Source organism: Brasilonema angustatum, from assembly GCF_059505445.1.
On sequence record NZ_JCACKO010000007.1, the window covers coordinates 1 to 81334 of the forward strand.

At 42.9% G+C, this 81334-nt stretch carries 67 protein-coding genes; 26 read left to right on the plus strand and 41 right to left on the minus strand.

Going from position 1 to position 81334, the window contains the following annotated elements; translation table 11 throughout:
* On the minus strand, positions 1–701 hold a 701-nt coding region (locus AC5JM2_RS01575), incomplete at its 3' end, for a HEAT repeat domain-containing protein (protein ID WP_495833156.1).
* A gap of 104 nt (positions 702–805) precedes the next feature.
* On the opposite strand from AC5JM2_RS01575, the gene AC5JM2_RS01580 reads away from it, so the two are divergent.
* Complete coding sequence (locus AC5JM2_RS01580) at positions 806–1630, plus strand: Rpn family recombination-promoting nuclease/putative transposase (RefSeq protein ID WP_495833157.1); 825 nt, start codon at positions 806–808, stop codon at positions 1628–1630.
* A gap of 526 nt (positions 1631–2156) precedes the next feature.
* On the opposite strand, the gene AC5JM2_RS01585 is transcribed toward AC5JM2_RS01580, so the two are convergent.
* Positions 2157–3554 (minus strand): TldD/PmbA family protein, encoded by a 1398-nt coding sequence (locus tag AC5JM2_RS01585; RefSeq protein ID WP_495833158.1) that lies wholly within the window; start codon positions 3552–3554, stop codon positions 2157–2159.
* A gap of 178 nt (positions 3555–3732) precedes the next feature.
* Between AC5JM2_RS01585 and AC5JM2_RS01590 the strand changes: the two genes are divergently transcribed.
* A complete protein-coding gene (locus tag AC5JM2_RS01590) occupies positions 3733–4080 on the plus strand; it encodes a Dethiobiotin synthetase (protein ID WP_495833159.1) in 348 nt (115 codons plus the stop codon).
* Between the two features lie 163 nt (positions 4081–4243).
* Here the strand turns inward: AC5JM2_RS01590 and AC5JM2_RS01595 are convergent, their stop codons facing one another.
* Both AC5JM2_RS01595 and AC5JM2_RS01600 read right to left on the minus strand, forming a co-directional pair.
* On the minus strand, positions 4244–4915 hold the full coding sequence (locus tag AC5JM2_RS01595) for a DUF1361 domain-containing protein (protein WP_495833160.1): 672 nt from the start codon (positions 4913–4915) through the stop codon (positions 4244–4246).
* Between the two features lie 296 nt (positions 4916–5211).
* Complete coding sequence (locus tag AC5JM2_RS01600) at positions 5212–5691, minus strand: hypothetical protein (RefSeq protein ID WP_495833218.1); 480 nt, start codon at positions 5689–5691, stop codon at positions 5212–5214.
* A 354-nt stretch (positions 5692–6045) separates the two neighbouring features.
* Between AC5JM2_RS01600 and AC5JM2_RS01605 the strand changes: the two genes are divergently transcribed.
* The 5 genes from AC5JM2_RS01605 to AC5JM2_RS01625 all read left to right on the plus strand — a co-directional run bounded on the left by AC5JM2_RS01605 (position 6046) and on the right by AC5JM2_RS01625 (position 11214).
* Entirely contained in the window at positions 6046–7119 is a 1074-nt protein-coding gene (locus AC5JM2_RS01605; protein WP_495833161.1) for a metal ABC transporter substrate-binding protein, read from the plus strand.
* 52 nt (positions 7120–7171) lie between these two features.
* A complete protein-coding gene (locus AC5JM2_RS01610) occupies positions 7172–8044 on the plus strand; it encodes a metal ABC transporter ATP-binding protein (RefSeq protein WP_495833162.1) in 873 nt (290 codons plus the stop codon).
* Between the two features lie 15 nt (positions 8045–8059).
* Positions 8060–8914 (plus strand): metal ABC transporter permease, encoded by an 855-nt coding sequence (locus tag AC5JM2_RS01615; RefSeq protein ID WP_495833163.1) that lies wholly within the window; start codon positions 8060–8062, stop codon positions 8912–8914.
* A gap of 472 nt (positions 8915–9386) precedes the next feature.
* On the plus strand, positions 9387–10196 hold the full coding sequence (locus tag AC5JM2_RS01620; protein ID WP_495833164.1) for a DUF3050 domain-containing protein: 810 nt from the start codon (positions 9387–9389) through the stop codon (positions 10194–10196).
* Positions 10197–10473: 277 nt separating this feature from the next.
* Positions 10474–11214 carry a globin family protein gene (locus AC5JM2_RS01625; RefSeq protein ID WP_495833165.1) on the plus strand — a complete coding sequence of 247 codons (741 nt, stop codon included), beginning with the start codon at positions 10474–10476 and terminating at the stop codon, positions 11212–11214.
* Positions 11215–11336: 122 nt separating this feature from the next.
* Here the strand turns inward: AC5JM2_RS01625 and AC5JM2_RS01630 are convergent, their stop codons facing one another.
* The 4 genes from AC5JM2_RS01630 to AC5JM2_RS01645 all read right to left on the minus strand — a co-directional run bounded on the left by AC5JM2_RS01630 (position 11337) and on the right by AC5JM2_RS01645 (position 14101).
* A complete protein-coding gene (locus tag AC5JM2_RS01630) occupies positions 11337–12167 on the minus strand; it encodes an energy-coupling factor ABC transporter ATP-binding protein (RefSeq protein WP_495833166.1) in 831 nt (276 codons plus the stop codon).
* Entirely contained in the window at positions 12142–12954 is an 813-nt protein-coding gene (gene cbiQ, locus AC5JM2_RS01635) for a cobalt ECF transporter T component CbiQ (RefSeq protein ID WP_495833167.1), read from the minus strand. The genes AC5JM2_RS01630 and cbiQ overlap by 26 nt, the downstream gene beginning before the upstream one ends.
* Positions 12938–13252, minus strand: a complete 315-nt coding sequence (locus AC5JM2_RS01640; RefSeq protein WP_495833168.1) for an energy-coupling factor ABC transporter substrate-binding protein — start codon at positions 13250–13252, stop codon at positions 12938–12940. Before AC5JM2_RS01640 ends, cbiQ begins: the two co-directional genes overlap by 17 nt.
* 69 nt (positions 13253–13321) lie before the next feature.
* Entirely contained in the window at positions 13322–14101 is a 780-nt protein-coding gene (locus tag AC5JM2_RS01645) for an energy-coupling factor ABC transporter permease (protein ID WP_495833169.1), read from the minus strand.
* Between the two features lie 574 nt (positions 14102–14675).
* Here AC5JM2_RS01645 and AC5JM2_RS01650 point away from each other — a divergent pair.
* Positions 14676–15689, plus strand: a complete 1014-nt coding sequence (locus AC5JM2_RS01650) for a multicopper oxidase domain-containing protein (protein WP_495833170.1) — start codon at positions 14676–14678, stop codon at positions 15687–15689.
* Positions 15690–16120: 431 nt separating this feature from the next.
* The gene (locus tag AC5JM2_RS01655; protein WP_495833171.1) at positions 16121–16627 is read left to right on the plus strand and encodes a transposase family protein; all 507 of its coding nucleotides are present in this window, start codon (positions 16121–16123) and stop codon (positions 16625–16627) included.
* 1123 nt (positions 16628–17750) lie between these two features.
* Here the strand turns inward: AC5JM2_RS01655 and AC5JM2_RS01660 are convergent.
* A complete protein-coding gene (locus tag AC5JM2_RS01660; protein ID WP_495833172.1) occupies positions 17751–17951 on the minus strand; it encodes a hypothetical protein in 201 nt (66 codons plus the stop codon).
* Positions 17952–18404: 453 nt separating this feature from the next.
* Complete coding sequence (locus AC5JM2_RS01665; RefSeq protein ID WP_495833173.1) at positions 18405–21203, minus strand: putative PEP-binding protein; 2799 nt, start codon at positions 21201–21203, stop codon at positions 18405–18407.
* 674 nt (positions 21204–21877) lie between these two features.
* Here AC5JM2_RS01665 and AC5JM2_RS01670 point away from each other — a divergent pair.
* On the plus strand, positions 21878–22330 hold the full coding sequence (locus AC5JM2_RS01670) for an MgtC/SapB family protein (protein ID WP_495833174.1): 453 nt from the start codon (positions 21878–21880) through the stop codon (positions 22328–22330).
* Between the two features lie 391 nt (positions 22331–22721).
* Here the strand turns inward: AC5JM2_RS01670 and recF are convergent, their stop codons facing one another.
* The 7 genes from recF to AC5JM2_RS01705 all read right to left on the minus strand — a co-directional run bounded on the left by recF (position 22722) and on the right by AC5JM2_RS01705 (position 32036).
* Complete coding sequence (recF, locus tag AC5JM2_RS01675) at positions 22722–23915, minus strand: DNA replication/repair protein RecF (protein WP_495833175.1); 1194 nt, start codon at positions 23913–23915, stop codon at positions 22722–22724.
* Positions 23916–24191: 276 nt separating this feature from the next.
* A complete protein-coding gene (gene atpC / locus AC5JM2_RS01680) occupies positions 24192–24605 on the minus strand; it encodes an ATP synthase F1 subunit epsilon (protein ID WP_495833176.1) in 414 nt (137 codons plus the stop codon).
* Between the two features lie 158 nt (positions 24606–24763).
* A complete protein-coding gene (gene atpD / locus AC5JM2_RS01685; RefSeq protein ID WP_495833177.1) occupies positions 24764–26212 on the minus strand; it encodes a F0F1 ATP synthase subunit beta in 1449 nt (482 codons plus the stop codon).
* Between the two features lie 293 nt (positions 26213–26505).
* Positions 26506–27843 carry an RNA-guided endonuclease InsQ/TnpB family protein gene (locus AC5JM2_RS01690; protein WP_495833178.1) on the minus strand — a complete coding sequence of 446 codons (1338 nt, stop codon included), beginning with the start codon at positions 27841–27843 and terminating at the stop codon, positions 26506–26508.
* Positions 27844–28032: 189 nt separating this feature from the next.
* Positions 28033–30342, minus strand: a complete 2310-nt coding sequence (locus AC5JM2_RS01695) for a xanthine dehydrogenase family protein molybdopterin-binding subunit (RefSeq protein ID WP_495833179.1) — start codon at positions 30340–30342, stop codon at positions 28033–28035.
* On the minus strand, positions 30339–31337 hold the full coding sequence (locus tag AC5JM2_RS01700) for an FAD binding domain-containing protein (protein ID WP_495833180.1): 999 nt from the start codon (positions 31335–31337) through the stop codon (positions 30339–30341). Before AC5JM2_RS01700 ends, AC5JM2_RS01695 begins: the two co-directional genes overlap by 4 nt.
* 105 nt (positions 31338–31442) lie before the next feature.
* Positions 31443–32036: a (2Fe-2S)-binding protein gene (locus AC5JM2_RS01705; protein ID WP_495833181.1), complete on the minus strand. Its 594-nt coding sequence runs from the start codon at positions 32034–32036 to the stop codon at positions 31443–31445.
* A 610-nt stretch (positions 32037–32646) separates the two neighbouring features.
* Between AC5JM2_RS01705 and AC5JM2_RS01710 the strand changes: the two genes are divergently transcribed.
* Together AC5JM2_RS01710 and AC5JM2_RS01715 are read left to right on the plus strand one after the other, a co-directional pair.
* Positions 32647–33471, plus strand: coding sequence for a SirB1 family protein (locus tag AC5JM2_RS01710; protein ID WP_495833182.1), 825 nt, complete (start codon positions 32647–32649; stop codon positions 33469–33471).
* Positions 33472–33744: 273 nt separating this feature from the next.
* A complete protein-coding gene (locus AC5JM2_RS01715) occupies positions 33745–33987 on the plus strand; it encodes a peptidoglycan-binding domain-containing protein (RefSeq protein WP_495833183.1) in 243 nt (80 codons plus the stop codon).
* 91 nt (positions 33988–34078) lie between these two features.
* On the opposite strand, the gene AC5JM2_RS01720 is transcribed toward AC5JM2_RS01715, so the two are convergent.
* The 15 genes from AC5JM2_RS01720 to AC5JM2_RS01790 form a co-directional block, all read right to left on the minus strand.
* Positions 34079–34534, minus strand: coding sequence for a chemotaxis protein CheW (locus AC5JM2_RS01720; protein WP_495833184.1), 456 nt, complete (start codon positions 34532–34534; stop codon positions 34079–34081).
* Positions 34534–37713, minus strand: coding sequence for a hybrid sensor histidine kinase/response regulator (locus tag AC5JM2_RS01725; protein ID WP_495833185.1), 3180 nt, complete (start codon positions 37711–37713; stop codon positions 34534–34536). The genes AC5JM2_RS01720 and AC5JM2_RS01725 overlap by 1 nt, the downstream gene beginning before the upstream one ends.
* Before the next feature lie 218 nt (positions 37714–37931).
* On the minus strand, positions 37932–42050 hold the full coding sequence (locus tag AC5JM2_RS01730) for a GAF domain-containing protein (RefSeq protein WP_495833186.1): 4119 nt from the start codon (positions 42048–42050) through the stop codon (positions 37932–37934).
* 38 nt (positions 42051–42088) lie between these two features.
* A complete protein-coding gene (locus AC5JM2_RS01735; protein ID WP_495833187.1) occupies positions 42089–42622 on the minus strand; it encodes a chemotaxis protein CheW in 534 nt (177 codons plus the stop codon).
* Between the two features lie 70 nt (positions 42623–42692).
* Positions 42693–43085, minus strand: a complete 393-nt coding sequence (locus AC5JM2_RS01740) for a response regulator transcription factor (RefSeq protein ID WP_495833188.1) — start codon at positions 43083–43085, stop codon at positions 42693–42695.
* A 338-nt stretch (positions 43086–43423) separates the two neighbouring features.
* On the minus strand, positions 43424–44866 hold the full coding sequence (locus AC5JM2_RS01745; protein ID WP_495833189.1) for a response regulator: 1443 nt from the start codon (positions 44864–44866) through the stop codon (positions 43424–43426).
* Between the two features lie 801 nt (positions 44867–45667).
* Positions 45668–46153, minus strand: a complete 486-nt coding sequence (apcA, locus tag AC5JM2_RS01750; protein WP_495833190.1) for an allophycocyanin subunit alpha — start codon at positions 46151–46153, stop codon at positions 45668–45670.
* Between the two features lie 170 nt (positions 46154–46323).
* A complete protein-coding gene (locus AC5JM2_RS01755; protein ID WP_495833191.1) occupies positions 46324–46524 on the minus strand; it encodes a hypothetical protein in 201 nt (66 codons plus the stop codon).
* Positions 46525–46906: 382 nt separating this feature from the next.
* Positions 46907–47086, minus strand: coding sequence for a high light inducible protein (locus AC5JM2_RS01760; RefSeq protein ID WP_495833192.1), 180 nt, complete (start codon positions 47084–47086; stop codon positions 46907–46909).
* Positions 47087–47156: 70 nt separating this feature from the next.
* On the minus strand, positions 47157–47354 hold the full coding sequence (locus AC5JM2_RS01765) for an NblA/ycf18 family protein (RefSeq protein ID WP_495833193.1): 198 nt from the start codon (positions 47352–47354) through the stop codon (positions 47157–47159).
* A 71-nt stretch (positions 47355–47425) separates the two neighbouring features.
* Positions 47426–47701: a hypothetical protein gene (locus AC5JM2_RS01770; RefSeq protein ID WP_495833194.1), complete on the minus strand. Its 276-nt coding sequence runs from the start codon at positions 47699–47701 to the stop codon at positions 47426–47428.
* A 135-nt stretch (positions 47702–47836) separates the two neighbouring features.
* Positions 47837–47995 carry a hypothetical protein gene (locus AC5JM2_RS01775; protein ID WP_495833195.1) on the minus strand — a complete coding sequence of 53 codons (159 nt, stop codon included), beginning with the start codon at positions 47993–47995 and terminating at the stop codon, positions 47837–47839.
* Positions 47996–48194: 199 nt separating this feature from the next.
* The gene (locus tag AC5JM2_RS01780) at positions 48195–48419 is read right to left on the minus strand and encodes a hypothetical protein (RefSeq protein ID WP_495833196.1); all 225 of its coding nucleotides are present in this window, start codon (positions 48417–48419) and stop codon (positions 48195–48197) included.
* A gap of 299 nt (positions 48420–48718) precedes the next feature.
* Positions 48719–49678, minus strand: a complete 960-nt coding sequence (locus AC5JM2_RS01785; RefSeq protein ID WP_495833197.1) for an orange carotenoid protein N-terminal domain-containing protein — start codon at positions 49676–49678, stop codon at positions 48719–48721.
* 62 nt (positions 49679–49740) lie between these two features.
* Positions 49741–50256, minus strand: a complete 516-nt coding sequence (locus AC5JM2_RS01790) for a response regulator (protein WP_495833198.1) — start codon at positions 50254–50256, stop codon at positions 49741–49743.
* 1454 nt (positions 50257–51710) lie between these two features.
* On the opposite strand from AC5JM2_RS01790, the gene AC5JM2_RS01795 reads away from it, so the two are divergent.
* The 10 genes from AC5JM2_RS01795 to AC5JM2_RS01840 all read left to right on the plus strand — a co-directional run bounded on the left by AC5JM2_RS01795 (position 51711) and on the right by AC5JM2_RS01840 (position 67712).
* Positions 51711–52061 (plus strand): hypothetical protein, encoded by a 351-nt coding sequence (locus AC5JM2_RS01795; protein ID WP_495833199.1) that lies wholly within the window; start codon positions 51711–51713, stop codon positions 52059–52061.
* A 997-nt stretch (positions 52062–53058) separates the two neighbouring features.
* Positions 53059–53256 carry a hypothetical protein gene (locus tag AC5JM2_RS01800; protein ID WP_495833200.1) on the plus strand — a complete coding sequence of 66 codons (198 nt, stop codon included), beginning with the start codon at positions 53059–53061 and terminating at the stop codon, positions 53254–53256.
* Between the two features lie 21 nt (positions 53257–53277).
* Positions 53278–54936: a PRC-barrel domain-containing protein gene (locus AC5JM2_RS01805; protein WP_495833201.1), complete on the plus strand. Its 1659-nt coding sequence runs from the start codon at positions 53278–53280 to the stop codon at positions 54934–54936.
* Between the two features lie 532 nt (positions 54937–55468).
* Positions 55469–57781: an NACHT domain-containing protein gene (locus tag AC5JM2_RS01810; protein WP_495833202.1), complete on the plus strand. Its 2313-nt coding sequence runs from the start codon at positions 55469–55471 to the stop codon at positions 57779–57781.
* Between the two features lie 185 nt (positions 57782–57966).
* Positions 57967–58230: a hypothetical protein gene (locus AC5JM2_RS01815; RefSeq protein WP_495833221.1), complete on the plus strand. Its 264-nt coding sequence runs from the start codon at positions 57967–57969 to the stop codon at positions 58228–58230.
* The gene (locus AC5JM2_RS01820; RefSeq protein ID WP_495833203.1) at positions 58182–58295 is read left to right on the plus strand and encodes a hypothetical protein; all 114 of its coding nucleotides are present in this window, start codon (positions 58182–58184) and stop codon (positions 58293–58295) included. Before AC5JM2_RS01815 ends, AC5JM2_RS01820 begins: the two co-directional genes overlap by 49 nt.
* 226 nt (positions 58296–58521) lie before the next feature.
* Positions 58522–58761: a DUF3134 family protein gene (locus AC5JM2_RS01825; RefSeq protein WP_495833204.1), complete on the plus strand. Its 240-nt coding sequence runs from the start codon at positions 58522–58524 to the stop codon at positions 58759–58761.
* 1093 nt (positions 58762–59854) lie between these two features.
* On the plus strand, positions 59855–62425 hold the full coding sequence (locus AC5JM2_RS01830) for a dynamin family protein (protein ID WP_495833205.1): 2571 nt from the start codon (positions 59855–59857) through the stop codon (positions 62423–62425).
* 475 nt (positions 62426–62900) lie between these two features.
* Positions 62901–66317: a molecular chaperone gene (locus AC5JM2_RS01835; RefSeq protein ID WP_495833206.1), complete on the plus strand. Its 3417-nt coding sequence runs from the start codon at positions 62901–62903 to the stop codon at positions 66315–66317.
* A 237-nt stretch (positions 66318–66554) separates the two neighbouring features.
* Positions 66555–67712 (plus strand): hypothetical protein, encoded by a 1158-nt coding sequence (locus AC5JM2_RS01840; protein ID WP_495833207.1) that lies wholly within the window; start codon positions 66555–66557, stop codon positions 67710–67712.
* A gap of 99 nt (positions 67713–67811) precedes the next feature.
* Here the strand turns inward: AC5JM2_RS01840 and AC5JM2_RS01845 are convergent, their stop codons facing one another.
* Entirely contained in the window at positions 67812–68510 is a 699-nt protein-coding gene (locus AC5JM2_RS01845; RefSeq protein ID WP_495833208.1) for a M48 family metallopeptidase, read from the minus strand.
* Positions 68507–71701, minus strand: coding sequence for a type I restriction endonuclease subunit R (locus AC5JM2_RS01850; RefSeq protein ID WP_495833209.1), 3195 nt, complete (start codon positions 71699–71701; stop codon positions 68507–68509). The genes AC5JM2_RS01845 and AC5JM2_RS01850 overlap by 4 nt, the downstream gene beginning before the upstream one ends.
* Between AC5JM2_RS01850 and AC5JM2_RS01855 the strand changes: the two genes are divergently transcribed.
* Positions 71700–72098, plus strand: a complete 399-nt coding sequence (locus tag AC5JM2_RS01855; RefSeq protein WP_495833210.1) for a type II toxin-antitoxin system ParD family antitoxin — start codon at positions 71700–71702, stop codon at positions 72096–72098. The two genes, AC5JM2_RS01850 and AC5JM2_RS01855, sit on opposite strands and share 2 nt — an antisense overlap.
* Positions 72099–72143: 45 nt before the next feature.
* On the opposite strand, the gene AC5JM2_RS01860 is transcribed toward AC5JM2_RS01855, so the two are convergent.
* From AC5JM2_RS01860 to AC5JM2_RS01885, 6 genes are read right to left on the minus strand one after another with little or no spacing between them, the layout of a single operon-like run.
* The gene (locus AC5JM2_RS01860; RefSeq protein WP_495833211.1) at positions 72144–73472 is read right to left on the minus strand and encodes a restriction endonuclease subunit S; all 1329 of its coding nucleotides are present in this window, start codon (positions 73470–73472) and stop codon (positions 72144–72146) included.
* Positions 73473–73496: 24 nt separating this feature from the next.
* Positions 73497–74096 (minus strand): hypothetical protein, encoded by a 600-nt coding sequence (locus AC5JM2_RS01865; RefSeq protein ID WP_495833212.1) that lies wholly within the window; start codon positions 74094–74096, stop codon positions 73497–73499.
* Between the two features lie 10 nt (positions 74097–74106).
* Positions 74107–75183 (minus strand): hypothetical protein, encoded by a 1077-nt coding sequence (locus AC5JM2_RS01870; protein WP_495833213.1) that lies wholly within the window; start codon positions 75181–75183, stop codon positions 74107–74109.
* On the minus strand, positions 75184–75762 hold the full coding sequence (locus AC5JM2_RS01875; protein WP_495833219.1) for a Uma2 family endonuclease: 579 nt from the start codon (positions 75760–75762) through the stop codon (positions 75184–75186).
* Complete coding sequence (locus AC5JM2_RS01880) at positions 75756–77297, minus strand: type I restriction-modification system subunit M (RefSeq protein ID WP_495833214.1); 1542 nt, start codon at positions 77295–77297, stop codon at positions 75756–75758. The genes AC5JM2_RS01875 and AC5JM2_RS01880 overlap by 7 nt, the downstream gene beginning before the upstream one ends.
* Before the next feature lie 33 nt (positions 77298–77330).
* Positions 77331–77519, minus strand: a complete 189-nt coding sequence (locus AC5JM2_RS01885; RefSeq protein WP_495833222.1) for a hypothetical protein — start codon at positions 77517–77519, stop codon at positions 77331–77333.
* Here AC5JM2_RS01885 and AC5JM2_RS01890 point away from each other — a divergent pair.
* The 3 genes from AC5JM2_RS01890 (at position 77489) to AC5JM2_RS01900 (ending at position 79024) form a co-directional block, all read left to right on the plus strand.
* On the plus strand, positions 77489–77641 hold the full coding sequence (locus AC5JM2_RS01890; RefSeq protein WP_495833215.1) for a transposase: 153 nt from the start codon (positions 77489–77491) through the stop codon (positions 77639–77641). The two genes, AC5JM2_RS01885 and AC5JM2_RS01890, sit on opposite strands and share 31 nt — an antisense overlap.
* A 144-nt stretch (positions 77642–77785) precedes the next feature.
* Positions 77786–77929: a hypothetical protein gene (locus AC5JM2_RS01895; RefSeq protein WP_495833216.1), complete on the plus strand. Its 144-nt coding sequence runs from the start codon at positions 77786–77788 to the stop codon at positions 77927–77929.
* A 252-nt stretch (positions 77930–78181) separates the two neighbouring features.
* On the plus strand, positions 78182–79024 hold the full coding sequence (locus AC5JM2_RS01900; RefSeq protein ID WP_495833217.1) for a PEP-CTERM sorting domain-containing protein: 843 nt from the start codon (positions 78182–78184) through the stop codon (positions 79022–79024).
* Between the two features lie 230 nt (positions 79025–79254).
* Here AC5JM2_RS01900 and AC5JM2_RS01905 read toward each other — a convergent pair whose 3' ends face one another.
* Positions 79255–81135, minus strand: a complete 1881-nt coding sequence (locus AC5JM2_RS01905) for an ABC transporter ATP-binding protein (RefSeq protein WP_495833220.1) — start codon at positions 81133–81135, stop codon at positions 79255–79257.
* Positions 81136–81334: the final 199 nt, after the last annotated feature.

An 81334-nucleotide genomic window follows, 5' to 3' on the forward strand; every position in this document is an offset into this window, starting at 1 on the left:
TCGGCGATGTCTTTGACGTAGGGTTTGGCTGCATCGCCCAAATTCCCCAAAGCTTCTGCTACAGCGGAACGAACAGAAGAGTCAACGGTTTTATCTTTGAGGATGTCGGCGATGTCTTTGACGTAGGGTTTGGCTGCATCCCCCAATTTCCCCAAAGCTTCTGCTGCAGTGGAACGAACAGAAGAGTCAACGGTTTTATCTTTGAGGAAGTCGAGGATGTCTTTGACGTAGGGTTTGGCAGCTTCCCCGAAATTCCCCAAAGCTTGTGCTGCAGTGGAACGAACAGAAGAGTCAACGGTTTTATCTTTGAGGATGTCGGCGATGTCTTTGACGTAGGGTTTGGCTGCATCCCCCAATTTCCCCAAAGCTTGTGCTGCAGTGGAATGAACAGAAGAGTCAACGGTTTTATCTTTGAGGAGATCGACAGCAATTTTCCCAACATCCTCCGGTTTCTTCCCCGCCATAGATTTCCAGTCTTGCAGTTCATATTCACCTAATTTGTCCAAAGCCAATGCTTTCACCTTGGGGTAGCTGTCATCAAGCGCAGCCATAATACCGTCAATCTCCCAGCCTTGCGGCTTGGGCTTGGGTTCTTCTTGGGCACTCACCCAAGAAAGGGAGAAGAAAAGAATCAATAAAAAGGTGAAAAGAAAAAGCAGAACGGGGGAAGGCTTGCGGGTTGTGCGGGGAGTTGTCAGCATGGAGGACACCGCGCAGTGAGGGCACAGATCCCCGACAACTTTTAAGGGAGTCGGGGATCTTGTTGATAATAAAATTATATTCGGTGTCAATTCGATTTTTATTTGTGAGCTACGACAACGTCTGTAAAATCTTAGCTGAAAAATACCCAACCGATTTTGCGCGTTGGTTGCTAGCGGTTGAACCCCGAACCATCGAAGTTTTAAAAACAGAATTGAGCATTGAACCAATTCGCGCTGATTCCTTGACATTTCTGCAAACAGAAAACCGCATTTTACACATTGAATTTCAAACCATAACAAGATCTAAAACACCGATTTCTTTTCGGATGTTGGATTATTCTGTCAGATTGATACGTCAGTATAAAGTCCCTGTAACCCAAGTCGTCATTTTTTTACAACAAACAAATGACGAAATTGCCTTCACCGAAGAATATCTCAGTGAAACGACAACTCATCGCTATCGCGTTTTGCAGATGTGGGAACAAGATTCAGTGCAATTTCTCAATAATCCTGCACTCTTACCGTTAGCACCCTTAACGCAAACAAACTCACCCCAAGCATTATTATCCCAGGTTGCCCAGAGCGTTGCTAGAATTTCGGATAAGGAGACAAGGCAGAATATTGCAGCTTACACAGAAATATTAGCGGGTTTGAAATTTGAGAAAAACTTGATTCGTCAATTTTTGAGCGAGGATATTATGCAAGAGTCAGTCATTTATCAGGATATTTTCCAGAAGGGAGAACAGAAGGGAGAACTTAGATTCTGTCTGTCTTTACTTAATGAACGCTTTGGTGAAATTGATTCGTCAATTCTTGAGCGAGTTCAAGTTTTCAACAAAGAACAGTTAGAAGCTTTAGGTAGAGCGCTTTTTAGAATGTCATCAATAGCTGATTTAGTGACTTGGTTAGACGAGCACGAAAGCAATTAAGTAAGTGGGTTTTTAGCTTGTTTATCTCAAGGCAGATCCCCCCAACCCCCCTTAAAAAGGGGGGCTATTTTGCCCATTTACTTAAAAAGGGGGGCTGTTTTGCCCATTTACCCCCTTTTTAAGGGGGTCGCCGTAGGCGGGGGGATCTTATCCGAACTGTATGGGGCTATTTTTGCCGATTTACTTAAAAAGGGGGGCTATTTTGCCCATTTACCCCCTTTTTAAGGGGGTCGCCGTAGGCGGGGGGATCTTATCCGAACTGTATTACGAGATGACATTGTGGTGCTTCAACCTCAGAACACGAAACTCCGATCTCAGAAGCTCAAACTTCACCCCTCACAACACGGAATTTTGACCTCAGAAGCTCAAACTTCACCTTCACAAGCTCAACAACCGCCTAGGGTTTGAAACCCCAGGCTCATAGCGAAAGTCGTCTAAAGACGACTGGTAAATGGTTTGAGTCCATTTTAATGGACTTGAGCTAAAAGCCTGTGAAATTGATTTCCGGGCGGGCGAGGGTGTTCCTCTAAGCGGCTTCTCCTCCCACCACCACATCACGTATCCTTAAACTAGGACCACCGCAACCTACAGGCAAACCATTTTGTCCACCTTTACCGCAACCGCCGGACTCATCCCAGTAAAAGTCATCGCCGATCGCCTCAATATCTGCTAAAGTTTGAAAAACATTCCCTGAAAGCGTCACATCCTTGACAGGTTCAGCAATTTTACCGTTTCTAATCATCCACGCTTCCCCAGCGCTAAAGGTGAACATTTCCCCATTCGTCATTCCACCCAACCAGTTACGGGCGTAAACTCCTTCTTTTATACCGTTGAATAAGTCCACAACAGGTGTTTTTCCCGGTTTAATCCAGGTATTTGTCATCCGTACAATCGGAGGATAGTGATAACTAAGACAGCGTGCATTACCCGTTGGCGCTTCGTCCAATTTGCCAGCCGTTTCGCGGGAATGTAAACGTCCTGTCAAAATCCCATTTTCTATAAGTTGAGTTGTGGTTGCAGGTGTGCCTTCATCGTCGTAAAAATAGCTACCTCGATGTCCTTGGGGCGCTGCACCATCAAAAATCTGCAATTCTTCTGGTCCAAACCGCCGCCCAATCGTCATCACTTCCAACAAATCTGGGTTTTCGTACGCCATATCTGCTTCGGAAAGATGCCCAAAGGCTTCGTGAACAAATAACCCAGAAAGAATTGGATCTATCACCACAGTATAAGTATTACCTTTGACAGATGGCAGATATAAAGCTGCAACTGCTCTTTGTGCAGCTTCTTTGACTTGTTCATCCAAAGCCGTCAAATCTTCAAAAGCTTTGCGTGAACCAGTTGTTTCTCTTCCTGTTTGCACAGTTTCGCCGTTTCTGGCTGTGGCGGCGAAGCGCATTTCCATATCTACCCAAGATTGCTCAATCAAAGTCCCTTCACTGGTGGCGAGGATAACTCTTTGGGCGCTGTCTCCATAACGAACAGAGGTGGTGGTAATCCGGCTGTCAACGCTTTTGAGTAATTCCGTGTAGCGATCGCACAATTCTTTTTTCTTTTTCAACGAGATTTGCCGGGGATCGCTTCCAGTTAATGGCATAGTGCACACTGCTTGCACAATGTCAATGGGAGCTAAGATAGTTTCTTCTTCACCAACGATTTTGGCGGCGGTAATGGCTTCTTCAATGCGATCGCTAATTGTCGCCAGTTGGTTAAAGCTGCTAAACCCCCATCCACCTTTGTGACAGGCGCGAATCTGTCCGCCAATGGAAATACCTTCACTAAGGGTTTCTACCTTGTCGCCACGTAAGAAAATATCCGTTCCTTCAGCTTCTTCAAGACGAATCATCAAATAATCTACACGGGATGAGTAGCGCTTGAGTAAGTCAGAAAGTAAGTTTTGAGCGTCAGCAAGTAAAGTCGGCATTTGTCGGACAACAACAATCAGGAACTGCCTTTATTGTGCAATTATGCCAGTATGACTTGCCACTGAATCAGGGAATTCTTTTTATATGACACGTTTGTAGAGCTATCAAGGTAAAATGTTAATCCACGAGTCAAATGTTGCAATAGGTAGGCAAAGGTGTAATGGATGCCCCTCGAACATGAATTACCAAACCGCTTGCAAATTTTTGATTGACCAAACACTTTATAACGAGGAAAACCCTGATGCCTTGTTGATACGTCTACAGCGGGGACAATCACCAATACCAGGTCAGATTACCTCGATTTTGTTGGCATTGAAAGTGGTGTTTGAAGGTGTAAAAGATACTGCTGTTGTAGACAAAAAATTAGCTTATGCCTTGTATCTATTGAGCATAAGGACTCAACAACTTTTTGCCGCAGGGCGCAAGGCGGGCGTTCAATGGTCGCCCTTACTACTGCAAGATTTGCTGAGAATCGCGACTGCAACTGAGTCTATCTTTTCTGGTGAGTGGCAAAATTTACATTAAGACTTATGAGTTGTCAGCCTCTCACCCTCTTTAGAAAGCGCAAGCTACGTATAAAATAAACACAATCATCCTCTTGCCTTATCACCTCAGCTTTCGCTGCCTTCTGCTGGATTTTGGTTTGTGGTTTTCTTGAAAAAGAAAAATTCAAGAATAGAAAAATTAGTTATTCAACATTACGCGTGTTTGAGTTGAGATGTTTTGAGTTGTTAGTTAAGTTTTTTCCCCTTTGCGAAAAAAAAACCAAAGTCACTCGTTTCATAATCCAATGTAGACCGACAAGTATGCCAAAGGTAATAGCAATAATCACTAGGGGCTGTTTACCAAGAATGTCCTCTACACCTTTAGTGAGTACCTCATCCGGTTGAGTGACAAAATCCCAGCTGTTAAAACGTAAGAAACGTCCCCAATAAACACCCACTGCACACAGAGCATGGGTAATTAACTCAACCCACAAGATCCATTTGCTCTTACCAATGCGATGTAAATAATAACCTAAATTAATTAAAGATATAACGTAAGCTTCAAATCCAGCTAAAATAACTAGCAAGTACAACGGGATGAGTATCAGGGTTATGATCCATACAGACTGAATTCTACGAATATCATCTATAAGATGAATGATATCAGTCAGCAGGTAAGGTGCATTTGGTAGAAAACTATAGAAAACTATAAATCCCAACCACCAAACCCAAGATCGCCCGCGCCCATTGCGAAACAACCAAACACTCAAAGCCAAAGGTATAAAAGCCAGAAATAGGTTCCAACTCATCCAACTTATATTGATTTGCAGAACTTTTATGACTTTGGCTATCAATTCAGTCAGTTCCCCTTTCATAGCTACTTCCTTGAAGACGTGTAAATGATTCCGATTTCTCCGTATGGTTATAAGCTAGCTGATTGATTGTCAAAACTGCATTTCGTGGTAAAAATGGCTACAGGCTTAACAATCAATCAAGCGGGCTAATTCACTAGTATAGCCAATGCGTAAATCAGAGCCACTTTACCATGAACAAGTTTTTCATCACCGAATGTGCGGCACACGGCGGGTCTTGCATGCGCGGCTTCGGGTAAATTCATTGGATTCCCCGTGATGCAAGAATCCCCCGGCTAAAAGCCGTGGGGAATGTCAACTCATTTTGATTCGCTACTACAGTACTTGTTAAGCTCAGATGCCAGAGTATCAGACTGTTTCGCAGCATTTGTGGCTGCTGTTAGTGCTGTATCGATTTCTCCTCTTGCCTTTTGAATTTTGACCCTACCCTCTGATGAGGGTTGAGCTGTCTTAGCTGAACCAAGAGCCTTACCTGCTGTAGCAATTGATTGACTAAAAGTCTCAAACACCTTGACAAAACTGCTCTGAAATTGCTGAAGCTTGGGGTCTTTTAAATTTAGCTCCTTGATTTCTTTGGTCACAGCTTCCAAATCCTTGGATAGTTGCAAGCTGGTTGTCACCTGCTGACCTTTATTTTTATCAATCAGGTCACTTCCTTTGTTAATGAGGCTAACCAGTCGCTCACATTGGGAGGCTTTGCTCTCACTGCACGCAGTCACTAACAAAGCGATACTCAAGCTAATAGGAATAATAACGGTATATCTACGCCAAACAGACATTAACACCTTACCACCAATAAAACCGAAACAATAGTAACCTAATGATTCAGTCATTTTTGCTGATATTTGGATAATTCACCTGATCTTAAGTGTACGTAAGCAAAGTGCAGGTTTACCTAGTTACACCTTTGTGATATCAAAACGGATGCAGTATCAACCTGTAGTTACTGTTATGTAAAGCTCTTTCTAGTCCGAGTCACTCCAAGCTGCCGTGTATACACATAAGGCAAAAGATTCAGAACAGAAGTGACGAAATATACTATAAACTTTTCTCATATCCCCAGGTAGGGGATTGCATTTTGATGTAGAAAAACTCTCTACTAATGATAGAGAAATTGCTAATATTGACTGCCAATGAAAAAAATTTCTGCAATGGTGTTAGCACTGAGCTTTTCAGTGGTCGCTTGCAGTACACCAGGGAATCAAACAGTATCTCCTACTCCAGAAGCAACAGCTACTCCTGCTCAGGCTAGAGACCAAAAAGCTCAAAATAAGCCTTTAGTTGTCACCACTGTAGCACCATTAACGAATATTGTCAGTAATATTGCAGGGGAGCGTGTCCAAGTAACAGGCATTATTCCTGAAGGTACTGACTCACACACCTTTGAGCCTCGTCCTTCGGATGCTGATTTGCTCTCCAAAGCTAAGTTAATCATCGTCAATGGGTTGCATTTGGAAAGTCCGACAGAAAAATTGGCAAAAGCTTCTAAGCCGAAAGAAACTAATATTTACGAACTTGGCAGTAATACTATTACCCAAGGTCAGTGGATTTACGACTTCAGCTTTCCCAAAGAAAAAGGTGATCCCAATCCCCACTTGTGGGTGAATCCCAAATACGCTGAAGCCTACGCCAAATTAGCTGCCCAACAGTTAACTCAGTTAGATCCGGCTGGCAAGGATTACTACGCTACTAATGTGAAAAACTATTTACAACGCCTGGATGCACTAGATAAAGCAAATCGTGCAGTTGTCGATAGTATACCAGCTAAAAATCGCAAACTTTTGACCTACCACGATTCTTGGGCGTATTGGGCAAGAGAGTACGGCTTTCAAGTCATTGGTGCGATTCAACCATCAGATTTTAAAGAGCCTTCTGCCCAAGATGTGGCAAAACTCATTAATCAAATTCGTCAAGTTGGCGTTCCTGCCGTCTTTGGTTCAGAAGTCTATCCCAGCAAGGTAGAAGAGCAGATTGCCCGAGAAGCAAAGGTGAAAACAGCCAACACTGCTGATGATGAATTACCTGGCAAGGGGTCTGCTAATGCAATGGAAAACACCAACCCTGAACATACATACATTGGGATGATGGTTAACAATATGCGGATTATTGCTGAAAATCTAGGCGGAAATCCTGATCTGGTGAAAAATGTCAATACTGCCAATGTGGTTGGACCAACAGCGAACGAGACAAAAACTTCTCAAAAATAAATAAAAACCAAAGATCAGCCTTAAAGACTGGACTTATCATTTAGTCTTAACAATGCATTCCGCCTGCTGCCAAGGTTATTTATTGCCAATGGAACAACCACTACTAGAAGTTAAAAATTTAACTTGTGGCTATCAAAACAAACCTGTGTTTACACAGGTAAATCTGTCCTTGTATCGCGGTCAACTTTCTGGTTTGGTTGGACCATCAGGAAGCGGTAAAAGCACCTTGATGAAGGCAATTTTGGGGTTAATTCATCCTTGGGCTGGAGAAATTTGGTTTCGGGGGAAACGTTTGCAGCCAGGGACATCACCGCCGCGAGTGGGTTATGTGCCTCAAGTCGAAACGGTAGACTGGAATTTTCCTGTCACAGCTGAAGAAGTGGTGATGATGGGGCGATATCAGAAGCAGAGAATGTTACCTTGGGCTTCAAGAGGCGATCGCACTGCAGCCAGAGAACTTCTCAACCGCGTCGGAGTTGCTCATGTCGCCCGCCAACCCATCGGTGAATTATCTGGCGGACAACAACAGCGGGTTTTTGTGGCCCGTGCCCTGGTGGGAGAGCCAGAAATCGTATTATTGGATGAACCTACAAGCAGTTCGGACTTGCAGGTTCAGCACGAACTCTTACATCTATTAGCGGATTTGAATCAGCAAGGTTTGACGATTCTACTATCCACTCACGACCTGAACTCAGTCGCCACACATCTACCTTGGGTTGTGTGTTTCAACCACGGATTAATTTGTCAAGGTCAACCCCTTGATATTTTTACTCCTGCTAACCTTGAGCGCACCTTTGGGGCCCAAATGGTTGTCTTCCACCAAGAAGACCGCATTTTGATTGCTAGCGGGGGAACTTCGTTGCGCCATCAAATGCAAAGCAACTTGCCTCCAAGCTTACTCCAAGATAAATCGAAGTCTGCGTGATTTCAACATATTTGTATGAATTTTATACTTGAACCGTTCCGCTATGAGTTTTTTAGCCGTGCCATCTTAGTTGGGATGATGGCAGGTTTGTTATGTGGCGTGATGGGTGTTTACATTACAACTCGCCGGATGAGCTACATTGCCCACGGTTTATCTCATGCTATTTTGGGTGGAGCCGTATTAAGCTATGTTTTGGGACTTAATTTCTACATTGGCTCTGGAATATGGGGATTTGGTTCTGCTGTTTTAATTCAATATTTGACAGGACGCAAAATCTACTCGGATGCGGCGATTGGTATTGTCACAACTGCGAGTTTTGCTTTAGGAGTAGCTGTTATCAGCAGCTACCGGAAGTTTAGCCAAAATTTTGAAGCCGCTTTGTTTGGTAATGTGCTGGGAGTTTCTCCGGCAGATTTATGGGTTGTGACAGGCGTAACCGTTGTTTTGCTGAGCTTAGTTTTCTGTTTTTATCGCCCTTTATTATTTTGGTGTTTCGACAGAGAAGTTGCTCAGGTTCACGGTGTTCCTGTGTTTGCAATGGATACACTGTTTGCTTTGATGCTGGCGACAATGCTTGTAGCAACGCTCAATGTGTTAGGTGTGACACTGATTATTTCGGCGGTAGTCATTCCCGCTTCAATAGCACGGTTGTTGAGTAACCATTTTGGTTACATGATGATTGTTTCTGGTTTTTTGGGAGCTGCGATCGCCTTTATCGGTATTTACTTGAGCTACTACTTCGATATTGCTTCTGGAGCCAGTGTAGTATTGCTCTCAACCATGATATTTGGTTGCGTGTTGCTTTGGAGGAGCTTGCAACATCGTCGCAAACGCTATTTAGCACCCCTCGCCTCACAACACTACGATTGAGATCAAAGAAGCGAAACCCATAAACAAATGATGCTGGAGCGCGAATTAACAGAGAATATGACTCATGATGCTCTAACAGGGAGCTGCCCCTCAGGGATGTTGAAAAATTATTCAATGTACACTGACATGGACTCTGAAAAACAATGCTTAAAAGTATAACAAAATAAATTTTTATAAAAAAAAATACAAAAAAACTAAAGCAGCGGTATCGCTAAGTTTTGTTAATAACAGCAATAATACATAATATTATTGATACTTTAGCTATAAATACATCACTCAACTATCTTGGTTATTATAGCAATCGCCAACTCTATTAGGACATATAGCAGTGAATAGGGAACGCTTAACGCTTAACAGGGTTAAAATCTCGTGATGTCCGTATTTTCTCATTAGTTCATGTCCTAATCTACTTGGCAACGGCTTTATAACCAAGATAGTTGAGTACATTTCATCAGAATCAAGGTTCTACCATATGTCAGACCGTTATTTACAGTTGATAGACTTTATTTATCCACTTAAACATAATCTAGTTAATCATCGAGTCTATACTGAGCTTGTGGACTTGTATTCTCTACAAATTTTTATGGAATCTCATAGCTTTGCAGTATGGGATTTTATGTGTTTAGTAAAAACACTTCAAACAAAACTGACTTGTGTGACAGTACCTTGGTTACCACCAAAAGACATTTTTTCAGCTCGATTAATAAACGACATAGTTTTGGCTGAAGAAACAGATGAAGTTTCACCTGGTAGATTTATAAGTCATTTTGATCTTTATCTTGCGGGGATGCATGAGATTGGTGCCAATACAATTCCTATTCAAAGCTTTATCCAGCACCTTCAAAATGGAAAATCTGTACAATATGCTCTGGAAAGTGTCACTATTCCATCTGCAACTAAGGGATTTGTCCTCTCGACGATGAAAGCAACTTCTAAGTTAATTCACGAAGTTGCTGCGAGCTTTTTGTTTGGTAGGGAAGATGTTATTCCATTGATGTTTCAACGCATCCTTAAAAGCTTAGATAATTCCAGATTCAACTGTCAGCAGCTATCTCTCTATCTAGAACGGCATACCCATCTTGACGAGGACGTTCATAAACCAATGGGTGAGCAACTTCTTAAGAATTTATGTGGAGATGATGACCAAAAGTGGGAACAGAGCGCTATGGCTGCTCAAGAAGCTCTGTTATTCCGCATTTCTCTTTGGGATGGAGTGGTATTTCATATGTTAAATGCTAAGCGAAAAACTAGAGAAAGTCTCACTAGAGTAGCTCTCTATTGACGCTCCCATCCCTAATGGTGCAACACACTTCGTGTGCCCGTTCGCGTAGCGTGCCCGCAGGGCATAGGGCTTACGCTGTAAGCCGTGTTGTGAGCCATAGGCATAGGAAAGCGATTGCAGAGGAACAACAGACGCCGGCATGCGTATGGCAACCCGCTCTTTTTCGTAACGCATGCGTAAGTCCGAAAGAAATGAAGATTACGTAAAGCTAAATACAATTTCAGAAATATATGACCAGTGCCAATTACTGAGTCATTTTATCTATAAAATTTAAGCCATGTCTTTGAATTTCAAGATTCTACAACAAAGCTTTGAACTCATTAGACCTCACAAGACAAAGTTTGCATCTAGATTCTATTACAATCTGTTTAATCAATATCCCCAGCTCATGCCTTTATTTGCCAACACCAATATGGAGCAGCAGAACGACAAGTTAATACAAACTTTGGTGTTGGCGATTTACAATGAGCGCAACCTTGCTTACTTGGCAACTATACTAAGGGATTTAGGAGCAAGACATGTAAGGTATGGTGTCACGCTAGAACAGTATCCAATGATAGGTGAGGCACTGTTAAAAACCTTTGAAGAATATTTAGGAACAGACTGGACTCCAGAGGTGAAACAGGTGTGGACAGATGCTTATGCAGAGATAGCCAAGCTCATGCAGGAAGGGATACCGCATGAAGAAGCTTCTAAATTGGAGAATGAACTCAAGCCCAGTACCAATTCAACTACAATAGGATTTACCTCGATACAACCTGCTGTTACTACGTCTAGCCTTAATAATGATGAGGACAATAATAATGAGGACGTCTACGACGTAGAGAATGTATCGCAGCCGAGTACCAACCCAAACACAATGGATTTTGTTCCAACACCGACTTCTGCTACTACGTCTAAACTGAACTTGAAGTTATTAATGATTATTTTAACAATTACTGGTCTGTTGGGTGTTGGGCTGGTATACGGTTTCAAGTTGGTCAAGGAACGACAAGAGATTATAACGCCAAAAGAATGAATTACGAACATTTTTGAAGATTCAAGATTTTTGGTTGTCATTGTTGGTACGCTGCGCGTATGCCTTTGGTGTTACGCGAGATCGCGCAGTGTACTTTGGCGTTCAGCTCCTCATTTTTAGCACTAAAAATAACGAAATAAATTCAAGATTCGTTGTCGCAATCGTTCCAAAACAGGCCCCTCTTCGCCAACTCCATCTGCAAATAACATTTCATATATCAATGGCACTCCTAACTGTAACTCTTCTAAAATTTCACGTTGAGTAAACACATCTTGCGGCTTTCCTTCCAAAACGAGTCTTCCTCTATCCATAACTAATATCCAATCTGCCCAGCGATAAACTAAATCAAGGTCATGAGTTGCCATCAAGATTGTTGTTCCAGATGCGTGAATTTTTCTCAAGGTTGCCATCAAGTTACGCGTATGTAATCTATCCAGATAAGCGGTGGGTTCATCTAGCAATAAGAGTTCTGGTCGTAGCACCATCACATCTGCTATTGAAACTCGCTTTTTTTGTCCTAAACTGAGATGATGTACTGGTCTTTGAGCAAGTTCAGTTAACCCAAATTCTACTAAAGCTTGCTCAACTCGCTGTTGAATTTCTGCTTCTGGTAACTGCAAATTACACAACCCATAAGAAATATCTTCTTCAACAGTAGAGGCTACCAGTTGTTGTTCTGGATCTTGAAAAATTAACCCGACTTTTTGGCGTAAAGTCGTCAAGTAGTCACGATTATATTGCAATCGTTTACCTTGCCATGAGATAGCTCCTTTGTCAGGCTTGTAGAGACCATTTGCTAATAAAAATAATGTGCTTTTACCACATCCGTTTTGACCAATTAATGCACATCTTTTACGAGCAGGAATTCGTACACTCAGACCATTCAGAGCCGACTGTTGTGCACCTGGGTAAGTATAATGTACCTGCTCAAATTCGAGTAACCATTCCTGCATGCTGCCAAAATTCCAATCCTATTAAGACTACACAGCCAACAATTGCTTCTATAGCATAGCGCTTGGATTTTTGATAGCGATGGGGATGCCAAACCCGCAGTTCTCCATTAAAACCCCGTGCTGCTAAACTTAAGGAGACTTGACGATAATTTTCTATAGTTCGCTTGAGTAATTGTCCAATTAACAGTGCTAAACTTTTCATTCCAATACGAAAAGTACGATAGCCACCACGAGATTGTTGAGCAGTCCATAACTCAGCAGTGGAATTGAGAAGGACAAAAATAAAGCGATACATCAGCAATAAAAGCTCAGTTATCAGTACTGGAACTCCTATACGACGTAGTGTTTGCAAAAGTTCGGAAAAAGGGATAGTTAGCATGACAAAGTATAGGCAGGATAAAGAAGCAATAGCTCGCGTTAAAATAGTCAATCCCTGCTCAACACCTTGGTGACTTATATATATATAATAAGAGCCAAAAGTCAAGCCACCGAGTGAATCCTTTGGCATTAAATGTATGTGAGAGAGATCTACTCCATTGATAACTAAAGCTGGTAAACTAGTTAACCAGAAAAGAGTAGCAACATAAACTAATTTGACATAAGTTCTCGCAGGAATTCCTGCATACATCACTGTCCAAAAACTTATCCAAACTGCAATCAAGATTTGAATTAAAGGATGAGCAAAGGCAGTGATAAGTAGCAGGACAGTGGCAAATACCAATTTTTGTTCTGGTGGTAACCAACGTAAGCGATTTGTGTAAGCTAAGGTATCAATCTGAATTCTCATTTGGTTTTTTGCTTTGTTCCGAACGCCCCTTGTATAACCCAATTACATAGCCAATCACACCAGCACCTACTGCTGCTTGCACGCTAAACATGAGGCTTTCAACTTCGCCACTGGGCAACTCAATTAATGATTTAAACCAAGGTTTATATTCGGGCTGTATCTCTTTGATTGCTGATTCTGCTTGATCATCAGAACCACTAAATTGCGCACCTTTAATGAATACTACTGGTGCTGCTGCTAATACAACCACTGCTAACAGCAACAGCCAATTATTCCATTTTTGATTTTGCTTAGTCATGAGTCGCTTGTTATTTATTATTTGTTAATCCTTAGTTGTCAAAAATGATGACTAACCACTCTCTACTTTCTATTCGGTTTTTGGTTTCATGAGGTTTAACATTTCTAGTTCTTGATGTCCATAGTTAGAAAGCCAATTCCAAACTAAGACTGTCAACAATCCTTCACTAATTGCCAAGGGTACCTGTGTGACGGCAAAGATTCCTGCAAATTTTATAAATGATGCCATGAAACCACCCGTAGCTGCGGGGAAGGCAAGAGCCAGTTGCACAGAAGTGACAATATAAGTTGTCAAATCCGCAACAGCAGATGCTAGAAATATCGCTAATCTTTGTTTACCACTTCGCATAACCAAGCGGTAAAGCCAGAAGGCAACAAATGGTCCGACAATTGCCATTGAAAATGCATTTGCCCCCAGTGTTGTCAACCCACCATGTGCTAGTAGTAGCGCTTGAAATAGCAATACCAAACTACCTAGTACGGACATGGCTAAAGGTCCAAATAGCACTGCTCCTAATCCTGTGCCTGTTGGATGGGAACAACTTCCTGTTACTGAAGGCATTTTCAATGCTGACAGCACAAAAGTAAATGCTCCTGCCAATGCTAGAAGTAATTTTAGTTCAGGAGTGGCTGTGGTGATGCGAGTGAGCGATCGCAATCCCAAAATAAAAAACGGTAATGCCACAACCCACCAAAAAATTGCCCAGCCTGGTGGTAAAAAACCTTCCATAATGTGCATTGCGTAGGCTGGTTTGGGTAAGCACACAATCAAGTAAAAACTTACCACTGCCATCAAGATGAGACTGACTAACCTTACTCTGCCCTTTGACTTGGGAATAGTTTTCAACATGCTCAGTACCTGCAGATGCTAAAGCTTTTAGTATAAATCGCTGGACGTCTTGACTCAAGAAATATTTTTGTCAGCAAAGGTTCCCGCTTTTTTTGTCGAGTTTGGGGAAGTGTTGGATAGCAAAAAGGTCTTGGCTACCGCCTTGTTTTCAGCTATTAGGAAATATGTATAGCAGTCCTAAATGAGATTGTAAATTATCTCATGAGGGCTCTTAACAGGGAACGCTTAACGCTTAACAGGAATTGTTTATAAATGATTTAGGATTGCTATATTATACACCCCATAATTACTTACTATTTTTAGATACAAGTAAATCCCTGTGACTACCGTATGCAATCAAGAAAAAATTTTAATTCTTTCACAAGACTTTTCAGGGCTTCGCGTTGGGATTTGCAACATTTAGATAAAAAATCCAGTTTGTTTGAGAAATCACCTCATTTCTATTGAGAATAATTGTTTTTCATACTTGAGAAAGATTGATAATAATTGTTGATTGTTTTACCATATTTATGAGAAAATAATTAAAAAAAATTAGCAATTTTCCTCCATTCTGCCGCTAGCCATTTATAAAAACATGCCTAACTATTCTGTTTTAGAGCAAGAAAAACTATGGAGTCGCCGTAATCTGTTGATGCTGGGCTTAGCAGGTACTGGTGTGGCTGGTGCGGCTTTATGGCAAATACTGAATTCCCGAGCTCTATCACGGGTAAAAGTGCCGCCTATGGAGACACAGACAACCTCTGATTTAGCTACCCCCTCGAAGATGGTACGAGAATTTGATTATGGTACGCTGAAGCGAGAAAATGGACGTGTCGTTCGAGAATTTCGATTAACTGCTGGTACTTCCCCAATTCAGCTCAATAGTGCTGTTTCTTTCAACATTTGGGATTTAAATGGTCGCATACCAGGACCAACGCTTAGGGCAAAACAGGGCGATCGCGTACGGGTGTTGTTCTTCAACCAGGCAGGACATTCCCACTCTCTACATTTTCATGGCGTTCACCCCTCAGAGATGGATGGCGTTCGTCCAGTTCGCCACGGTACAGCAGTTATCTATGAATTTGATGCAGAACCTTATGGCGTTCATTTGTACCACTGTCACATCGAACCAGTTACTCGTCATGTTGCCAAGGGGTTATATGGAATGTTTATCGTCGATCCGCCGACTCCACGTCCCCCAGCAGATGAGATAGTCCTGATTATGGCTGGGTATGATGTGAACGATGATAACCGTAATGAATATTACGCCTTTAATGGTCTGCCTAACTACTATAAGGATAATCCTATTCGGATTTACCAAAATCAGTTGATTCGACTGTACGTGCTTAACATCATTGAATTCGATCCAGCAGTAACGTTTCACCTACACGCCAACTTTTTTAAGGTCTTTCCTACGGGAATGACTTTAAAACCGTCTCATGAAAGTGATGTGATCACAATGGGGACAGCCGAACGCCACATCTTGGAATTTGCCTTTCGCTATCCAGGTATGTATATGTTTCATCCACATCAGGATGCGATCGCAGGAAACGGTTGTATGGGTATGTTTGACGTTATCAGCAACAGTGATAAAAAAATCACATCTTAAAGTCGCGAAGCTGTTTGACACTTCAATGATCATTGATCATTATTTTTCGATGCGATCATCGTAGAAAACAGTTGTGTGGGTATGTTCGACGTTATCAGCGAGAGTGATAAAAAAATCACATCCTAAAGTCGCGAAGCTGTTTGACACTTCAATGATCATTGATCATTATTTTTTATAGAAGAGAATTTTTGCCGTACTATGTGGTAAAACTTGTTTTAGTATGGCGACAAACATCTGAATAACAAAAAAAATTCATACCCAAAATTTGCCAGGGAACCACAAAAGTAGGGGTATGAATGGCTTTGTGCATCTTTTACAAAGACAAAAGCCGACTTACAATCATTGCTACTTATGCATTACCAAAAAAATCCTGACTTGATTCTTGCTGTGCAATGACGAGGTCATGACACAACCAATGAATCATATAATTCATGGTGCAAAATGTAACATTAACTGACTTTTTTCCGATGAACATACGTCTCACAGATTTACTAAATTTACCTGGTGTAGCAGTAGAATCTTGTCATTATTCTCAAGATTCAGTATCTTTTCAATTAAGGGTTTTAACCAAAGGTACATACTGCCCACATTGTCGTAACTACACAGAAGAATTACATCAAACTAGACCAATTCTAGTTAGAGATGTGCCAGTAGACAGTAAAGAAGTTTACCTCAAGTTACCACGTCGTCAATTTTATTGTAGAGTGTGTCAGCGATACATCACTGAGCGATTGCAGTTTATCGATTGGCGAAGGAGGTACACACAAAGGTATGAGGAAAAGATTTATTCCCAACTCAATCGTTGCAATATTGAGCAAATTAGCCAACAGCAACACCTTCGTATTGAGCAAGTCAAGAACATTTTTAACCACATCAGTCAAAAGCGAAACAAACAGCATCTTGAATTCAGTCAAAAGAGCTATTGCTATGAAAGGTAGGGACAAAATAACAAAAAATTATCACCATTCAGTCAAAGAATAAGAGCATTATTTTTGTTGACTGTAGATTTTTTCGCGAAAAGTATGTATGCTGAAAGAAGTGTCTTAAATGTAAGCTAAAAGCATACACTTGAGAAAAGTTTCCCTAGATCATCCGGGCATCCTATTAATGACATTGCGGGAGATAACTTCCTAATTTACAGTTTTCCCCCCATCCAAATAGTTGTTTGTTAAACACTAACTGAGGATTTTGATAGTGCTAGATTCATGTGTTGATTCAATTTTTAGAGAGTTCCCTCAACAGCTGGATATTCTCAACGTTACAGTCTCTGGACTGAGTATGTTATCTGCTGGCATCTTTCTATTTTTGATATTATTTAACTTACAGCTTTCTAGTCCTTGACATTGATGATGGAAACAATTCGCGGAAATAACTAGGCAGTTAGAAATCTGCAACGCCGCTAATTTTATAAGCATTATAATCTACCCTGCATCCAAGGGCTTTGCCCTAGAGCATACCTGCCTTGTTGTACTAGTACAGGTTGGCGCAAGTGAGCCTACCATTACAAGTAGGGAAAACATGCGAATTTGCAGTCTTTAAAAAAGGTAGGCGTATTTACGCCGCGCGGTACTAGGACTCAGCATATATGCGTTACCGTGCATAATGGTTGCTGCTACTGTTAATATCATGTCAGATTAAATAACCGTCCGCAGCCACTAAAGGGAGGCAATCCCAAAGACGCAAGCAAATTGCGTTGTTTCTCCGCAGCCACTAAAGGGAGGCAATCCCAAAGACGCAAGCAAATTGCGTTGTTTCTCCGCAGCCACTAAAGGGAGGCAATCCCAAAGACGCAAGCAAATTGCGTTGTTTGACGGAACTTGCCCAAAAGCAAGCGCGATACGTTTGCATATCTTTTGTGTACTCTTAAGAAACACGCTTAACGCTTAACGCTTAGCAGGTGAGACCAGCCCCCGTCTTGGTGAGTCCACTTGCCGTCTTGGCGGTTCCCGTCACGTTAGCGAAGCGTCTGGTGCAGGAGATTGGCAAAGTGGCGTTAGCGTTTGCGCAGCGCCCCCTTAGGGGCTAGCGGAACCGGAGGTTCTCCCCGAAGGGCGGTCTCCGTCACGTTAGCGAAGCGTCTGGTGCAGGAGATTGGGGGACTGGCGAACCCGAAGGGGAAAGAGTGTTTCTTTCTTTCGTAACGGGTTGCAATCGCTGCCCGTGACACTTAACGAGTGTTTGAAACAGCAGCGGTTCATACCAAGTTGCAATACCCAGGTAGCACAAGTCACTTGGGTTCAAAGCAGCGTGCTCTCTGGGCATACGAAACGAACCCTTGCGTAAGCTCCAGGAGAGTTTTCCGCGACGAACGCCAGTCCTGCAGAGGCTTGCACCAACGCGTTTGCGCCCGATTCGCCGCAGGCATACCCTAATACCATTTCACGAAATTGCTGATACAAATCTTTTCTCCCCTGCTCCGGGTGCTCCGGGTGTTCAAGAGCGGTCTAATTGTATCAACCTTAAAGTGAAACGGTATGAGGGTGGAGCAAAGCAATGTGCCTAAACTACTACAACAAAACGCAACTTAAGTATTAAGTAACGATTTTCAGCTTGTAGCTGAAAAAGCAACATATAGTATTCAATATTCAGTTTTTCCCAGTTGATTTTTCATCCCTTGCAATACCTTATAAAGTAGCGCAAGGGGTTTTTTTTTGTTTATTGTAACATCAGCAATACTTGAATGCTACACACTCAAGACAGATCTAATCTAGACTACTACTGATTTAGTTGACGCCGCGCTGCTTCTAAAATGATTGTTTGTTCAGCACGGGCGATCGCCAAATATGTCCGCTCAACAGCTTCCGGTTCAACAGAAATAGAAGTGATGCCCCATTGTACCAGTTGATCAATAATTTCAGGATACAGCGCTGGTGCTTGACCGCAAATAGAACAAGGAATTCCTGCACTGTTTGCCATTTGAATAAGTTGAGCAACAGCACTCATTACAACTGGATGACGTTCATCAAAGACTTTTGCGAGTTGTCCTTGCTCTCTATCCACTCCCAAGAGCAGTTGAGTCAGATCATTGGTACCAATTGAAATTCCTTGTACACCTGCTTTGACGTATTCTGGCAGTAAAAACAGCACGCTTGGCACTTCTGCCATAATCCACAATTGAAACTGTGGTACTTGAGTTAACCTTGCTTGCTCGACTTTTTGACGGCAAAAGGAAAACTCTTCCACTGTACGAACAAAAGGTAACAGTAAATGGATATTGCTGTAGCCTGCGTTTTGTACACCTGCTAAAGCAGCCAGTTCTAACTCAAAAACTGCGGGATTTTTCAAATAGCTGAAGGTGCCACGTTCCCCTAGCATCGATTGCGTGGAAGATTCTACATTATCATTCAAAGATGGTAGTTCATGGGAACGCCAATCCAAAGACCGATAAAAAACTGGTCTTGGTGCAAAAGCTTGGGCGAAGTGGATCATCTGCTCGTACCAACGTTCTAACAATTTGGTTCGGTGTCCCTCCAACAGCCAAGCACTCGGGTGTTTCCCTTCGAGTATATTCAGAGCCATCAGTTCTGAGCGCAATAATCCCACACCATCCACAGGTAAACTTTGCGCTTGTTCTATCAAACTAGGCTGGCTCAAGTTAACCAACAGTTTTGTAGTTATCATCGGCAGACTCAGATGTGATGGCCAGATGGAAGACGCGGAGAATAAATATGTCCCCTTGTCTACGGACACTCTCCTCAACGGAAGCCAGCCGAATCCTTTGGTGTCCTCTCCTAGTTCCCTTGTCCCCGTATCATCTTCCCCTTGTCGATGGACACTTTCCTCAACGGGAGAAACTCTGGGCTCGAAGTGTCCTTCCCTGGTCTCCTTCGCCCCTAATTCTGATTCCGTAGAAACCTCAAGTTCCCCTTCGCCCTTAATTCCCAACGCCAATCTGCTCAAGTCGGGAAATCCTAAGGTAGGTTCCTCTGACGTTTGCGTTTGCGTAGCCTTCCCTATGCCTAACGGCACGCTTCCGCTATCGGAGCTACTAGCCTGCTCGTAGGGCATAGGAGGGTTTTCCTCTCCTGACGGAGACGCTACGCTAACACGCTTGTTCTGGCGTTGGAAACCCCCTCTCTCAGACTGCCTCACCACGCGGCTGGCTCCTTTGTGAGAACCCTGAGTTCCCCTTGTCCCCGTGTCCTTTTCCCCTTGTCCTATTTCTCTAGCTTCTCTTGTAAGACGATAAACTTCTCCCTTGTCGCCATCAATCAGTAATTTCTCGCCTGTTTGAATAATTGCTGTGGCATCTGCTACGCTCACAACTGCTGGTATTCCCAATTCTCTAGCAAGAATAGCAGCGTGACTCGTCATACCTCCTTGCTCAGTAACAATACCTACAGTTTGTTGCAGTAGCGGTAACCAATCAGGTGCTATTGTTGGTGTAACTAAAATGACTCCCTTGGGTAATTGTTCCGGTTTTTGTTGTACATTCACAACAATATGAGCAGTTGCTGTCACACGTCCCGCTGATGCTCCTAATCCTTTGATGGAGTGGAAATTGTAAATTGGCAGGGGTGTACTCATTTGCGTTAGGTAAAGCGTACTCGTTGCCTCACAAGAGATAGTCCACTCAAAGGTAAAATTGACGCCAGTTTCTTTGACAATTTGACTTGCTAATTGAATGAGTTGTTGCAGATATTCTTCTGGCAAAGCATACTGTTTTTGTTGGTCTTCTTCCAACAGGTAAGGAACAAGACTTGAGTTATTTGAGGTAAGCGCATCTGGAGCAGGCACGGTTTGCAAAGCAGCTACAGGCGTTTTATCATTAAGACGGTAAGCTACCATCTTATTGCCTAGTTGCCGTTCTTTGACAGTACTAGTTTCCGGATGGATGTAGTAAACATCTGGCAAGACTTCACCTTGAGTCATTGCCACTCCTAATCCCGATGTCGCTAAAATTTCCCATTCAGAGGAGTTGGCATTGAGTGAGCCGCTGGCGATCGCATTCCTAAAAGGTTGTACCAAAACTCCCAAATTAATTTGTTGCAGGTCTATTCCTGCCCATTGCCAGTACAATAAACTTTTAGCACGAAACATCTGGCTCCAGGTGCGCTTCAATGCCAGAGCAATTGCTTGTTCATCACATTCACACACCTGAGATTCTAGCAATCCAGATGTGTTAGTCACCCCATGCTTTAGAGTAGGCAGTACAAAAGTTGGTCGCAAAATCAGATATGCAGATTTTAATTCTTTAGCTGCATTAACAATTTCACTCAGTAGGTGTCGTGGCAAATGAGCAACACTCATCTCTTGGCGCAAGCGTCTAGCAACCTGCTGAAGTTGACGCCAGTTTTTGACATCTAAGTGTAGTGAAGAATAAGGTAAGTCAGCGACTAACGCCTCCGAACTATTGAGAGTTTCTAGAAATTCTCGTAAAACATCTGCTGAAACGACAAAACCAGGCACTACAGGATAACCGCGCTGCATTATTCTGCTTAAATAAAATGCTTTGTCACCAACTTTGGCGCGGTCTTGTAGTTTAATTTGATCAAGCCAGTAGAGTTTGTCCACTCAATTACTTTGTTATCTGTTGTCAATTGCTACGGTAACGGAATTACTGTAATCATATAAGTAGCGACGGCTTCACGAATGGTAAATATAGAAATCCGGTTTTATTTGGTGAGACCAGTGCTACAGGAGGGTTTCCCGACCTAGGCATCTGGCGTGCGCTTTGCGCATACGCCAGAGCCGGCACGAGGGAGAACGCCAGGTGCTCTACTTGGGGAGACCCCAAGACCGCACTGGCTCCCCTCCCGGAGCGCTGGACTCACCGTAAGGCGTGGCGTTAGCCATAGGGTGAAATGACTTGCGTAGGAAGAAAACGCTTAACGCTTAACTTTCAAGAAGGCTCTTTGAGTTGTACTTAGCTGAGCAAAAACTTTTGGAGGAGTCTTATAGTCAGATCTCATCAACTGAAAAACTACCAAAACTAAGTTACACCATTTGTCCATCATCTATGTTTATGACGCTGACTTAGCTTGTAGTTATGGCGCTTAAAGTTTAAATAAGTCAGTTTACCTGAGAAAACCAATATCTCTCGTAACAAGCTAGAAAACGCAAGCGAAAAAAATTTTTGAACTTTTTTTGTATTTTACGTTTTACGATATGTGCCTATTAAAATATTACCATTAAGTACACGAGTAATTGTATATTCATCTCCATCAAGAATTGACAAGGATTTTCCATTGCCTAGTATCTACTATCTTCCGGCTAATGATTGGTTACACATCACCTTTAGGTTGTGCCTTGCTTTACTCGTTGGGGGGATAATTGGTATAGAACGGCAAATTAGACACAAACCAGGTGGTTTGCGAACTCATATGCTGGTGAGTTTTGGTGCAGCCCTGTTCACTCTCGTATCTTTGGTAATAAGTGCAGATAAACCAAATGGGGATGCTGTTTCGCGAGTCATTCAGGGTATTGCTGCTGGTGTAGGATTCCTTGGTGCAGGAGAAATTGTACGTCCATCTTCCCAAGAATCAGGGCGAACTGAAATTAAGGGACTCACCTCAGCAGCAGCTATTTGGGTTTGCGCTGCTTTGGGAATTGCTGCTGGATGTGGTTTGTGGCAGTTGGGATTAATTGCGGCTTTGTTGTCTTTATTAGTTTTAAATGTTTTTAAGCGATTTGAACGCTGAGATGATAAAAAAAAGGAACAGGGAATAGGTGAGACCAGCCCCCGTCTTGGTGAGTCCACTTGCCGTCTTGGCGGTTCCCGTCACGGAGCGCGTTAGCTCCGGCCCCCTTAGGGGCTAGCGTCTGGTGCAGGAGATTGGCAAAGTGGCGAACCCGTTAGCGAAGCGTGCCCGCAGGGCATAGGGCGGTCTCCGTCACGGAGCGCGTAGCGTCTTTGCAGGAGATTGGGGGACTGGCGTTAGCGCAAAGCGCACGCCCAGAGGTCTAAAGCGTTTGCGCAGCGCCCCTTTTAGGGGCTAGCGGAACCGCTCTTCGCAGCGTGCCCGCAGGGCATAGGTTCTCCCCGAAGGGCAACAGGCGAATTGGGAGACGGTTGACTAATGACGGGCAGACTTACCTATTTGCTTGCGATATCTTACCAGAATCCACAGAAAGAATTTGCGAGGACTTTAGCCACTGCGAATCAAAAGAACCCAAATGAGTTGTGGTGATCAGGGTTTGAAAACGATCTTGAATAGCATCGAGTAGCTGATTCTGTCGAGATGGATCAAGTTCTGCTAAGACATCATCAAGTAGTAGCAGAGGTGGTTCCCCAACCACTTGTTCTATAAGTTGTAATTCTGCTAGTTTTAAGGCTAGTACCAAAGTTCGTTGTTGACCTTGAGAACCGTATTGACGGCATGGTGTTTGATTAATTGTCAATTCTATTTCGTCACGATGAGGACCAACAACGGTTGTGCCTTGATGCAGTTCTGCAACAGCACGCTGCTCTATTTTTTCTAAAAAAGCTTGCTGTATTTGTTCTGGATTGTTCTGGTCTAATGAGACATTGGGTGAGTACTTAAGTTCTAGAATTTCTGTACCACCACTGATACTAGCGTGCCAAGCGCTAGCAATAGGGGCTAGTCGCTGTATGGCGCGATCGCGTCGTCGAATCACCCGTGTTCCTGTAGTAGCCAACTGTGCATTCCAAATATCTAACTCAGAATGCTCTGGAGTTTGGGCTTTTGAGCTTACCTGATGCAGTGATTTTTCTTGTGGACGCCCAGCCCCTTCCCGTAACGATGGCGACTGGTGTTGCAAAGTGCTTTTCAAGAAGGCATTACGCTGTCGCAAAACCTGGTTATATTGCTGTAGAATATGAGCATAGACAGGTTCGAGTTGGATTAACAGAGTATCCAACCAATTGCGGCGACCTTCAGGACCGCCGCGAATAAGATCTAAATCCAAACTAGAGAACTGTACCGCATTCAGAACACCAAGAAAATCCATTTGACGCCGCAGCGTCTCACCATTTAAAGCAACGCTACGACGACCATTTCGACGGAAGGTGAGAGCAAGGTCACTGATGCCAGTTTGTCGCTCTAAAGTGGCAACAAGCATGGCTATGGTTTCTCCATCTTGAATTAAATCGCGATCGCGTGCCATTCTGTGCGATCGCAATGTCGCCAGCAATTCCACCGCTTCCAGCAAATTGGACTTACCCTGAGCATTGTTGCCTACCAAAATTGTTTTGGGAGCACTAAACTCAACTTGCTGCTGTTTATAGTTGCGAAATTGTCCCAGATGAAGAGTTTTCAGGTACATAAGCTATTGAGACTTCCCGGATTGCTTACTGCTTTGACTTTAGCGGAGCTTTCCTTTAGGAGTCGCTGATAAGGCGTCCCTTGAACGCGCTACAGAACTGGCAAAAGCAAATAATGCACTTCCTTGGTAGTATTTGCCCTCAGACAGGAGTCTGCAGCCACGCCTAAAGTATGGTAAAAGCAAGCTAAGCCTCTTATAACCTCATGTTTCTTCAGACTTAATGCAAACTTCTGTCAGAGAACAATTTGTAGATAGGTCAACCCTACCTACAAGCAGCTAGACTGTACCACCTGCAGCTTGAAAACGAGCACGGGCACGTTTGTATGCTTGGTTTGCTTGGATTTGGCTTTGGCGCTCTCCTGCTTGTACTTGATTCAAACGGGTTTCTGCTTCATTGAAAGCAGCACGGGCTTCCTCAATGTTAATTGCGTCACCCCGCTCAGCACTGTTTACCAGAATTGTGACTTCATCTTTTTCAACTTCGGCAAAGCCACCTAACAGGGCGATCGCCGTCCAAGGCTGATTTTTATTGGCACGTACTCGCATAACGCCTGTATCTAAGGCTGTTAACAGCGGTGCGTGTCCGCTGAGGATACCAAGTTGACCAGTAGTGCTGGGCAAAATGACTTCTTCAGCTGGGGCATCCCACACAGTTTTATCTGGGGAAATTACACGAACAGTCAATGTCATATTTCAGTTATCAGTTATCAGTTATCAGTTATCAGTGAGCCAGCGCTGGACTCACCGTAAGGCGTGGCGTTAGCCATAGGGTTACTGGTCATCAAGTATCAATAAACAGTTATCGTACTTATTTTGATAACTGTTTACTGATGACTGTTCACTGAATATTAGCCTTTGAGTTTTTGGGCTTTGGCGATCGCCTCGTCAATATTGCCAACCAAGTAGAAAGCCTGCTCTGGCAGATCATCCAATTCTCCAGCAAGAATTCTCTGGAAGCCTTTGATGGTTTCTTTCAGCTCCACGTACTTACCAGGAGAACCGGTGAACACTTCTGCTACAAAGAACGGCTGAGACAAGAAACGCTCAACTTTCCGTGCACGCGCCACAGTCAGACGGTCATCTTCAGACAGTTCATCCAAACCGAGAATGGCGATGATGTCTTGGAGTTCCTTGTAACGCTGTAGTGTTGATTGTACAGCACGAGCAGTGTTGTAGTGTTCCTCGCCAACAATGTTGGGCTGCAACATGGTGGAAGTAGAATCTAGGGGATCCACCGCTGGATAAATTCCCTTAGATGCCAAACCCCGCGATAGCACTGTTGTTCCGTCCAAGTGAGCGAAGGTGGTAGCGGGTGCGGGGTCGGTTAAGTCGTCGGCTGGTACGTATACTGCTTGAATTGAGGTAATTGACCCTTCGTTGGTGGAGGTGATGCGCTCTTGCAGTGCACCTACGTCGGTTCCTAATGTTGGTTGATATCCTACCGCAGAAGGCATCCGTCCCAACAGAGCTGATACTTCTGAACCTGCTTGCACAAACCGGAAGATGTTGTCAACAAACAACAGTACGTCCTGCTTGTTCACATCGCGGAAGTACTCTGCTACTGTCAACCCCGACAGACCAACCCGCATTCTTGCTCCGGGTGGTTCGTTCATCTGACCGTACACTAAGGCAATCTTGGATTCGTTGAGGTTATCTTTGTTGATTACCCCAGATTCAATCATTTCATTATAAAGGTCATTGCCCTCACGGGTGCGCTCACCTACTCCAGCGAACACTGACACTCCACCGTGCTTTGTGGCGATGTTGTTAATCAGCTCCATCATAATAACGGTTTTGCCTACGCCAGCACCGCCAAATAGACCAATTTTACCACCGCGCCGATAGGGAGTTAGCAGGTCAACAACTTTAATTCCGGTTTCAAACACGGAGGGTTTGGTTTCCAATTCTGTGAATTTCGGAGCATCGCGGTGGATGGGCAATTTTTCCTCAGAATTGACAGGTCCCCTATTGTCCACAGGTTCGCCAAGGACGTTGAAAATCCGACCCAGCGTGGCTTTACCAACAGGCACACTGATGGGAGCGCCAGTATCAGTAACTTCCAGACCACGCACTAAGCCATCGGTAGAACTCATGGCGACAGTTCGGACTTGGTTGTCACCTAGCAGCTGCTGCACTTCGGTAGTAACTGAGATTTCTTGTTTGGCTTCGTTAGTGCCTTTGATGGTCAAAGCGTTGTAGATTTGAGGCATTTTCCCGTTCGGGAACTTGACATCAACAACCGGACCAATAACTTGGGTAATGTAACCAATGTTTGTTTTTTCTGCTGTGGTGACCATGCTGAGCCTTAATGATTGAAGCTATATTTCAGATCGGGTCGTCAAGGACATAAGAATTTGCTCTTGTCTCTTCAAGATTAGCACTGAACGATCCCCTCTATTGCGCTTAAATTTATCCTTAAAATTCCGGCTGTGGCGTGATAATTAGGTTATGTTCTACAATCTTTAACAAAAAAAAGTTCATCAGAAACAACTGCCGTGTCTATATGATGGCAGACACAGCAGCTAAACCAAATCGAGAAAACACAGAGCAAATTTCATTGACATCTCCCTTGCCTGAAGGCGAAGGGATTCTAAATGGATACTACGTGGCAGGATGAATCCATGCCACTTCGTTTTAGTTTAGCTGTCACCCAGATTTTAATCCGAGTGGGACGTGTCAAAGCGCCCCTACCCACTCGACCAAGTTCTAAACTCAGTGTTGCGGCTACTTTTCGTAGTATGTTAGCTGCTCCATTACAATCTGCGTTGATTGTTCCGTACCACATTGATTTGTACAATCCGCGTTTTGTACGTCGTCCACTCGGCTTCCACGTTTCGGGTTTTTCACCAAAGGTCGGTAGAAAGTCAAAATTTAAGAACGATGCTTTGGATGTGTATGATTCTTCTGTCTCAACAAAGTTGATACCATGTCTTTCGCATAGCTGCCTAATTCGCTCCTTAAGTCTGTATGTCGGAATTTGGACAAAAGTTTGATTGTTTTTTCGCCCCATATTTGATTCTTGGCGTTGACCCTGATTCCAGCCAAACACAACATTTCCTAACTTCATCTGCAAACAATAATCAATGACTATTCTTGTGGCCTTGTTTATTGCATCGCGCATTTGTCGATTACGTTTTTCGGTGATTGCGGAAAGTTTATTTGACCAAAATCCTTGTGGTTTTCCTTCTTTCAAACGAGCAACTTGTTTGTTGTACCACTGATTAATTGACTTGACGTGACGACCGTCAACGATGAAACTATTTCCATCAGATGAACTATCAACGCACGTTAGCCAGTTCGTCACTCCTGGATCTATCCCCAAAGCCCATTTCTCATTCAATCGTGGTCGCGAATCTGGTTGTTGCTCATACACAAACTCAGCATAGAATTCGCGGTTACGTGGAATAATGCGCAACTCTTTGATTGACACAAAATTAAGATTAGACGGAGCAGGGATAGTGAAATAATTTATGCCAAACCACGCTTTAACGGTCTGTCCTAGAGGAATTCGTATTTCGCTTCCTACCAACTTTAAAGCTTGTTTTGGGTAGGTACAGGATGCTAACCCATTTTTTCGATAACTGGGAAGCTTCGGACGTTGGTCAAGTTCTCCCTTACGCGCTTTCTTCTCCAACTCGTAGAAAGATTTAAAGCTTTCGGCAACGGTTCGCAAAACTTGCTGAGCGCATTGTGAGTGCAAAGACTGGTAATGACGATTAGTTTTGTATTCCTTCTCTAAGTCATACTTGCCTAAATACTTGCGTTGCTTAAACCAGACTTGACGACCGTAATATATTCCACAATTAGTTAACTTCGCCGATTGAGTACAAAGATATTCAAGAAGTGGATGAACGAGCAACGAACGATTTAATAATACTTGCTGACAACCATAATCTTTTGGCAATTGAATCACCTCCTTGTATCTCATTATTCTACAATGTTCTTAATATCAATTTCGGAAAAGATTCCGGCACTTTAAAAAGTGCCGTGTCGCGTTTCATCCCCTTCTTGAAAGATAGGGGCTTTCACGCTCCTGTTAATTTTCTGGTAAGAGCTAGAGATTTTGTTTAGGTGATTTTTCTAATCTCAATATGGGGCAGGGACTACCGTATTGCCTTTACAGCAGCTTGTCAGGAGTTATTGGCAACTCGCGAATGCGCTTTCCTGTTGCATGATAGATAGCATTAGCAACTGCTGCTGCAACACCAGTAATCCCGATTTCGCCAACACCGCGCACGCCCATCTTACTAATGTGTGGGTCGGGTTTATCAATGAATAGCACGTCAATGTCAGAGACATCTGCTTGCACAGGAACGTGGTAATCTGCCAAGTTACGCACAACGAAACGACCGCTTTGTTGGTCGAGTACTGTCTCTTCCATTAATGCCATGCCTAACCCAAAAGTGATACCGCCTAGAATTTGGCTGCGTGCGGTCTTGTGGTTGAGGATGCGTCCAACATCAATAGCGCTCACGAAGCGCGTTACACGTACCTGTCCCAAACGTGGATGAACGCGCACCTCAGCGAAGTGTGCACCAAAAGATTGAAATGCATACTGTTGCATGTCGGAGTTTTCATCTTTACCAACGCAGATTCTCACGACTTTGTTGTCTGTTCCTTGTTGTGACTCCGAGGCAGCAGTGTTTGCGATCGCTTCAACTTCTACTATGGGCAAATTATTACGCTGCAAAAGTTCTGCGTAAGTTTCACCTCTTGATGGCTCGTTGTTGAGGAAAACACGTCCGTTCTCGGTTGAAATTGCCTCTTGGGCGACTCCATACAGGGGTGACGACTCGTCATCAATCGCAAGGCGAATCACCCGACTACGTAATTCTTGTGCTGCTCCTTGCACAGCGGGTGAAACGCTTGCGGCTGATTGCGAACCACCAGCCAGAGGTGCTTTGGGCATGGATGATTCACCCAGCTTAAATTCAATTCGTTCGACAGGTAGCCCAAGCACATCAGCGGCGATTTGCGTCATGACAGTGTAAGTACCTGTACCAAGATCATGTGTTGCACTCGATACGATAACGCGTCCATCGGCGAAAAGTTGCGCTTTTGCTGACGCTGGAGAACGCAGCCCCGGATAGGTTGCAGTCGCCATTCCCCAACCAATAAGATAGTCAGAGTCGCGCATAGAAAGTGGTGTGGGGTTACGGTGTGACCAGCCAAATCTTTCTGCACCCAGTTGGTAACATTCCTTGAGATATTTGCTTGACCACGGCTTACCTGTGTGCGGATGCACATCGGCATGGTTAATAATGCGGAGTTCTACAGGATCGATTTCTAACTCATAGGCTAACTCATCTAGCGCCGATTCTAACGCGAACATGCCTGATGCTTCTCCAGGTGCCCGCATGAATGTTGGGGTGCCAGTGTTGACTCGAACTAAATGATGCGCTACTTCTAAATTTTGACATGCATAAAGCATCCGCGTTGTCAACCCGCACGGCTCAATAAATTCATCAACTTCGGAAGTTTGCAATGTTGTCACGTGTCTAATGGCAGTGAGCTTGGCGTCTTTTGTCGCCCCTAGTGTAAGCTGTTGAATCGTAGGTGGACGATGACCGCAAGAAGTAAACATCTGCTGACGCGTGACCATAAGTTTGACTGGACGACCTACTACACGCGCGGCGACTGCTGCCAAGATAGTGTGCCACCATGTAAAACCTTTGCAACCAAATCCACCACCCACATAGTGCGAGATGATACGAACATTTTCTGCTGGTATGCCAAGCGCGTAGGCGACAAAATTGCGCGTACCAATCACCCCCTGCGTCGCATCGTAGACTGTCAGTTGCTCATCATTCCACACGGCAATGGAAGCCGATGACTCCATTGGGTTGTGGTGTTCAATTGGCGTTGTATAAGTCTGTTCAATCTTTACCTCGGCTGCGGCAAAGGCTTTGGCAACATCGCCCCGTTGTACTTGCAGTTCTGAACCAAAGAACTGTTTTGGTTGATATGCCTTCGGTGATTCTGATTCTATTTCAATGCTTGGCTTTTGTTCCTCATAAGTGATACGGACGAGCGATGCGGCGTATTTAGCCTGTTCTAACGTTTCGGCGACAACTAGACCGATATGTTGCCCATCATAAAACACTTCGTTTGATTGCAGTGGGACTAAATTCTCACCTGAGGTGCCGCCGATACTTGGATCTTTTCCTGAGTAGAGTTTTGGCGCGTTGAGGTGGGTGATCACCGCAAGCACACCTGGTGCTTTCTCTGCCTCAGAAGTATCAATGTCTATTATCCGACCTTTGGCAATAGTACTCTGGATGAGAACAGCATGAGCGATGTTATCTTGCGGAATCTCGGCTGCATAGCGAGCCGCACCCATAACTTTGAGTCGTCCATCAACACGGTCAATTGGTTTACCGACAATCGGCTCTCTTTGTTTTGGGGGGGAAATGATACCTGTACTCATGCTTGACCTCCTGAGATTGCTGCTACGGTCTTGAGTGCTTCTTCCAAAGTTCGTTTTGCTAACTCAATTTTGAATTGATTGTGTCGATATGGTCTAGCTTCACGCATCGCTGCATCAGCAGCTGCTGTGAAAGTCTCTTGTGTAGCTGGTGCACCAACTAACACTTGCTCTGCTTCTAATGAACGCCACGGCTTTGTTCCGACACCACCAAGAGCAATACGCGCATTGCGAATCACTTCCTCATCTATTTCGAGGACTACGGCTGCAGATACGAGCGCAAAGGCGTAAGACGCTCTGTCTCGTATTTTTAGGTAATGCGATCGCCAAGCAAATGGCATTTCTGGCAAATCAACTGCTGTAATTATCTCACCGTGTTCGAGTACCGTTTCTAAATGCGGTGTCTGATCAGGTAACAGGTGAAAGTCGGTGATGGGAATACTCCGCTCGCCTCTTGGTCCTTGTGTTTGCACAACTGCATCCAGCGCAACTAGCGCAACACACATATCACTGGGATGTGCGGCGATACACTGTTCGCTGGTGCCTAAGACTGCATGCATCCGGTTGAAACCTTCTAATGCGGCGCAGCCTGAACCCGGCTGACGTTTGTTGCACCGAAAGGCTGTGTCATGAAAGTAAGAGCAGCGTGTTCGCTGCATTAAATTCCCGCCAACTGTTGCCATGTTCCGTAGTTGGGCGCTGGCTCCCGCAAGAATGGCTTCTGACAGCACAGGATAGCGCTCCTGAACTAACGAATTGTATGCAACATCGCTGTTGCGCAATGTCGCTCCAATTCTGATACCACCGTTATCTTTAGTGAGAATTTCTGTAGATGGTAATTTGCGAATATCTACAAGTTGACTTGGTGTATGCACACCTTCCTTCATCAAATCAAGTATGTTAGTACCACCTGCAATGAACATTGCTTGTGGCTCGCGAGTAAGTGTTGCGATCGCGTCGTCCGAGTTAGCGGCGCGTACATAAGTAAATGGATTCATCCGTTTTGCCTCCGTTGTTTTGCCTCAAACAGTTATCAGTTACCAGTTATCAGTTATCAGCTACTAGTTTTCACTGTTCACTGTTTACTGTTCACTGTTCACTGTTCACTGATTTGCTGAGGCGTTTGCCTTAGAATTGTCCTCGCCATCGCACAATTCACGAACGGCTGCAAAAATATTTGCATAAGCGCCACATCGGCAAATATTGCCGCTCATTTGTTCGCGAATGTCAGTGTCAGTTTTCGCGTGTCCTTCTAAGAGCAGTCCCACAGCAGACATAATCTGCCCTGGAGTGCAGTAACCGCACTGAAAAGCATCGTGGTGGAGAAATGCTTCTTGTACTGGGTGCAAATCTTCACCCTCGGCTAAACCCTCGATAGTCGTGATTTGCTCACCGTCATATGAGACAGCAAGCGTCAGACATGAATTGATACGATATCCGTCAATAAGTACAGTACATGCACCGCACTGCCCGTGGTCACAGCCCTTTTTCGTACCTGTTAGCCCAATATATTCTCGTAGGACATCCAGTAGAGTGACACGTGGGTCAATCTGCAAATTGTATTCTGTACCGTTGATATGTAATGTTACTGGGATGGTATTAGTATAAGCTACAGAAGAGGGAGAGGGCGCATTTGACTGTGGTATTTGGTCGAGTATTGAGACGCGTTTTGACGTAGTTGTGTTCGTGTTCTCCATGTTCTGGCTCCTTTAAGAAGGCTGTTGGGTATTTTATAACCACAGATGAACATAGATACATTAGTTTATTTATGTACATCTATGTTTTATTTTGATCAAATTAACCGTATTAAAAGTTTAATTTTGTGAACGATTGTTTTTACTTATAACCGATAGCAGATCACCCAACATAATTGGTTACGTACATTAAGCTCTGTATAGGACTCGTATTTTATTTTTGACGAAGCTAGGTACACTTTTATTGCTTCTTCTCTGTTGCCTGTTCCCTGTTAAGCGTCTCTACTTTGTGATTCACTAAATCAAACCGGATTTCTATATCATTAACATGAGCTACCACAAACAAGCAACTTCTTTATACTTTTTAGATAGTATTCAAACCAGATTAAGATCTGAAGAATTTAACTTTTCTGTAAAAAGTGATGAAAAAGATAGAGGAAAATCTAGCGGTAATGTGCTAGAGCTACTGTCAGTTCCACTTTTGACTTGACTGTCGGCTGAATTTTGAATTTCCATTTTTTAAATCGCAATAGCAAGTTTAATATAGAACTAGAAAAAAGCTTTATACGCGTTTTCGTGTTTTTTTTGAACCTATATTCAAGAACATCTGCTTATGAACTTCTCGTCAGCGCGGCAATATTTTGAGCAACAAATCCAGCAGCCTGATGAGCATATTGACTTAGCAAAGGCAGCTTTATATATTGCACAGGAAGAATATCCCAACATCGATCCAGAGGAATATCTTAACGCCTTTGATACAATGGCTGTGGAGCTAGAAGAACGCCTACCATCCCAGAGATATCCCCTGCGAGTTATTCAAAGTATCAATCAGTATCTCTATGATGATCTGGGATTTGCTGGAAATCAAAAAGATTACTATGACCCTCGCAACAGCTTTTTAAATAATGTCATTGATCGTCGGTTGGGAATTCCTATTACCTTAGCACTTGTTTATATGGAGGTTTCCCGAAGAATAGACTTTCCTACAGTAGGAGTAGGAATGCCAGGACATTTTCTGATTCGTCCTGATATTCCAGATACGGAGATTTTCATTGATGCGTTCAATTTTGGGGAAGTCATGTTTCCACAAGATTGTCAAGAACGCCTGAATCAAGTTTATCAACAACCCGTGCCGCTGCAACCAGAATTTTTGGCAACAGTGAGTAAGAAGCAGTTTTTAGCACGGATATTGGCGAATTTGAAATATATTTACCTGAATCAGCAGGAGTTGGAAAAAGCTTTAGCAGCCGTTGAACGGATTTTACTACTTTTTCCTGGTGCAGCATTAGAATTGCGCGATCGCGGTCTTTTGTGTTATGAACTCCGTCTATTTGCTCAAGCTGCTAACGACTTGGAAACTTATCTGATAAAAGCTCCCCAAGCCCAAGATGCTGTTACAATTCGACAGATACTAAGTTTGCTTAAAAGGATGTCTTAAGCCATACCCACCCCTTGAAGGGGTGGGATTTTGGCGGAAGTTCGGGTTTGCTTTTTGTCCTTGTTGACTATCTGGCTAACCGTTTTCCACAGACTCGTGGGCTTCCGCCTGAAATTACTGTGACATTCAGTCGTGTTGAATTTTAAGTCATCCAGTTCCTAGTAGAAATATCTAAATTTTCATTACAGTGCATAAGTAAATTTTACTAACACCTATTAAAACTAGAAAGAGCATTTGCACGGAATGACCTTTTTTTTCACGGAGTTAAAACTTATGTCAGGACAAGCTCTAGGTACTGTGAACATGCCCAAATTAAGCAAAAATAGTCAAGGTGAAGCTGTCAAGATTTTACAACTGCTTTTAGACAACTTTCATGGATACTCTATTGGTGTTGACGGCATTTTTGGTTCAAATACAGAAAATGCTGTCAAAGACTTTCAAAATTCTCGTGACTTTGTTAATGATCCTCCAGGAGTTGTGGGTTATCAAACTTGGGAGGCTTTAGCTAATAGATAATAATTAGTGTTTACAAAAGGTGGGTCATCCCACCTTTGTCTTTCGACTAGAATAGTGGGATTTTTTTCATACTTTAGTACCTGTGTATTAGTTAAACAGGTTCTGCGATACGCTTCAAATCGAGCAGAAAGATTGTTTTTACAACCTCTTCCTCGGATAAAACAGCGACATGACTGACCATTTCAATAATAGGTTTACGATAATTGCTAGACCTAGGTAAAAAGCGAATCGTTTCTTTTGATAATTCCACTATATCGGGTGGTTTATCTACCAAAATTCCGTAGAGTTCCCGTTGTGAATTGTGTGCTACCACCAAAAAAGATGGGTGTTCAGATGAGTAAAGGAAATTATCTTCGCCTAAGTATTGATGTAGATCCAAAATCTTAATCATGTACTTACCGATCTGGACTAGCCCCATTGTTGGCATGCTTTTGCTATTTGCAGATGATAAATTCACTACCTTGAGCACATCACTCATCGGGAGCGCAAAGAGATAATCTGCAATGTTAAAAACAAGAAACTTGTCTAACTGTGACTCGTTGTACATTAATCTCTCCTAGCAAGAACTCCAGTATTTTTCTCAAGGACATCTGTCAGTGTGCTCAACAGTATATGCTCCAGATAAGGTTTGATAATATAAGCATTAGCTCCCAACTTGAAAGCAAGTTGGCGGTGCTTCTCACTACTTCTGGAAGTTAGCATCACAACAGGAATATTTGCCAAATTTGGGTCTTGCTGACGGTCTTTGAGAAACTCAAACCCATTCATTCGTGGCATCTCGATATCACACAATACTAGATGAATATCTGTGTGAACTTGGAGTCGTTCAATTGCTTCGTAACCGTCTTTTGCCTGAAGTACTTGATAGTCTGCTTTTTCTAGGGTCAAAGCTACAGTTTGGCGGACGGTAATGGAATCGTCCACTACGAGAATAGTTTTTTTTGGTCTTGGTTTGTGGTGACTTAGAGTTGGTGCTTCTGGCAGGGCAGTACTAGCTTGGGATAGTAATCGCGGCTGTTCTATCCTGGAGGTGAACATCAGGGGCGTTGAACTCACGAAGGCGCGATCGCCCTTGGCGGCGGCAACAACCTCGCCCCTAAAAGCGCTGTTCCTAGCCCAATGACTATTATCTTGTTTTTGCCGTTGCGACAAACATTCCATCAATGCTAACCCATCAAGTACTAGCGTTAGCCGACCATCAGGTAGAATACTACTCCCGTAGATGTAGCGGGGAGGGACAATCATTGCTCCTAATGGACGGATAACCAATTCCTGATCACCGATGAGCTGATCTACTTGCAAACCGAAAAGTTTATCTTGAGAACGAATCAGAATAATTGGCAACTCAAGCTTCTGAGAAACACCATTTGGCTTGGTATTAAACACTTCAGGTTGACTGACAGATGAGAAATAATTCAGGACTTTAGTGAGTTGGTAACAAGGAATTAGTTTCATAGAAGCACCCTGACCCCACCGCAGGACTTTGCCTTCTTCCCAGGAGCGAATCTGGTCTGCTCTAGGAATAAGAACTTCCTCGATAGAATTAGTAAACAAAGCGTAGATTTGGTCGCCAGCTTGACAAAGCAGTAAGTTGGCCAGCGTTAAGCTCAGAGGAATTTGCAGTCTGAACATTGTACCTTGGGTGTGTTGAGAATAAATTTCAACTGAACCTCTAATTGCTTGCAAATGAATACGAACAACATCCAGACCAATTCCTCGTCCAGAGAGGTCATTGATACCAGAAGCTGTAGAAAAGCCCGGTTGAAAAATGAACTCTGTTAGCTGAGCTTCATTTAGACTGCTAGCTTGTTCTGGCGAGACAAGTTGACGTTCTACCGCCTTGGCGCGAATCTTTTCAAAATCTAATCCTTGACCATCATCCCTAACTTCAATCACTAAGTACTTACCCTGATGGTAAGCAGAGATTTCAATCTGACCTTTCTCTGACTTGCCCCGTTTTTGTCGGATTGAGTTCAATTCAATTCCGTGGTCAAAAGCATTGCGAACCAGATGCAACAGAGGGTCATACAGTTTGTCAACCACTGCTTTGTCAACTAAGGTGTCACTTCCAGATAAACTCAGTGTTACCTGCTTTTTGTGTATAACTTCTAGCTGACGCAAGATACTGGGAAAGCGTTCAAACAAGTGTCCCAAGGGCAACATCCGGGCTTCCATGAGAGAATCATGGGTATGAGTTAATAACCGACGTTGTTTTTCCAAAGTCTCGTGGGACTGACGATTAAACATTTCAATAGCATCGGTTGTTTCTCCCAATTGCACCATGTCTTCTAGAAGTGATTGAACAAGATTATGAAACTCGCTGTAACTAGTCGTCAGTTCCAGAGAATCGAAATATCCTTTGTCTTGCCCATTCCGAAATAACCACTTTTGTTCTGGAACACTGAACTGGCGTTGCGACAAATCTTGTAACTGATGAAGCAACTGCTGATGTTGTTGTAGTTTTAAAAGAAGTACTCGAACAGCAGCCGACAGTTGTTCCTTTTGGAGAAATTGGCGATTTTGGTTTGTTAGCAATTCTCCGATGAGGTAATTCAGTTGTTCTAACTCCCCAACATGAACCCGCACAGTACGAGTTGAGGAGGAGATGGGAGCTTCGGTAGGTGAGGAGATCAAAAGGTGGGGAGAAGTCCAAGCGGAGGCTTGTTCCTCCGTTATCGTCACCTCCTGGTGAGGCTTGGCTTCAAACTCCACAGGACATGAAGGAAAAGAGTCGGGTTGATGAGTGGTTTGATAATCATTGGCTGATTCCTCACTATCTGGTTGCGTCTCAGGTGTCGTTTGAGTTACTCCTTCGGGGCCTCTCCTGTACAGACGCTGCATGAACGGCAGTTGCTCCTGGGGGAGATCCTCTCTGTTGGACTGCCTCACCTCTTCTTGAGCATGGACTGGTTCATTTCGGGACGCTTGAGGTAAATCCTGGAGTCGTTCCCCCAGTTTTTCTAACGCTAAGGATACTTGACCGCCTTGACTTCTGTCACCGTTTAGCACGGCTTTTCGTGCTTCTTGGAAGTTTGCCAAAGCAATGTAGCCAACAACCATTGCTTGCTCGGGATAGTTGTCCAAAGCAGTCAGCGCCGTTTGAGCTATAGCTCCAAACCCTGGTAAATTTAGCGACTCCGCTAAACCAAAGAAAACTTCTGCTTGTACCCTCAGCGTAGTAGCAACTTGTTCGGAGTGACCACTGCTTATAGCTGTCGCTAGCAGATCTAAGCGTTGAGTGACTCCAACTTCAAAGATGGACTGCGTTAAATCAAAGCCCAATTCTTGTGAATCGGGAAGATAACCTTCCTCACCAAAACAGTCTCCTAACTTTTCTTGCAGTTGGGCAAAAATACTGGCGATTCGGTCGAGAATATCAACATCATTCACCCATCCTCCTGTCAGTTCAGCGGTTAGGAGTAAGCGCAAACACTCATAACTCTCGAAGAGTAAAGCTTCAACTTCTTGATCAATCGATAAGTCAGGTTTGCAAATTGCTCTAAAAATATCTTCCAACGTGTGAGCCACGGTTGTAATCGCTTCCAAACAGATGCTGGCTGCTGCTCCTTTGAGGGTATGAGTAGCACGCATCAGCGTATAAACTTTATTGACACTGAAGTCTTCTCTTAGACTGAACAATTCTTGTTCTATAACTTGCAGCAGTTCTGGTGCTTCTTGGAGAAAGTAGCGGTGGCTTTGCTCTTGAATGGTTGGGTCGTTAGTCATTAGTCGTTAGTCGTTAGTTATTAGTGATTAGTCATAAGTACTTAAACAAAAGAATAAATATAGGCGTTGCTAGGTAGATTAGGACATGAACTAATGAGAAAATACGGACATCACTAGATTTTCAACCCAGTTCCCAGTTCCCAGTTCCCTGTTATTTGATTTTGAGTTCTGACCACTGTATTCTTTTGAAAAAGCAACAAATGACTAATATTTATTCATCAATTGACCTTGAACTGGTCAGCACTAGTTTGGAGATTTTGAGCCATTGCTAGGATTTCCTTAAAGGATGTGGAAATTTCCATCGAATCCTCCTTTGTATTGTTGGCAATATCTGCCACTTCTGTCATGGTTTGTGTGACTGATTGGATGCTTTGACTTTGTACTTGTGTTGTTTGCGTAATACCTTCCACAAGTTGGCTGATTTGAGTCGTGGCTGCAACAATGGCGTTTAGATTTTGGCGAGCTTCGTGTACCTGCGTTGTTCCTGTTGCAACTTGCTGAATCGCATTTTCCATAGCTACAGAAACTTCTGCTGTGCCCTTTTGGATTTCTTGAACCAGCTGCTCTATTTCAGTTGCTGCTTCAGCAGACTGACGCGCTAAAGAACGCACTTCATCGGCGACAACTGCAAAACCACGTCCATACTGTCCGGCTCTGGTTGCTTCAATTGCTGCATTTAAGGCAAGCAGTTGAGTCTGAGTTGTAAAGTTACTAATCAAATTCACGACTTTGGAAACCTTTTGAGAAGATTCCGAGAAGCGCTTGAGGCGCTTACTGGTTTCTGCCACTGTTTCCCGAATGTCAAGAATTCCATCCACAGTGCGGTTCATAGCTGCATCCCCTTGCTGGATGGTCTGGTTTGCCACCTGCACTGCTTCTTCCACCTGTTGGGCGTTCGTTGTTACGGCTTTTGTGGAATTGACCATCGTTTGGATTTGCTCCAAAGCATGAGTTAAGAATTGAAACTGCTGCTGCGCTTGGGTGGCTAAACCAACGATAGAAGATTCGTTTGCTTGGGAGGTTTGGGCGAGTTGTCTCGATGCTGTTTGCACCTGCATGACGATTTTTCGCAGGCTTTGCAGGGTGACATTATAAACGTCGGCGATCGTACCTACTTCACCTTCGGTCACAGGTAGGCGAATAGTGAGGTTTCCTTGTAATGCTGGTTGCACTGCTGACAGCAACTGCATAACTTCTCGTTGAAGTTGCTCTTTAGCTGCTCTTTCCCTTTCGCTTGCTTGAGCCAATTGCTGTGCTTGAGTTTTTAGTTGCTCCAAGTATTCTGCTTGTTGTAAAGCAAGACCAACTTGCACCCCTACCTGAGCTACCAAGTTGAGATCTATTTGCTCCCAATGACGTGGTGCATCATTCTGATAAGCTCCCAATAATCCCCAAAGTTGGTCGCCCTTGAAGACAGGAGCAACTATAGAAGCCTTTGTTCCCCACCTTTCTATGAGTTCAATGTAGCATTCATCGCATCCAGAAGCTCTGAGATTATCAATGCTGAGAGTTTCTCTACGGCGAAACCGACCACCTTTTGTTTCTTGAAGACAAGTATCGTCAGCTCGAGCTAGGTCAGTTCCCACAACTTTAACCCAATCGCTGCCAACATCCTCAACGACAAATTCACCATTCCAGTCAGGATCAAAGCGGAAGATAGCGATTCGGTCAGCTTTAAGCAGTCTCCGTAATTCCGAGACAGCCATCTTGAGCAGGTTGTCAAGTGAAAAATTCTCTTGAATCAGAGCTAAGCCGAGTCTATACACCAGTTTGCTGTAAAGTGTTTCCTGTTCAACTGACTTGGCTAACTTCTGTGATTGCACACGCAGTTCTTTAATATACTCTGCCTGTTGTAAAGCGACTCCCACTTGCGAGGCAATCTGCATCAGTACCTTAATTTCAGCTTCTTCCCAGTGCCTTGGTCCACTGTGTTGAAACGCTGACAACAAGCCCCAAAGTTTTTGTCCTTGGAAGATAGCAACCACTAAGAACGATTTAACCCCAAATCCCTCTAAGGTTTCTATATGGCAATCGGATAGATTGGCGTTGTAGATATCATCCGCAAAATAAGGTTCATTGTCACGTAATCTACCACCCTGATGTTCTTGCACATAGCTATCTTCCCAACCGCTACCGACCAATTTAGGCCATCCGCCGGACTCAGACTCAACAACAAAATCACCAAAATAATCTGGGCGAAATTTATAGATAGCCAATCGCTCTACACCCAGAAGTTTCCTAATTTCCTGTGTTGCTGTTTTAAAAATGGTGTCTATATCCGATGTTTGACGTATCTTTTCAATAACCTTGGCTGCGCCTCGTTCTCGCTCTGCGGTTCTGGCTATGTGAGTGGCTTGTTCCTGTAGTTGTTTGAGGTACTCTGCCTGCTGTATGGCTATCCCTAGTTGATTGCTAAGTTGGGTCATCGCCTTAATTTCATGCTCTTGCCAATCACGCGGACCAGAGTTTTGATATGCCGCTAATAAACCCCAAAGCCTGTCTCCTTTAACAATCGGAGTAATGACGTAAGCTCTTGTTTGCAACCGCTCCAAAGTGTCAATGTAACAAGGTAAAAATCCTGCTTGGTAAATATCGCTAACAACCCGAAAGTTTGTTCTCGTGGAAAATCGTCCCCCTTGAGTTTGTTGGAGATAGGTGTCTGTAATACTGGCTTTTCCTCCACCAAGAATTTTGGCACTGCACTCGCTAACGTTTTGTGGCAGGGTGGGGTTGTCAAATTGCTCCTGCATTACAGATTTCCATTCACTGGATACCGACTCAGCAACAAACTCACCGCTCCAATCTAAATTGAAGCGATAAATAACGACACGCTCTGCTTTTAAGAGATTTCGGACTTCATAAGTTGTCGTCTTGAAAATGGTGTTAATGTCAGAATATTGACGAATTCTATCGATCGCATTCGCCACGATTCGCTCTCGCTCAGCCGCCAGTTGCTCTGATTTCACTTTTAGTTGAGCTGCTGCCTTAATCTGCTTGAGAATAATGCTGAGACGACTACTGACTAGTGACAACAAAGCAACCTCAGAATCTTGCCAGCGTCGAGGTCCAGAGTTCTGATAGACACCTAGTAAACCCCAAAGTTGTTCCCCTTCAAAAATTGGGGCAATGATGTAGGCTTTACTCTGGTATTTCTCTAGAGTTTTGATGTAGCAGTCAGAAAAACCAGCAGCATAGATGTCGTCCACACGATTAATTGTCTTACCCTTGACAAAATCTCTTCCTTGTGTATCCTTCAGGTAGGTGTCACTGTCAAACCTACCAACATTGCCAAACATCTTCACCGTGCAGCGGTCATAATCCAATGTATCTTTTGATTTAAAACTGACGTCTTTCTCTTGCTCTTGCATCAAAGCAGCCCAGCCCGAGCCGACAGATTCAGCAATAAATGCGCCACTCCAATCAGGGTATAAGCGATAAACAACGACTCGGTCAGCCTTGAGAAACTGTCGTAGTTCTTGAGTGATGTTCCCAAGGGTAACGCTTGTATCAGAAGATAGTGGTATTTGTTCCAAGATTTGAGCTAAAACCTTTTCTTGCTTAGCCTCCTCTTTTTGTTGGCTAAGAAGTTCTACTGTTTGTAAATTTAGCCTTAGTTCAGTGACAATTTGGTAAAGCAGGCTAACTTCAGCTTCTTGCCATTGACGAGAAGCTGAACATTGCTGCATTACAAGCAAGCCCCAGACTTGTTCATCTATGACAATGGGCAAACTCAGACTGCCTTGGACTTGGTAATGTTTGAGTAGTTGGAGTTGATAAGCACTCTTGACGTTTTCGTAAACATCGTCTTGGATAACGACTTGCTGTTGTTGGTAGCTGTGTTGATTTTCACTGCCAAAGGCGATCGCACTCAGAGATTCCCCTATGCTTGGAGTATACCCTGCTACCATCGATTCTGCTGCTACGATGCCATGCCTTTCAGACTGAAAACGATAAATGAGCGCCCGATCTACCTGTAAAAGCTTACGAATTTCAATGACTGTGGTTCTCAACAAGGTGTCAACATTTTCTGCTTGGCGCATCTGAGCGAAAATGGTGAATAATTTTTGCCGAGTCTGCTTCGTATGTTCCTCACAAGCCACAGCTAGATGAGTTTGATATTCTGTTTGCAACTGTTGAACGCACTTTTCCAGCAGAAGAACTTTTTGCTGAGCTTCAGGTTTTAGTGAATCTCCTAGAAGATCTGCTTTAATAGCATTCACTAATTCAGAAGCTTGATGTAACTCGGAATAACCGATGAACTCTGCTGTTTTTACATCACCATTTTGGGACTGGGAATCAAATATCTGCTTGGTTTGCTCAAAATCCTGTAAAACCATGTTTACATCCTTGAAGATTATCGTTTGACTCTTGATTGTTAAGAAACTGTTGTTCGGTGTATTTGCCACAGGGGATACTGAGTAATTGCTGTGACATCTAACACAATATTGCCATTTGGCAAAGCTCCTAGAACAAAAGGTAGGAGTTTAGGAGGAAATAAGCCTACTGCTGCTTTTTGCAGTTGTTGCAAGTCGTATGATTCAATATCATCAACTTGTGGTACTACTAGACCTATAGCTTGTTCGTTGACCTTAACGACTATTGCCACAGGAGTTATCCCTCTCGTCAGCAGAGGATATCCAATAAGATGGTTTAAGTCTAAAAGCCACAGCATTTCTCCTCGCCAGTGATAAATTCCCAAAATACAACTTGGCATTTCAGGAATAGGTAGAATGGATGCTAAATTAACCCGCGATATTTCGGCAATTTGTTCTAGAGGTAATAGTCCACTATCCTGAAGTCCAAGGGGAAAGCGAAGCAATTTAGAAAGGTTAATTTCTGGGAGCAGTGGATTTAGTTCCAGTGGCTCAAAACTAGTCACTGCGAGTACAGATTTAGATTCTGTCTGCATAATTTTTTTAGTTCTAAATTGTTGTTAAAAATTGCTATTTGATTAATTTTGAATCCCAAATTGCGAATAACTAAATGATTTGTCTACGCCAAGATTGAAGTTGTGAAGTTAATTGCTGAATTGTTTGAACCAGGTGTTGCTGGTTTACTGGTTTAGGTATATAAGCATCAGCTCCCAACATCGTACCCCAAAGTTTATCAGCTTCAGTTCCTTTGGTTGAACACATCACGACTGGAATTCCTTGTGTATTGGCATTGGTCTTCAGTTCACGGCATAATTCAAACCCACTTTGCCCCGGCAAAATGACATCAATAATCACCAAATCAGGCGTCTGGAATTGCAATTTTAGCTGTGCTTCTTCACTGCTGATAGCAGTGACGACTGTTAAGCCTGCTTGCTTGAGATAACAAGTTAACACTTGAGTTTCTGTCAAGCTATCTTCAACTAAAAGGACTGTGGTCATAAAAAAACATTCCTGTATACTTGGGAATAGGGAATTCTTAACTTTTAAGAGAACCTTGTAAAATCTTACTTTTGCAATCTTGTCTATTAATAACTAATGATCCTAGTGGGAAGGCCACGTCAGAAGGCTATCGGGTATGCCTGCGGAACGTCGTAAATGTTCATGCGTAGCGTGCGCTTTGCGATCAGCGCCAGTCGCGGGGGCGCGTGGAAAACAAGGACTGCATAGCGCTGGTCCACTAATGACTGATGACTAGTGATTAATGACTAATTACCAGTGATTAATGACTAGTGACTAATGACTCGTGAACTTTATTGGACATAAATCAACTCAACAAACTAAACTTGAACTGTTTGTAGATGAGTTGATTGCACAGGCACAGGAGTTGGTAGATGCTTCTGTAAGACTTTTAATACCTTTTCTTTGGTAATTGGCTTTGCTAAAAAGCCAGAGGAGCCTACTATCTTTGATCTGACTCTGTCAATTATACCATCACTGCTAGTTACAATAACTACAGGTGTGTTTTTGAAAGCTGATATGCGACGAATTTGAGTACAGATTTCATACCCGTTGGCGATCGGCATAATTAAGTCTAAGAAAATGAGATTTGGTTTGTACTCTAGCAAGATTGGCAGTGCTGTGACTGGATCTTGAATATTGACATACCTATAGCCAGCTAGCTTTAGAATCTCGCCCATTATGAGATTATCGCTTTGGCTGTCATCTATGTAGGCGACTATTGAGGCAATCTCTTTAGGTTGAATCAATTCTGTTTTTGCAGAGTCAAAGGTTGACTGAGGGCGAGTGTTCTCCTTACTCGGTTCCATTAACTCTGGAGTTTGCAAGGAGGTAATTTCTTTAGGTTGAATCAAGTCTATTTTTGCAGAGTCAAAGATTGACTGAGGGCGAGTGTTATCCTTACTCAGTCCCATTAACTTTGGAGTTTGGTGGGAGTCAGTTTTTGTTGAGGGGTTGGGTAAGCTTTGAGACGGCGGAGTGTGTGTTTTGTTCCCAACTAAAACAGCCGAAGCTTGGGTTTGTTTTTCCCTGGAGGGCGCTGATATCGTTGACCCGACTGGAACTCTTAAGTCTGGGATAGTTAAGAGTTCTATAACACCCTGATGCGCCAAATCCTGTACAATGGTTGCCGCAGTCGTCACACTTTGTCTGGTGTGTAAGGCGATATCCCAAATGGTGTTTTCACCATCAATGAGCTGCCTGAGACGGAAGAGAGTTTTAGAAATTTGTAAATTTTGCTCAGAAGTAGGTTGTTTAAAAATCGGTGCCATGTCAGGGCAAAGTGTTCCTAAACCCATGTTTCGCCATTGCTTGCACAGATCAAGGGCTGTGTATAACGATTGATTTACTTCTATCAGGGCAATAGGATACAGTTTTTTGGGTAACCAAAAGCTTTGCAAATCCGAATGACCTACCAAGCTAAATAGAACCTCTTCAACAATTTTTTCAATAATACCTTTTGCACTCGTCAGACTTATCTGGTTTTTATTAATACTCTTGTTCAGTAAGTGATATTCCCACAGTTCATTCTCTTTCAAATCAAGAGCATCAAATTTCAACTCAGGGCAATTTTGCTTTAGTGCTCTATGCCAACGCCGAACACGATGAACTCCCTCCGTAGCGTATAGCAAACGTCCCAAGAAGAAATACAGATGCCACTGGTTAGCCCCTGATGAAAAAATCAGTTCTCCACTAGCTCGTTGCTGGCTTAATGCTGCTAACCTTTGAGCAATATTTGTATAGCTTGGAGGTACTGGTTGCATTAGGCAATTTCCCTTAATGAAAAGTTACTTATTTTCTCTTGGAAGTTGCACCCAGTGTTTTTTTTAATCTTACTCCCATCAGGCGTGCAAGATTACCTATCTTCTTTTTGATTGTTTTGGCGTCCTTGGCGACGGACAGTTCGCTCAAGTCGGGAAACCCGCCCACGCGACTGTCCTCGTCTTGTTGCTAATCGTTAAATTAGGTATTCTTCTGGCGGTTCGGGAGTAGCTTTCGGTTTTTACAGTTAAACAGCAATATTTCGGCTGACTACTTACCATTAAACAGCAATACTTCGGCTAGCTAATTGTGGTAGACATATGTTCTTCTAATGATAGATCAGCAATATTACGTAAGAACAATCAGATTTTAAAGAATTGTGAATAAAACATGAAATGTGTTTTGGGCTTGTGAAGGTGAACTAAAAACCCGAGCCACCAAGTTGGTAGTTCGGGAGAAAAGATGCTATAAATTAGCTATCAGGCGCTCAAGCAGAGAAGAAAGTCTGGAAAATCAGCGTTCCAGTAAATCCTGACGTAGCAAGCACTAACAAAATACTGGTTAAGAACAGACCTATTTGAGGGCTAGAACCTAGTACAGCGCGACAGAAATAACCAGACAGTTATAAACAGGGTAAAACCTAGTTTATATATGTACTTTTTCTCCTGACTTCTGAGTCCTGACTTCTGAGTCCTGACTTCTGAGTCCTTGTACTAGTTCCTTGTCTTCTCGACCACCTGTTCAGAGAATGGCGGAGGCGGAGATCGCACACGGCGATCGCCCGAATCGGTGATTCCTGTTGCCTACTCGATAGCACTAATTAGGTAGTCGAAGTAAGTGCCAACAACGCCCGCATCTTCTCCAGACAACATCGAGGTAGCGATGTTCTTCATAGCACGGACACTTTCGGCAACGGCGTCAATTGGGGTGCCGAGGGATCTGTACATTTGGCGAACACCAACGATCCCGATCTCTTGAATTGGCGTAGTATCTCCAGCCGCAACACTGTAAGTGATCAAGCGCAGGTAGTAATCCATATCCCGCAGGCAGGTGGCAGTCATCTTGTTGCCGTAGGCATTTCCACCTGGAGAAACAAGGCTTGGACGCCTTTGGAACAGTTGATTTCCAGCTTCCTTAATAATGCGATCGCGCGAGAGAGTTAAAGCTTGCACAAGGCGTAGACGGCGCTCACTACTGCTAATAAAGAGCTTGATCTGGTCCAGTTCTCCAGGGCTGAGATAGCGAACCTCGGCATCTGCATTCACAATCATCTTCGTGATAATACTCATTAACGAACTCCTGAAATTAAATTAGGTCTATCTAAAACGGTTAAATTATTTACAGCTTGAACCTGCCTTAGCAAACTGTGCAGTTTCTCACCCTCGATAACTTCTGTCTCTAAGAGTTGAGTGGCGATACGCGTAGCGTATCGCCTTGGGCTTATCGCCTCCAGTAAGTCTCAGTTGAGCTTGAGCGTATCCAAAGCTTGCTGATGAGCCGTTTCCACAATTTCCTTCACCTCGCGGTTGATCGCCTGTGCTGTTTCCTCACTCAGCATCCGGCGGGGATTGGGCGCACCATTAGCTAGGAACATTGGTTGTTGTCCCTCTTGGTATGCCTGCGGATCTAAGGTTTTGCTCAGACGAGAGCTTGTCACCATCCGCTCTGCGGTGATCCGTCGCACGCTCTTGAATCGGCATGAGTATCACCAATCCTTATAATTTGAGATGTTTTATTTGTGGGTGTTGAAGACAGCAGCACATCTCAGGTTTGGATGAGAAATTTCACATGTAACGAGTGCGAAAAAACGATAACCCCATAGAGAAATTAACAAAGCATAGGGTGATGATTTAGTATTTCCTCCCCTACAGCATGACAAGCCACTGTTTTATTTATGGGGTTATTTGATTAAGTACGGTATAAAAGTTAAGACAAGCATCTCAAACTCAAAGGTTTGACTTTTTCTGTGAAGCTCAAAACGAAGTTCAGATTAACCTGTTGCTTCTTCAGCAGCGTACATTGGTTGAGCAGCAAATGCTGACCTACAGAATACTCCAAAAGTGAAGTAAGCCTTGACCAGAAAACATTTCAATCAGGACGGTGGATATGAAGCCAATCATCGCTAAACGACCGTTCCAGAGTTCAGACTGAGGTGTGAATCCCCAAACCCAAGCATTACGCTTATCGTTCACTGAGGAGGTGATGTTTGTTTTAGCTGACATAGTTAATACTCCAAGTTTTGTGACTGTAACGAATGACTCAGTTGTGCAAAGTCAGGATTGCTTGCCGATTTTACACAGAGGTGAAATCTTCATCTAATTTCCACTCTTTTTTCAGAATCTCCTGATACATCGTTTCCCGAATCATCATTTGCTTATAGTGCAAGATCAAGCATTCTTGAGCTTGCTCGCGAGACATTTGCTGCACTTGATCAGTAAAGCAACGGATGCTAAATTCTTGCTCTAAAGTTAGTTCGATACCCTGATCCATAGTTGGCTCCTGTAACTCAATTAGGGTGAAAACTATCACTTCATGGCTCTGCTTCTCGTGTCCACCCTTGATTAGAAAGGTCGAAACAAGAAAGTCCAGAGGATACCTGCAATAGCGATCGCGATCAAGCTGAGGTTGTAAAAACGACCTACTGTGGGGCTAAGTCCAAATGCCTTATCTTCTTTGCCTCCAGTGAAAAGCAGTGACCAGGCTTGAGTTGCGTTGATGTTCTCAAAGTGATTGAAACCGGGTTTGAAGACAACGGGACTGAACACAGAGGGACTAGTTAAGTTAACATCAGTGGGACTGAACACAGAGGGATTAGTTAAGGCAACATTAGTTCTCATTGGTTTTATCCTTATATTTTGCAAAAGTGTTTAGGGTATATAGTGAAGTTCAATTTCCTACAAGCCAGTCAACAGACCAATTACGCTTTGTCAGGCATGAGCCTGAGCCAGGAGGGAAACGTCTGTGCCCGTTTTTCACAGATACTGAGTAAAGCTAAACCGAGGCTCATCCATCACGTACTTTTTGGATTCGATAGCGTAGTTGTTCAGCCTACCGAATTCTTCAATCACTAAACCGCTTTTTATAAGTTCTGCTTTTTGGATTTGTGATGTTCTATAAATTAAATTTAACATTTTTATTACAAAATTGCAATGTTTATTGCAAAATAAAATCAATAATGATATGTGAATTTATGAACTGCCCTGTATAAAATATTTGCGGCGTTGCTGATTGAATGTATGAAAATAATTTTATTTTTTTCAAAACCCTTGTAGAGACGTAGCTACGTCTCTACATTTGGATTCAGACAAGGATTTAGCAATGCCGTATTTGCTATCTGTAACGTACAGCAAGTGAAATTATGTCTGGTTCTGGTAGCAGAATCATAGTCTCGTAACCAATTCTGCCAAAGTCTGGTTCTGGATCCATCGGCATCTCTACAAGATAAATCCAGCTATCGGATTCGGAGTAGTAATCTTTAATCTTTCCTATGCCACCAACAAATTCTACTGTTTGATTTTTTTGAAATCTTGGTGCTGGTATAATGTTTGCACGCATTAAACTCTCCAATTTTCAATAATTTTGATCGTGATTCTGGGCGTAGAGCGATGCTCATTCTTGAGAGACTGCGCCAAGGGCGTAAGCGCAAACCGTGCCGCTAGACATACAAAGCAGCGTGTGCTTTGCACTCAGCCATGCCGGAGGCTATACGCCCGATCTTGTATGGTGGGTTTAATGTGTAGGCTTTGCCAGAGCGCAAGGAAACCACCATTTTTATGCTTTAGAGCATGTTTTAAGCCAGAGCGATCGCTCTGGCTTAAAACACAAAATTCATAACTCATCCCTCTCAAGCTCTTCTACTGAACAAAGCCCAGGTTCAGTAGTTCTTGGGGAGATGCCAGCAAGTCAATTGCCACAAAGAAAATCTTGCCTTGCGGATTGAGCAAGAACCGCCATGCTAGATTTATGCCAACACTGTCACCAAACCAGGGAGTTTGCACTTTACCCGTCACTTTAATCTGGGTGAACTCTTTTTCCCCTGGCTCAGACACTCCCCTTTCAGGAATCAGCTTGAGTCCGTAGCATTCTTCACGCATGTACACAAGAATGGACTCATGATCCACAATCGGTTTTTGGAAAGGGGGTTGCAGGGCACCGTCTTCAGCAAATAAAGCCACAGCCCCCTGGAAGTCAAAAGCGTTCATATTCTCCATGTAGCTCAGGACTGTCAAGTTGTCGATGCCCTCAATGCTGACTTTAGCTCGGGGTGCGATATCTTTAGGTGGAACCACAGGTTCTTTGACTTTTTGAGTGCCAACACTTGGGGCATACCCCATGTTGATGACAATATCCTGTAATACGGCGAGTTGCTGACCTCCTTCAAGTTGACGGATGGCTTGGAGGACATCTGATCCCTGCGTAGAAAGTTTATAACCTTCTGGAATGGGAGCAACGATTCCTTCTTTCATCCACTCGCTTAACTGATACCAGAAGCCCAACTTGACATTCGTGCCGAAAGACGAATAGGTACGGCAGATGGGAGTGTCAGTATGGTTAACGAGATCGCACATAACTTGCGTTTGCTCCCCAGCAGGCATCTGCTTGATTTGAGTCAGGGTTTTTTCTGCAAAGACTATGTTGACTACCTGCATAGCAGCGGAAGTGATTGTAACTCCCATCTCGGTATAGGCAAACCAAAGTAAAGCCAACTGATCCTCAGCACTGAGTTGATTGAATGATTCAACCGTAGCTGGAACCGCATTAGCAACTTGAGTGTCAGGAAAAATGGAGCGTGCAGACTCGATAGTAAATGACATTTTTCAAAATCTCCAGAATGAAATGACATTGATTTGTTGAAAGTTTTTCAAAAATGGTGATGCTAACTTGGAAATCCCAGTTCTAACTGCTTTTCGAGACTTAGCTCACCATGTCTAGGGACATGACCTAAAATCCGTTGAGCGATCGCATATGAGGACTGTTGGCAAATCGCTAAACAGGCAAGCACAACAAGGAACTCATCAAAATCCAAGGGTTTGATCAACCACAGGTCAAACCCAGCACACAGAGCACGTTGAAGCATCTTTTCATTGACATAGCCTGTCACAGCAATGGCTAGCACCACTTCCCCTCGCTCTCCCGCTTTGGTTCTGACTTGTTGAATCAGGGCATAGCCATCCTCGTTTGGCAAAGCAATGCCACTCACGAGGACATCAGGTTGCCATTGCACAAATATTTTCAAAGCTTGCTGGGCTAAAGATGCCGTTTGCACCTGGACACCATAGGGTTGCAGCAGCACTGTGATCAAATGGCAGAAATCGGCATTATTGTCTACAACGAGTACTCGCAGCCCTTGGAGGGATTGAAGATTAGTAGGAAATCTATTATTTGGATACATACCTACCCCAATCGTGATTTCACGTGCAATAGTGCTAAAAATCTGGTAACCCTAGAGAGGAGTTAACCGGGTTAGTGGTGACTAATTTCTTATTGATTTTCCTACAGCATGACAGGGTGCTGTTTCATTTCTGGGGTTATTTGTTTAACTACAATATGAAAATTAAGAAAAATGTAAAATCTGAATTCCTTTTTTCCGGTCTGGTTTTTTAAACTGGCATTTCCTGATAGCAGTAGCTACAACGCTCTTTTAAGTTTTCCCAAACGCACGTAACGGAGTAAAACGTCTGAACAGTGAGGACAACTATGCCTACTGATCATGGATTGACTGAGTGTTGGAGATAGACCACCTTGGCTGCAAGCAGTGATTAGCAAGGGGAGGCAAGTGTAGAATTTGTTCACAAGAGTTAGCATGACATCCTGATGTTAGAAATCATGTTTCAGCAAGCGTTTGAATAGCGTATAAGTTGTATGAATTGTGATAAATAAGTTGATATCATTACCTAAGAAAGAGAGAGGGCAGAGGAGCCAGTGCGTTGGGGAGGACAGTGCCCTATGGCTTACGCCACGCCTTACGGCTATCGGGGAGAACCTCCGGTTCCGCTGCGAAGAGCGCAGTCGCCTACGGAGGGAGACCCTCCGTAGGCGTCTGGCGTCCGGGTTTACCGGCTTGTAAGCCCTTCGGGCACGCTACGCGAACGCGAAGCGTCTGGGCAGGAGTTAGCATCTGGCGTTCTCCCGACCTAGGCATCTGGCGGAGCGCGCAGCGAGATCGGAGGTCTTCCCCGGAGGGGGGTTCGGTGAGCCAGTGCTCGGAAGCGAGTTTCCCGCAAAGTCGAGCCAGCGCCGTGCGGGGGTTCCCCCCGTTGAGGCGTCTGGCGTTGCCGGGCGTAAGATTCCGTCCGGCGAGCTTTGCGACTTGTTGCAAGAGCGTCTGGGCAGGAGTTAGCACAAGCGCGTCCCGTTGAGAGGACTGGCGTCGGCGAGCCGCGCTTGTTGCACCTGGCGTGGCAGCTATGCTGAAACAGAGAAATATAATTTCTGTTTCAAAGCAAGTCCTCTGTTCTCTGTCATATGGTTAAAAGCCCCTGATTTTATTGATAAAGACATAATAATTTGTTCGCGTATCACCCAAAATTATGCTTTATAGAGTACTTCTGGTTTGATCACTAAAATTAACAATAAAAAATCGTTATTTTTTCCATCATTTGAAATATTTCAATAGATATTCATATCAAAAAGCCAGGTGGTCGTCTTGCTTGTATGATAATTTTATGAAGCTTATATTCAGCTTAGATTATAGCCAATCGCGTTGTTGTTTATTCCGATCAGACATGATTCCTAATATCTAAGTTTGAGCCTATTGGGGGTTACGAATTCTTCAAAGTCCCACTAATGTTTAGAATATAGGGCAAAGAGCCGTATAAGATTTGGCAACTGAATCGAGGAGAACTAATGTTCGACTTCAACATCTTGGCTGAATTTTCACGCACTTACTGCATTGGCATTTGTGCCTTTTTAATTCCAGCCAACCTGATTACTACCTCGCTGACAATGGCTTTTACACTATTGCGCTGTCCGGCTGTTCAGGTCTGGCAAACAGCTGGAATTGCCAGTATTTTTGCTCTAGTGATGATATTTCACGTATTTACTTGGTTCATGATTGGAGTGGTCATGGCTCCCACGTACATTTTATTGGGGATGGGAAGCATCTGTCTGTTTGCCAATTTAGGGGCGATTCTCCTACGCAGACGCATCGCTGCGGGACACATATTGCATCACGCCTTAGCACAGGTGCGGCTATAAAAACATAAACGCCCGAAGGGGTGCTTCCTGCAGGATAGTTTTTCTTGTGCGGACTAACGAAAAATCCAGCATTTCAAACCACCGCAGGCGGCTTTTGCTTATGTAGCAACGAATTTTATGATGATACTGAGACAAACTATTTGAGAAACCCTTGGTCACTAACCGTCATGTCTATTTGGGTCTTTTTTCTCCTTTTTTTTCTGGGGATCTTTTTTTGGTTTTTTGGCTTCTTTATTGCCCTTTTTTTCCTTGGACATTATTGCTCTCCAATATGGTGATAAGTAAAGTGGCTACAAGACCAGTAAAGCCTTTTCAATGGTATCACTTTTGCTAAAGAAATTGAACGGAAAGCTCGCTCTTGGAAATCTATCCAGACATTCATGGGGTAGCAACTATAAGTGGTTGCTACCCCATAGATAGTATTCGCTATTATTCGCGTTTACTTACGCAGGCTAAGTGTTTGAATGTAAGAATCATCCGTCAGGACTCCTTGGCGGAGCCACCAGACGTTCCGCCAAGGAGTCAGAATGGTTATTAAACAAGGAATAGATAGTAGTGATATTTTTTGACAATCATCCAGTTTGACTTCTTAAATCTCTTGAATTGGTGAATTCAGCAATTCTAGATTCTGAATGCTTACGTTTGAATAGCGTATAAGTTGTATAGGTTGTACTAAAAAAATTCAAATCATGATAATAATTTGCCAGTCCATCACCCCAATTTTAGCTTGATAGAGTACTTATGGTTTGCTCACTTAAAATAACAAAATTGATTCTCAAAGATACATACAAAGATAGATACAATTTTATGCATGTCAATCAATACTAAAATTAGTTTGATAAATATGATTTGGTGAAAATATTTAATTTCTAAAAATAAAAGAAGTAATGGCATATGCAGAGAGACTTGCAGATACCATGATTGACTTAGCTAACCTTACCTGGTTTATCCAGTAAGTTTGGTGAGAAAAAATAACAAGAAATAAGAGATAAAAGAAATGCCTAGGCTTGTAGGACAACGTTCTAATACTGGAGCAAACATCACCAGTTTAATCATCCTTGTCGCCATTGTTGGGGTACTCCTCGAATACCTTGGCGTAATTGACATCGTTCCTGGTTTTGGTCGAGAGGGACGCTACTTTCAGCTTCAAGGTCAGCCAACCAACGAACAGGGCACTGGACAAATCAATCAATAAGAACTGCGAGGAATCAATAAAATGCGTAAAGGTAGTGATGTTATAGGGAAAGCGGTAGTCACCTATGACACGGGTAAGAAAATTGAGCGAATTCGAGATTTGATTTTTGATCAAAAACGCAATCAACTTTTGGGTTTTCTGGTTGAAGAAAAGGGACTGTTTCGGGATGCAAAAGTGGTTCCCCTGGAACAGGTGCAAGCTATTGGGTTAGATGCAATCGTCGTTCACTCGAAGCAATCTGTTGTTAGGGCAGATCATATCCCGGTGATCAAAGAGATTCTGCACCACAACAATGTGCTTATAGGAACAAGAATTCTGACTACTACGGGACTCGACCTCGGCGGACTGGTCGATTTGTTTTTCGACGAGCATAGCGGACTGGTAGAAGGATACGAAGTCTCCGGAGGTGTGTTTGCCGATGCTTACTCGGGGCGATCTTTCGTTCCCGCTCCCGAAACGCTGAAAATTGGTGACGATGTCGCCTTTGTGCCTCACGAAACTGCTCAGATGATGCAAGAACAGGTTGGTGGCATCCGGGGAGCCGTCCAAGCAACTGGAGATAGATTGCAAGACTCGGCGGAGACTGCCAACCGCAGACTGCAAGCAACCGCTCAAACCGTTAATGAGCAACTAGAAAGCTCGGTAGAGAACGTGAACCGTAGGCTACAGCAAGCAAGCCAGAATGCAGGTGAGCAACTGCAAGCCGCAACCGATGCCACCAGCAGCAAGCTGCAATACCTTAATCGAGATGCGGCTGCTTCGCTGACGAACAATCTGGTTGATTCTACAGAGCAAAAGGTATACGTGATTGGCAAGCGCGTCGAGCGGGATGTGCTGACTCCAGACAGTAGCGTACTGCTACTCCAGGGACAGGAAGTGACGCTAGCTGATGCGGAAGCTGCTGAGCGTATGGGCATCCTCGATGAACTCTATCGCGCAACAGGTGGTAGTCTGACTGCAAATATCAGCCGTCATCTTCAAGCAGCAAGGGAATCTACTAGCAATCGAATTCAGAACGCGACTCACAGTAGTGCTGATCACCTACGTCGCTCGGTTGATGAGGTGGCAGCACACGCGGCGAGCAAGCAGGCAAGAGGGCGCAGAGTCCTACAAACAGTACGTGCTGATGATGGCTTGATTATTGCGGCATCTGGTCAGATTGTGACCGAACCCGTCCTTGATCGTGCCCAGACTTACGGTAAAGAGGCAGAGTTGCTGAACGCTGTGGGTCTGACTCTGGCAACCGCAATCCATTCTACCGCAAGTAACACATGGTTAGAAACCAAAGTTCAACTGCGCGATCGCTCCCGTGTTGCCCAACAAAACCTCAACACCTTCTGGCAAACCCTGCAAGAGAAGGCACAAGAGCTACAAGGACGCAGGGCGCAAGCAAGCAAAAAGCAACGAATTGAACAAGCACTCGGTCGTCCAGTCACCCGTGTCATCCTTAACCCAGAGGACAACGTGATTCTCAATGTGGGTGAACTGATTACACACCGCGCCGTCCGTCAGGCAACAGAAAGCGGTGTTCTGAATATCTTGCTGAGTTCCGTCTACGTCAAGGAGCCAGAAATCTCTGACAAGGAGTTGCGTGCTTCAGAACACGGAATGGCAGCCCTAGAGTACCACGGTAATGGTCGATGGCACGAAGTGCCCGCCCAAAGGGCGATCGCAACCTGAAGTCCAATCAGTCTTAGTTAACTAACAAAGAAGCTCAAACCTTTGACAGGGCAGCAGCGGTGGGTGAACCCGAAGATCGGGGGACTACCGCCGCGAAGATGTCGGTGTTCATGGAGATGTTCTTAATCTGTACTTCTACAGCATGGCAGATGGGTGCTTGAGTAATGGTTTTATCAAAGGTTTGAGATGTATAAAATAAGTTAATTCTGTTTGATTTTTTTACAAAACTTTACAATAAGTCATGGTACTAAGGTACCATTTGTCATTCAGAGTTGTTCCAAAATACGTTGAAGTCCAAAACTCAACATTCATAGGGTCTTTAGGGGATTAATTCCACAAGTTCACCTAGAATTTTCAGTGTGAATAACTTTTCGCTTGGTTTGATTTCGATAAAATTAGAGTAAAGTTCTGAAACTTTGTATAACGTATCACTCTAACTTCAAGGAGATTAACTACCACAGAAAAGGCTATAGAATCAATAAGATTTCATAAAAAATTAGGTTATTGATTTTAGGAGCAAGGTATTTGTCCTATGGTTAGGCGATCGCTCCAAGCATCACTCACTGGGATTCAACAGGCTAAAAGAGCGTTTGCCTACAAGGGGTGGACTCAGGAAAATTTGGCGTGGGAAGTCAACTTAAAGACTCGACAACCGATTTGGCGATTTTTCACGGGGCGTCCGGTTGAGCGTCATGTTTTTCTGGAAATTTGTTCTGTGTTGGAACTGAATTGGCGGGAGATTGCTGCCAATCCCCCTGCAGAGTTCGCTGAACCCGGAGAATTCACCCAGATTCCTGTACTGGGTATTGATGCCTTGGTGCAACAGGTGCGATCGCAACGCCAAGACAAAATTCAAGACCAGTGTGGTATCTTGCAGTTGTTAGATATCAGCCGTCCCGTTAGCATCGATGACATATATATTGATGTCAATATTTTGGAGGAAATCGCCAGCCAGCAGTGGTTAGAAATCTCTGATCTGCAAAACCTTGGTCCAGAAAAATTTGACCGCTTTGGCTTAGGTGAGGTTGAGCAGAAACAAATACCGGGTATGCGGGCAGTCGAAACGTACCCGAAGCTCAGGGTGCTGGGCAAACCGGGGGTAGGCAAAACTACCTTTTTGCAACATCTCGCCATTCAGTGTCAGCGAGGCGCATTTGCGGCAAACCAGGTTCCTATCTTCATCACACTGAAGAATTTTGCTGAAGAGTCTAGAGTCAGCGGCGAGTTCAGCTTCATGAACTACATCCGCCAAGAGTTTCTCACGTCTGGAATTTCACAAGAGTCAGTGATTGAAACCTTACTTAGTGCAGGCAGAGTGTTGCTGTTGCTTGATGGGATAGATGAAGTTCTTAATCAACAGAGCAATGCTGTCTTAAAAGAAATTCGCAGATTTTCGGACAAGTATCACAAAAATCGGTTTGTGGCGACCTGTCGAACGGCGGCTCAAAAGCTCACGCTCCGAGGCTTTACCGATGTTGAGATTGCCCCGTTTACCCAAGAACAAATTATCGCCTTCGCTCGAAAATGGTTTGTGGTGTTTACCAAGACGAACACTCAGGCTGGGCAGGCACAGTCCGTTCAGTTTATTCAGAAGCTGGACTTACCCGAAAACTGGCAATTTCGCCAACTCGTCATCACACCTCTGTTTCTGCATCTTGCCTGCTGGGTGTTTCATGGTCAGGAAAAATTTCCAACGAAGCGGACTGAATTTTATAAGCAAGGGCTAGATCTTCTCTTGGGCAAATGGGATGAAGCTAAAGGCGTTGAACGGGATAACGTTTACCGAGGGTTTTTATTGCCACAAAAGCTCAGGTTATTGAGTCAGATTGCGGCGGCAACGTTTGAGCGGGGTCAGTACTTCTTTGAGCAACGCGTCATTGAGCAATACATTGGTGAGTATATTGGGAATCTGAGCAATGTTCCAACGGAGCCTGAGGAACTACAACTAGAAAGTGAAGCGGTGCTGAAGGCGATAGAGGCGCAACATGGGCTACTGACAGAACGGGCGCGGGGAATTTTCTCCTTCTCCTATCTAGCGTTTCAGGAATACTTCACGGCAAGAAAAATAGTTGCCAGCCATAATCTAGAAGCATTAGAGCAAGCTTTGGGAGGATTGGTCAGTCACATCACTGATCCTCACTGGCGCGAAATCTTCTTGTTGACAGCTGCCATGCTCCGGAGTGCAGACGGGCTGGTGCAGTTGATGAAGCAACACATTGATGCACTAGTCGCCCAAGACCCTTACCTACAAGAGTTTTTGACGTGGGCAAGCCAAAAAGCTCATACGACCCCGTCGCAACCTTTGGTTGCGACGGGTCGAGCATTTTACCTTGCCTTTGCCCGGACTCCTCACATAGCTTCTCACTTTGCCCTAGCCTGCACCCTCGACCAGGGGATGTTTCTGGATGTGGTGTTAGATAACCTGCTGCTGGAGTGTGCGATCGACCGAAGCCAAGATTTTGCCTATGCTCATGCCTGTGGAGATGCTCTGGGCAACATTCTAGGCATTGTTCTGGATGCTGGACTCCATAAATCCCTGCAACAACTTAGGGAGCAATTGCCGAATCCAAATAAAAACCAAGAAAAATTTCAGGTCTGGTGGCAGGCACACTCTTCAGCCTGGGTTGAACAGTTAAAGACGACGATCATTAATTATCGTAATATTGATCACCACTGGCAGTTTAGCCAACAGCAACAGCAAGCGCTGCAACGCTACTACGATGCCAATCAGCTACTGCTCGATTGCCTGAATAGCAATTGTGAGGTGACGGCTGCGATTAGGCAGGAAATTGAAGCAACCTTATTATTGCCGACTAAGGAACTTGAGGACAGGGAATGGCAATAAGTCTAGTTTTGTCCAGCGTTCACCGGATAGCACCATTGTCCACTAGGAGCAAAAAGTCTAGAAATGCTTCTCCTAGAACGACTTGCGCGGATGATTTAAAGTTTTGCATACAAATATAACCCTTTAAAATATCAAATAAAAATTGCTGGAGTCAATTTTTATTAAAAAAATGTTATAATTTAAAGATGAAAGAAAAAAAACAAAATATAGGCTCACCTACGATCACCTTAGAAAAGAAAGTAGTAGCGCATCACAAGAGTGATGGTAGTGAACTCATACCCGCTGAGGTACAAACGAATATCCGTCATAATGGCAGTCAATTGCTTGATCTGCCTCTTGCAACTGGCTACACCGTAGATGATCACCGAATCATCAATAACTACGCAATTGAGCCCGATCCTTGGCAGAGTATCCCTCAACAAAACAGCAGCAACGTTATTTATTCTTAGGAATAGGAGCTATCCTGTTCCTTGCTGTGATAGCGCTGATTGGATTTGCTGTTAGCCAGGCGTAACAATAGCTAGGTATTTAGCTTCAGTCCAAGATATCTAGCTAGCACTGATCCTCTGGTTTTCGCCCTCCTCGCATATATGCTTTGAAGAATGCCAGGGACTGAAAATGATGCCAGAGTGAGGCGTTGTTGAGACGGTTGAAGAGGGTTATACCCCAGGGCAAACGCATCTAAATGTAGTACACAAGAAATTGATTATCGCACGTATATGTGCATGAGGTAAACAAAGATGGTTAAGCACTACAATTTTCCTTCGCTCCACGAAGAACCCCGAAACCAGCGAGCACAGATTCTCCTTATAAAAGAAAGTGAATCTCTTTACAAGTGGATTGAAAGCACAGGTCGATTCAAATCGTATGAGTCTGATGAACTCCATGCTGATGACTTGTCAGAAGAACTGGACGACATTATGGAGCCATCAATTTATGAGCAAGAGAAAGAGGAAGAAGGGGAAGCATTGTATCTATAATAACTAATCAAGCAGACATGATATAAATGGTCATGTCCGTTTAACTATTCATTATACGGAATAGGGAAAATTTCTGGTGGCCGTTCAGGGGGTACAAATAACAAGCAAAGCACAAGCGGGTGGGTTGGGGAGATCTCCGTTGAGATAAACAAGCTAACCGAACCGTATTGAGACCAGATGTACCTGCAACGATAAAATCAAATTTTTACAAATATTTTTCGGAACACTTTTCACACAACAAAAAATCTCAGTTGCAGCAAAGATCAAGCTGAGATTTTTTTGTGGGGTGTGTTAGCGCTACCTTGTCTACTCCTAGGTAGTCTTATTAGCTAAACTAATCCTTGACAGGAGCGAGGGATGAGGACACTTTCGTACAAGGGTTCTCCCGCTCTGAAAAAGTGTTCGTGATATAGAAAAGGAAAGATCAATCAGAGAATTTTATAACTCCTCAATGGATTTATCTATGTTTTTAAGTAAATTTTTTAGAAGAATTGGCGAATAAAATATCTGTGGTTATACTAGCAAGTATAGCAACGGACAGAAAGCTCAGGACAACAATCAATTCACAATGTAAGCTGTTGAAGGCGTCTACAGCCGACTTGTCCTAACGGCTTTGGCGACTGCTATAGTTGTATTCAAAATCTGATAAAAAGCAAATCAATGTCTCAATATTATGTTCTTTATGATACACAATATGAATTGCCAGTCTAAAAAATAGTACAATATGACAAAACTTTTTCAGTCGTTTCTTGTTGTTTTTTTAAGAGAAAGTGTAAAAATATTACTTCTGTTTAAATTTTAGCAAAGAATCTTGTTTGACTACATAATTAATTTTTGCAAATTAGCTGTAATCGTTGGTGCATGACACTTCGTTAACGCCACTCTACGCATTTAAGATAAATTATAATCATCACTTTTTAGTACTGTCATTATAAAGAAATAAATTGCTGAGATTGGTAAACTGGAAATTTTGATGTAAAAAATAAGATACAGCTGTGGTTGATGCTGTAAATCTAGTATTTACGGATATTCAGCTAGAGCTAATGTTCCCGAAGTACAGAAAAATTATTTGAGTTCTGAATCAGGAAATTATATGAACAGCGATATAGCAGTAGAGAAATTGCGCCGCTATAAAGAGTATGGGGAATCTGTAATCCAGAACCTTGAGTTGGTTTCACAAAACCCACCTCCTCAAGAAAGTTGGGTTCCTAGCAGTCTTCATGAAAGTATCCAGCGCCTTCAGCAGTCTGCTCAAAGAACGGTGCAACTTGCATCCTCGCCAGTCAAAATCGGTATCATGGGGGAATTCAGTAGTGGAAAAACTTTACTTTTAGGCAGTTTGATTGGCTACGCAGATGCTTTACCAGTCAGTGAAACCCCCACGACAGGAAATGTGACTGCTATCCACCTTGTTCAACAAAGCGACTTTCAAACAACGAAACTTGGCAAGTTTACAGTTGAATATCTTTCTAATGAAGGAGTAAAAGAGTGTCTGCGCTTTATGTTAGAGGAAGCGCAGCAACGAGCAAAAGCTACAGAATTTCCTTCAGCACAGCTTGATGCTTTAAAAAGTTTACACCCCACGCGAGAAGTTGACATTAATGGTATTTTGAGATGGTGCGAGCAAGCGTGGAAGCTGCAAAGTTTGGAACTACGCTCTCTGCTTAAGGAACTGGTTGCTTTTGTCCGTACCTACAGCGCTTATAAAGAAGATATCTGTGGTAAAAGTTACCAAATTGACAACACGACTGCTCACAAAGGACTAAGGCTTGCACAAGCGCCGATAAATATTTTAGAACTTAGCTTTGACCATTTGCCCTCTACTCCCAAACGCTGGGAGAATTTAGCACAGCCGTCAGCTCAAGATTTGCAAAATAGCTTCTCGCTGATTCGTCGTGTAGATGTCACAGTTGAAATATCAAAAGAAATTTGGGATTTGTCTTCTTTACAAGGGACTAATGAATTTATTCTTTTAGATTTTCCAGGCTTGGGATCTGCTGACTCTGGTGTGCGGGATGCTTTTTTATCTTTACGAGAACTCACAGATGTACAAACTATTCTGTTGCTGCTCAACGGTAGATATCCTGGTGGTGCAACCGCAGCGAAAATCCGCAGTATGCTAGAACGGGATAAGGGACAAGACCTGAGAGACCGTATTATTGTAGGTGTAGGGCGCTTTAATCAACTACCCCTTACAAGTAGTGATGAACGGATTATTGATGATCTTTTATATGAGATGCTGCTTTCAGAAGAAGCTGTTCTTGATGAACTCGGTATTCTGAAATTGGCGATCGCCAGCGCAAACAATTTGACGACAGAAAAAAAGAATATTGTTTTGTTGTCGCAACTTTATGGATTAACGAAACTCGCAGAACTTTCTTCTCTTGTACAAGTTTGCTCAAAAGAATTCTTAAGTGAACTGGACAAACCCAACAAACCAGAGGAAACTGAACTGCGGCAGAAATGGCAGAAATTAAGTGAAATGCTACCTTCTTCTAGTATATTACACAAACAATTGAGTGACTATGCTGAAGATGGTGGTATTGGAAGATTACGTTCATTACTGAAAGAACATGTTGCCCTTCATGGTATGAAGCAGCTTGTAGAAGACACTCAAAGAGCTGCTGAGGCTTTGCGCAAAGAGCAGAATAATCTCAACAATTTGCTTGAAGAAATCCCCGCTTACATACCAGTTGAGGAAAGTTCTACTTTTTTCACCCTGCGGGAAGCAATTGAAAATGTTGTCACAACCTACAGACGATTTCAAGAAGATTTAGAGAAGCAGCCTATTCTAAAAAACCGTCATACTATAGCGGTGAGCGAAGTTGTTAAAAATGAATTAACGAATAAAATCTTCTTTGATTGGAGCGAATGGACTTTGCTTTTTGATAGAACCCAAAATGGAACAATATCTCTAAGCAAAAGTGAAAGCATTTTTGGAGAGGATGAAGTTGATGATTCGATTCCGACAAAAAGCGATGATTTTTATGCGGCATTTGTCAACACTATTAAAGAGATGCAAGGTTTTGCCCATGAGCAAACGACAGAAGCTGTAACGGACTTATTCAATAAATTATCTACTGATGTACAACTAGAACGCGAAAAACTCAGTTCAATTTTGCTACCAGAAAAAGAAAAACAAATTGAACAAAAATTTGGGAAAAGTCAAGTCCGCTTTTTCAGAAATCTCTTGCGTGCTGTTGATCCTGCTAAGAAATGGCAAAATCTGATCATTCAACACAGTGGACTGGCTAGTAGTGCTACTCCTATCAATGCTGACATTTTATTCCCTTTAGCACGCAAGGACGACAAGCATCAGAATGGTCAAATCTTTGATTGGAGTCCGGATAAACAGTTTCGTGTTCCCCCTAGACCATTCAATCACCAAATTGCCGTTTTGCGACTGCGAGATGAAATAACTGCTAGTGCAGGGTTGCATCTTGTGCAGTATGTGAGTCAGTTAACTAAGCAGGTGAAATCTTCTTTTTCGAGAGCTTTGAAAGAAATTGTAGATAATCTGCAAGAACTTTTAAAGTCGAAAAATGAACCTTTACTCAGACACATAGCATCTGCACAAGAGGAAACCTCGACTCCTATTCCACCGTGGTTAGAAACTCTTTCTCAAATTCCGACAATTTCTTATCCACAGGAGATGAGTCATTAGTTAATTGGTTAGTTGTTAACAGCAATACTACACTAATTCCGAATAGGTCGTGAACAATAAAGACAAAAACGAACCGCAAAGAGGAGCCAGCGCCGTGGGCGGATCCCCCGACTTGAGGCGACTGGCGTCGCAAAGAGCGCAAAGAAAGAAAAGAGGAAGAAGCTGTACTACTCCTTTACCGGTGTAAGATTACCTATCTTATTTTCTTCTTCCTATGCGCCAAGGGCGCACGCTACGCTAACGTGTCCTATGCGCTAAGGCGCACGCTTCGCGAACGTGTCTTTGCGGTACCCTGCGGGAAGCCGCTCCGCGTCTACGTTAAATTAGGTATTCTTTGGGCGGGAAGGGAGTAATCATTGAATAAACTTCTAGCAATAAATATGAAAATGGATATTTATGATTACATGTCTTTCAAGATTGCTAGAGGTTTAATTGCTAACGACTAACTATATTGAAATTTCAGGAAATACATGAGATGGGTGTTAAAATTGAGCTTTTAAACCGCTACCAACTGCGTACAAAAGATGATGAGTTATTACTTCTGCCAGTTATTGAAATAAAACCTACTGAGAGTTTTAATTTACCTCATATCTCCAAAATTGATATTGTTGTCAGCGGAACGCCAGAAAAGTTAGCAGCACAAATACAATCTGCTTATAAAAGTGTTAACTTTAGCGCTAGTAGATTCCTGAGACTTTCGACACCACAGCGATTAAAGCAAACTGAGTGTAGGTGGAATGAACCACTACCAGCAGGTGTGAACTGCACTTTGCAAGTCATTGTTGAGTATTTTGATTCGGATGAAATAGGTAATCCTAATTTATCTACAAGCAAAAACTCTACGGCTGAGTGCAATATATGGACTTATGCAGGTATTGAAGATACCGTAATACAAATGTCAGTGAGAGATACGCTACCATTGCCACTACCAGAACCTTTTGACAAACCCGAATCATCTCAAGAAAGCAAAAAGCCAGAAATTACTTATCCAGGCTGGTTTGCGATTGATTTCGGCACTTCTAATTCTACAGTTACGCTCTACGATCCCAAAGTCATTGTCACTCCAGATAGTTTACCTAGCGAGCAAGAGGTGCGGCTACGGGAACGTATGGCACTATGGTTAAATCAGCGTCCTGTGGATAATGTCCCAGGTATCAGTCGTCATGCTTGGGAACAGGAATGGCAAAAGTTTTTAACTGAACTGAGTAAAGATTTTGTTTCAATTCCTGATTCTGTTCACCAGAATTTGGGGGAGCAACTTTTTCGAGGTGTTGACAGTACTGAGTTATTGGAAGCTATCCGACAGATAGAAATTTGTTTGAGTAAACGTCTTGGTTGGTTTCGTCGCGCCGCCAGTAAACGGTTGAATCAGATCTATCACGAAGTTTTCCGCGTACCACCTCTGGAATGGCAAAGTTTGATTCCAGTAGAATTGGACAAAGACCGTCGTCTTAATGAAATTCCTAGTGAGTTAGAAGTTGTTAATCTGGAACCTTCTTTGTCAAAAGATGACTCCGCAAAGGTGAAAGTTGTTTTAGGTGAACAATCTAGACAGCACAGATTAGACACGATTGGAAATGGGGAGGAAATTGAAGGGAGGTTCCTCCACTCACCCAAGCGCTATTTTGGTCAAGAACGTTCTTTTAAAATTACACTAGATGACCAAGAAGATACAATTGAGGTTAACAAGCTGCTTCAAGCTGCTTATGCTGAGCTGATTTCGCTGACACAGAATTATCGTCAACGTTACCCAGGTAAGTGTTCTGAGGGTAAATTCTACCGTGCAGTGGTGACTTACCCAACGATCGCCTCACCATTTGTGCGCCGCGAAATTGAGAAGCTGGTGAAACAACTGGATATCGAAGATGTGCAGATGGCTTATGACGAAGCGATTTCGGTCGCCATCTTCTTTTTATGGCGAGAGTTTGGCGGTGATTTGAATGTGGGGATTGAATCTTTCAAAACCCGTTGCCGTTACAATGGGGATAAATGGTGGCAAAATGTCCTCGTTTTGGATATTGGTGGCGGAACCACTGATTTAGCGCTTATTCGCTTGACACTGGAAGAAATTAATCCCTTTGAACCTGGGGAAGACCGAGGCGACGGCGGACGGTATTATAAATTAACTCCTAAATTATTAGGTTCTTCCGGACATTTGCAGTTGGGTGGCGAGTTGATTACTTTGCGGTTGTTTTTGTTGTTGAAGGCGGCGATCGCAGACTGTTTACTCACAGCCGTAACTGAAGAACGTTTACCAAAAGATGTGTTGAAAGTGCAGCCAGAAGAGTTGAGCGATCGCTTTCTTAATAACAGCAAATTCTTACCTGGTAGCCTATTGGCTTGTGTAGACAAAGAAATTCGAGAAGGCGATGCTTACAAGGATGCTTTAAATGCAGCAGAAAAAGTACTTCCCACTCGCTGGAAATATTCATCATCTCGCGCACAAACTTTCTACACTCTTTGGGAACAAGCAGAAAATGCAAAAATAGCACTAGGTCAAAAGCGCCAACAAGATGCACCCGAACCTATCTTCATTCTTGATGGATCAAAAATCTCTGAACTGCTGCAACAAAACGATATTGATTTATCAACTGAAGTTGTTGATAACCTAAGTGTAACACTCACAGTACAGCAATTTGAAAGAGCAGTATCTCCTGTGATTCGAGAAGCGGTTGGTATTGGTCAAGGATTGCTCGAAAATGCTTTAGAAAACAAGCTTTACCATTCCCGAAATTCTCAAAGTAGCAAAGAGCAAGTTGACTGGTTGATTCTGTCTGGAAAAACTTGCAACCTTGAATTAGTTGAACGTGAACTTTATCGAGTTTTTAGCAAGTCTGACTATTTTGTTTGGAATGAAGAGCGAGTCACCTTTGAACCCGAATATACAAAGCTTGCAACCTCGGCTGGAGCTTGCTTTGCAGAAAAACTAAGACAATTGGGTTTTGCGCCGAAAGAATCTAAAGAATTGCTACGTAGAGGAGCTAATCAACTCTATATTGATGTCAAAAATCTCTTTTATTTTCTGCCATGCTCTTTTAAAAGAGAAGTGATTGGAGGAACTTTAGATCCAATTTTTCAAGCTGGGCAAGAACTTTATCAACTAAAAGCTGACGATGCAATGGCGAAATACCGCAGTAGTTGGCAAGGTATGCAGTTAACAAATAATATCATTCGTCAGGATTTTGAGAATATCAAACCTCAACTTTGGGGTAGTTATAACGGCGATGCTTTGAGAAAGAAACTGGAAATGAGTGAGGAAGATTTTAAAAGTTCTATCAAAGTCCAGTTTGAAATTAATCAAAAGCTTGATATTGATTTACTACTTTGTCGGGGAAATCCTCACTATTTAATTCCTGTGAATATTCCCTGTCTTGATGCGGCAAAAGTCATAGGAATACCAGATGTTATTTCTGAGGAAGATTTGGTGGTATGTGATATTGCTGTGAATGTGGCTGAATCGGCAAATGCTCTCAAAACAGATGCTCATACTGTCGTATTTGAAGCGGATAAAAACTATAGCAGAAATTTGAGAGTGTTTCGATATGATGATGGTGCTATACAACCACAAATGATGGGGTTAATTACTGAATTACCTTCCTTTCCTACGAGTGGCAAACATACATTCTACTTTCAATTTCACAATCCCAAATCTAATAAATGGGAACTGATTGGCGAATTACCCGAACCAGAAGTCAAAAGTGAATATCCTTGCCGATATTATGTCTCTCTCAATCAAAAAGGTATCCTGAAAGTACATGCATTTGAAGTACCTTATTTGACATCAAAAAATCCAGAATGTCTTCAGCAAGAAGGATGTGTTTTTCGAGATAATCTCCAACCACAGCCTAACGATGTAAAGGCAGAACGTGATCCGTTTTCTGGAGAACATTGAAACAGTTATAGGAATCCAGTTTGATTCGGTGAATTGACTCGTAGAGGTAGGGAACGCTTAACAGGGAACAGGGAACAGAAAGTGTACCTAGCTTCGTCTCTTTTGTTAACTGTTAACTGTTAACCCTTCGGGTTCGCCAGATGCCTACGGAGGGAAACCCTCCTGCAGCACTGGACTCACTGTTCACTGTGGAGAACTTGGGAACGAGAGAAATTTAAAACTCAAAACGGAGGATATATGCAGCACCTCAGCAAGTTATTGAAAGTTGACAACTCAAATTTAGCTTGGGTATTGCGGTTGAGTTTGCACGGACTGCGGACTCAATTACAAGAAGCTTTAAAAACCGCAACTACAGATCCAGGAAGCACTGCTTGTCAAGAATTGCTGAGGGAATTAGATATACTTTTGCAAGAAGCTTTTCAACAGGAGACTTTGAGTGAGGAAACTGTCTTGTCCTCACAGGAGAATTCTTGTTGGGAAGATGTGTTAGAACCAGTCACCAGTGAACTAAAAGACGAACTCAAATTAAGACAACTGAGTGAAGTTTTGCTATCTGACCGAGAAATATCAAATTATATCGGGGATTACCAAATTCTTAGCACTCATGATAGTGATTTGTGGAACGAGATGCAACGTTTGCTCTTACGCGTTCCTGAGAAGATAGCTCATATTTGGCAAGAGCAAATGTTAACACAAGCAAGTCAAGTGGGTGCAACAGAAGATAAGCGCTCATCGCACTTATCACTACCTTTCATCCGCAATGAATATATCTATCCTGGTTTGAAAGGGAAGGTAAAAGCGACTGGCTTATACTTATCAGACCAAGTTGATTTTGATCCACGATTAATGGTGAAAAGACACGATGGTGAACTTGATTTGTTAGCTGGGGTGGTTTCTATTTGTCTGAAATTTATTGAACTCGATTTATCTTTGCACCATGCGCTCAAAAGTGTTGATAGATTCGGTGTGAGGTCTTTAAACGATGAACGAGAAAAGTCTAAATATATTACAGCACTGATAGACCGTTTTCGTCGGGTACAAACCACTGCTGATAATGTCGATCCAGTTGTCGCTTTGCGTGCCAGACTTGATTTAGATGAAGCAATACACTCTTTGGTGTATTTGCCATGTGCTGAGCGTTATTCTTGGTGGGGTAAATTGCAACAAGAAGCACGGCGTACTCTGGACTCAATGGTAGAGAAAACTCGTCATGCTGGCTATCATGTGCAAATTCGTCCATTATGGGGAACCTATGCTGATGTTTTTAATTGGTCAAAGGACGATTTGCAATTAGATATTGGTGGAGTGCGGGGGGAGGTGTCTGCATGTTTGCGGGTTTATGCCAAGATTAACGATGAGGTGCTTCCAGGAAGAGTTCTTTTTCGTTCGTCTTGAGTCGCGGATTTTTTTGTTGGGGCTATTGCTGGATGTGATATGAAAAGCGATACGCCTTTGGCGTCTGCACTCCGTGCCATCGCACCACTCCTGAAATCCCTAAAGGTCATAACTCGCCCCATTCTCAGCTAACCACCGCTTCCTTTCCAAATAATCCGGCACAATACGCTGCACTCTATCCCAAAACTGATTGGAATGATTTGGTTCAATCAGATGCACCAGCTCATGAACCACCACATACTCAATCATGGGACGCGGTAGCATCGCCACTCGCCAGTGGAAATATAAATCTCCCTTGTGTCCGCAGGAACCCCAACGGTAGCCTAATTCGCGTACCTGTACTGAGCGGGAAGAAGCATCAACTTTATTGACAAAAACAGCGAGATATGTGTTTAAAATTGAGGACAGGCGATCGCCATACCACTGAATAAAACATTCTCGTCCCCGTAGCTGTTCTTCGCGCTGCAATTCAAAACGGCTTTGGTAAAACTTGAGTGGTGGTTGTCCTTTTACGCTATCTACTAATTTCAGGCGATAGCTGCGTCCTAAGTAGTAAAATCCTTCACCGCAAACGTATTCCTTTACACCTACTGGTGGATTAAAAAACTCTTTTTTTAACAGTTTGCTGTAAATCCAGTAGCGTTTATCATTGACTATTTTCTCCAGAGTTTCTATTGACACTTCTGGAGATGAAGCTATGATTAATTGACCGTCACGTTCGACGGTAATCCCTACGGTACGACGTTTAGAACTGTGGCGTAATTCAAAATTCAGTTCGCCAAAGGTGATAGTTGTCATGCAATTAAATTATCACGATTTAGGCGAGCGAGTTGCACAAGTTTCTCTGCTACTATTTCTAATTGGTCGTAATTCACGACATCATGATCATCCAAGTAACCTGCTATCCACTTTCTCAAGTCTTCTTGACTGACAAGACTATCCCAATTCACTCGACGAATATCTTGGCGGATGTGTTCGACAATTTCTTTTGTCGCTTGGGCAAGTTGAGTTAATTCTTTGGTGGAATGTTCGGCTAAAATATAAAAAAATGGAAGTTGAGTTTTCGGGTTGAGTCCAGTTTCATCTGTAGAACGACCTGCTTGTATTTCTTGGATATATTGCCACAAGACATTAACTTTTTCTAGCCAATTATCGGCAAAAGATTCTAGAATCTCTGTTAATTGAGCGCTTAATTTTTTGTAATAAGCTGGGTCTTCATCGTAATGTATACTGATGTGATGGCGGGCAGCAAATTCCATTTCGGCAGCTTGCACTTTCATTGAGCGATGGCGCTGGACGTGGGTTTTGAAGTTTAAAGACAGAATATCAATTGGTGGAACTTTTAAGTCAATCCCCTGTGCTTCAATGTATTGGTCAATTAATGATCTAACCTTTTCTTTGGCTGTGACTATATTAAGTTTTTCATCTCGATAAAGGTCTGCAACAGATTTTTTTATAAAACCGAGTTTTTTAGCATCCTTAACAAAATTATAGGGATGACGGGCTTCTGGTCGTGGCAGAATAATATCAAGGGTATCGATGAAGTCTTTCAAAAATTCGTTGAATTCTACTCTCAGGCGTTCATCTCGCAGTATGTCTACACAAGCATCTACGTCATCTATTGTGCAGCCGTTTGCAGTGAATAAATTGATAACTCGCTGATGGCGATCGCCTAATTTGGGAATTTCGTCCGCAATATCAAACCAGGCTGATTCTGTATCGACTTCGTCGTAAATTGCTAAGGCTTCTGCAAGGTTGACACCGTAGTAATCGACGACTAAGCCATATTTTTTGGTATCGTTATAGATGCGGTTCACGCGGGCGATTGCCTGCAACAATTCATATTCTTTCATCCCCCTGTCTAAATATAAAACTTGTTCGTTGGGAGCGTTAAAACCAACCAGCAACATACTTTTGACAATTAAGAAAGCGAGACTATCCTGTTTTGTGGAGTCAGAATTTACTAGAGATTTTTTAAAGCGTTCAATGCGTGCTTCTTGCTTACTTTTATTTGTCCACTCTTCCCAACTGGAGTCATCATTTTTATCTCCAGAGATGATAACGCCAAATTCTAAACGGCGGATGGTTTCTAAATAGGGAAGTGCTTGGGCTAAAAAGCGCGTTTCTTCATTCACAGATTCTAAAACTTCTGAGTCGAGACTTCGCAGAATGGGGGCGCGAGTTTCTAGTTGTTGCACGAGTTCCTGCTGTGCTTCGACAAATGCACCGTAGTAACGAACAGCAGCGCGACGGCTAGGGGCGACGACTTGCGCCTTGAAGCTTCCGGGTAGAATACGCTCAACATAGTGGCGTAGCATATTTTTAGCTTTGGCTTTAATGAGTTCGCGTGCTTCTGCAACTTGGGTTTTGGTAGCGTATCTAGTTTTTATCTGCGCCCGTTCTTCTGGGGTTTTGTCTGCAAAGATGATTTCAAAAAGTTTATCTAAATCGTCCCCTTGGGTGACTGCACCCCTGGCTTCTAAACCTTCGTAGAGGATGGGTAAGGTAACACCGTCTTCTTGAGACTGACGGATGTTGTACTGATCGATGAAGGAACCAAATATTTGCTTGGTGGTTTTTTTGGCAGATGTGACGATGGGAGTACCAGTAAAACCAATGCGGACACAATTGGGTAAAGCTTCGAGTAAATTGGTGTGGAGAGTGCTGGCGTGAGAACGGTGCGCTTCGTCGATGAGTACTAGGATATCTTCGGAAGGGTTGAGGCTTTTTGGCATTTTTTCCGGCTGTTCCTCTTGTTCGGAATCTTCGCCACCTTTGAATTTCTGAATCATTCCGAAAACTAAGCCTGCACCTGGTTGTTGCAGGAATTGTTCTAGCTTTTTGACTTTTTTCGCTATCTGCAACGGTTCGCCTGAGAGAACAGCAGTATCAGAAAGTTGCTTTTCTAAATCGGTGCGATCAGTCACGACAACTATCTTGAAGCGGCGTAATTCGCGAATCGTGCGGATTTTCCGAATTAGGTAAATCATAGTCAGGCTTTTGCCAGCACCTTGAGTATGCCAGATAATACCACCGCGTTGATCATCTGTACTGTGTTGGGAACGGGTTTGATTGTGTTGCAGTCGAGCAATTGCTTCCAAAACTGCGCGATATTGTTGGTAACGGGAGACAATTTTAGTTGTGCGTCCGCCACTGGTTTCATATAAGGTAAAGTTTCGTAGGATATCGAGGAGATTCGCAGGGTTCAGCATTCCGGCGATCAGCATTTGTCGGGTATTGACTTGAGAAACGCCTAACTCTGCGGCTATCTCGGCTTGAGTGCGGGGTATGGTATCCTTCCACTCCACATAATACTCATGGTTTGCACCCACTGCACCCGCCACCGCCCGTCCTCTAGAAGCGGCTATCATTAACAAGTTGTAATGAAATAGTTTTTCTGCGCCTTCTGGTTGAGTGCTATTACGTTGGTTCGAGTATTGCAACAAGTCGTTAATTGCTGCAGTGATGGGATTATCTAAGTTGGGACTTTTGCACTCAACGACGACAAGCGGGATACCGTTGACGAACAGCACAACATCAGGAACGATAAAACCTTTATCTGCTGTTATCCAAAGGGGATCTACTCGATATTGATTGATTGCCAGAAAGTCGTTCTTTTCAGGATGCTCAAAATCAATATAGTGGACTGTGTGCTGTTTGCCGTCTTTTCCTAAAACAGTAGTGCCAAAAAGCAGTAATTCTGTAGCAGCTTTATTTGCTTCCATCAGTCTTGATGCTGCTAAACGCTCAAGTTGACTCACCACTGCGTTGACTTGGATATCATCAAGCCAAGAATTACGATTGTCATCTAGGTTGATGCGTTTGATGACTGTTTTCAAGCGTTGGATGAGCAGAACTTGTTTGAAGTTTTCGCGTTCGGTGATTTGGGAGTTGAATTTATCGCCTTCGATATGCTGCCAACCCATGCTAATAAGTTGGTCAATGGTAGGCTTTTCTACATGGATATATTCTGGGGTTGATTGTGGCATGGTGGCAGTTTTTACATGCAGCGATATATCTATCATGCACCAGGCTCAACTGTTTCTTGAAGAGGAAGCCGCCAGATTGGTAGAAATTACTAATTCTTGCCAATATACATATATATTAAATCTAGGAGGTAAACCATCTATGACAACACTCAACATCTCTTTACCTGATTCAATGCGAGCTTTTATTGATGAGCAGGTTGCAAAAGGTGGCTATAGCACTGCGAGTGAGTACATCCGCGATCTCCTTCGCCAAGCCCAAAAGAAAGCAGATCAACAGAAGTTAGAGGCGATGTTGTTGGAGGGTTTGGAAAGCGGTGAACCGATTGAAGTGACAGATGAGTGGTGGGAACAAAAACGCGCTCAACTCATGCAACGGTTCCGCCAGCAAAAGAAATGACGCGACGCATTATTATCAGGCCAAAGGCAAGCCAAGAAGATGAGTCTAATTTTTGGTATTCTTGACTCGCACTTTTCCAGTTAATAAGTCGTGCATTAGTCCTTGTTTTTGGAGTTTGAGCTTGTTAAGGTAGGCTTCTTCTTTGCGGATGCGGATGTTGTGGGTGTCGAGTATTGTTTGAATTGCCCTTTGTTCTTCAATTGAAGGTTTGGCTATCAGTAACTTTTGAAGCTCTCCGACATTAAAGTGCTGTTGAGCTAATCCACCTTGCACACGAAGAACTTGACCTTTTCCAAAATCTGAATTAATCCACGTTGCAAGAAATGCTGAATTAATTTCTGCACTTGGTCGAGAAATAATAATATCAACGCAATTAGCACCATCAAAGTCAGGAGAAACAACACAAGATGTTCCTGGGTAGCCAGTACGAACGGTAAGCACGTCTCCTGTACGAATCATACTTTTAGCAAGTATTCGGTTTGATTGCTCAGACATAAATACTAAGTCTGAAGGATCTAAACCTGCTTCACGAACATTTGCAGAACGGAATACAGGAACTCCAGAGGGCTTGTAATACTGTGATGGTTTGATAACAATTCCAACAACTATTTCTCTACAAACGGATTCACAAGTCCTAATCTCCCACTCCTTGGGAATTCGTCCCAACACCGAATCTTTAAACTCTTCAGGATGCGCCTCTGCATCCCTCAACTGTCCATTCTCATCTAACCCGCGTGTGAGCAAGTCGTGCAGCAGCCCAGCTTTGATTTGTTTAAGTTTTGTAATGAGGGAGGAGGTGTGGGCGATCGCATCATCCACCGTGTCCAAAATTTCAATAATTTTTTCTTGCTTAAATACAGATGGAAGTGTTACCCAGAGCTTAGTTAACTGTTCTTGATTAACATTAACATTAGCGCTTCTTGTGGCAATTTGAAAGACACGGTTACGAAAAAACTCGTCCCGCATCATTTCACAAAGAAATCTTGGCTTAACAGTAGAAGTTGATAATCTAAAGCGAATAATAAATCCGCAAAATATTACTGGTTCATCTGCACCTTCAAAAACAGTTGGATAACCAACACCCTCTAACTTAACTGACGAACGGTCAAGTAAAATGTCTCCTATTTCTAGTTGATAAGAAGCTATTTCTGACTGGTTAGCATTCATTCGACCTAATTTCTCTATATTAATATGCGGTGTATATACATCTAAAATATTTACGAACTTAGTACCAAAGCCAAAATCTTTTTTACCCTTGTTGAGTCCATTCTGAAAAGTACCTAACTCACCAAGAGTTTTTACATCCCAATCCTCTGGAATCCTCCCAACAGGTGAATCCTTAAACTCCTCAACCTTAACCAAAACCTCACGCATACCCCAACCCCTGTAAAAACTTCCTCAAATCTGAACACCCTGAGATAAAACACCCAAAATCTTATTTATCTCCTTAATATAATAATTATTCAAATCAATAAACACATCAGAACCTTGTAACTTCAAAAACTTCCAAATATCTCCCGTTGTCACTGCACCATAAATAGTTTTAATTTCATTTCCTTCTTCTTGGTTAAACAATTGTGCTGCCAACATCGCCGCTGCACATTGACCTAATCCGCCTTTAATATTTTCATTTTTCGCTTCTACAATAATCACCACAGGTGCATTAATTGTTAATTGTTCTTTAGAACGACTGATGATAAAATCACAATAACCATTCAGTCCTTTCTCAGCATCAACATTAAAATCTGTTCCAGAAAATAAACTAATCTGATAATTAGCCTGACGTCTCACCTCTAATAATATTGGTGTAATAATCATTTCGGAACGTGCTTTTTCGGTATTAATTGCTAAAGCCAGTTCAGTTGTTTCTTCTAAATTCGTTATTAGCTTATCACTGACTTGTACAGGTTCTACGTTTGCGAATAAATCAACTTCTTCATCAATACGAATGTTGAAATTCTTTTTAAATTTACTTAATGTAAAGTCACTATAAGCCATTGTTAACACCTCAACTTATATACCCCAACCCCTGTAAAAACTCACTCAACCGCTTCGCCGCTGCATCGCGTTCCGTCTCAATATTCTGCAACGTCACGCGATACTTATCCCACCAATTCTCTACCGCTGCAATCACCTGCTGACGGTGCGCGGTGACATATCTCTCTAATTCAACAATTAAGCCATCCTTAAAAATTCCTAACACCAAACCCCGACATTCTTCATTTGTCAACACCGCACGCGCAACATCCAAACGCTTTACCAATTCCTTTTTGAGCGTCCTCAATTTTGCCTTAGCTTCCTTCAGTTGCTTAGTAATTTCCTTTAATGGTTCTAGTTGTGCTTCAATCTCAGCAATTTCTACTTCAGTCTGCTTAATCAACGCCTCAAAGTCAGCAAATTTATCTGCATTCAATAAAGGCGACTTCTTTAAAATCTTGAGTTCCTTCTTCGGCTCTTTAACCAAATTTTTCAGATGCTTAAGCTTTGTGTCTAATTCCTTGACAATATTAACCGCTTCTGCTTCTTCCTCACCTTCTTCCCCAGCTTCCGCCTCCGCTTCTTCTGGGCGTTCAAAGGCTTCTTTCTGCTGTTCTAATTCGGCAATACTCGCCTCAACTGTGGCAATTTCCGTCAAATAACCCAGCATCAACCGCACGACTAATTTATGATTTAAGGGGTCAAATAAAGGCTTACTTTTCTTCTCTTCATCATCTTGTTCCAAGGCATCTTTAATTGTATCCACCCAACTATCAACTAAACCGCTAAAATCTGACTCAGATAAAGTTCGCAATTCATACTTCACCTCATCCCACCAACTCGCAACCACACCCGCCACCTTAAAACGATCAAGTAAACCCACAGGTGCCAAACTATCCACAAAAGAACTCAAAAATTCAGCACGGAGTTCCATCACTTTTTTCGTTTTCGGCAACTCACCCAAAGAAGGTGAGTGCATCTGCCACCAAGCAGCAAACACACTCATCAACTTACCTTCTTGGTGCTGAATGCCTGCATCTAATTCGATAAAAGTTTTTATCTGTCCTCTTTCGGTAATCGCGGGAATAAAATCTAAATAATCTGTCATTTATTCAAAAATCGGCTGCAAATCTAAAACAAATCCTGGTAAAACATCTTCACCCGATAAAGTCGCGGGAGATTGTAAAATTTTCACTTCTTGGTTAGGGTAATAAATTTCTACTTGCTGATTTTTAGGATTAATCAACCAACCCAAACGCAACCCATTAGCAATGTACTCGTGCATTTTTTCCTGAGTATCTTTTAGCTCATCGCTTTCTGAAACGAGTTCTACAGCAAAGTCGGGACATAAAGGCAAGAATTTCTTTTTTTGCGCCGCACTCAAAGCATCCCATCGTTCCATCTTCACCCAAGACGCATCAGGAGAACGAGTTGCACCGTTAGGTAACCGAAAACCTGTAGAGGAATCAAAAGCTTTTCCTAAACGATTTTGACGGTTCCATAACCAAAGTTGACCTGATAAATTAAAGTTACGGCTTCCTGTTTCTCCCCCAGTGGGTGGCATGATAATTAATTCTCCTTTGGCTGTAAGTTCGAGTTGCAAATCTCGGTTAGCGGTGGCGAGTTGTTCAAATTGCTCATCACTGAGTTTGAGAACAGGGGGTAATTGTAAAGTTACTGTCATAATTCATTCCTTTGCACTAAAATCCTATTTGAATTAAACCCATGCGCCGCTAAAAGTGGACGCTTCGCTTCTACCTCAGCTTTGGGAATTCCCCCAAATAAATGCGATCGCACGTCATGAGGTTCTGGTGGTGGGGCATTATCAGCATAGCGGCGAATATTGCAGTTGTAATCATTTGCTGCTAATTCTTCTTCATCCACGACTGCGGAATAACCAGGCAAAGACACAAAATTTTCAAACACCCAAGTCATCTTTTCAATATGCTCCGGTCGCAAATAATTCTGAGCACGACCAGTATAATACTCCGCATCAGCATTAATAAACAACACCTTTTTCTGACGTTCAGCAGGTTTTGCCTTACTAGGACGCATCACCAAAATACAAGCAGGGATACCAGTCCCATAAAACAAATTGGGCGGCAAACCAATCACCGCTTCTAAATTGTCATTTTTAATAAAACTTTCTCTAATTTTCTTTTCTTCGCCGCCACGAAACAGCACTCCATGTGGCATAACTGTCGCCATCACCCCATTATTTTTGAGAACAGATAACATATGCTGGGCAAACATCAAATCAGCTTTTTTACCTGTTTCCGGACAAAATCCATATGTAAACCGTTCCGAAAATTTTATATCTTTACGGCTATAGTTTTGAGAAAAAGGCGGGTTGCTAATTACCCGCTCAAAACGCATCAGTTCCCCATCGTTGAGATGTAAGGGATTAAGTAAAGTATCTTCATTTTGAATATCTGCATCCCTAATTCCGTGCAGCAGCATATTAATCTTACAAATTGCCCACACGCCGCCGTTATTATCCTGACCACACAAATGTAAATTATTGGCATTATCACCACATTCTTCCACATATTGCTTTGCCTGAATAAGCATTCCTCCAGAACCACAACAGGGGTCATAAACAGACATTCCTGCTTCTGGTTTCAACAGGCGCACCATCAACTGCACCACTTCACGCGGCGTATAAAATTCGCCTCCTTTTTTGCCAGCAGAATCAGCAAATTCCTTAATCAAATACTCATAAGCAGCACCTAACAAATCAGGAAATACAAAATCTTCACTTCGCAGACGATACTTATTAAAGTGTTGAATCAGTTCGCGCAGTTTAGCATCAGGAATACGACTTTTTCCCACCTGACGGTTAAAATCAATATGTCCTAGCACACCCGCCAGCGCTTGATTGTTTTCCTCCAGTGCTGCTAAAGCTTTATTCAGTCCATCAGCGACATTTTTATGGAGTTCATCACGAATATAATTCCACCGTGCCTTCTCTGACACAAAAAAAGTTTCTCTGTAACTCATGGGGTTTTCTGCTCTCATTTTCGCTTCTTCAAAAGAGCGTCCCCTTTGCAAATTCTGCTGTAAAATCTGTTCATACTGCTGTTCAAATACATCCGAAGCACGCTTGAGGAAAAGCATCCCAAAGATGTACTCTTTAAACTCAGAAGCATCCATCTTACCCCGCAGAATATCAGCAGCAGAAAACAGATGGCGTTCTAATTGTGGCAAGGTAAGTTTACCCATAATTGATGCTTTTTGCTCTTGTTCAATGTTTTGTCAGTATATCTCTAGCCGCGTTCTCCATGCGTGCTGTATGGATACACCACAGAACATTGCCCTAAATAGCCAGTCTTGCTTACCAACGTTTGCTCTTAGGCGTTCCTCAGAAGATAGCTCATATTTGGCAATAGCAAATTTTAACACAAGCAAGTCAAGTGGGTGCAACAGAAGATAAGCGATCGCCATCGCTCCTTTGGGCCACCCCCTGGCAACTCATTCAGGATGCTGGCTCTCAACTCCTGTACTTACCTGCTTATTTTCCTGACCTCAACAAGATTTCGCGATGTTGGTCTTGGTTAAAGTTTTGATAAAGTCAGCGTTTAATTACGTAACTGAGTTGATTATTGCCAATTTAGTTGGTACTATAAATTTAACCAAAAATTATGCATATATAGTCCGGGAACCAGCATAGTCTACCTCTGCAAAATATTAAGAAAGCAGACATTTATTTAGTGTATTACACCAGTGCTTCATCTGCTCAACAAATTTCACCAAATCTACAGATAGTGGAATTACCAGATAGCTTAAAAGTCCAAGCTGACTATGGTTTTACACTACTCAAAGGTGCGAGTTCTGCTATGTTCACAACTAGCTAATTACATCCTTTCACTCCTCTGGACAACAAATACTGGCAAAGTATGAATTTAGTAGTGCGAAGTCTGTTCCCAAATCTCAAGGAGTTGGTGGAATTTTACTTGCTGTGAATGTAGCTTTTGCACTGAAAAATAAACAAGCATCTGCCAAAAAGCAATTAGTTAAAGTAGGCGATGATCGCCACAGTTAGAAAATCAATGAATTTTGTTTTATTTGGAAACAAGCTGTTAGTCTACCCAACGAGAAAACAAACAATGAATAAGCTAACTATCTTTCCCTTCTTTTCTCAAGCAATGGCCAAGATTGGTACAACCTTGATACTAGGACTTGCATCTAGTCTCTTGCTTTCGGATCCCATCCATGCAGCCACCCTTGGCACTAACTTGATAGTGAATGGCGATGCAGAACAAGGGCAAGGAGATCCAATCGGTAATGCTGTTGGGGCTGATATACCTACTATCCCTGGCTGGACTACTACAGGTAGTTTCAGTGTATTAAAGTACGGGGCAACAGGTTTTAACTTTACCAACCCCTCAGGCAATGTAGTGAGCGTTACTCTTCCTGGTAATAATGTTCCAGGACCAAGCGATCGCGGAGCAAATTTATTCTATGGTGGTGGTGATCGAGCCTCTTCCAGTGCTTCGCAATTAGTCGATATATCCGATCTAGCTTCAACTGTTGATGCAGGTCAAGGTACATTTAACTTAAGCGGTTGGTTAGGTGGATATGGCACAGATGGAGATAGGGCATCACTAAACATTAGTTTTCTTGATCAAAGTAAGCAGTCTCTGGGTACTGCTAGTATTTTTGCGCCGACACCCACGCAAAGAAACAACACCACAGGCTTATTTTTGCAGTCAGCTAATGGCTCTGTACCTGTGGGTACACGTCAAATCAATGTACTGCTGAACGCAGCTTATGTCACAGGGCGGGTAAATGACTCTTACGCAGATAATCTTTCGTTAGTAGTTACTAAACCTGTTCCAGAACCCCTCACCATCTTAGGCTCAGTTGCAGCACTAGGATTTGGAGCCATATTCAAAAGACAGCGTTCAAAAAAGCTGCAAACGCAAAAAGTTTACAGAGAAATAGCTTAACTTCTAGAGTTTAGACTAAAGGCAAGCGATTGCCCAGAGGGCAGACGCCAAAGGCGTATCGCAATCCAGCCTTGCTTAATTACGCATATAAAATTTTACGTAATAAAGTAAAGTAAGTTGAAACTTTCCTAAAAAGAAAAAGCTCTCAGTGTGCTTCTACCCATTAATTGACCAAAATGTGAACCGTAACCTGACCAAAAGTTAACGTTATATTAAAGCTTTCAGCAATGTCAAGTTCCTAACATCTGCAAATTGTGCAAAGTGGCGTACATTCCTCCTTGTTCCAGCAACTGTTCATGACTTCCCTGTTCTATTAATTCTCCGCGCTTGAGTACGAAAATTCGATCCACATCACGAATGGTGGACAAGCGGTGAGCAATAATGATCGCAGTACGTTTTACTAACAGTTTGTCTAAAGCTTCTTGGATCAAAGCTTCCGTTCCTACATCCAGACTAGCTGTTGCTTCATCCAGTACCAAAATTTCTGGTTTGCGAATACTAGCACGAGCAAATGCTAAGAGTTGCTTTTGACCGCTAGAAAGGTTTGTACCTCGTTCTCTAAGTTGAGTATCATAACCTTGAGGCAGTTGTTCAATAAACTCAGCAATGTTAATTTTCTCTGCTGCTTGTTGAATTTGCTCAAAACTGTAGCTATCTCCTAAGGTAATGTTGCTTTTGACATCACCAGCGAACAAAAAGCCTTCTTGCAAAATCACCGCCATGTAACGGCGCAGTTCTGCTTGAGGGATTTCTCGGATATCTATACCATCTACCAAAATGCGTCCTTGGTTGGGTTCGTAAAGGCGACACAAAAGACGGATAATAGAACTTTTGCCCGCACCTGTGGGACCTACTAACGCGACTTTCTCACCAGGATGAATGGTAAAGTCCAAATCTTTGATAATATAATCATCATCTTTGTACGCAAACCAGACGTGTTCAAACCGGATTTCTCCCAATTCAGGTTGGAAATTTTCGCTTGGGAATTCCGGATTATCAGTTATTTCGTTTATGTAACCCAAGCGAGAATCCAAAATTGAGAATCTGGGATTAGCGCGATCGCGTATTTCTATTGGTTCATCCAAAACTTCACTCACGCGTTCTATTGCGGTGAAACCAGCTTGAATAACAGTGAATTTTTCCGCAAACTGTTGTAGTGGATCGAATAAGCGCTGAGCATACAATATAAATGCAGATAATATTCCAAAAGTCAAGTTTTGTTGCAGCAGTAAATAACCGCCCACCCACAAAACACCTGCAATACCAATCAGGGCAATCCATTCAAGGGTTGCGGAGACTGCTGACTCATAAAAGATAGTCTGATCTACATCGTTGATGTAACGTTGATTTTCAAGACGAAACAATTCTGCATTGAATTTTTCCCGCCGAAATAATTGTACGATGTTGATCCCAATGATATTTTCTTGTAACTGAGAATTCAGTCCAGAAAGTTCTTCCCTTGCCTTATAGTTTGCTTTGCGGTACTGCTTTTGTAAGTAGACTATAATACCTGTTATTGGTACAAGAACGATCAATAGCAAAAAAGCAAGTTGCCACTGTATAGAAAACATAAAGCTGAGAATCACCAGCATAGAAAACAAATCTGACACAATGCCTATAGCTCCAGTGGAAAAGACATCTCCTAATACTTCCACATCACTGGTGAGCCTGGTGATTAATTTTCCTACAGGTGTTCTATCAAAAAAACGCACCGCCAAGGATGTGACATGATGAAACAAGTCTCGACGGATTTCGGCAGTGATTTGCTGACCTAGCTTTTGTACCAAATAACCCTGAAAACCCGTAAACATCAGTCGTACACTTACCGTTATCAGCAACAAGACTTCGATGATATTTAGCCCTTGTGACAACGGACGATTTCTGAGAAACTCATAGGTGCTTGGTTCTTGGCGAATCAGGGAGATAACTTGTCCAATAAGCAGTGGTTGCACAGCATTAGCAACCGCTATTGGCACCAACAGTAACATAGCAAGCGCTAGTAATCGCCCACAACGGCGGGCATAAGGTAGTAGACGCAAAAATAACCGCCAGTCATTTTCACGCCGACGGTAACCTGTGTCAGATTTTTTCCGAGGTTTGGAGGTGCTCATCATAAGAGCATTATATTAATTTTTACAACCTAAAGTGTTCGCATTTCTACCCTCAATACTTTAGAGATACTTTCCCTTTAGATCTTTTCTTGATTGAACGATGTCAACGCACTAAAGAAATAATGTAGCGATTATTTAGAGAAATTTTGTGGATATTGGATGTCAAAGTAAAACGAACAAAAGGCAGTTACTAAATTTA

Excerpts from the sequence above, each read along its gene's own strand:
- AC5JM2_RS01835 (WP_495833206.1), top strand. The coding sequence starts at position 62,901 with ATGGGTGTTAAAATTGAGCTTTTAAACCGCTACCAACTGCGTACAAAA.
- cbiQ (WP_495833167.1), bottom strand. The coding sequence starts at position 12,954 with ATGAGAATTCAGATTGATACCTTAGCTTACACAAATCGCTTACGTTGG.
- AC5JM2_RS01845 (WP_495833208.1), bottom strand. The coding sequence starts at position 68,510 with ATGACAACTATCACCTTTGGCGAACTGAATTTTGAATTACGCCACAGT.
- AC5JM2_RS01770 (WP_495833194.1), bottom strand. The coding sequence starts at position 47,701 with ATGAGAACTAATGTTGCCTTAACTAATCCCTCTGTGTTCAGTCCCACT.
- AC5JM2_RS01790 (WP_495833198.1), bottom strand. The coding sequence starts at position 50,256 with ATGTATCCAAATAATAGATTTCCTACTAATCTTCAATCCCTCCAAGGG.
- AC5JM2_RS01695 (WP_495833179.1), bottom strand. The coding sequence starts at position 30,342 with ATGAGTACAGGTATCATTTCCCCCCCAAAACAAAGAGAGCCGATTGTC.
- AC5JM2_RS01660 (WP_495833172.1), bottom strand. The coding sequence starts at position 17,951 with ATGCCCAGAGAGCACGCTGCTTTGAACCCAAGTGACTTGTGCTACCTG.
- AC5JM2_RS01855 (WP_495833210.1), top strand. The coding sequence starts at position 71,700 with ATGGTGGCAGTTTTTACATGCAGCGATATATCTATCATGCACCAGGCT.
- AC5JM2_RS01825 (WP_495833204.1), top strand. The coding sequence starts at position 58,522 with ATGGTTAAGCACTACAATTTTCCTTCGCTCCACGAAGAACCCCGAAAC.
- AC5JM2_RS01720 (WP_495833184.1), bottom strand. The coding sequence starts at position 34,534 with ATGTACAACGAGTCACAGTTAGACAAGTTTCTTGTTTTTAACATTGCA.
- AC5JM2_RS01730 (WP_495833186.1), bottom strand. The coding sequence starts at position 42,050 with ATGGTTTTACAGGATTTTGAGCAAACCAAGCAGATATTTGATTCCCAG.
- AC5JM2_RS01860 (WP_495833211.1), bottom strand. The coding sequence starts at position 73,472 with ATGCGTGAGGTTTTGGTTAAGGTTGAGGAGTTTAAGGATTCACCTGTT.
- AC5JM2_RS01625 (WP_495833165.1), top strand. The coding sequence starts at position 10,474 with ATGTCTTTGAATTTCAAGATTCTACAACAAAGCTTTGAACTCATTAGA.
- AC5JM2_RS01755 (WP_495833191.1), bottom strand. The coding sequence starts at position 46,524 with ATGGTGACAAGCTCTCGTCTGAGCAAAACCTTAGATCCGCAGGCATAC.
- AC5JM2_RS01745 (WP_495833189.1), bottom strand. The coding sequence starts at position 44,866 with ATGCAACCAGTACCTCCAAGCTATACAAATATTGCTCAAAGGTTAGCA.
- AC5JM2_RS01785 (WP_495833197.1), bottom strand. The coding sequence starts at position 49,678 with ATGTCATTTACTATCGAGTCTGCACGCTCCATTTTTCCTGACACTCAA.
- AC5JM2_RS01850 (WP_495833209.1), bottom strand. The coding sequence starts at position 71,701 with ATGCCACAATCAACCCCAGAATATATCCATGTAGAAAAGCCTACCATT.
- AC5JM2_RS01615 (WP_495833163.1), top strand. The coding sequence starts at position 8,060 with ATGAATTTTATACTTGAACCGTTCCGCTATGAGTTTTTTAGCCGTGCC.
- AC5JM2_RS01595 (WP_495833160.1), bottom strand. The coding sequence starts at position 4,915 with ATGAAAGGGGAACTGACTGAATTGATAGCCAAAGTCATAAAAGTTCTG.
- AC5JM2_RS01655 (WP_495833171.1), top strand. The coding sequence starts at position 16,121 with ATGGTGCAAAATGTAACATTAACTGACTTTTTTCCGATGAACATACGT.
- AC5JM2_RS01630 (WP_495833166.1), bottom strand. The coding sequence starts at position 12,167 with ATGCAGGAATGGTTACTCGAATTTGAGCAGGTACATTATACTTACCCA.
- AC5JM2_RS01905 (WP_495833220.1), bottom strand. The coding sequence starts at position 81,135 with ATGAGCACCTCCAAACCTCGGAAAAAATCTGACACAGGTTACCGTCGG.
- AC5JM2_RS01865 (WP_495833212.1), bottom strand. The coding sequence starts at position 74,096 with ATGGCTTATAGTGACTTTACATTAAGTAAATTTAAAAAGAATTTCAAC.
- AC5JM2_RS01830 (WP_495833205.1), top strand. The coding sequence starts at position 59,855 with ATGAACAGCGATATAGCAGTAGAGAAATTGCGCCGCTATAAAGAGTAT.
- apcA (WP_495833190.1), bottom strand. The coding sequence starts at position 46,153 with ATGAGTATTATCACGAAGATGATTGTGAATGCAGATGCCGAGGTTCGC.
- AC5JM2_RS01800 (WP_495833200.1), top strand. The coding sequence starts at position 53,059 with ATGCCTAGGCTTGTAGGACAACGTTCTAATACTGGAGCAAACATCACC.
- AC5JM2_RS01810 (WP_495833202.1), top strand. The coding sequence starts at position 55,469 with ATGGTTAGGCGATCGCTCCAAGCATCACTCACTGGGATTCAACAGGCT.
- AC5JM2_RS01645 (WP_495833169.1), bottom strand. The coding sequence starts at position 14,101 with ATGTTGAAAACTATTCCCAAGTCAAAGGGCAGAGTAAGGTTAGTCAGT.
- AC5JM2_RS01760 (WP_495833192.1), bottom strand. The coding sequence starts at position 47,086 with ATGTCAGCTAAAACAAACATCACCTCCTCAGTGAACGATAAGCGTAAT.
- recF (WP_495833175.1), bottom strand. The coding sequence starts at position 23,915 with ATGTACCTGAAAACTCTTCATCTGGGACAATTTCGCAACTATAAACAG.
- atpD (WP_495833177.1), bottom strand. The coding sequence starts at position 26,212 with ATGGTCACCACAGCAGAAAAAACAAACATTGGTTACATTACCCAAGTT.
- AC5JM2_RS01705 (WP_495833181.1), bottom strand. The coding sequence starts at position 32,036 with ATGGAGAACACGAACACAACTACGTCAAAACGCGTCTCAATACTCGAC.
- AC5JM2_RS01710 (WP_495833182.1), top strand. The coding sequence starts at position 32,647 with ATGAACTTCTCGTCAGCGCGGCAATATTTTGAGCAACAAATCCAGCAG.
- AC5JM2_RS01815 (WP_495833221.1), top strand. The coding sequence starts at position 57,967 with ATGAAAGAAAAAAAACAAAATATAGGCTCACCTACGATCACCTTAGAA.
- AC5JM2_RS01900 (WP_495833217.1), top strand. The coding sequence starts at position 78,182 with ATGAATAAGCTAACTATCTTTCCCTTCTTTTCTCAAGCAATGGCCAAG.
- AC5JM2_RS01690 (WP_495833178.1), bottom strand. The coding sequence starts at position 27,843 with ATGAGATACAAGGAGGTGATTCAATTGCCAAAAGATTATGGTTGTCAG.
- AC5JM2_RS01590 (WP_495833159.1), top strand. The coding sequence starts at position 3,733 with ATGAATTACCAAACCGCTTGCAAATTTTTGATTGACCAAACACTTTAT.
- AC5JM2_RS01725 (WP_495833185.1), bottom strand. The coding sequence starts at position 37,713 with ATGACTAACGACCCAACCATTCAAGAGCAAAGCCACCGCTACTTTCTC.
- AC5JM2_RS01610 (WP_495833162.1), top strand. The coding sequence starts at position 7,172 with ATGCATTCCGCCTGCTGCCAAGGTTATTTATTGCCAATGGAACAACCA.
- AC5JM2_RS01700 (WP_495833180.1), bottom strand. The coding sequence starts at position 31,337 with ATGAATCCATTTACTTATGTACGCGCCGCTAACTCGGACGACGCGATC.
- AC5JM2_RS01805 (WP_495833201.1), top strand. The coding sequence starts at position 53,278 with ATGCGTAAAGGTAGTGATGTTATAGGGAAAGCGGTAGTCACCTATGAC.
- AC5JM2_RS01775 (WP_495833195.1), bottom strand. The coding sequence starts at position 47,995 with ATGTTAAATTTAATTTATAGAACATCACAAATCCAAAAAGCAGAACTT.
- AC5JM2_RS01840 (WP_495833207.1), top strand. The coding sequence starts at position 66,555 with ATGCAGCACCTCAGCAAGTTATTGAAAGTTGACAACTCAAATTTAGCT.
- AC5JM2_RS01765 (WP_495833193.1), bottom strand. The coding sequence starts at position 47,354 with ATGGATCAGGGTATCGAACTAACTTTAGAGCAAGAATTTAGCATCCGT.
- AC5JM2_RS01715 (WP_495833183.1), top strand. The coding sequence starts at position 33,745 with ATGTCAGGACAAGCTCTAGGTACTGTGAACATGCCCAAATTAAGCAAA.
- AC5JM2_RS01780 (WP_495833196.1), bottom strand. The coding sequence starts at position 48,419 with ATGCGTGCAAACATTATACCAGCACCAAGATTTCAAAAAAATCAAACA.
- AC5JM2_RS01870 (WP_495833213.1), bottom strand. The coding sequence starts at position 75,183 with ATGACAGATTATTTAGATTTTATTCCCGCGATTACCGAAAGAGGACAG.
- atpC (WP_495833176.1), bottom strand. The coding sequence starts at position 24,605 with ATGACATTGACTGTTCGTGTAATTTCCCCAGATAAAACTGTGTGGGAT.
- AC5JM2_RS01885 (WP_495833222.1), bottom strand. The coding sequence starts at position 77,519 with ATGGCGATCGCTTATCTTCTGTTGCACCCACTTGACTTGCTTGTGTTA.
- AC5JM2_RS01640 (WP_495833168.1), bottom strand. The coding sequence starts at position 13,252 with ATGACTAAGCAAAATCAAAAATGGAATAATTGGCTGTTGCTGTTAGCA.
- AC5JM2_RS01585 (WP_495833158.1), bottom strand. The coding sequence starts at position 3,554 with ATGCCGACTTTACTTGCTGACGCTCAAAACTTACTTTCTGACTTACTC.
- AC5JM2_RS01735 (WP_495833187.1), bottom strand. The coding sequence starts at position 42,622 with ATGCAGACAGAATCTAAATCTGTACTCGCAGTGACTAGTTTTGAGCCA.
- AC5JM2_RS01880 (WP_495833214.1), bottom strand. The coding sequence starts at position 77,297 with ATGGGTAAACTTACCTTGCCACAATTAGAACGCCATCTGTTTTCTGCT.
- AC5JM2_RS01600 (WP_495833218.1), bottom strand. The coding sequence starts at position 5,691 with ATGTCTGTTTGGCGTAGATATACCGTTATTATTCCTATTAGCTTGAGT.
- AC5JM2_RS01795 (WP_495833199.1), top strand. The coding sequence starts at position 51,711 with ATGTTCGACTTCAACATCTTGGCTGAATTTTCACGCACTTACTGCATT.
- AC5JM2_RS01620 (WP_495833164.1), top strand. The coding sequence starts at position 9,387 with ATGTCAGACCGTTATTTACAGTTGATAGACTTTATTTATCCACTTAAA.
- AC5JM2_RS01605 (WP_495833161.1), top strand. The coding sequence starts at position 6,046 with ATGAAAAAAATTTCTGCAATGGTGTTAGCACTGAGCTTTTCAGTGGTC.
- AC5JM2_RS01650 (WP_495833170.1), top strand. The coding sequence starts at position 14,676 with ATGCCTAACTATTCTGTTTTAGAGCAAGAAAAACTATGGAGTCGCCGT.
- AC5JM2_RS01740 (WP_495833188.1), bottom strand. The coding sequence starts at position 43,085 with ATGACCACAGTCCTTTTAGTTGAAGATAGCTTGACAGAAACTCAAGTG.